The organism is Pseudomonas sp. PSPC3-2 (genome assembly GCF_049897085.1).
In the GTDB taxonomy this organism is placed as follows: domain Bacteria; phylum Pseudomonadota; class Gammaproteobacteria; order Pseudomonadales; family Pseudomonadaceae; genus Aquipseudomonas; species Aquipseudomonas paraveronii.
Genome location: NZ_JAFCVO010000011.1, coordinates 1 through 112,792, shown reverse-complemented (window position 1 = coordinate 112,792; position 112,792 = coordinate 1). Strand labels below are relative to the sequence as shown.

At 60.7% G+C, this 112,792-nt stretch carries 104 protein-coding genes, 1 tRNA gene and 4 pseudogenes (1 of these 109 cut by a window edge); 53 read left to right on the top strand and 56 right to left on the bottom strand.

Annotated features, from left to right (window positions below; translation table 11 throughout):
- Positions 1–34: the end of a helix-turn-helix domain-containing protein gene (locus ACP7CJ_RS19185; protein ID WP_247396543.1), read on the top strand. Its footprint begins 965 nt before the window's first position; 34 of the gene's 999 nt are visible here — the last part of the coding sequence; its start codon lies off the left edge, out of view; the stop codon is at positions 32–34.
- A gap of 95 nt (positions 35–129) precedes the next feature.
- Here the strand turns inward: ACP7CJ_RS19185 and ACP7CJ_RS19180 are convergent, their stop codons facing one another.
- The 4 genes from ACP7CJ_RS19180 to ACP7CJ_RS19165 all read right to left on the bottom strand — a co-directional run bounded on the left by ACP7CJ_RS19180 (position 130) and on the right by ACP7CJ_RS19165 (position 6,630).
- Entirely contained in the window at positions 130–831 is a 702-nt protein-coding gene (locus ACP7CJ_RS19180; RefSeq protein WP_276197419.1) for an MlaA family lipoprotein, read from the bottom strand.
- Between the two features lie 86 nt (positions 832–917).
- Positions 918–2,312, bottom strand: coding sequence for an efflux transporter outer membrane subunit (locus ACP7CJ_RS19175; RefSeq protein WP_426101067.1), 1,395 nt, complete (start codon positions 2,310–2,312; stop codon positions 918–920).
- Complete coding sequence (locus tag ACP7CJ_RS19170) at positions 2,309–5,443, bottom strand: efflux RND transporter permease subunit (protein WP_276197417.1); 3,135 nt, start codon at positions 5,441–5,443, stop codon at positions 2,309–2,311. The genes ACP7CJ_RS19175 and ACP7CJ_RS19170 overlap by 4 nt, the downstream gene beginning before the upstream one ends.
- A gap of 2 nt (positions 5,444–5,445) precedes the next feature.
- Positions 5,446–6,630 (bottom strand): efflux RND transporter periplasmic adaptor subunit, encoded by a 1,185-nt coding sequence (locus ACP7CJ_RS19165; protein WP_276197416.1) that lies wholly within the window; start codon positions 6,628–6,630, stop codon positions 5,446–5,448.
- Positions 6,631–6,774: 144 nt separating this feature from the next.
- On the opposite strand from ACP7CJ_RS19165, the gene baeS reads away from it, so the two are divergent.
- Both baeS and ACP7CJ_RS19155 read left to right on the top strand, forming a co-directional pair.
- Positions 6,775–8,160: a sensor histidine kinase efflux regulator BaeS gene (gene baeS, locus ACP7CJ_RS19160; RefSeq protein WP_426101065.1), complete on the top strand. Its 1,386-nt coding sequence runs from the start codon at positions 6,775–6,777 to the stop codon at positions 8,158–8,160.
- A 3-nt stretch (positions 8,161–8,163) separates the two neighbouring features.
- Positions 8,164–8,847: a response regulator gene (locus tag ACP7CJ_RS19155; protein WP_426101063.1), complete on the top strand. Its 684-nt coding sequence runs from the start codon at positions 8,164–8,166 to the stop codon at positions 8,845–8,847.
- A gap of 86 nt (positions 8,848–8,933) precedes the next feature.
- Here the strand turns inward: ACP7CJ_RS19155 and ACP7CJ_RS19150 are convergent, their stop codons facing one another.
- The 3 genes and pseudogenes from ACP7CJ_RS19150 to adhP form a co-directional block, all read right to left on the bottom strand.
- Positions 8,934–9,695 (bottom strand): SDR family NAD(P)-dependent oxidoreductase, encoded by a 762-nt coding sequence (locus ACP7CJ_RS19150; protein WP_426101061.1) that lies wholly within the window; start codon positions 9,693–9,695, stop codon positions 8,934–8,936.
- 80 nt (positions 9,696–9,775) lie between these two features.
- Positions 9,776–10,048, bottom strand: a pseudogene (locus tag ACP7CJ_RS19145) (transposase); the annotation flags it as partial.
- A gap of 96 nt (positions 10,049–10,144) precedes the next feature.
- Entirely contained in the window at positions 10,145–11,155 is a 1,011-nt protein-coding gene (gene adhP, locus ACP7CJ_RS19140; RefSeq protein WP_276197412.1) for an alcohol dehydrogenase AdhP, read from the bottom strand.
- A gap of 375 nt (positions 11,156–11,530) precedes the next feature.
- On the opposite strand from adhP, the gene ACP7CJ_RS19135 reads away from it, so the two are divergent.
- The 6 genes from ACP7CJ_RS19135 (at position 11,531) to ACP7CJ_RS19110 (ending at position 16,624) form a co-directional block, all read left to right on the top strand.
- A complete protein-coding gene (locus tag ACP7CJ_RS19135) occupies positions 11,531–12,922 on the top strand; it encodes an NAD-dependent succinate-semialdehyde dehydrogenase (RefSeq protein ID WP_426101059.1) in 1,392 nt (463 codons plus the stop codon).
- A gap of 62 nt (positions 12,923–12,984) precedes the next feature.
- Positions 12,985–13,440, top strand: a complete 456-nt coding sequence (locus tag ACP7CJ_RS19130) for a VOC family protein (RefSeq protein WP_276197410.1) — start codon at positions 12,985–12,987, stop codon at positions 13,438–13,440.
- A 23-nt stretch (positions 13,441–13,463) separates the two neighbouring features.
- Positions 13,464–13,754 (top strand): hypothetical protein, encoded by a 291-nt coding sequence (locus tag ACP7CJ_RS19125; RefSeq protein ID WP_426101057.1) that lies wholly within the window; start codon positions 13,464–13,466, stop codon positions 13,752–13,754.
- 91 nt (positions 13,755–13,845) lie between these two features.
- On the top strand, positions 13,846–14,019 hold the full coding sequence (locus ACP7CJ_RS19120; RefSeq protein WP_346429965.1) for a class I SAM-dependent methyltransferase: 174 nt from the start codon (positions 13,846–13,848) through the stop codon (positions 14,017–14,019).
- Positions 14,020–14,228: 209 nt separating this feature from the next.
- Positions 14,229–15,623: an MFS transporter gene (locus ACP7CJ_RS19115; RefSeq protein ID WP_426101055.1), complete on the top strand. Its 1,395-nt coding sequence runs from the start codon at positions 14,229–14,231 to the stop codon at positions 15,621–15,623.
- A 179-nt stretch (positions 15,624–15,802) separates the two neighbouring features.
- Entirely contained in the window at positions 15,803–16,624 is an 822-nt protein-coding gene (locus tag ACP7CJ_RS19110) for an IclR family transcriptional regulator (RefSeq protein WP_276197407.1), read from the top strand.
- A gap of 578 nt (positions 16,625–17,202) precedes the next feature.
- Here the strand turns inward: ACP7CJ_RS19110 and ACP7CJ_RS19105 are convergent.
- From ACP7CJ_RS19105 to ACP7CJ_RS19085, 5 genes are all read right to left on the bottom strand, one after another.
- Positions 17,203–17,278 (bottom strand) — tRNA-Gly (locus tag ACP7CJ_RS19105).
- A 63-nt stretch (positions 17,279–17,341) separates the two neighbouring features.
- Entirely contained in the window at positions 17,342–17,902 is a 561-nt protein-coding gene (gene pgsA, locus ACP7CJ_RS19100) for a CDP-diacylglycerol--glycerol-3-phosphate 3-phosphatidyltransferase (RefSeq protein WP_247406081.1), read from the bottom strand.
- A 32-nt stretch (positions 17,903–17,934) separates the two neighbouring features.
- Positions 17,935–19,758: an excinuclease ABC subunit UvrC gene (uvrC, locus tag ACP7CJ_RS19095; RefSeq protein ID WP_276197406.1), complete on the bottom strand. Its 1,824-nt coding sequence runs from the start codon at positions 19,756–19,758 to the stop codon at positions 17,935–17,937.
- Between the two features lies 1 nt (position 19,759).
- Entirely contained in the window at positions 19,760–20,401 is a 642-nt protein-coding gene (gene gacA, locus ACP7CJ_RS19090; protein ID WP_247407148.1) for a response regulator transcription factor GacA, read from the bottom strand.
- 165 nt (positions 20,402–20,566) lie between these two features.
- Positions 20,567–20,923: a helix-turn-helix domain-containing protein gene (locus tag ACP7CJ_RS19085; protein WP_247407151.1), complete on the bottom strand. Its 357-nt coding sequence runs from the start codon at positions 20,921–20,923 to the stop codon at positions 20,567–20,569.
- Between the two features lie 83 nt (positions 20,924–21,006).
- On the opposite strand from ACP7CJ_RS19085, the gene ACP7CJ_RS19080 reads away from it, so the two are divergent.
- On the top strand, positions 21,007–21,213 hold the full coding sequence (locus ACP7CJ_RS19080; RefSeq protein ID WP_247407154.1) for a DNA-binding protein: 207 nt from the start codon (positions 21,007–21,009) through the stop codon (positions 21,211–21,213).
- Positions 21,214–21,299: 86 nt separating this feature from the next.
- On the opposite strand, the gene ACP7CJ_RS19075 is transcribed toward ACP7CJ_RS19080, so the two are convergent.
- Together ACP7CJ_RS19075 and ACP7CJ_RS19070 are read right to left on the bottom strand one after the other, a co-directional pair.
- Positions 21,300–21,749 (bottom strand): GNAT family N-acetyltransferase, encoded by a 450-nt coding sequence (locus tag ACP7CJ_RS19075; RefSeq protein ID WP_247407157.1) that lies wholly within the window; start codon positions 21,747–21,749, stop codon positions 21,300–21,302.
- A gap of 1 nt (position 21,750) precedes the next feature.
- A complete protein-coding gene (locus ACP7CJ_RS19070) occupies positions 21,751–22,518 on the bottom strand; it encodes a carbon-nitrogen hydrolase family protein (RefSeq protein WP_426101053.1) in 768 nt (255 codons plus the stop codon).
- A gap of 619 nt (positions 22,519–23,137) precedes the next feature.
- Here ACP7CJ_RS19070 and ACP7CJ_RS19065 point away from each other — a divergent pair.
- Both ACP7CJ_RS19065 and dkgB read left to right on the top strand, forming a co-directional pair.
- The gene (locus ACP7CJ_RS19065) at positions 23,138–24,214 is read left to right on the top strand and encodes a 3-deoxy-7-phosphoheptulonate synthase (RefSeq protein WP_426101051.1); all 1,077 of its coding nucleotides are present in this window, start codon (positions 23,138–23,140) and stop codon (positions 24,212–24,214) included.
- 69 nt (positions 24,215–24,283) lie between these two features.
- Positions 24,284–24,400, top strand: a pseudogene (gene dkgB, locus ACP7CJ_RS19060) (2,5-didehydrogluconate reductase DkgB); the annotation flags it as partial.
- Here the strand turns inward: dkgB and ACP7CJ_RS19055 are convergent.
- The 7 genes from ACP7CJ_RS19055 to ACP7CJ_RS19025 form a co-directional block, all read right to left on the bottom strand.
- A complete protein-coding gene (locus tag ACP7CJ_RS19055; protein WP_276197403.1) occupies positions 24,397–24,819 on the bottom strand; it encodes a chemotaxis protein CheY in 423 nt (140 codons plus the stop codon). The pseudogene dkgB and the gene ACP7CJ_RS19055 sit on opposite strands and share 4 nt — an antisense overlap.
- Before the next feature lie 133 nt (positions 24,820–24,952).
- Entirely contained in the window at positions 24,953–28,570 is a 3,618-nt protein-coding gene (locus tag ACP7CJ_RS19050) for a transporter substrate-binding domain-containing protein (protein WP_426101049.1), read from the bottom strand.
- A gap of 1 nt (position 28,571) precedes the next feature.
- Entirely contained in the window at positions 28,572–29,198 is a 627-nt protein-coding gene (locus tag ACP7CJ_RS19045; RefSeq protein ID WP_276197401.1) for a response regulator transcription factor, read from the bottom strand.
- A 300-nt stretch (positions 29,199–29,498) separates the two neighbouring features.
- Positions 29,499–30,215 (bottom strand): MgtC/SapB family protein, encoded by a 717-nt coding sequence (locus ACP7CJ_RS19040; protein ID WP_276197400.1) that lies wholly within the window; start codon positions 30,213–30,215, stop codon positions 29,499–29,501.
- Positions 30,216–30,299: 84 nt separating this feature from the next.
- Positions 30,300–33,005, bottom strand: coding sequence for a magnesium-translocating P-type ATPase (mgtA, locus tag ACP7CJ_RS19035; protein ID WP_426101047.1), 2,706 nt, complete (start codon positions 33,003–33,005; stop codon positions 30,300–30,302).
- 521 nt (positions 33,006–33,526) lie between these two features.
- Positions 33,527–34,126, bottom strand: a complete 600-nt coding sequence (locus tag ACP7CJ_RS19030) for a GNAT family N-acetyltransferase (protein WP_426101045.1) — start codon at positions 34,124–34,126, stop codon at positions 33,527–33,529.
- 12 nt (positions 34,127–34,138) lie between these two features.
- Entirely contained in the window at positions 34,139–34,483 is a 345-nt protein-coding gene (locus tag ACP7CJ_RS19025; RefSeq protein WP_276197397.1) for an FKBP-type peptidyl-prolyl cis-trans isomerase, read from the bottom strand.
- A gap of 423 nt (positions 34,484–34,906) precedes the next feature.
- Between ACP7CJ_RS19025 and ACP7CJ_RS19020 the strand changes: the two genes are divergently transcribed.
- The 3 genes from ACP7CJ_RS19020 (at position 34,907) to ACP7CJ_RS19010 (ending at position 39,049) form a co-directional block, all read left to right on the top strand.
- On the top strand, positions 34,907–36,856 hold the full coding sequence (locus ACP7CJ_RS19020; RefSeq protein WP_426101043.1) for a flavin monoamine oxidase family protein: 1,950 nt from the start codon (positions 34,907–34,909) through the stop codon (positions 36,854–36,856).
- A gap of 118 nt (positions 36,857–36,974) precedes the next feature.
- Positions 36,975–37,862 carry a nitrilase family protein gene (locus ACP7CJ_RS19015; RefSeq protein WP_247398244.1) on the top strand — a complete coding sequence of 296 codons (888 nt, stop codon included), beginning with the start codon at positions 36,975–36,977 and terminating at the stop codon, positions 37,860–37,862.
- A 14-nt stretch (positions 37,863–37,876) separates the two neighbouring features.
- Positions 37,877–39,049: a hypothetical protein gene (locus tag ACP7CJ_RS19010; protein WP_247398243.1), complete on the top strand. Its 1,173-nt coding sequence runs from the start codon at positions 37,877–37,879 to the stop codon at positions 39,047–39,049.
- A gap of 237 nt (positions 39,050–39,286) precedes the next feature.
- On the opposite strand, the gene ACP7CJ_RS19005 is transcribed toward ACP7CJ_RS19010, so the two are convergent.
- Together ACP7CJ_RS19005 and ACP7CJ_RS19000 are read right to left on the bottom strand one after the other, a co-directional pair.
- Positions 39,287–39,538, bottom strand: coding sequence for a hypothetical protein (locus ACP7CJ_RS19005; RefSeq protein ID WP_247398241.1), 252 nt, complete (start codon positions 39,536–39,538; stop codon positions 39,287–39,289).
- A gap of 114 nt (positions 39,539–39,652) precedes the next feature.
- Entirely contained in the window at positions 39,653–40,273 is a 621-nt protein-coding gene (locus ACP7CJ_RS19000) for a transglycosylase SLT domain-containing protein (protein WP_247398239.1), read from the bottom strand.
- A 167-nt stretch (positions 40,274–40,440) separates the two neighbouring features.
- Here ACP7CJ_RS19000 and ACP7CJ_RS18995 point away from each other — a divergent pair, with 167 nt between their 5' ends.
- Together ACP7CJ_RS18995 and ACP7CJ_RS18990 are read left to right on the top strand one after the other, a co-directional pair.
- On the top strand, positions 40,441–41,937 hold the full coding sequence (locus tag ACP7CJ_RS18995) for a helix-turn-helix transcriptional regulator (RefSeq protein ID WP_276197395.1): 1,497 nt from the start codon (positions 40,441–40,443) through the stop codon (positions 41,935–41,937).
- A 130-nt stretch (positions 41,938–42,067) separates the two neighbouring features.
- Positions 42,068–42,340 carry a DUF1652 domain-containing protein gene (locus ACP7CJ_RS18990; protein ID WP_247398235.1) on the top strand — a complete coding sequence of 91 codons (273 nt, stop codon included), beginning with the start codon at positions 42,068–42,070 and terminating at the stop codon, positions 42,338–42,340.
- Here ACP7CJ_RS18990 and ACP7CJ_RS18985 read toward each other — a convergent pair.
- Together ACP7CJ_RS18985 and ACP7CJ_RS18980 are read right to left on the bottom strand one after the other, a co-directional pair.
- Positions 42,303–43,496 carry an MFS transporter gene (locus ACP7CJ_RS18985; protein WP_276197394.1) on the bottom strand — a complete coding sequence of 398 codons (1,194 nt, stop codon included), beginning with the start codon at positions 43,494–43,496 and terminating at the stop codon, positions 42,303–42,305. The genes ACP7CJ_RS18990 and ACP7CJ_RS18985 overlap by 38 nt on opposite strands.
- Before the next feature lie 88 nt (positions 43,497–43,584).
- On the bottom strand, positions 43,585–43,893 hold the full coding sequence (locus ACP7CJ_RS18980; RefSeq protein ID WP_247398232.1) for an RcnB family protein: 309 nt from the start codon (positions 43,891–43,893) through the stop codon (positions 43,585–43,587).
- A gap of 343 nt (positions 43,894–44,236) precedes the next feature.
- Between ACP7CJ_RS18980 and ACP7CJ_RS18975 the strand changes: the two genes are divergently transcribed.
- From ACP7CJ_RS18975 to ACP7CJ_RS18965, 3 genes are read left to right on the top strand one after another with little or no spacing between them, the layout of a single operon-like run.
- Positions 44,237–44,794: a helix-turn-helix domain-containing protein gene (locus ACP7CJ_RS18975; protein ID WP_247398230.1), complete on the top strand. Its 558-nt coding sequence runs from the start codon at positions 44,237–44,239 to the stop codon at positions 44,792–44,794.
- Positions 44,795–44,805: 11 nt separating this feature from the next.
- Positions 44,806–46,152 (top strand): glutamine synthetase family protein, encoded by a 1,347-nt coding sequence (locus ACP7CJ_RS18970; RefSeq protein WP_276197393.1) that lies wholly within the window; start codon positions 44,806–44,808, stop codon positions 46,150–46,152.
- 18 nt (positions 46,153–46,170) lie between these two features.
- Positions 46,171–47,268 (top strand): DNA alkylation repair protein, encoded by a 1,098-nt coding sequence (locus ACP7CJ_RS18965; protein WP_276197392.1) that lies wholly within the window; start codon positions 46,171–46,173, stop codon positions 47,266–47,268.
- Between the two features lie 133 nt (positions 47,269–47,401).
- Here the strand turns inward: ACP7CJ_RS18965 and ACP7CJ_RS18960 are convergent, their stop codons facing one another.
- Positions 47,402–48,295, bottom strand: coding sequence for a LysR family transcriptional regulator (locus ACP7CJ_RS18960; RefSeq protein ID WP_247398224.1), 894 nt, complete (start codon positions 48,293–48,295; stop codon positions 47,402–47,404).
- 129 nt (positions 48,296–48,424) lie between these two features.
- On the opposite strand from ACP7CJ_RS18960, the gene ACP7CJ_RS18955 reads away from it, so the two are divergent.
- The 6 genes from ACP7CJ_RS18955 to ACP7CJ_RS18930 all read left to right on the top strand — a co-directional run bounded on the left by ACP7CJ_RS18955 (position 48,425) and on the right by ACP7CJ_RS18930 (position 56,205).
- Entirely contained in the window at positions 48,425–50,071 is a 1,647-nt protein-coding gene (locus ACP7CJ_RS18955; RefSeq protein ID WP_247398222.1) for a GMC family oxidoreductase, read from the top strand.
- A gap of 65 nt (positions 50,072–50,136) precedes the next feature.
- Positions 50,137–51,759 carry an MFS transporter gene (locus ACP7CJ_RS18950; protein ID WP_426101041.1) on the top strand — a complete coding sequence of 541 codons (1,623 nt, stop codon included), beginning with the start codon at positions 50,137–50,139 and terminating at the stop codon, positions 51,757–51,759.
- Between the two features lie 222 nt (positions 51,760–51,981).
- The gene (locus ACP7CJ_RS18945) at positions 51,982–53,931 is read left to right on the top strand and encodes a DNA topoisomerase III (RefSeq protein WP_426101039.1); all 1,950 of its coding nucleotides are present in this window, start codon (positions 51,982–51,984) and stop codon (positions 53,929–53,931) included.
- Positions 53,932–54,062: 131 nt separating this feature from the next.
- Positions 54,063–54,503: a CBS domain-containing protein gene (locus ACP7CJ_RS18940; protein WP_253394661.1), complete on the top strand. Its 441-nt coding sequence runs from the start codon at positions 54,063–54,065 to the stop codon at positions 54,501–54,503.
- Between the two features lie 8 nt (positions 54,504–54,511).
- A complete protein-coding gene (locus ACP7CJ_RS18935; RefSeq protein WP_247406436.1) occupies positions 54,512–55,357 on the top strand; it encodes an NAD-dependent protein deacetylase in 846 nt (281 codons plus the stop codon).
- Positions 55,358–55,875: 518 nt separating this feature from the next.
- A complete protein-coding gene (locus ACP7CJ_RS18930) occupies positions 55,876–56,205 on the top strand; it encodes a hypothetical protein (RefSeq protein WP_247406437.1) in 330 nt (109 codons plus the stop codon).
- Positions 56,206–56,263: 58 nt separating this feature from the next.
- Here the strand turns inward: ACP7CJ_RS18930 and ACP7CJ_RS18925 are convergent, their stop codons facing one another.
- Entirely contained in the window at positions 56,264–57,166 is a 903-nt protein-coding gene (locus tag ACP7CJ_RS18925) for a LysR family transcriptional regulator (protein WP_247406439.1), read from the bottom strand.
- A 134-nt stretch (positions 57,167–57,300) separates the two neighbouring features.
- Here ACP7CJ_RS18925 and ACP7CJ_RS18920 point away from each other — a divergent pair, with 134 nt between their 5' ends.
- The 3 genes from ACP7CJ_RS18920 to ACP7CJ_RS18910 are packed head-to-tail and all read left to right on the top strand — an operon-like array spanning position 57,301 to position 59,888.
- Positions 57,301–57,999 carry a CoA transferase subunit A gene (locus tag ACP7CJ_RS18920; protein WP_010566044.1) on the top strand — a complete coding sequence of 233 codons (699 nt, stop codon included), beginning with the start codon at positions 57,301–57,303 and terminating at the stop codon, positions 57,997–57,999.
- 36 nt (positions 58,000–58,035) lie between these two features.
- Positions 58,036–58,695: a CoA transferase subunit B gene (locus tag ACP7CJ_RS18915; protein ID WP_253394655.1), complete on the top strand. Its 660-nt coding sequence runs from the start codon at positions 58,036–58,038 to the stop codon at positions 58,693–58,695.
- 11 nt (positions 58,696–58,706) lie between these two features.
- Complete coding sequence (locus ACP7CJ_RS18910) at positions 58,707–59,888, top strand: acetyl-CoA C-acetyltransferase (protein ID WP_276197389.1); 1,182 nt, start codon at positions 58,707–58,709, stop codon at positions 59,886–59,888.
- A 59-nt stretch (positions 59,889–59,947) separates the two neighbouring features.
- On the opposite strand, the gene ACP7CJ_RS18905 is transcribed toward ACP7CJ_RS18910, so the two are convergent.
- Positions 59,948–60,364, bottom strand: a complete 417-nt coding sequence (locus tag ACP7CJ_RS18905) for a PaaI family thioesterase (protein WP_276197922.1) — start codon at positions 60,362–60,364, stop codon at positions 59,948–59,950.
- Positions 60,365–60,490: 126 nt separating this feature from the next.
- Positions 60,491–61,576, bottom strand: coding sequence for a DUF1615 domain-containing protein (locus ACP7CJ_RS18900; protein WP_276197388.1), 1,086 nt, complete (start codon positions 61,574–61,576; stop codon positions 60,491–60,493).
- A gap of 146 nt (positions 61,577–61,722) precedes the next feature.
- Here ACP7CJ_RS18900 and ACP7CJ_RS18895 point away from each other — a divergent pair, with 146 nt between their 5' ends.
- Entirely contained in the window at positions 61,723–62,337 is a 615-nt protein-coding gene (locus tag ACP7CJ_RS18895) for a LysE family translocator (RefSeq protein WP_426101037.1), read from the top strand.
- A 57-nt stretch (positions 62,338–62,394) separates the two neighbouring features.
- Here the strand turns inward: ACP7CJ_RS18895 and hemB are convergent, their stop codons facing one another.
- The 3 genes from hemB to ACP7CJ_RS18880 all read right to left on the bottom strand — a co-directional run bounded on the left by hemB (position 62,395) and on the right by ACP7CJ_RS18880 (position 65,031).
- The gene (hemB, locus tag ACP7CJ_RS18890; protein ID WP_017847039.1) at positions 62,395–63,369 is read right to left on the bottom strand and encodes a porphobilinogen synthase; all 975 of its coding nucleotides are present in this window, start codon (positions 63,367–63,369) and stop codon (positions 62,395–62,397) included.
- Positions 63,370–63,485: 116 nt separating this feature from the next.
- Positions 63,486–64,328, bottom strand: coding sequence for a PhzF family phenazine biosynthesis protein (locus ACP7CJ_RS18885; RefSeq protein WP_276197386.1), 843 nt, complete (start codon positions 64,326–64,328; stop codon positions 63,486–63,488).
- A 4-nt stretch (positions 64,329–64,332) separates the two neighbouring features.
- Positions 64,333–65,031 carry a glutathione S-transferase N-terminal domain-containing protein gene (locus tag ACP7CJ_RS18880; protein ID WP_276197385.1) on the bottom strand — a complete coding sequence of 233 codons (699 nt, stop codon included), beginning with the start codon at positions 65,029–65,031 and terminating at the stop codon, positions 64,333–64,335.
- Between the two features lie 250 nt (positions 65,032–65,281).
- Between ACP7CJ_RS18880 and ACP7CJ_RS18875 the strand changes: the two genes are divergently transcribed.
- The gene (locus tag ACP7CJ_RS18875; RefSeq protein ID WP_276197384.1) at positions 65,282–65,983 is read left to right on the top strand and encodes a histidine phosphatase family protein; all 702 of its coding nucleotides are present in this window, start codon (positions 65,282–65,284) and stop codon (positions 65,981–65,983) included.
- 58 nt (positions 65,984–66,041) lie between these two features.
- Positions 66,042–67,097: a permease gene (locus tag ACP7CJ_RS18870; RefSeq protein WP_276197383.1), complete on the top strand. Its 1,056-nt coding sequence runs from the start codon at positions 66,042–66,044 to the stop codon at positions 67,095–67,097.
- A gap of 38 nt (positions 67,098–67,135) precedes the next feature.
- Here the strand turns inward: ACP7CJ_RS18870 and mnmH are convergent, their stop codons facing one another.
- The 4 genes from mnmH to ACP7CJ_RS18850 all read right to left on the bottom strand — a co-directional run bounded on the left by mnmH (position 67,136) and on the right by ACP7CJ_RS18850 (position 70,400).
- Positions 67,136–68,239, bottom strand: coding sequence for a tRNA 2-selenouridine(34) synthase MnmH (gene mnmH / locus ACP7CJ_RS18865; RefSeq protein ID WP_426101035.1), 1,104 nt, complete (start codon positions 68,237–68,239; stop codon positions 67,136–67,138).
- Positions 68,239–69,273: a selenide, water dikinase SelD gene (selD, locus tag ACP7CJ_RS18860; protein WP_276197381.1), complete on the bottom strand. Its 1,035-nt coding sequence runs from the start codon at positions 69,271–69,273 to the stop codon at positions 68,239–68,241. Before selD ends, mnmH begins: the two co-directional genes overlap by 1 nt.
- A 97-nt stretch (positions 69,274–69,370) precedes the next feature.
- Complete coding sequence (locus ACP7CJ_RS18855; RefSeq protein WP_276197380.1) at positions 69,371–70,120, bottom strand: TerC family protein; 750 nt, start codon at positions 70,118–70,120, stop codon at positions 69,371–69,373.
- Between the two features lie 28 nt (positions 70,121–70,148).
- Positions 70,149–70,400, bottom strand: coding sequence for a hypothetical protein (locus tag ACP7CJ_RS18850; RefSeq protein ID WP_247404422.1), 252 nt, complete (start codon positions 70,398–70,400; stop codon positions 70,149–70,151).
- A gap of 134 nt (positions 70,401–70,534) precedes the next feature.
- Here ACP7CJ_RS18850 and nhaR point away from each other — a divergent pair, with 134 nt between their 5' ends.
- Positions 70,535–71,437 (top strand): transcriptional activator NhaR, encoded by a 903-nt coding sequence (nhaR, locus tag ACP7CJ_RS18845; protein ID WP_247404425.1) that lies wholly within the window; start codon positions 70,535–70,537, stop codon positions 71,435–71,437.
- 4 nt (positions 71,438–71,441) lie between these two features.
- Here the strand turns inward: nhaR and ACP7CJ_RS18840 are convergent, their stop codons facing one another.
- Positions 71,442–72,596 carry an MFS transporter gene (locus ACP7CJ_RS18840; RefSeq protein ID WP_276197379.1) on the bottom strand — a complete coding sequence of 385 codons (1,155 nt, stop codon included), beginning with the start codon at positions 72,594–72,596 and terminating at the stop codon, positions 71,442–71,444.
- A gap of 230 nt (positions 72,597–72,826) precedes the next feature.
- Here ACP7CJ_RS18840 and sstT point away from each other — a divergent pair, with 230 nt between their 5' ends.
- A complete protein-coding gene (gene sstT / locus ACP7CJ_RS18835) occupies positions 72,827–74,047 on the top strand; it encodes a serine/threonine transporter SstT (RefSeq protein ID WP_276197378.1) in 1,221 nt (406 codons plus the stop codon).
- Positions 74,048–74,127: 80 nt separating this feature from the next.
- Here sstT and ACP7CJ_RS18830 read toward each other — a convergent pair whose 3' ends face one another.
- A complete protein-coding gene (locus ACP7CJ_RS18830) occupies positions 74,128–74,637 on the bottom strand; it encodes a DUF1993 domain-containing protein (protein WP_276197377.1) in 510 nt (169 codons plus the stop codon).
- A gap of 116 nt (positions 74,638–74,753) precedes the next feature.
- Between ACP7CJ_RS18830 and ACP7CJ_RS18825 the strand changes: the two genes are divergently transcribed.
- The gene (locus ACP7CJ_RS18825) at positions 74,754–75,401 is read left to right on the top strand and encodes a YceH family protein (RefSeq protein ID WP_276197376.1); all 648 of its coding nucleotides are present in this window, start codon (positions 74,754–74,756) and stop codon (positions 75,399–75,401) included.
- A gap of 60 nt (positions 75,402–75,461) precedes the next feature.
- On the opposite strand, the gene ACP7CJ_RS18820 is transcribed toward ACP7CJ_RS18825, so the two are convergent.
- Positions 75,462–76,280 (bottom strand): shikimate 5-dehydrogenase, encoded by an 819-nt coding sequence (locus ACP7CJ_RS18820; RefSeq protein ID WP_276197375.1) that lies wholly within the window; start codon positions 76,278–76,280, stop codon positions 75,462–75,464.
- A gap of 156 nt (positions 76,281–76,436) precedes the next feature.
- Here ACP7CJ_RS18820 and ACP7CJ_RS18815 point away from each other — a divergent pair, with 156 nt between their 5' ends.
- From ACP7CJ_RS18815 to ACP7CJ_RS18805, 3 genes are all read left to right on the top strand, one after another.
- Positions 76,437–76,793 carry a hypothetical protein gene (locus ACP7CJ_RS18815; RefSeq protein WP_122538658.1) on the top strand — a complete coding sequence of 119 codons (357 nt, stop codon included), beginning with the start codon at positions 76,437–76,439 and terminating at the stop codon, positions 76,791–76,793.
- A 245-nt stretch (positions 76,794–77,038) separates the two neighbouring features.
- Complete coding sequence (locus tag ACP7CJ_RS18810; protein WP_247406676.1) at positions 77,039–77,233, top strand: hypothetical protein; 195 nt, start codon at positions 77,039–77,041, stop codon at positions 77,231–77,233.
- Positions 77,234–77,323: 90 nt separating this feature from the next.
- Entirely contained in the window at positions 77,324–77,497 is a 174-nt protein-coding gene (locus tag ACP7CJ_RS18805; protein WP_247406673.1) for a hypothetical protein, read from the top strand.
- Positions 77,498–77,500: 3 nt separating this feature from the next.
- Here ACP7CJ_RS18805 and ACP7CJ_RS18800 read toward each other — a convergent pair whose 3' ends face one another.
- Positions 77,501–78,568: an AI-2E family transporter gene (locus ACP7CJ_RS18800; RefSeq protein WP_247406671.1), complete on the bottom strand. Its 1,068-nt coding sequence runs from the start codon at positions 78,566–78,568 to the stop codon at positions 77,501–77,503.
- 161 nt (positions 78,569–78,729) lie between these two features.
- Here ACP7CJ_RS18800 and yegQ point away from each other — a divergent pair, with 161 nt between their 5' ends.
- Positions 78,730–80,052 (top strand): tRNA 5-hydroxyuridine modification protein YegQ, encoded by a 1,323-nt coding sequence (yegQ, locus tag ACP7CJ_RS18795; RefSeq protein ID WP_247406669.1) that lies wholly within the window; start codon positions 78,730–78,732, stop codon positions 80,050–80,052.
- Positions 80,053–80,058: 6 nt separating this feature from the next.
- Here yegQ and ACP7CJ_RS18790 read toward each other — a convergent pair whose 3' ends face one another.
- The 3 genes and pseudogenes from ACP7CJ_RS18790 to ACP7CJ_RS18780 form a co-directional block, all read right to left on the bottom strand.
- Entirely contained in the window at positions 80,059–80,814 is a 756-nt protein-coding gene (locus ACP7CJ_RS18790) for a methyl-accepting chemotaxis protein (protein ID WP_426101209.1), read from the bottom strand.
- Between the two features lie 102 nt (positions 80,815–80,916).
- Positions 80,917–81,738: pseudogene (locus tag ACP7CJ_RS18785) on the bottom strand (cache domain-containing protein); the annotation flags it as partial.
- 72 nt (positions 81,739–81,810) lie between these two features.
- On the bottom strand, positions 81,811–83,130 hold the full coding sequence (locus tag ACP7CJ_RS18780) for a Na+/H+ antiporter family protein (protein ID WP_426101207.1): 1,320 nt from the start codon (positions 83,128–83,130) through the stop codon (positions 81,811–81,813).
- A 244-nt stretch (positions 83,131–83,374) separates the two neighbouring features.
- Between ACP7CJ_RS18780 and ACP7CJ_RS18775 the strand changes: the two are divergent.
- Together ACP7CJ_RS18775 and ACP7CJ_RS18770 are read left to right on the top strand one after the other, a co-directional pair.
- Positions 83,375–84,664: pseudogene (locus tag ACP7CJ_RS18775) on the top strand (HAMP domain-containing protein); the annotation flags it as partial.
- A gap of 102 nt (positions 84,665–84,766) precedes the next feature.
- On the top strand, positions 84,767–85,522 hold the full coding sequence (locus tag ACP7CJ_RS18770; protein WP_426101205.1) for a methyl-accepting chemotaxis protein: 756 nt from the start codon (positions 84,767–84,769) through the stop codon (positions 85,520–85,522).
- 71 nt (positions 85,523–85,593) lie between these two features.
- Here ACP7CJ_RS18770 and ACP7CJ_RS18765 read toward each other — a convergent pair whose 3' ends face one another.
- From ACP7CJ_RS18765 to ACP7CJ_RS18755, 3 genes are read right to left on the bottom strand one after another with little or no spacing between them, the layout of a single operon-like run.
- Positions 85,594–86,907, bottom strand: coding sequence for a sensor histidine kinase (locus ACP7CJ_RS18765; RefSeq protein WP_276197372.1), 1,314 nt, complete (start codon positions 86,905–86,907; stop codon positions 85,594–85,596).
- The gene (locus tag ACP7CJ_RS18760) at positions 86,904–87,572 is read right to left on the bottom strand and encodes a response regulator transcription factor (protein ID WP_276197371.1); all 669 of its coding nucleotides are present in this window, start codon (positions 87,570–87,572) and stop codon (positions 86,904–86,906) included. The genes ACP7CJ_RS18765 and ACP7CJ_RS18760 overlap by 4 nt, the downstream gene beginning before the upstream one ends.
- Positions 87,572–87,895: a PepSY domain-containing protein gene (locus ACP7CJ_RS18755; protein WP_247407674.1), complete on the bottom strand. Its 324-nt coding sequence runs from the start codon at positions 87,893–87,895 to the stop codon at positions 87,572–87,574. The genes ACP7CJ_RS18760 and ACP7CJ_RS18755 overlap by 1 nt, the downstream gene beginning before the upstream one ends.
- Before the next feature lie 260 nt (positions 87,896–88,155).
- Here ACP7CJ_RS18755 and ACP7CJ_RS18750 point away from each other — a divergent pair, with 260 nt between their 5' ends.
- The 6 genes from ACP7CJ_RS18750 to codA all read left to right on the top strand — a co-directional run bounded on the left by ACP7CJ_RS18750 (position 88,156) and on the right by codA (position 94,249).
- Entirely contained in the window at positions 88,156–89,235 is a 1,080-nt protein-coding gene (locus ACP7CJ_RS18750) for a patatin-like phospholipase family protein (protein ID WP_276197370.1), read from the top strand.
- Positions 89,236–89,312: 77 nt separating this feature from the next.
- The gene (queD, locus tag ACP7CJ_RS18745; protein ID WP_201190933.1) at positions 89,313–89,669 is read left to right on the top strand and encodes a 6-carboxytetrahydropterin synthase QueD; all 357 of its coding nucleotides are present in this window, start codon (positions 89,313–89,315) and stop codon (positions 89,667–89,669) included.
- Positions 89,670–89,700: 31 nt separating this feature from the next.
- The gene (locus ACP7CJ_RS18740) at positions 89,701–90,324 is read left to right on the top strand and encodes an NUDIX hydrolase (protein ID WP_426101033.1); all 624 of its coding nucleotides are present in this window, start codon (positions 89,701–89,703) and stop codon (positions 90,322–90,324) included.
- Positions 90,325–90,515: 191 nt separating this feature from the next.
- Positions 90,516–91,784 (top strand): cytosine permease, encoded by a 1,269-nt coding sequence (gene codB / locus ACP7CJ_RS18735; protein WP_276197368.1) that lies wholly within the window; start codon positions 90,516–90,518, stop codon positions 91,782–91,784.
- Positions 91,781–92,986 carry a PucR family transcriptional regulator gene (locus ACP7CJ_RS18730; protein WP_276197367.1) on the top strand — a complete coding sequence of 402 codons (1,206 nt, stop codon included), beginning with the start codon at positions 91,781–91,783 and terminating at the stop codon, positions 92,984–92,986. Before codB ends, ACP7CJ_RS18730 begins: the two co-directional genes overlap by 4 nt.
- Before the next feature lie 27 nt (positions 92,987–93,013).
- Positions 93,014–94,249, top strand: coding sequence for a cytosine deaminase (gene codA, locus ACP7CJ_RS18725; RefSeq protein ID WP_426101031.1), 1,236 nt, complete (start codon positions 93,014–93,016; stop codon positions 94,247–94,249).
- Between the two features lie 55 nt (positions 94,250–94,304).
- Here the strand turns inward: codA and ACP7CJ_RS18720 are convergent, their stop codons facing one another.
- Positions 94,305–95,309, bottom strand: a complete 1,005-nt coding sequence (locus tag ACP7CJ_RS18720; protein WP_426101203.1) for a diaminopimelate epimerase — start codon at positions 95,307–95,309, stop codon at positions 94,305–94,307.
- A gap of 352 nt (positions 95,310–95,661) precedes the next feature.
- Here ACP7CJ_RS18720 and ACP7CJ_RS18715 point away from each other — a divergent pair, with 352 nt between their 5' ends.
- The gene (locus ACP7CJ_RS18715; RefSeq protein ID WP_276197365.1) at positions 95,662–96,813 is read left to right on the top strand and encodes an MFS transporter; all 1,152 of its coding nucleotides are present in this window, start codon (positions 95,662–95,664) and stop codon (positions 96,811–96,813) included.
- A 98-nt stretch (positions 96,814–96,911) separates the two neighbouring features.
- Here the strand turns inward: ACP7CJ_RS18715 and ACP7CJ_RS18710 are convergent, their stop codons facing one another.
- Complete coding sequence (locus ACP7CJ_RS18710) at positions 96,912–97,196, bottom strand: hypothetical protein (RefSeq protein WP_276197364.1); 285 nt, start codon at positions 97,194–97,196, stop codon at positions 96,912–96,914.
- A gap of 171 nt (positions 97,197–97,367) precedes the next feature.
- Positions 97,368–98,135: a hypothetical protein gene (locus ACP7CJ_RS18705; protein ID WP_426101029.1), complete on the bottom strand. Its 768-nt coding sequence runs from the start codon at positions 98,133–98,135 to the stop codon at positions 97,368–97,370.
- Between the two features lie 722 nt (positions 98,136–98,857).
- On the opposite strand from ACP7CJ_RS18705, the gene ACP7CJ_RS18700 reads away from it, so the two are divergent.
- Both ACP7CJ_RS18700 and ACP7CJ_RS18695 read left to right on the top strand, forming a co-directional pair.
- The gene (locus ACP7CJ_RS18700; RefSeq protein ID WP_276197362.1) at positions 98,858–100,684 is read left to right on the top strand and encodes a glycoside hydrolase family 15 protein; all 1,827 of its coding nucleotides are present in this window, start codon (positions 98,858–98,860) and stop codon (positions 100,682–100,684) included.
- A 143-nt stretch (positions 100,685–100,827) separates the two neighbouring features.
- Positions 100,828–101,727: an alpha/beta fold hydrolase gene (locus tag ACP7CJ_RS18695; RefSeq protein ID WP_426101027.1), complete on the top strand. Its 900-nt coding sequence runs from the start codon at positions 100,828–100,830 to the stop codon at positions 101,725–101,727.
- Here the strand turns inward: ACP7CJ_RS18695 and ACP7CJ_RS18690 are convergent.
- On the bottom strand, positions 101,724–102,692 hold the full coding sequence (locus tag ACP7CJ_RS18690) for a GlxA family transcriptional regulator (protein ID WP_276197360.1): 969 nt from the start codon (positions 102,690–102,692) through the stop codon (positions 101,724–101,726). The genes ACP7CJ_RS18695 and ACP7CJ_RS18690 overlap by 4 nt on opposite strands.
- Before the next feature lie 89 nt (positions 102,693–102,781).
- Between ACP7CJ_RS18690 and inhA the strand changes: the two genes are divergently transcribed.
- Together inhA and ACP7CJ_RS18680 are read left to right on the top strand one after the other, a co-directional pair.
- Positions 102,782–103,462, top strand: coding sequence for an isonitrile hydratase (gene inhA, locus ACP7CJ_RS18685; RefSeq protein ID WP_426101025.1), 681 nt, complete (start codon positions 102,782–102,784; stop codon positions 103,460–103,462).
- Positions 103,463–103,681: 219 nt separating this feature from the next.
- Positions 103,682–105,136 carry a mannose-1-phosphate guanylyltransferase/mannose-6-phosphate isomerase gene (locus tag ACP7CJ_RS18680; protein WP_426101023.1) on the top strand — a complete coding sequence of 485 codons (1,455 nt, stop codon included), beginning with the start codon at positions 103,682–103,684 and terminating at the stop codon, positions 105,134–105,136.
- Positions 105,137–105,139: 3 nt separating this feature from the next.
- On the opposite strand, the gene ACP7CJ_RS18675 is transcribed toward ACP7CJ_RS18680, so the two are convergent.
- From ACP7CJ_RS18675 to ACP7CJ_RS18660, 4 genes are all read right to left on the bottom strand, one after another.
- Positions 105,140–105,724 (bottom strand): DUF4174 domain-containing protein, encoded by a 585-nt coding sequence (locus tag ACP7CJ_RS18675; protein WP_247407823.1) that lies wholly within the window; start codon positions 105,722–105,724, stop codon positions 105,140–105,142.
- Between the two features lie 180 nt (positions 105,725–105,904).
- A complete protein-coding gene (locus ACP7CJ_RS18670; protein WP_426101021.1) occupies positions 105,905–106,522 on the bottom strand; it encodes a glutathione S-transferase family protein in 618 nt (205 codons plus the stop codon).
- A gap of 78 nt (positions 106,523–106,600) precedes the next feature.
- A complete protein-coding gene (locus ACP7CJ_RS18665; RefSeq protein ID WP_426101019.1) occupies positions 106,601–108,958 on the bottom strand; it encodes a DNA polymerase II in 2,358 nt (785 codons plus the stop codon).
- A gap of 93 nt (positions 108,959–109,051) precedes the next feature.
- Positions 109,052–109,525: an SRPBCC family protein gene (locus ACP7CJ_RS18660; RefSeq protein WP_247405812.1), complete on the bottom strand. Its 474-nt coding sequence runs from the start codon at positions 109,523–109,525 to the stop codon at positions 109,052–109,054.
- 98 nt (positions 109,526–109,623) lie between these two features.
- Between ACP7CJ_RS18660 and ACP7CJ_RS18655 the strand changes: the two genes are divergently transcribed.
- Entirely contained in the window at positions 109,624–110,025 is a 402-nt protein-coding gene (locus ACP7CJ_RS18655; protein ID WP_276197354.1) for a GFA family protein, read from the top strand.
- 1 nt (position 110,026) lies between these two features.
- On the opposite strand, the gene mrdA is transcribed toward ACP7CJ_RS18655, so the two are convergent.
- Positions 110,027–111,919 carry a penicillin-binding protein 2 gene (gene mrdA, locus ACP7CJ_RS18650; protein WP_276197353.1) on the bottom strand — a complete coding sequence of 631 codons (1,893 nt, stop codon included), beginning with the start codon at positions 111,917–111,919 and terminating at the stop codon, positions 110,027–110,029.
- Positions 111,920–112,140: 221 nt separating this feature from the next.
- Positions 112,141–112,521, bottom strand: coding sequence for a cupin domain-containing protein (locus ACP7CJ_RS18645; protein ID WP_276197352.1), 381 nt, complete (start codon positions 112,519–112,521; stop codon positions 112,141–112,143).
- Positions 112,522–112,792 lie beyond the last annotated feature (271 nt).

Below are 112,792 nucleotides of genomic sequence, written 5' to 3'. Positions count from 1 at the left end.
CAGCGACGCCCGCGTGAAACCTACTGCGGCATGACGCCAGTCGCCGGCCATCGAAGCCTAGGCTTTGATGGCCGGTGCAGTTGGATCGTGTCAGCGCGTATCTTGATCTCAAGGTGCAAAACGCACCGATCAAAAGTCGTCCTTCACGTTTCCATCGTTAATCTTGAACTCTCGGTGTTGTAGATAAACACTTCGAATGAAGTTGTATTTATCACCGGTGATGAGCTTTTCAGATTTCATATATTGAGCGCGTCCGTCGATCATGCCCACGGCGTACAGGCTATTACGCGTAGGCACGTCGCCGATATAACGAACCGGGTTGGCGTAGATATCGGGAAAGATCGCCGGCGCATCGCGAAGTGTGCTTGGCCCCAAGAGCGGCAGTACAAGATAAGGACCACTACCTACCCCCCAGTAACCGAGGGTTTGACCGAAGTCTTCGTCATTGCGCTGCAGCCCCATGGGCGTCGCGACATCGATCAATCCCGCCAGGCCAAGGGTGCTGTTGAGTAAGAGGCGACTGGTATCAACCCCGGCGCTATGGAACTTGGCTTGAAGTACATTGTTCGCGAGGTTCTTGACCTCTCCCAGGTTGTTGAAAAAATTATGAATGCCGTCTTGCGCAATGCGCGGGGTGACAAATTGATAACCCTGGGCAAGTGGTTTCAGTGCGTAGGTATCCAGCGTGTCATTGAATGAAAAGATCGGGCGGTTAATCCGTTCCCAGGGGTCCTTGTCGGAGTCCGCCCGGGAAAGGGGTGAAAGCGTGATGAAACAGGCGCAGGTCAGTACCTGAACGCAACGGCTTAAATTGGAACGATAGGCACGCATGTTTATTTCCCATTGAATGAAGTTAGCCGATTTGACGCACGCAAGCCGTTCCATCGCTGCGCTTCTGTGTGCAACTGGCAGAGCCATTAATTCCAACCGCCCCCCAACACTTTGTACAACGTGATGCGGTTACTCTGCTCGGTCAGACGCAGGGTGATCAGGTCCTGTTGGGCGCTGTAGAGCGAGCGTTGCGCATCCAAGGCTTCCAGGTAGCTTTGCGAGCCGCCCCGATACAAGGCATCCGAGAGTTCGAAGCTTTTGCGACTGGCGTCGGTCAGCGCCTGTTGCGCGGCGATCCGGCGATCCAGGGTGCTGCGCACGGCCAGCGCGTCGGCCACTTCGCGGAACGCGGTCTGCAGGGTTTGCTGATAGGTCTGTATCTGGATGTCGCGCTCGACCTTGGCCGAATCCAGGGTCGCGCGGTTACTCCCGCCGTCGAAAATCGGCACGCTGATGCTCGGGGCAAAGGTCCAGGCACCGCTGCCGGATTTGAACAGGCCGGCCAATGCCGAGCTGGACGAGCCAGCGTCGGCGGTCAGGCTGATGCTGGGGTAAAACTTCGCACGGGCCGCGCCGATGTCGATATTCGCCGACTTGAGCGTGTGTTCCGCCGACAGCACATCCGGGCGTTGTTGCAAGAGGCTCGAAGGCAGGCCCGCCGGTATGTCCACCAGCACCGCCGCCGACGCCAAGTGCGTGCCCGGCAAGAGTGCCTCGGGAAGGTCACTGCCGACCAACAGGCGCAAGGCATTGCGGTCCTGCAGAATCTGGCTCTCGTAGGACGCCACATCGCCGCGCGCCGACTCGACCGTGGTCTGGGCTTGCGCCACCGACAGCGCGGAGGAGCCGCCCAGGGCATAGCTGTTTTGGGTCAGGTCGTAGGTGGCCAACTGGCTGGTCAGGGTTTCCTGGGCCAGCAGCAGCCGTTCGTTGTCGGCGGCCAGGGTCAGCCAGGCGGTGGCCACTTCGGCCACCAGGCTGATTTGCGTACTGCGTCGGGTTTCCGTCAGCGCCAGGTAGTCTTCCAGCGCCTCATCCCGAAGGTTACGTACCCGACCAAACACGTCCAGTTCATAACTGCTCAGCCCCAATTGCGCGCTGTAATCGTGGGTGGTGGCCGCCGTACCGGTGTTGGACAACGACCCGGGTGTACGGCTGTGGGTGCCGCTGACGCTCGCATCAAGGGTGGGAAACAGGTCTGCGCGCTTGATGCGGTAATGCGCCTGAGCCTTTTCGACATTCAGGCTTGCCAGGCGCAAGTCGCGGTTATTGGCCAGCGCCAACGTCTGCAACTGCGCCAGGCGGCTGTCGGTAAAGAACTGCTGCCATTTGACGTCGGCGCCCACCTGCCCTTTCGGCAGGCTGGCCGCCGGCAGCCATTGCCCGGAGACGGGCGCTTCAGGACGCTCATACTGGGGCGCCAGGTTGACGCAGCCACCCAGGACCATGGCAGCCAGCAAAGGCCAGTGTGACTTGATCATGCATCACCTGTCGGAGCAGATTGATTAGCGCTGCGCTCGCGGCCGAAACGGCGGCGGATCAGCACAAAAAACAGCGGTACAAAGAAGATCCCCAGCACCGTGGCGCTGAACATACCGCCCAGCACGCCCGTACCGATGGCCTGGCGCCCGGCGGAGCCTGCGCCGGTACTCAAGGCCAGCGGCAACACGCCGAACATGAAGGCCAGGGACGTCATCAGAATCGGCCGCAGGCGTTGGCGCACCGCGATCAGCGTCGCGTCGATCAGGCTGTTGCCCTGCTCTTGCAGGTGCTTGGCGAACTCCACGATCAGGATCGCGTTTTTCGCGGCCAGGCCCACGGTGGTCAACAGCCCCACCTGGAAATACACGTCGTTGCTCAACCCGGCGACGCGGGTCGCCAGCACCGCACCGATCACCCCCAGGGGCACCACCAGAATCACCGAAAACGGCACCGACCAACTCTCGTAGAGCGCAGCCAGGCACAGGAACACAAACAATACGGAAAGTGCATAGAGCAGCGGGGCCTGGGACCCGGACAGGCGTAATTGATAGGACTGCCCTGTCCACTCGTAGCCGATGCCCTGGGGCAATTGCCGGACGATGGCTTCCACCGCGTCCATGGCGTCGCCGGAGCTCACGCCTGGCGCGGGGTCACCGACGATTTCCAGGGAGGCGTTGCCGTTGTAGCGTTCCAGCAAGGGTGAGCCGTAACTCCAGGTGCTGCTGGCAAACGATGAGAACGGCACCATTTCATTGCTGCTGTTGCGCACGAACCAATGATCAAGGTCCGCGGCCTGCATGCGCGCGGATGCCTGACCCTGCACATAGACTTTTTTCACCCGACCCTGGTTGAGAAAATCATTCACATAAGTACCGCCCAACGCCGTCGACAAGGTGGTGTTGATATCGCTGGTACTCAGGCTCAGGGCGCCGGCCTTGCGGTCGTCAATGCTGACCTTGAGCTGCGGCGCATCGTCCAGGCCGTTGCTGCGAACCCCCAGCAAGCGCGGATCTTTTCTGGCCAGCTCAAGAAACTGTTCGCGGGCCGCCACCAGCGCATCATGGCCCAGGCCACCGAGGTCCTTGAGTTGCAGGTCGAACCCCGAGCTCTGGCCCAGACCGCGCACGGTCGGAGGCTGCATGACGAAAGCGTCGGCATCGCCGATGCTGGAGAGCGCCATGGTCGCCCGTTGGGCAATCGCCGCCGCACCCTGGCCAGGCCCACCGCGTTCGCCCCAGTCCTTGAGGCGGATAAACGCCCGCGCGGTGTTCTGGCTGTTACCGCCCATGCCCAGCCCGCTGATGCTGATCATCGCTTCGACTTCGGGCTGTTTGAGGATGTAGTCCTCGAACTGCTTGACCACGGCCTGGGTACGGCTGTCCGTCGCGCCGACCGGCAACTGGATCTGCGCCAGGAGGATTCCTTGGTCTTCGTCCGGCAGAAACGACGTGGGTAGGCTCATGTAGCCCACCGCCATGACCACCAGCACTCCGCCATAGAGCAACAGGCTGCGCCCCCAGCGCCGCAACACCGCACCCACCCAACACTCGTAACCGACGCTGGCACGTTCAAAGGTACGGTTGAACCAGCCGAAGAACCCGTGCTGAGCACCCTGCCCCTGGCCGTCGTGCGTTTTGAGCAACGAGGCGCAGAGCGCGGGTGTCAGGGTCATCGCCACCAACACCGACAAGACCATGGCCGAGACAATGGTCACCGAAAACTGCCGATAGATAATCCCGGTGGAACCGCCGAAAAACGCCATGGGGATAAACACCGCGCTCAGCACCATCGTGATGCCGACCAGTGCGCTGGTGATTTCACGCATCGATTGACGCGTGGCCGCCACGGGCGATAGTCCCTGGCCCATCAGCCGCTCAACGTTTTCGACCACCACGATGGCGTCGTCAACCAGCAAGCCGATCGCCAGGACCATGGCAAACATCGTCAAGGTATTGATCGAATAGCCAAACACCGCCAACACGCCGAACGTGCCCAGCAGCACCACCGGCACGGTAATCGCCGGGATCAGCGTCGCGCGCAGGTTTTGCAGGAACAGGAACATGATCAACACCACCAGCACGATGGCTTCGCCCAAGGCCTTGACCACTTCCTCAATGGAGAGGCTGACAAATGGCGTGGTGTCGTAGGCAATCACATTTTTAAGCTGCATTTCTGTCGGGTAGAACGGCTCCATTTCTTTGAGCTTGGCCTTGACCGCCTTGCCGACGTTCAGCGCATTCGCGCCTGCCGCCAACTGCACCCCCATGGCAGCGGCGGGCTTGCCGTTGAGGGCGGTGCTGATGTCGTAGCTTTCACTGCCCAACTCCAAGGTCGCGACATCGCCCAGCAACACCACGGCGCCATCGCTGTTGGACTTGACCACCACATTGCGAAACGCTTCGACGGTCTGCAGTTTGCTGCGGGCGCTGATCGTCGCGTTCAACTGCTGCCCCTTGATCGCCGGCAGGGCACCGAGCTGCCCGGCGGAGACTTCGGTGTTCTGCGCCTCCAGGGCACTGCTGACGTCCGAAGGCATCAGCGCGTATTTTTCCAACAGGGCCGGGTCCAGCCAGATACGCATGGCGTAGCCTGATCCCAACGTTTGCACATCGCCGACGCCGTCTATGCGGCTGATGGAGTCCAGCAAGGTGGTGGAAATGTAGTCACCGATCTGGGTGCCGGTGACGCTGGGGTCATCCGATGCCAGGGCGACGATCATCAGGAAATCCGAGCCGCCCTTGGTCACGGTCAGGCCTTCGCTTTGTACCGATTGCGGCAGCCTCGACTCGGCTTGTTGCAGCTTGTTCTGCACCTGCATCTGGGCCACATCCGGGTCGGTGCCGGCGGTAAAGGTCAAGCTGATGCTGGCGCTGCCCGCCGAGCTGCTGGTGGCCGACATGTAGGTCAGGTTATCCAGGCCTTTCATCTGCTGCTCGATGACCTGGGTCACCGAGTCTTCCACGGTCTTGGCCGAGGCCCCGGTGTAGGTCGCGGAAATCTTCACCGTGGGTGGCGCGATGTCCGGGTATTGCTCCAGCGGCAACTGGCTGATGGACAGGCTGCCACCGAGCATGATCACGATGGCGATGACCCAGGCGAAAATCGGTCGATCAATAAAAAAGTGCGCCACGCTTAACCCTCCTTCGCAGGGGTGGACGGCGTGGCCGCCGGAGCATTGGCGTCCTGCACCTGGACGGCGGCGCCGGCACGGACTTTTTGTCCGCCTTCGACGACCAACTGATCACCGGCCTTCAGGCCCGCCGTGATCCACCACTGATTACCCACCGCGCGATCGACGGTCAGCTCACGCTGTTCAACCTTGCCATCGACCACCAGCAACGCCGTGGTCACACCGCTGGCGCTGCGGTTCACCGCTTTTTGCGGGATCAGAATGGCTTGGTCATTGCGCGCCTGTTCCAGCACCGCGCGCACATACATGCCCGGTAACAGCAGGTGGTCCGGGTTGGCAAATTCGGCACGCAGGGTGACGGTGCCCGTGCCTTCGTTGACACTCACCCCGCTGACCTTGAGCCGCCCAGTCTGGTTGTAGGTGCTGCCGTCATCCAGCTTCAGGCTGATCCGCGCCTCGCCGTTGCCATTGGACTGCAACACGCCGCTGGCCAGGTCACGCTTGAGCCGCAGCAGTTCCGTGGTCGATTGGGTCACGTCCACATAGATCGGATCGAGTTGCTGCACGGTGGTCAATGCGCTGTCCTGATTGGCCACCACCAGCGCGCCCGGGGTCACCGTGGACGTTTCAATGCGCCCGCTGACCGGCGAGGTGATGCGCGTGTAAGCCAGGTTGATCCGTGCGGTTTGGACTTCCGCCTCGGCGACTTGCACGTCGGCGGCGGCCGTCAGCAAGGTCGCCTGAGCGTCTTCGTTAGTTTGCTGACTGATGGCATTGATCTTCACCAGTTCGGCGTCGCGCTTGGCGGTGGTCTGCGCCGATTTAAGCGTGGCGCGGTACTTGACCAGGCTCGCCTCGGACTGCGCCAGCGCGGCGGTATAGGACGCCGCATCCAATTGGTACAGCGCTTGCCCGACCTTGACATCCGCGCCCTCGACGAACAACCGCCGCTGGACGATACCGCCGACTTGCGGACGAATCTGCGCCACCATGAAGGCCTGGGTGCGTCCCGCCAACTCGGTGGTCAGTACTTGGCTCTGGGGTTTTACGCTGATCACCGAGACTTTGGGGGTGATCGCTTGAGGTTCCGGCTTGCCACCGGAGCAACCGCCCAGCAGGACCAGGATGAACAAAGACAGGCAAACCGCGGCGGTTACCAGGTATTTGGCGATGATTTTCGTCGACATAACGGCCTCTACAAGACGGGATTGCTTGAGTCAGCGCTATCGTGCAAGGCAAATGTGCAGGAAAATTGAAGATTGCCCGACCGGGTTGAATCTTTTCGTCGCCAGGGCCTAAATGGTTCGATCCATTCTTAACGGCCCTCCTGCATGAAGCTGAGTATCTCCACCAAGCTGTTTATTGCGGTACTGGCCGGTGTGCTGCTGGTCATCCTGAGCATGGGGGTGGCGACGAGCTGGAGTTTTGGAAGGGGCTTTCTCGGCTATCTCAATGAGCAGGCGCTGGACCGCATGGCGCCCGTGCTACCGCGCCTGGCCAGTGCCTACGCGCGTGAAGGCAGCTGGGAGTTCCTGCGCAACCGGTCGGATCGCTGGTTCGACATTATGCGGCCCGAACTCGGCGAAGATCCGGCGAAGAACGATTTGCGCACGCCCATGGCGTCGGACCTGACAGGCGCGCTGTTTCGCATGGCCTTGCTGGATGAACACAAAAAACGCGTGAACGGCTACCCGGATATCGGCGACGACGCCCTGTTACGTCCGATTGTGGTGGCCGACGAAACCGTTGGCTGGCTGGCCGTGACCCCGTTCCAGAGCGTGACCGAAGCCGGCGGCGAACGGTTCCAGCAATACCAGTTACGCACCAGCCTGGTGATGGGCGCCTTTTCGCTGGTGCTGGCGATGCTGATTGCCTGGTGGATCGCCCGCACGCTGTTGGAGCCGGTCAAACGGGTGGCCGCGGCGACCCACCGCCTGGCCAGCGGCGACTACAGCGGCCGGGTGGCGGTGGCCTCCAATGATGAAGTGGGCCAATTGGCCCGTGACTTCAACCAACTCGCCTATACCCTGGAGCGTAATGAACAGATGCGCCGCGAATTCATGGCTGATGTCTCCCACGAGTTGCGCACCCCGCTGTCGGTGTTGCGCGGCGAGCTGGAGGCCATCGAGGATGGCGTGCGCAGCCTGAACCCAGGCTCGATGAAGTCTTTGCAAGGTGAGGTCAGCATGCTCAGCAAGCTGGTGAATGACCTGTATGAACTGTCCCTGGCGGATGTGGGCGCGCTGACCTACCGCAAGAGCGCGTGCGCAGTGGATCAACTGCTGCAAGCCAGCGTGTCGATGTTCCAGGAGCGCCTGAACGACCGGCACCTGCGCGTCGAACTGGACCTGCCGTTCCAGCCTATGGAATTGTTGGCCGATGCCAATCGCCTGCAGCAACTGTTTTCCAACCTGCTGGAAAACACCGTGCGCTACACCGACCCAAACGGGCTCATACGCATCCGCGCCGTCGTGGATCGCACCCACGTGTGCATCGACTTTATCGACTCCGGCCCCGGGGTTTCGGCCGAGCAGTTGCCGCGCCTGTTCGAGCGCTTCTATCGCGGCGAATCATCGCGCAACCGTGCCAGTGGCGGAGCCGGTCTGGGCCTGGCGATTTGTCACAACATCGCCCTCGCCCACGGCGGCAGCCTTAGCGCCGCTCACTCGCCCCTCGGCGGCCTTTGGCTGACCCTGCGCTTGCCACGGAATATCTGAACCATGAGCGACAAAAACCCGATCCTGATCGTCGAAGATGAACCGAAGCTGGCCGCCTTGATGCAGGATTATCTGGTCGCGGCAGGCTACTCGACCCAGTGCCTGGACAACGGCTTGCAGGTAGTGCCGACAGTGCGTGCGCAAACACCGCGCCTGATCTTGCTCGACCTGATGCTGCCCGGCCGAGACGGCATGCAAGTCTGCCAGGACCTGCGCAGTTTCAGCGCCGTGCCCATCATCATGATCACCGCCCGCGTCGAAGAGGTGGACCGCCTGCTGGGCCTGGACCTGGGCGCCGACGACTACATCTGCAAGCCTTTCAGCCCACGGGAGGTGGTGGCCCGGGTCAAGGCCATCCTGCGCCGCGGCCCCCAACTGCTGGTCAACGCCGCGCCGCGACTGCTGATCGACGAAGCGCAATATCGCGCTTCAATAGACGGCATCGCACTGGACCTCACCCCCCTGGAGCTGCGACTGCTCAGCACCTTTGCACGTTCCGCCGGGCGAGTGTTTTCCCGTGACCAACTGCTCGACAAGATCTACTCCGACCACCGCGTGGTCACCGACCGCACCGTGGACAGCCATATCCGCAACTTGCGGCGCAAGCTGGAGCAGGCGTGCCCAGGGGAAACGCCCATCGAATCGTTGTATGGGGTCGGTTATCGGTTTCAGCTTTCCGAGGCCTGAGATCTCGGAATAATACACATCGGCACCGTCAACGAGGCGCAAGCGGAACGCCTGCAACCACCTCCAGATACCGGAGCACGCTAAACCTAGGTCAGATTCAACCCGCCGTCAGAGAGGAGTATCTCGCCGGTTAAGTAGTCCGACTCGACCAGCATTACAACAGCGTTTGCGATGTCGTCTGGGCTAGCGGCCCTGCGCATAGGTGCGCGAGTTCGCCACAACTCTTGGGCCTCTGTCCACTCGGCGGTCAGAGGCGTGTCGACCAAGCCAGGCGCCACAGCGTTTACGCGAATTTCTGGCCCCAGCGATACCGCGAGCAAGCGGGTCATGTGATTAAGCGCAGCTTTGCTTACCGCATAGGGAATCGATGCGCCCTTAGGACGGATACCGGCATGCGAACTGATGTTTACGACACAACCTGCTCGACGGTAACGGGCGGCATCGCGCAATGCCGACTCGGCCAATGCGACGAGGTGGAACGGCGCCACGACATTAATCTCGTTAAGTTCGTGCCACACCGTCGAATTGGCCGAGGCAAGGTCGCCGTGCGGAATGACTCTGCTAATACCGGCGTTATTGACCAATACGTCGAGCTGCCCCCACGCGGCGATCGCCTCGTTAATAAGCCTGGCCCTGTCAGCTTCGAACGCAAGATCCGCTTGCACGTAAATAGCCTGCTTCATTTCGGCAACCATAGCGCGTCCCGTATCCGCAGAATTTCGCGAATGGAGCACCACTGCATAGCCTGCCCGGCTTAGTGCACGTGCAATGGCTGCGCCGATACCGGAAGTGGACCCTGTAACCAACGCGACGCGTAATACGTTATCGATTGTCGGATTGGGTTTCATAGGGACATCTCGAATGGGTTGCTAGAAAGCCATCACCGTAGCACCCAGCGGGCAACGTCGGCATCAGGCGGTCACGATAGGCAGGTATCCATTTTCAAAATGGATTTTTCTCGCTCAAACCGGGCGATCCGAGCTTCCAGCTCCTGAATTTTCTGCTGTTGTGGGGTCAGCTTCTTGCTCTGCGGCGTGACGCCTTGGCGACCTTTCTGGACCTGGTCAACCCAGCGGCGCAGCGCTGACTCACCCCTGCCGAGTGAGCGGCTGGCTTGGATGTAGCGGCAGTTTTGCTTGAGCACGAGGTCGGCAGCCTCGCGTTTGAATTCAGCCGTAAAGGAGCGGCGTTGTTTGCTCATCTGACACCCCTTTAGGCGAGCATTCTCGCCTAAAGGGGTATCAGGTTTCATTAGACCACTACATGGGCAGCCGCCTAAGCGGCTGCCAATGGCCCGTTAATGACTCAAATCAATCACCATGCGGCCTTTGATTTTTCCCTGCTGCATTTCATCGAAAATCTGATTGATATCTTCGATCGGACGCAATGTTACCTTCGGCACCACCTTTCCTTGCGCGGCAAACTCGAAGGCTTCAACGAGGTCTTGTCGAGTGCCGACCAGCGAGCCAACCACCTCGATCCCGTCAAGCACCAACCGAGGAATATTGAGGCTCATGGCTTCAGGCGGAAGGCCGACTGCGACCAGGCGTCCACCGGCACGCAGGGCATCCACCGCAGAGTTGAACGCGACTTTGGCGACGGCCGTCACGACAGCCGCGTGAGCTCCGCCGACCTTCTCCTGGATAACTTTTGCGGCATCCTCGTCGCGGGAGTTGATGACCAGATCGGCGCCCATTTCCCTGGCGAACTGCAGTTGATCGTCGTTAATGTCCACGGCAATAACCCTGGCGTTGAAGACATTTTTTGCATACTGCAACGCCAGATTCCCCAGGCCGCCCAGCCCGTAGATCGCAATCCATTGCCCCGGGCGAATATTGGAAACCTTGACGGCTTTATACGTCGTGACGCCAGCACAGGTCACGCTGCTCGCCGCCGCAGAATCAAGCCCGTCAGGTACTTTCACTGAGTAGTCGGCGACGACAATGCACTCTTCGGCCATTGCGCCATCCACGGTATAACCGGAGTTTTTGACGTCGCGGCAGAGTGTCTCGTTGCCGCTGTTGCAGTATTCACAGTGCCCGCAGCCTTGGAAAAACCACGCTACGCTGGCACGATCACCGGGCTTCAGCGAGGTGACGCCCGGTCCTACCGCCTGCACGATACCGATGCCTTCATGGCCCAGGATTACCCCGGTTTTATCACCGAAATCACCGTTCTTGACGTGCAGGTCAGTATGGCAGACCCCGCAGCACTGCATTTTGAGGAGCGCCTCACCATGTTTCAGGGGCCGTAATGTTTTTTCGGTCACGTTCACGCGTTGCCCTTGGGCAACAACAGCAGCTTTCATACTTATCTCCTTGTATCCGTGAGTGAGCTTGCGTTGTAGTAGGTCCAACAAGTGACAAAGGCTGACAGCAGCCAACCGCCATAAGCGTCATCCGCAACCCCAACCGCTCAAGCAGTCCGAGGTCTGGCGCAATGCTCGCCACCGCTGACGGCGGACAACTGGCGATGCTGATCGGCAGAGCGACACGCATCTTTCAGTGATGGTCGTCGCAGCCCTTGAAGTCAAGTGAATTCCCCTGCATATCGTGTGTCTATGGACATGCGACCTTTCGCTCCATGCTTGAAACCCGTTCCTCGTGTACCTTCATCAGTCCCGGCACATGCGCTCAGCGGCGGGTAGGCCCACTAGTCGAAACGGTTCTGGAGTAGCTTTTACATGGCATATGCAACGATCAATCCCTATACCGGCGAGACACTGCAGACCTTTCCCGATGCGACCGATGCAGAAGTGACCGCGGCCATCGCCAAGGCCCATGAGGCCTTCCTGGCCTGGAAGGACACGCCTTTCGCCGAGCGTGCACGCATCCTGCAGAATGCCGCCGATATCCTGCGCAAGGACAGCGACGCCTTTGCCAAGGTACTGACGCTGGAGATGGGCAAGCTGTTTGCCGAGGCGAAAGCCGAGGTCGAGCTGTCGGCAAAAATCTTCGAATACTACGTGCGCAATACCGAAACCTTGCTCAAGCCGGAGAAACTCCCGGTTCTCGATCCTGCCGAGGGTGAGGCGGTGGTCGTGTGCGAACCGCTCGGCGTGCTGCTGGCGATTGAGCCGTGGAATTTTCCTTATTACCAAATCGCACGCATTCTGGCGCCGCAGCTTTCTGCCGGTAATACCGTGCTGCTGAAACACGCGGCGAATGTGCCGCAAAGCGCCGCGCGCTTTCAACAGTTGATGAAGGATGCCGGTTTGCCTGATGGCGCCTTCCGTAATTTGTATGCCACGCGTTCGCAGATCGAGCTGATCATCAACGATGCCCGCGTGCAGGGCGTCGCCTTGACCGGCTCGGAAGGCGCCGGCGCGGTGGTTGCGTCACAAGCAGGCAAAGCGCTGAAAAAGTCCACCCTGGAACTCGGCGGCGCCGACGCCTTCGTCGTGCTGGCTGACGCGGACCTGGCAAAAACCAGCCAATGGGCGGTGTTCGGCCGGCATTGGAATGCCGGGCAGGTCTGTGTGTCCTCCAAGCGCATGATCGTGGTCGATGCGGTCTATGACGACTTCCTCGCGCTCTATCGCAAGGGCGTCGCGGAATTGGTCGCAGGCGATCCCTTCGATGCGAAGACGACCCTGGCGCCGCTCTCCTCGCAAAGCGCCGCCAATGAGGTCAAGCAAAAAATCCTCGACGCCGTGAAGCTCGGCGCCAAGGCCGAAGAAGTCGGACCACCCGTGCCGGTCGATGGGGCATTCGTGCAGCCGACGATCCTGACCAATGTCGCCGAGGACAACCCCGCTCGCTACTGGGAGTTCTTTGGCCCGGTGTCCATGGTGTTCCGCGCCAAGGATGAAGACGATGCGGTGCGCATCGCCAACGACTCGCCGTTCGGCCTCGGCGGCTCGGTGTTCACCTCAGATACGGCGCATGGCGCAGAAGTCGCGAAGAAAATCTCCACGGGGATGGTGTTCGTCAACCATCCGACCAAGGTCGAAGCCGATCTGCCTTTCGGTGGCGTGCGCCGCTCGGGGTACGGCCGCGAGCTGATCGGGCTGGGGCTCAAGGAGTTCGTCAACCACAAGCTGATTGTCGTGGTCGATATCGACGCACCGTTCTGAGTTTCAACGCAGCCCTTTGTCCCTGGAAACCGAAATCGAAATCGAAATCGAGGAGACCTGACATGGTGAACGTCATCGGGATCGATCACTTGGCCATTCGTGTCAGTGATCTGGAACGCTCCAGGGCGTTCTATGATCAGGTACTCGGTTTCCTGGGATTCACCATCGAGTGGGAGTTCGACCGGGTTATTGGCTGGACCAACGGCGAAACCCTGTTCTGGATCACCGAAGCCGATGCCCAGGGGCGCAAACATAAGCACCGGACCGGCGATGTGGGCTACCACCACTATGCGTTCGAGCTGGGCGCGCGTGAGGACGTCGATGCGCTCTACGCATTCCTGCTGGATCAGGCGGTTACGATTGTCGACGCACCCGCTGATTATCCGGATTATGGCGAGGGCTACTATGCCGTTTATTTCCTCGACCCCGATGATCTGAAGCTCGAGGTGATGTTTTTCCTGGAAAAACAAAAGCGGCGCTTGCTTGGAAAATCGCGAAGAAGTGATCACCGCAAATAAAATCGCTTCAAAGGGCCCGGCTCATGCACTGGAGCGTCCCTGAACACGAACGCCTGACTATCTATTTCGGCCATTGCCTCGGTGCGTTCATTCTTGTCGTTGAAGTAGCGATGTTGCGTTCGGCCACCACTGGCAGCCGTTTCAGTTATGCCTTCGATATTCTTTTCGTGGTCTTCATGCTGATGTTCTTCGTGCATGTCTACGGTGCAATCAAAAACACCCAGCCTATTACCGAAACACTGGAAATCGGTTTCTGGATGATCCTCTTCGTACTCAATGTTTTGTTCTACCCCTCCACCCGTATCACGCGGTAAACCTTCGCCGAACGCTCCGCCATGCCGGGTCAAGGAGTGAACATGATCGAGTCCTGGTAAGACGCTGCGCTCAAGCCAGTCTTTAAGCGATGTGGTGCTCGACATCGGTTGTGGTCCAGCCAGCCTGCTGCCGCAAGTGGCGCGGCTCAATCCCAGGGCTGAATTCATCGGTACGGACCTATCGCACAACAGGCAGAACGTTGCCCGCGAGTCCAATCATCAGTACCTCCATCGCCTCGCCGTTGATCCGCCTGCTGACAAATGAGGAGCGCCGCGGGCGTGTAGGTCTCCCAGCAGTAAAACTGGACTGGAGAGGTAAACGCAGAGCGCCGACGAATGCAAAAATAACACTTTTCCTGCTATATGGGATTTTTACATATCTCCTCTTTACAGGATTTTTGCTTAGTAATAGATTTGGCCGTAGTCGAGGACACCTGCCTGCCCCAGACAATAAAAACAATAAGAGGTACGTTCATGCACACCCCTACCCCCAGCAATATCCTCTGCGACGTAGTGGACGCCCGGCCTGTCAGCCGCTTGCAATGGGAGCTGCTCGCCCTCTGCGTCCTGGTTGCAGTGCTTGACGGATTCGACACCCAGATCGTCGGATTCCTGGTGACGGCCATGGCTTCGAGCTTGAACGTGACGCCCCAAGCCCTGGCCCCAGTGTTCGCGGCAGGTTTATTTGGTTTGATGCTCGGCGCCCTGCTACTTGCCCCTATGGCGGATCGCCTGGGGCGCAAGAAGATTCTGGTGTTGTCGATCCTGTTGTTCGGCACGTTCGCGTTACTGACTGCTTTTGTTAACAGCGTTGCGCAATTGCTGGTCGTGCGCTTCCTGACCGGTATAGGTCTCGGCGGTGCGATCCCCAACCTGGTGGCGCTGATCTCTGAATACAGCCCACGGCGTTATGCGCGCAGTGCCGTCACGCTGCTGTTTTGTGGCATGCCACTGGGCGCGATGCTGGCAGGCTTGACGGTCGACCAACTCCTCGCCACCTGGGGATGGGAAAACCTTTTCCTGATCGGTGGCGCGCTGCCCTTGCTGGTCGCCGGCGTCGTGGCAAGGCGGCTTCCGGAGTCGGTTGAGTTCCTCAGTCGCAAGCCCGGCAGTCGCCCTGCCCTGAGCGCGATCATCAAGCGACTTGCACCCGATCTTGCCGAACTGCCCGCCAACCTTGGCCGTCCGCGCCAACAGGCAATCGCCTCTACTTCCCTGAGCCGTCTTTTCACCGCCGGCATGTGGCGCCGCACGCTGTTACTCTGGCTGCCGTATGCCATGAACCTGCTGATTTTGTACTTCATCATGAGCTGGATCCCGACGCTGCTGGTGGCAGCCCATGCACCGCTAAGCATGGGGATCCGCGCGATTATTCTGTTCAGCCTGGGAGGTGTGATCGGCTCAGTTATACAAGGCTGGCTGATGAACCGCTGGGGCTCGGTCAACGTGCTGACCCTCGAGTTTATGGGCTACCTGGCGGTCGTGCTGGTGCTCAGCCAATTGCCGGTTTCGCTTTATTCGCTTTTCCCCGCGATGCTGGCGCTGGGCATTCTGGTGCAGGGCGCGCAGGCAGGTCTTAACGCTTTAGCCGCCGAGTTGTACCCGCAGGAAATACGCTCCACAGGCATCGGCTGGGCATTAGGCGTCGGGCGAGTGGGTTCCATTACAGGGCCTGTTTGCGGAGGCTTGATGCTGGCGGCCGGTTGGGTTTTGACAGAGATCCTCATCGCAGCGTTGATCCCGGGCGCCATCGCGCTGACGGCGATTACCCTGTTGCGACTGGACCCCGCAAGCAAGCAACAACCAACACGCTCACAGAGCGAACGGGCGCTGATGCGCTCAAAGACCTGCCCGCCTGGGATTGAGTGAAATCTGCTTCTGCCGGTTATTGCCAGCCCAGGCAAAGTGCTCTGCATCGGGATTGGCAGAAGCACACCCTCCAGTTCATTCCGGCCGGCCACCGGCCTGGATGAAGCCGAGTGATATCGTCAAAATCGAAATCGCGCGAATTGGTATCCTGCGCAACAGTAATGTAGACGAGCGCTGACATGCAAAGACCGTTTGATTCCGAAGACAACGCCGAACATCTGGTTGACAGCAAAGGCTCCAGCCTGGAGCGGATGTTGCGAATCCTGGACCTGTTTACCGAGCGCCATCCAATCTGGACGGTCGACGAAATGGGAAATGCGCTGGGGTTCACACGCTCCACCGCCTACCGATATGTACGTGAACTGGCTGAGGCCAACTTGCTGTTTCAGGTAGAGGCCGGTCGCTATGCCCTGGGCGCGAGAATCATCACTTGGGATCGCCAACTGCGCGTCAGTGATCCGTTGGTTCGCGCCGCACACTCATTGGAGCCCAGCTTTCCACAGTGGGGTGCTGAGCAAGCGTGGCTGGTGTGCCGATTGTTCAAGGATCAAGTGGTCTGCGTCCATCAAACCGGCAATCTGTCCAATCAGGTGAGCTATTCACGAGGTTCGCCAAGACCGTTGTTCATGGGAGCCACTTCCAAAGTAATCCTGGCCAATATGGGCTCGCGGCACCAAAGCCAACTGTTTCTGGAAAACCCGAGTGATGTCGAATCCAGCAATCTGGGCAAGACGTGGGCGCAATTCCGACGCTCGCTCCAGCAACTGCGCCGCCAGGGATATGTGCTGAGCATCAGCGAAGTGGATGCTGACGTCTTCGGCCTCGCGGCGCCCATATTCGATGGCGACGGCAAAGTCGTGGGGAGCATCAGCTGCGTGCGCCCGACCTCGCAACGCGACAGCGGGCAGGATGAAATGCAAGGCCAGCAGATCCTCACCCTTGCCGATAATCTTTCACAACTCATGACCGCGTTGGCGCACAGAGCAGAACTTGTGGACTGACCCTGCGTGGAGTTCAATGAAGGAATAAAAATGGTTACACCCGTGAATACTGACCGGCCCGACAGGACTCACGTAAGCCGACCTAATCGGGCAGGCGTGCGCACCACCAGCATTTTAAGGCACTACGCAATCAGCCCCTGTCGGGGCTGATTGTCATGTAAGGCAACAAGGTGAGTTGAAGTTATTCTTTGGGGAAGAAGCGGAAGACAAATTGTTCATGAATCGCCGTGATAATCAAGTTGCCACGCTCACGCTTCGATTTCGGCGCATTTTCGAAGGCTTCGCAAAACTCAACGAGCGCGTCAAAACTATCCGCGTATCCTGTGATCGGCTAATCGTTTTCAGCGCAAAAAAGTTTGCACAGGTCACGCCAGAATAGGTGGGCGTCAATCTTCTCGTTGGCGGAGAGGCCCGGGGCGATTCAATTCAGTGCGCGTCCGAATTCAAGACTCTCATACAGAACTTAAAAACACTGGATAGTGCTGGATTTCAGTGGTTTCCGCCGGAATGAAAAAAGGACCCGAAGGTCCTTATTTCAATCGCTTACAGAATTCAGTGGAACTCTGCAGCGCTATGTTTGGAGCGGGAAACGAGACTCGAACTCGCGACCCCGACCTTGGCAAGGTCGTGCTCTACCAACTGAGCTATTCCCGCGTCTTGGTGATGCGCATTCTATAGAATCCTCAGCACCCGTCAACCCCTTGATTCAAAAAAGTTTTATTTCTTTTCAACGGTGGTCCGCAGATGAGGCCAGGCAGCGCGTAAATACTGGAGCATGGACCACAGCGTCAGGCCGGCGGCGACAAGTAGCAAGGCATAGCCCAGCAAGACCCAGAAGGAGAAGTCCGACGGGTTGGCCAGCAGGATCACCAGCGCGAGCATTTGCGCGGCGGTTTTCCATTTGCCCATGTTCGACACGGCGACGTGGGCACGGGCGCCGATTTCGGCCATCCATTCACGCAGGGCCGAAACGACGATCTCGCGGCCGATGATCACCGCAGCCGGCAGGGTCAGCCACAGGTTGCCGTGTTCCTGCACCAGCAGCACGAGTGCGACAGCCACCATCAGTTTGTCGGCCACCGGGTCGAGGAACGCACCGAACGGCGTGCTCTGTTCCAGGCGGCGGGCCAGGTAGCCGTCAAGCCAGTCGGTGGCGGCAGCAACAGCGAAAACCGAACTGGAGGCCATGTAGCTCCATTCGTAAGGCAAATAGAACAACAAAATGAAAATCGGGATAAGCAGGACGCGTAGAACGGTGATCAGATTAGGGATATTCATCGGCACAACTGGCTGCGAGGTGAGTAGGCATTCTACTCGCTGTGCAGATTTGCATAAATCAACTCAGCGAGCTTTTTACTGATACCGGGTGCTTTGGCTATTTCGTCAATGCTGGCACGGGAGAGCTCTTGCAAGCCACCAAAATGTTTAAGCAGGTCGCGTCGGCGTGTCGGGCCTACCCCGGCCACGCCTTCCAGGGTTGAGGTTCGCCGGGTTTTGCCGCGACGGGCGCGATGGCCGGTAATGGCAAAACGGTGGGCTTCGTCACGGATCTGTTGGATCAGGTGCAGCGCAGGCGAGTCGCCCTTCAAAGTGAACTCATGGGCGGCATCATTCAAGTACAACGTCTCGAAGCCGGCCTTGCGCGTGGCGCCCTTGGCCACACCGAGCAGGATCAGGTCGGGCACCGCCAGTTCGTTGAGCACGTCGCGGGCCATGGACAGCTGGCCCTTGCCGCCGTCCACCAGCAGGATATCGGGCAGCTTGCCCTCCCCGTCCTTCAATTTACTGAAGCGGCGGGTCAAGGCCTGGTGCATGGCGGCGTAGTCGTCGCCGGCGGTGACGCCTTCGATGTTGTAGCGCCGGTAATCGGATTTGATCGGCCCCTCCGGCCCGAACACCACGCAGGACGCCACGGTGGCCTCGCCGCTGGAGTGACTGATGTCGTAGCACTCCAGGCGCTGGGGCGGCTCGTCCAGGTTGAGGACTTCGGCCAGTGCCTCGAAGCGCGCGGCCACGTGCTGTCGATTCGCCAGGCGCGCGCTCAGGGCCTGCTCGGCGTTGGTCACGGCCAGTTGCTGCCAGCGCGCACGCGTGCCGCGCACGCGGTGGCTGATGTCCAGTTCACGGCCACGCAACGCGTGGATGGCCTCGATCAACGTCGGGAAGTCTTCATGCACGACGTTGACGATCAGCTCCGACGGCAAATCGCGCTCAGGGCTGCTGACGTAATACTGGCCCAGGAACGCAGCCATGACTTCAGCGACCTCCTCGTCGATACCGGTCTGCGGGAAGAAGTTCTTGCTGCCGAGCACCCGCCCGCCACGCACGCTGATCAGGTGAACACAAGCGCCACCCGGGTTGACGAACGCGGCGATCACATCGACGTCGCCGGTTCCGCCTTCCATGCTTTGCTGGTCCTGCACACGGCGCAGCAGGGAGATCTGGTCGCGCACCTCGGCGGCTCGCTCGAAATCCAGGGTGCTCGCGGCTTGCTCCATGGCGCCGGAGAGTTCGTCGGTGAGGGCATTGCTACGCCCTTCGAGGAACATCACCGAATGGCGCACATCCTCGGCGTACTCCGCCGGCTCAACCAGGCCGACACAGGGCGCCTTGCAACGCTTGATCTGATATTGCAGGCACGGCCGGGTGCGGTTCTTGTAGAAACTATCTTCGCACTGACGCACGAAAAAGGTCTTTTGCAGCAGGCTCAGGCTTTCGCGAATCGCACCGGCGCTTGGGTAAGGTCCGAAGTATTTGCCCTTCTGCTTCTTCGCGCCCCGATGAATACTCAGGCGCGGGAAGTTGCCGTCAGATAAAAACACGTAGGGGTAGGATTTATCGTCACGCAGCAGGATGTTGTAGGGCGGCCGCCATTCCTTGATCAGCGTCTGCTCAAGCAGCAGCGCCTCGGTTTCATTCGCGGTGATGGTGGTTTCGACCTGGGCGATACGCGCCACCAGGGCGGCGGTTTTCGGCGTGAGACCGGTCTTGCGAAAGTAACTTGCCAGGCGGCTTTTCAGATTCTTGGCTTTGCCCACATATAGTAGGCGCGCCTCGCTGTCGAACATGCGGTACACGCCGGGGCGGCCGCTGCAGGTCGAGAGAAAGGCACTCGGATCAAACGGTGTGGTCATGTCAGGCGCTGGCGTCCACCATGCCGTGGCGCACTGCGAGCAGGGTCAATTCAACATCACTGCTGATGGCGAGCTTCTCGAAAATGCGATAGCGGTAGGTGTTGACGGTCTTGGGTGACAGACACAGCTTGTCGGAGATGACCTGCACCTTCTGGCAGCCGACAATCATCAAGGCGATCTGGATTTCCCGCTCGGACAGCACATCAAACGGCGAGTCGCTGGTGGGCTGGAAGGATTTGATCGCCAACTGCTGAGCGATCTGCGGGCTGATGTAGCGCTGGCCGGCAAATACCAGGCGAATGGCTTGTACCATCTCCGCCAGGCCTGCGCCCTTGGTCAGGTAACCCGCTGCACCCGCCTGCAGCAGGCGTGTAGGAAACGGGTCTTCTTCGCACACGGTAACCACCACGACTTTGATATCCGGATGGCTGCGCAACAATTTGGTAGTGGCACCAAGACCGCCGATCCCAGGCATCTTGACGTCCATCAACACCACATCGGGTTTCAACTCCCGGGCCTTGATCAGGGACTCCTCCCCCGATTCAGCCTGGCCGACTACTTGCAGGCCATCGATGTCAGCCAGCATTCGTGTAATGCCTGTACGAACGAGATCATGGTCATCGACTACTAGCACCCTAATCAAGCAGACACCTCGCGATATGGTCTTATAGGTTGCTGAACACCTTAGCAAAAAACCATGGCGCAGACCTAGTTGCAAGTGTCATATATATAGCGTTTGAGCGCGAAGAGCGTGCCCGTCGAACGACGAGCAGCGCTGTTTTCTGGGCGAAAGGTCAGGAATTGCGGGCTATAGCTTGAATTTGCCGTTCACTTTCAGGGTTGCCGAATGTTCGGCCAAGGTGGAGGTCAACCGGCTGATTGCATCCTGGTCCTCTTTGAACATCGACCGGTAGTTGCCCAGCACTTTTTCTTCTATCTGACTCAGATTATCCATTTGAGCCGGCGTGGGAGCTCCCGTTAATACGTAAAGGAGATCCACGCCTCTTTCGGCCACACGCGATAAATAATCGGCTTTCGGGGCACGCCCACCGTTTTCATATTTTCCTTGTGCGTTCGCTTCTACGCCTCCAATTTCGCCAAACACTTTTTGCGACAAGCCAAGCCGCTCTCTTTCTTGCCTTAAACGCGAACCGATTCCACTCATTTGGATGCATGATCCTAAATTGGCACCCTTCAAGAGGTGATACGTTCATCCCTTGATTAAACAAACTTGAACGGTTTTGAACTATGCCCGGAATTCGTACTGCTGCACAAGCCAAGGCTTGGCTTGAACATCAAGGTAAGTCAGTTCAAGCGTTCGCCCGGGAACACGGTGTCGACCCCGCAACCACTTATCAGGTGCTCGCCGGGCGCAAGAAAGGACGGCGTGGAGAGGCCCATAAGGTAGCGGTCCTTCTGGGCATGAAAGAAGGCATCATCCTTGCCGATGAATGAGCCCCTGAGGCAGGAACAGGAAATTTTATCCTAAACGCAGTATGCGCTTATTAAACAGCTGTGCCTGTTTTGCGCAAATGAGTCACTTATTGGTCCACAGGTTTGGGCCGACAATCGCGCTCCATGCGCCAGAAGCATGCTTCCTCACCCGCAACTTGCAAACCCTTGCGCTGATAAAGCCTTTTTGCCGGATTGGTTTTAAACACGGTCAACCGTAAAAGACCGCGACCTTGGCCGCATGCCTTGAGCGCCATTTGCTCCAGTACCCAGTTGCCTGCTCCGCGCCCACGCAAAGATTCGAGAATATGCAACTCGCGAATATACAGCGCCTGGCTATCGCGACTCAGGCTGATGAAGCCCATCACGGTGTCGTTGCTACAGATCAACCAATTCTCGCGCCCCGCCCAGGCGACGTCGAAACCATCGTTGGACCACAGCAAATCGTATTGCGCGTAGTAGCCGCGCATGGCCTCGTAGGTCAGCGTCCGGGCAAATGAGCGATCCTGGTCAGTCGCCGCGCGCAAGTGAAACGTCATGTCATCGAACCTCTTCAGCACACAGCGCTACCGATCGGCCGGTCCAGCGCCCGCTGTCGCGATGAGCAATGACCAGTGCATCGCCCACACCCGGCGCGGCAGCAAGCAAATGCCCATCGGCAGCCCAGATAGCACTGCGCCCCGCGCACGCCCAGCCGCCCGATGGGCCACCGTGATTGGCCATCAACACCACCAGGCCATGCTCGGCGGCATAGCCCTGAAGCAGCGCACTGTCCGTTGCGTAGCCGCCTTCGCTGATCAGCACGCCGGCGGCGTATACCGTGGCTCCCGCTTGTGCGGCCTGACGTGGATGGCTGGCGTGGGAGAAGTCTGCGCAGACCGCCAGCGCAATTCGGTCATCCCCCCACTCGAGTGCAACACCGCCCTGCCCCGCGACAAACGCCACCTCTTCGCCGGGATGCAGATGCTGCTTGGTGTAAACCGCAAGCGAACCGTCTGCTCCCAGCACCAATGCGGCGATCAACACGCCCGCCCCTGGCGTCAAGCGGATCGGCATGCCCACCACGGCGGTCAAGCACAGCGCCCGCGCCATCTCGCGCAGAGGCGTTAAAAGCGCGTCCTCGGGTGCTATCGCCAATTCACCCGCCAAGGACGGCTCATAGCCGGTCAACGACAACTCCGCAAACACCAGCAGTTGCACGCCCTGCTCAGCCGCTGCGCGCATGAACGCCAGGTGCCGCTGGATATTGGCCGGCACGTCGCCCGCGATGGAAATGGATTGAGCAACCGCAAGGGTCAAGGCAGTCATGGTCGCGTCCCAGCAATCATTATCGAGTGGCGACCAGCATATCGGCACTCACCCCATAGCCGTAAGTACCTCCACGCAATAGAAATTACTGATTGAATCCAACCGGGCGCCTCTAGTAAGCTCACACCATCATTTGGAGAAACACCATGTTGCAACTCACCCACACTCAGGTTTGCCCTGCTGCCAGCGCCTCGCGCTCGGTGTTGGCTACCCGTGTGAACGGTTTGAGCGCACGAATTAGCTTTTATTTTGGGTATTGGTTTAGCCACTGGCGCGCCTGATACCTGAAATCGGCGCCCACTGCTCAAGGGGTCGCCTACCAGAGAAATCTAACCCCCGGTCGGCTCCCCGATCGGGGGTTTTGCTTTTTCAGCCCTGAACACTTTGTTTGATCAAGAACATTTAAAGGAATCACGACATGAACTACGCCACCTATTACCGCTACGACACCTGCACCGCATGGCGATTTAGCAAGCTCCGCTCGGGACAGCCTGCCGCCTCCGATCGGTCACCTATCGGTGGCAAGCCAGCACACGTAGCCACTACGGCCCATTGTCGAACACCCCAGTAGGGCAGAGTGCGCGGGAATCGCCCGCCGCTTGCCCAGGAAGCCTTGAAGATGAACTCCTCCGTCGCCGCTTTGCCCGTTTCTGCCCTGACCAGCGCCAATGAAGCAATGACCTTGCGCTTGCCCAGCGCCCTTGAGCTCAAGCACCAGTTGCCGCTCAGCCCATTCCTCAATGAACAAATCCACGCCCATCGCCAAGCCGTGCGCGCCATCCTCAATGGCGAAGATTCACGTTTGCTGGTGATCGTTGGCCCGTGTTCGATCCACGACCCGGAATCGGCCATGGAGTACGCACGCAACCTGAAGAAACTGGCGTTGGAAGTCAGTGACCAGATGCTGCTGGTGATCCGCGCCTACGTCGAAAAACCGCGTACCACCATCGGCTGGAAAGGTCTGGCCTACGACCCGCACCTGGATGGCAGCGATGACATGGCGGCTGGCCTGCGCCTGTCCCGCGAACTGATGCGCGAAATGCTACGCCTGGGCCTGCCAGTCGCCACCGAGCTGCTACAACCCATGGCCGCCGGCTACTTTGAAGACCTGCTCAGTTGGGTCGCCATCGGTGCGCGCACCACCGAGTCGCAGATCCACCGCGAAATGGCCAGCGGCCTGGGCATGCCCGTCGGATTCAAGAACGGCACCGACGGCGGTGTCGCCATTGCCTGCGATGCGATGCGCTCGGCGTCCCACCCGCACCGGCACTTCGGCGTCGACAGCCAGGGCCACCCGGCGATCATCCAGACCCCGGGCAACCTCGACACGCACCTGGTGCTGCGCGGCGGTCACCGTGGGCCGAACTACGATGCGCAGAGCGTGGCCCAGGTGAAACAAGACCTGGCCAAGTCCAAGGTAGCCGCGCGGATCATGGTCGATTGCAGCCACGCCAACAGCGGCAAAGACCCGCTGCGTCAGCCGGCGGTATTCAATGAAGTGCTGGAACAACGCCTGCAGGGCGACACTTCGCTGATCGGCATGATGCTCGAAAGCCACGTGTTCGAAGGCTGCCAGCCATTAGGCCCGGCGATGAAATACGGTGTGTCGGTGACCGACGGTTGCCTGGGCTGGGACAGCACCGAGCAGTTGTTGCGCAGTGCGACTAAACGCTTGCGCGAACATGCCATCGGCTGAGCAATGGGCACCGGCTTGCCTGCAAAGTGCGGGCAAAACGGACGGCCACAGTGGCGCGCCAACCTGTAAAGCAACCTCAAAGCCGTGTATCTGACCTTGAGCGCTGCCGACATGGCGCAGATTGCCGGGCTGGAACGGGGCCAGCGCCTGACCAGCCCCAAAGGTATAGCGCCGAAGTGGGACTAAACCCCAGCCACCGGCATGCGCGATAACTCCCGCAGCCATGGCAATACCCGCAGGCCAGTGGTGGCCTCGGGTGGGTCGATGATGTCCATGAAGTGTTCAAGATTGACGTTATCCGGTACGCCGGGCAAGCGGACCAGCACCTGCGGTATCGAGCCGACGGGTACGTCCAAGTCCAGGTGATCATAGACCAGCACGTGGCGCACCTGGGCCTGCGGCCCTCCGGTATGGGCCACCAACCCAGCATTGACGATCAGCACGTCAAAGGGTTCAGCCGGGATCGCCGTGAGGATCTGGACCTCCTCAAACGTTTGCACCGGCATAATCCGGTGATACCCCAACCGGTTGAGCATTTTTTCGATATACAGCCGTTGCAGGTGCTGTTCATCGGCAATCAGGATGGTCAGTGCTTTGTTCGGCATGGCAAACCCCTGGCAGGCAGTGCTCGTTGAGTGAGAGCGGCCCATTTTCCAGACATATCCCGCAGACAAAATCAGGCATGTTCCCCCTTCGTGTAGGAGTTGTCCCAAATCCACCGAATGACATCTCCCCGCGTCAAGGCTGATTGCAATAAACGCTCAGGCTGTGATGCAAATCATTGATCGCCTGGTCGACGCCCTCAACTGCCCCACCCAGCGCCTGGAGGTCGTGCCGTTCACACACGCCCTCCAAGGTTTCGCAACAGGTGATCAGCGCGTGCGCCTTGACCATCCGCGCACCGCCTTTGGCGCGGTGTGCCAGGTCATGCAACTTGGCGAAGTCGGCCTGGCGTCGCAACGACGGCAATAGCCTGTGATCGGCTTCCAGACTGTCGAGCAGCGGCATCAACAATTCGTTGAGCGCGGCGCGATCGTCCCCCGTCAGGATGATCAGCGTCCCCAGATCAAACGTCGGTTCGGCTTGCGGCTCGCAGGGGCTTGCCATGCGCGGGGCCAGGGCCGATCGCAAGTCTTCGAGCCCGGTAGGCTTGAACAGGCACCCGTCCATGCCTGCCTGGCGGCAGCGCTCGGCTTCTTCGGGTTGGGCATTGGCGGTAAACCCTAACAGCAGGCACGGCACCAGGCCTCGCTCGCGCTCTTGTGTACGAATATCCCGGGCCAATGTGTAACCGTCCTTCAGGGGCATATTGCAGTCGGTGATCACCCCATCGAAGTGCCCGGCCTGCCACAGCGCCAGCCCCTGAACACCGTCCTCCGCCGTGGTGATGCTATGCCCCAGGAAGCTCAATTGCCGAGCCAGCAGCAAACGGTTGGCCGGGTAGTCATCCACCACCAGGATACTCAACGCGCGCGTCGGCGGGGTGTGCGGGACAGGTGCCGAAGCCGGCGCCGGCATCGCGGCCGCCAGCGTCAGCGCCACGCTCACGTCCACTCGGGTGCCCTGCCCCAGCACACTGCTCAGGTGCAACTGACCACCCATCATTTCGCACAAACTGCGGCTGATCACCAGCCCCAGCCCTGAACCGCTGCGGGCCGACTGTTCAGCGTTGCTGCCCTGGATAAACGGGTTGAACAGCCGCTGCTGATCCTGAGCACTGATTCCCATGCCCGTGTCTTGCACCCACAACCTGAGCAGCAGTCGATCCTCTGTAACGTCCCCCTGGGCGCCCAGTTGCACCTGGCCTTTGCTGGTGAACTTGATGGCATTGCTGAGCAAGTTCGAGACCACCTGCTTGAAGCGCAGCGGATCGATCAGCACCGGGCGATCAAGCGCCGGATCGAGCGTCACGCGCAGCGCCAACCCCTTGGCTCGCGCGAGTCCTTCAAATACCCGCACCACCGAAGCCAGCAACTCATGCAGGTTGGCCGGTTCCTGGGCCAGGGACAGGTGCCCGGATTCGATCCGTGCGATATCCAGAATATCGCCGATCAATTCCAGCATGCCGCGCGATGCCACCGACGCCACCTCCAGCGCATCGCGATCGGCCCGACCTTGCTCGGCGCTTTTGAGCGCCAACTCGATCATGCCGATCACCGCGTTCATCGGCGTCCGGATCTCGTGGCTCATAGTGGCCAGGAACGTCGTCTTGGCGCGGTTGGCGGCGTCGGCATCGTCCTTGGCTTCCTGCAACTGGCCCAGCAAGCGGTGGCGTTCACTCACATCCACCCAGCCAGCAATCATGCCCACGACCTTCTCGTCGCCGTCGCGGTACGGCAGCATCCAATGGTAAATCGTGAGAACTTCGCCCCCCGGCACCCTGAGGATTCGGTCATGAATCTGCGGCTCGCCCCGCGCCATCAACTTCAGGTAGTCGTCATGGTAAGACTGGGCTTGCGGCGGGTTGCCGGTGTCGGTTTCCACCACGGTCTTGCCGATCACGTCTTCCAGCTTGAAACCGAATACATCGAGGTAGGCATTGTTGCAGGCCATCAACCGCCCCTGGCGATCGCGCACGTAAATCGGGTGAGGCGTGCCGTCGATCAACACGCTCATAAAGCGCATCTGATCGCTCAACGCGCGTTCGGCCTGGGCGCGCTTGCGAATCAGGCTGCGCAGGTAAAAGGCCCAGCACAGGGTAATCAACAACAGCACCGCGGCGAGACTGAAGCCCTGGATGATTGCGTTGCGATGGCGCAGCCAGTAGCTGTCTTCAATGATGATCTCGCTGCGCCAATGATTGGTCAGCTCATCCAGCTCTTCAGGCGTGATACTCAACAACGCCTTGTCGAGGATCGAATACAACTCCAACTGGCTACGGTTGACGCCAAACGTGATCCGCGCCGGCTCCGTGCCGACGGTGCTGGTCATACGCAAGCGGTCACGGTAATGACGCGCGATCATATAGCGCGCACTGATGAGCGAAATCACGGTCGCATCGGCCCCACCATTGGCCACCAGCTCCATGGCCGCCTCAGGGTTCGCGCTGTCGACAAACTCGATGCCGGGATAATCCCGCGCGATTTGCTCACCCAGGCTGTTGCTGCGAATGAACGCCAGGCGTTTTCCGGGCAAGTCTTCCAGGGTCACCAGCCGCTCGTCTTCGGCGCGAACCACCAACACATAGGGGCTGGACAGGTAAGGCCGGGTGAAGCGCAGCTTCTCGGTCCGCTCGACGCTGGGGGTAATCACCGCCAACATGTCCGCCTGGCCAGCATTGACCTCGTCAATTTGTCGAGGCAGCGAACTGCCCTTCACCACATCGAACTTCAGGCCCGTGCGCAGGCTGATCCGCGACAGCACCTCGGAGCTCAACCCTTCGAATTGCCCTTGCTCATTGAAAAACGACAACGGCACGAACTTGTCGAGCACCGCCACTTTCACACGTGGGTGTTTCTCCAGCCAACGCTGCTCACTGTCACTCAGGCGCAGCCGTTCCGCTTCCATGTAACCGCTGCCGCCAGCACTCCAGCGCCGCAGAATATCCATCTGCTGGTTGAACGGCACGGTGGCCAACGCTGTGTTGACGATGTTACGCAGGCGAACATTATCCTTGGTGAACGCGAACCCGAAAGGGTTGACCTCCAGGCCGGAAAAATCTGCCACACGCACGTTATTGAGGTGGTTCTTGTTGATCAGGTACCGGGTGCTGATGGCATCCCCCAGGTAGACATCGGCCCGGCCGAACGCCACCGCACCGATGGCTTCGAAGGTCGAGGCAAATAGCTGCAACTGCGCGTGGGGGTAGAACTGCTGCACGGCATCGGGCTGCATGTAGTGATACAGCATGGCCACGCGCTTGCCGGCCAAGTCTGCGCTCAGGGCCTGGGTGTCGCCGATACGGGTGACCAGGGTGGGTTGATCGTTGGCGTATGAACGCGACAACACCAACTGCGAGTCCGCGGCTTCATAGCCGTTGGCCGAGCCAACGAAATCCACCGCGCCCTGCTTGAGCGCTTCAATCACTTCATCGCGGGTTTGGTAGCGCCGCACTTCGACGGTGACATTCAACGCCTGCGCCACCAGCGCCGCATAATCGGCGGTAATGCCTTCAAGCTCGTCGTTGTTGTTGCTCAGGTCGAATGGCGCATAATCCGGCGCCGACACCCCCATCACCAACGTGCGCCGCTCACGTAGCCAGCGCCAGTCGGTTTCATCCAGCATCAGGCTCGCGTTTTCGAGCTGAGAGTGCCCCAACAAGCGCAGTGCGTGTGACTCATCGACGGCCGCTGCGATCATGGGCAACAGGCCCATCAACAAGATCGCGGCGAACCGCTTAAACGCAGTGGCGGTCATTTCAGATCAGATGATTGCGCTGGGCGAACTTGGATAAATGCACCACCGACGACATGCGCAACTTCTCCTTGAGGCGAGTCTTGTAGGTGCTGATGGTTTTGTGGCTCAGCAACATGTCTTCGGCGATTTCCTTGTTGCCCAGGCCCAGGGCCAGTTTCTGCAGCACCGTCAACTCGCGATCCGAGAGGGCTGCCACCAATTCGCACTCGGTCGTTTGCAAATCATCGCGGCGCACCGAACTGGTGGGCAGGCTGGGAAAGCAGCTGTAGTTGGACATCACGGCCTTGATTGCTTTTTGCAGCTCGTCCAGCTCACCGGTCTTGGCGACAAACCCCATGGCGCCAGCCCGCATGCAACGGGTCGAAAAAAACACCGCCAAGTAGGATGTAAGCACCAGGATCTTGCATGGCAGGCCCAAGGCCTTGATCCGACTGATGACCTCCAGACCACCCAACTTGGGCATCGCCAGGTCGAGAATCACCAGGTCCGGGCGCCCTTCCCGGGCCTTCTGCACGGCATCCGCGCCATTACCGGCCTCATCGATTTCAGTAAAACCTTCCTGTTTCAACAAAAATTTGACAGTGGCACGGATAAACGGGTGGTCATCCACTATTAACGCTTTGCTCATAAAAACCCCTGACAGGACAAAGTACGCTGACACATCACACGGAACCCAGCCACCTGTGAGAATTGACAGTTCCGACGAACGGTACTGCCCCTCAGATCGCCAGAAGGCGGGTGCCTGGTCCCTTCCTTTGAAAATCACCACGAACACTTGAAGCCATATCATCGCTGCCGCAAAGCCGCAGCGATCAACCTTAGCAATGGGGTGATGTTTCTTGTGAAGGGATAATCCTGACTGCATGTAGGACTTTTCCTCTCTAGAGCATAGCCAACCCTTGGCAGGGCTAGCCTTGGCAAGGGTCGATCAGTCGGTGGTACTTGGGCTCCAGAAGGCCTGCACCACCAGACTCGAGGTGGAAATACGCGCCACCAGGGCGTCCAGTTCGTCACCGTCCACCGACGTGGCGACCAGGGTTGCTTCGATCTCCACTTCTTCACTGCCAAACGGTCGCACATCGACATCACTGGCCGGGTAGTTGCTACGCGCCAGCTCGGCTTCCAGCAACACCATGACCGCCTGTTGCTGGCTGCGCTGTGCAATCACATAGAGGATGTTGGTCACCTCCGCTGACACCACATCCAGCGGCTGACGATTGATGTTATTGACGATCGGCCGCAGCAACGTGTTGGCCGCCAGCACAAACAGCGTGCCCAGCAGCGCTTCGAGGATCAGGTCGGCACCGGCACAGGCGCCCACCGCCGCCGAGGCCCAGAGGGTGGCGGCGGTGTTGAGCCCGCGCACATTGCCTTCTTCGCGCATGATCACGCCCGCCCCCAGAAAGCCGATGCCCGACACCACATACGCGACCACCCGCACCGCGCCTTCCGCGCCGCCCAGGCGGTTGGCCATGTCGACGAAAATCGCCGCGCCGACTGCGACCAGCACGTTGGTGCGCAAGCCCGCCGTGCGCTGGCGGTACTGGCGCTCGAAGCCGATCAAGCCACCGAGGATAAACGCCGCAGTAAGGCTGACCACGGTATCGATCAGGGAGTCGAGGTTGATGTTGTTGATTGCCTGCATAAAAAACTCCATGAATGCTGCGGCAAATTGAAACCACCCCTGGCCCCGCCGGGAGCCGGGTCCAGGTGCGTTTGATACAGCGTGTTATTGCCAGCCAAACTTACGGATGTAGTAGCCCTTCACCGCCTGGGTCAACGCCATGTACCCCAACAGAATCACCGGCAGGAACACAAAGTACAGCGACGGCAGCGCCTGCAGTTTGAAGTAGTGCGCCAGCGGCCCCATCGGCAGGAAAATCCCCACGGCCATGATCACCCCCGTCATCACCATCAACGGCATTGCCGCACGGCTTTGCAGGAATGGGATTTTCGGGGTGCGGATCATGTGCACGATCAGCGTCTGGGTCAGCAGCCCCACCACGAACCAGCCCGACTGGAACAGGGTCTGGTGGTCCGGCGTGTTGGCATCGAACACATACCACATGAGTGCGAACGTGGTGATGTCGAAGATCGAACTGATCGGCCCGAAGAACAGCATGAAACGGCCCACATCCCCCGGTTGCCAGCGTTGCGGCTTGGCGAGCATTTCCTCATCGACGTGATCGAATGGAATCGCGATCTGCGAAATGTCGTACAACAGGTTTTGCACCAGCAGGTGCATGGGCAGCATCGGCAGGAACGGAATAAACGCACTGGCGACCAACACCGAAAACACGTTGCCGAAGTTGGAGCTGGCGGTCATTTTGATGTACTTGAGCATATTGGCGAAGGTGCGCCGGCCTTCGAGCACGCCCTCCTCTAGGATCATCAGGCTCTTTTCCAACAGGATGATGTCAGCCGCTTCCTTGGCGATGTCCACCGCGCTGTCCACTGAAATACCGATATCGGCAGTGCGCAGCGCCGGTGCGTCGTTGATTCCGTCACCCATGAAGCCCACCACATGGCCGTTGGCCTTGAGCAGGCGCACGATGCGCTCCTTGTGCGACGGCGTCAGCCTGGCGAACACATTGGTGGTTTCCACGGCCTTGGCCAACTCGGCGTCGGTCATGTCCTCGATGTCGTTGCCCATCAGCAGGCCTTGCTGCTCCAGGCCCACTTCGCGGCAGATCTTGGCGGTGACCAGTTCGTTATCGCCCGTCAGCACTTTGACGGTCACACCGTGGGCTTTCAGGGCCTTGAGGGCAGGCGCGGTGCTTTCCTTCGGTGGATCGAGGAAGGCGACGTAACCGATCAGGGTCAGGTTGTTCTCATCTGCCAGGCTGTAGGTATCGCGCCCGTCGGACATCGGCTGCGCGGCGACCGCGACCACCCGCAAGCCTTCTTCGTTGAAGGCCGCGGTCACTTGGCGGATGCGCGCCAGCAACTCATCGGTCAGCGCTTCATTGGTGTCGCCGTGGCGCACCCGGTCGCACACCGACAGAATCTCCTCCACCGCGCCTTTACAGATCAACAGGTGCGGCTGGCCTTGCTCGGCCACCACCACCGACATCCGGCGACGGTTGAAGTCGAACGGAATCTCATCGACCTTCTGGAACGCGGTGGCGACTTTCAGCTCGCGATGCACCTCCACGTGCTCCAGCACCGCCACGTCCAGCAGGTTTTTCAGGCCAGTCTGGTAGTAACTGTTGAGGTAGGCCATTTCCAGCACGTCGTCGGATTCTTCGCCCCACACGTCCACATGGCGCGCCAGGAAAATCTTGTCCTGGGTCAGCGTGCCGGTCTTGTCGGTACACAGCACGTCCATGGCGCCGAAGTTCTGGATCGCGTCCAGGCGCTTGACGATGACCTTCTTGCGCGACAGAAACACCGCGCCCTTGGCCAACGTCGAGGTAACGATCATCGGCAGCATTTCCGGGGTCAGGCCCACGGCAATCGACAGCGCGAACAGCAGCGCCTCGGTCCAGTCGCCCTTGGTGAAACCGTTGATGAACAGCACCAGCGGTGCCATCACGAACATGAAGCGGATCAGCAGCCAGCTGACTTTGTTGACGCCATGCTGGAACGAGGTGGTCGCACGGTCAGTGGCGGTGACGCGCTGGGCCAGCGCGCCGAAATAGGTGCTGTTGCCGGTGGTCAGAATCACCGCCGTCGCCGCGCCGGACACCACGTTGGTGCCCATGAACAGGATGTTTTCCAGGTCCAGCGGGTTGCGCGTCTTGGCGTCCTGCTGCTGGGCGAACTTCTCCACCGGCATCGATTCGCCGGTCATTGCCGCCTGGCTGACGAACAGGTCCTTGGCGTTGAGCACGCGGCAGTCGGCGGGGATCATGTCGCCGGCCGACAGCACGACCAGGTCGCCCGGCACCAGTTGCTTGATCGGCAGTTCAATGGGTTTGGCCGCCTCGCGACGCAACACCGTCGCGGTGTTGCTTACCATGGCCTTGAGCGCGTCGGCAGCCTTGTTCGACTTGGCCTCCTGCCAGAACCGCAGCAGGGTCGACAGCACCACCATGGAAAAAATCACCGTGGCGGCCTTCATGTCTTCGGTCAGCCAGGAGATTACCGCCAGCAAGGTCAGCAGCAGGTTGAAGGGGTTTTTGTAGCAGTGCCACAGGTGGACCCACCAAGGCAGCGGCTGCTCATGCTCGACTTCGTTGAGGCCGTATTGCTCCCGTAGCGCGTCGGCTTCCTGGGCGTTCAAGCCTTCGGCATGACTGCCCAGGGTGCCCAGCAATTGCTCCGCGCTGCTGTTGGCGGCGACCACCAGGGTCTGCGCCAGGGTCGGCGGGACTTCGCGGCTGACGCTGGCGTCGGTGACGCTGTCGAGCAGTGCCAGGCGCCGGAAATGCCGGGCGATATGCCGGGTCCGCAGGAAGCCGGCGAAGAACTCTTTCAACAGAGTGAAGTTCATGGTGTTACTCCTGCGCGAGGAAACCGTCGTGCAGGTACGGCCGACGGCACTGCGCCCAATTAAGAAGGCACAGCCAGCCTGGCCCGCCTGCCGCAAAAAGGCAGGCGCGTCCATAGCAGCCTGAGGTGAATCAGGTGCTGGTCAGCGTCGATGAGAGGGGATCAGGACAGGCGCCAGAACTGGTCGCTGCCGGGATGCCGCTTCTCGCTGTTTGGCGAGACAACGGCATCGAAAGAATGCGCGTTACCTTGCCAAGTCTGTGCCGGTTACCGAAACCGGCCGACAACTGTCACTTGAACAAGTACCCACTGAGGGTCTCCGCTATTGATGAAAACGCGCGAAGCTTACGCCCCGATTACAGGAGAGTAAACCACAGGAAAGTACCTACATGATGAATAGGAGGATTCTTCAGGATGGGTTCAGAAACCCCTATCTTGAAGCCCTTCGAAGCTTAAATGTGGGAGGGAGCAAGTCGAGTCGTCGCACCGCCCCTCCCACAGGTTGAATGGGTATATCGGCAACTAAGGTGCAACGGGCCGATCTCCCGGCACCCGGACCAAGTAATCATGCACCTGCCCACCCGCCAGCGCCTTGACCTGAATCGACACCGTATTGAGTTGCCGCCCCATCCTGATCCCCTCGCGAGTACGCACTGGCACATAGCCCAGTTTGGGCCAGAAGCGCTCGGCCTTGTGATTGCCAACCACCACCGTCAGGCGCAGCCACTCGGCCCCCCGCGTGACGGCCCACGCTTCGAGGTCTGCATGCAGCCGCTGCGCCAGCCCGCTGCCATGCAGGCGCGTATCCACCAGCAACAAGCCGATATGCCACACCCCGGTCGCGAGCAAATCCGCCGCGATATTCACCACGCCAACCAGTTGGTGTTCGCTATCGCGATAGCCCAGCCAATACATCCGGCTGCAACACCAGCCTGCCGGCAACTGGCTCTGTAATTCCTCGCGAGCTTCGGTCGGCGTGGCCGGTTCACCGTTCACCGCCAGGAAGTAACCCGGCGACCGTTCAAAAAAAACCTGCAGCTCGGCTTCATCAGCGTCCAGCAGCTCAACCACCGCGACGCCCTCGATGGAACAGCCAGGTAACGCGTGCAAATCAACGTCCATGTTCAGTCGCCCTCAATCATCGCGCGTCAGCACTTCCAACAATTCAATTTCAAAGCGCAAAGGGCTGTTGGGCTTGATATGCACGCCCATCGAGCGCTCGCCATACGCCAGGTGCGCCGGCACGAACAATGTGCGCACGCCGCCGACTTGCATGCCCATTAACCCCTGATCCCAGCCCTTGATCACGCGGCCCGTTCCAATCACACACTGAAACGGCTTGCCCCGTTCCCAAGACGAATCGAACACCGTGCCGTCTTCCAGGGTGCCGGTGTATTGGGTGGTGATCAACGCACCCTTGACCACGGCCTTGCCGGTGCCTGGGCGGATGTCGGTGATCTGGAGTTGTTCGTCGCTCATGGGGGGGACTCTCGTTGACTGCGCAAAGGCTGGGTTTTCCCAGAATTAGCGGGGGTTGGCAAGTGTAGGAAGCGTCGGATCAATGACATTTCTCTTTAACCTGCGGGGCGTTTCCGCCGGCTGGGCAGCACCTCGCGCACAGGCGCTATTTCGAGATCGCACTCGGTGAACATAATCGGGGGGGGGGGCGATAAATCGAACGCTGGAGTACATGCAGTCCCGTTCGTCCAGCAAGAGCCTCCATTGGAGGGGGGGAGCAGGTCCCATTATCGTCGTTCGTCATACATCGCCCTAGTTGATTGACTCGCACCTACGAAAGACCGCGAACCACCCTAATCGAAAATCACATTCTGCTTATTTCCTGTCTCGAGTATTCAAGCTCAACCTATAGAACACCAATCAGCACTGAATAGGGAAAACAGTATGACCATAGGATCTGACTTTAACTATCCCGCGGATATAGCGCAACAGCATCAACGAGGCAAGCGATCCAGCACTAACCACTGGAAAGCTAGATTCCCTAACCCGCCAGACTTATGCTTTGACTATCGCACCCTGGTAGAGCAAAAAAATGGAGTCGCCATAGCGACTGAAACCAATCATAAAATCGGCATCATAGGTGCTGGCATTACAGGTTTAACGAGCGCACGGGAGCTACATAGATGTGGTTTCACAAACATAACTTTACTCGAAAAATCAACGCGCATTGGTGGCAGACATTTCACAGCGCTCGGGAGCAATAACACCAGCACTGTTGGCAGGCCGCCTTTTGAAATGGGTGCAATGAGGATGCCTTTTTTCAACAAATCAAATGAGTCACCCAAAGACGGGCGCTCACTCATGGCCTATTACGCTAGCGAATTTAATCTGACTCACTCAAATTTCCCAAACCCTGGTAGCCCTACGGTTCGATCAACTGGAATATATCTGCGGGAAGGCAGTATAGATGGAAACAGCCAGCCAACAATGCTGATCTGGAAAAATATCGACGGAAAAACTCCGCCGCCTGGCGATACCCTAGGAGCAGTTTTTGCAAAATGGAAAACATTCGCCGAACGTATGACCATGAAAGTCAGCGAGCACTATGGCACTGAGCTCTGGGAAAGTATGTGGTCAGCCATAGTTAAAAAATACGAAGGCATTTCATTTCGTGATTTAGTTAAAATGCCAACCATAGATACGTGGTATCAAGGTGACCCTGGTCATTTCGGCGGGATGGGCATGACTGCAGATGAGTCTGCTGTTTTTTACTCCATCGGAATTGGAGATGGCAGTTGGGGGGCATTCTATGACGTCTGCTCGCTTTACCCACTACGCACAGCTATATTTGGATTCAGCAGTCACCTACAGTTGATCCATGGACGGGTAAATGCGGATGGTGCCCCCATAGCTTCACCGTACTTGAACGCAATAGAAACCGTGGATTCGAAAGGGCTTAAATTCAACAAGCCAAATTACATTGGACTTGGCGCTTTGGCGGAATCTCTGCTTTTCATAAAGCCAAATGAGACCCGCGAATCATTATACGAGCATTTGGTTAATCGTGAATCTGGATTGATCACCAATAGTTCAGTAACAAAACTAAAAAAGCTTACCAATGGAAAAATACGAGTACATTATGACTGGAACACTTCACTGCCAGAAATGACGGAGAAGCATTTCATCGACTTTGACTCCGTGATAGTGACGCTCCCATCCTGGCTGATAGAGACACAAATTTTACTAGAGGGATTCAATCATGAAATACTTCCTTTCGAAATAATAGCAGCCTATAAAACCGCTCACTGGGAAACCAGTTGCAAGGTATACGCCCCACTTAAAAAAACCTTTCTCTCAAATAACAACACCATTCCTCAAGCCATAGTAACTGACAGCTTCATACATGACGTTTACACCTATCGCTACAATGACAATAGCGCTTACGATTGCATCCTACTCAGCTACACTTGGGAAGATGACGCAACAAAGCTATCGCTATTCAGCGACAACGAACTTGTCGACAAATGCATAGAAGAGCTCGACAGAATCCTCTTAAAGTCAACAAACATAAGGCAAAAAATATCCCCCTATATAGGACGGAAACAGGCAGTCGTTCAACGATGGATGAATGACAAAAACTCGCTTGGCTGTGCGAAACTTTACCGGCCCGGCACCTATTATGACGCTGTGAGCCTGATGAAATACAACAGAGACTTTTCTCACAAGTCGGGGCTTTATTTTTCCGGCGAGTCTTTCTCTGTGGATGCAGGCTGGACTGAACCCTGCTTCAGGTGCGCCATTGATGCAGTGATCAATATCTGCAGTAAAACCCACTCAAAATTTAATGGCGGCTTTAGCATGCAAGACTACCCTGAATTTCAAATCGAAAACTAACAAAGCCAGAGAGATGGACTACAACACAACAAGAATCATCTGACTTCCAATTAAACATTTTATCGCCTCTTATAAACATTCAACCACCCCGGTTGCATAACAATAAGAGGTCACATCCATGAGCGAACCAACAAGCCCCGCCCGCATCGCAGTCATTCAACTTGACCCCCAGGTTGGCATGGCAAATCGAGCCGATAATCTGCGTCAAAGTCTTGCACTCGCCACCGAAGCCGCAAAAGGCGGTGCCACTCTGATCGTGCTGCCTGAGCTTTCCAATTGCGGATATTTTTTCAGCAGTCGTCAGGATGCCTTTGATCACTCCGAGGCGGTTCCAGACGGTGTCAGTGTGCGGGCTTGGATAGACTTTGCCTGCAGCCATCAGGTGTACCTGGTAGCCGGTCTGAGCGAGATAGACAATCGCCAGTTGTTCAATACCGCCGTGCTGCTCGGCCCCAGTGGGTTTATCGGCAAGTACCGCAAAGCTCATTTGTGGAATTTAGAAAAGCTTTGGTTCACTCCTGGCGATACAGGCTTCCCTGTGTTTGAAACGCCGATCGGTCGAATCGGTCTACTGATCTGCTGGGACATTTGGTTCCCAGAGGTGCCGCGCATTCTCAGCCAGCAAGGCGCCGATATCATTTGTAGCCTGAACAACTGGGTGTGGACACCGCCGCCGCTGTTCGATGAGGCTGGCAAATGCATGGCGTCATACCTGACGATGACCGCCGCCCATGTAAACAACGTGTTCATCGCTGCCGCCAGCCGCGTTGGCGAAGAACGGGGTGCCCGTTACCTCGGATGTTCGTTAATTGCCGGGACCAATGGCTGGCCAATCGGCGCAGTGGCTTCGGCCGACCACCAGGAAATTCTGTTTGCCGACGTCGATATCACCAGCGCCCGTAGCGCACCAATCTGGAACAACCTTAACGATCTGCATCGCGACCGACGCAACGATCTCTACGATCAGATGCTCGGATATTCGCAACATCCTGCTCTACCGCGCTAACCGGAGGGCACATCATGGAAACTCTATTTGCCAAGACATCACCTCTGCGTTCCCGCGCGGATATCACGGTTCTAACACTTGGGTTTATCAGCATATTGCTGGTGCTTTGGGTTGCAATTAGTCATCGGGGTTCCTGGCCGGGATATAGCGAGATGGTTGCGAGCCTGCCTAGTTCTACCGCCTGGTTACGCTGGGTGCTGGGGGATATCAGCGAAGTTGCCTTTTATAAACATGAGCTTGCTTCTCTCGGCCTGCTAAGCGGTGCATACATGGCCTGGTGGGCGAGCAAGCGCGGAAAATCGTGGCAAGGCTTTTCCATTTCCTACGGAACAGGATTGTGGCCTTGGCTCGTGACCAGTTCGTTGTTGGGGCTGCTACTGAGCAACTTGCTGTGGGGTTGGACCGTAACTGCCGGGACATGGCAACCGACATTCGCAGCATTCGTTTCACTGCCGGCGGCGATGGTGCTGATGTTCGGCGGCGGTTGGAAGGTAACGCTCAATGGTGCAGTGCTGGGGGCGTTGCTGGTGACGCCAATGTGCTTGTTGATCGTGAACTTCGTTTGCGCACCGTTCGGGTTGCCTGTGGTGATCGGCAATGTGCTCGGCATGGCCGCTGGTAGCGTCATCGCGTTTGAAATTTGTCGTCGGCTGCCCTCGCTGGTACGTTCGGACTACATAGCACCAGTCAAACCAATGCCTGCCAAACCGCCCACCTATGGTGTGGTCTGGAGCCTGCGTCGGGTGCTGGCGGACTTTTCAGAAGCACCTTTTTTCGGGAATGAACTCGCTAGTCTTGGGCTACTGGCAGGTGTGTTACTGGCGTATGCTCTGAATCCCATCAGTCCGGCTTATGGATCAGGCTTGCTTATAAACCTTATAGGTGCGCAGGCATTGACGTCAGCAATCGGTGTGGTGATCTGGCGATATCAGTGGATCAAAAAGGGCTGGTATCCGACCTATGTTCCATTGGTGTCAGTGGTTCCTGCCGCCGTGTTGACTTATGGAGGTAGCTGGATGGTTATGGGCTCTAGTGCACTCCTGGGGGCATTGATCGCACCGCCGTTAGCCTGCGCAATTGCAGGGCGGTTGCCCGCACATTTTCATCCTTACATAGGCAATGTGATCGCAATGGCGATGAGCACACTATTGGTGGTACCGCTGGTGGGCTGGTTAGCCTCAGAGTAAAGATTTTCCCCATGCTACATTCCTCATGTAGCGTGGGAACGATCAAAAAACTCCACCTCATAATCATTGCCAAAACCTGCTTCCCCTCCCGTACTCAAATCATTCCGGTACCGCACTTGGTGAACATGGCCTGTGTGATGGTCGACCGTTCGCCGGAGTGCATGCAACCGCGCTGAACCAAGGGGACGCGTTGTGATGAGGGACGATTGCCTCACCACAACAAAAGCAATCACCGCCTCAAAGCTCAAGGCCGGATAGTAAGGTTTTGTCGCGAGAGAGCAGACCTAGTGTCTGCAATACGTCATTGACGGCGCCGACAACGCCCACATTTTTAGGCTGGGGCTTCCCATCGACAACATCCTTCAACGCTGTCAAAAACTCCACCCGGCCCGAATCGACCTTATCGGATTTGCTGTCCTTGGATGAGATACGGCACTGGGCAGTATTAATCTCTTTATCAAGGTAAGCGCTAAATTCAGACTTTTTCATTGTCAGTTTCCTTCTTCAACAATGCGTGAGGGCACACGCAGCAGCTTAAGAAGCTCACTGCATCTTGCCTACTGTCAGAGTTCACAGGTCTGTACCAGTTGCCGGGTGTCGCTCTCACAACCAATGCCAAAACCGGCTCCAAAACCCGCGCCCCAAGTCATTCTTGCAGCCCGCATATTGCTGCGCATACAACTGCGAACGGGCCTGCACCTTGCTGGCCACGGGAGGTAGCCAGGCTTTGCCGGCGTAGGTGCGCTGGCGATAGCCGCCCCAGCCTTCGTGGTAATTCAGGTATTGGCCGTAGGCGTCGTACTTGTACACACCGTTGAGGGTGTAGGTCTTGTCCATGTACCAACCGACGAAGTCGATGGCGTCGTCGAAGTCCTGGCGACTGGCACCGCTGCGGCCGGTGCTTTTGCGGTAGTCGTTCCACACTTCATCCTTGGCCTGGGCGTAGCCGGCGGCGGTGGAGACGCGGCCCCAGGGGATGATCCACAACAGGTAGTTACGCGGGGCCTTGGCGTCCTGCCGGAAGGCCGACTCCTGGTACATGATGGCGAACGGTAACTGGATCGGCACACCCCAGCGCTTTTGGGTAACTTGGGCGGCGTCGTACCAGTCCGCCTTTTCGCGAAAGATGCCGCAAAGGTCGTTGGGCGTGCGTGGCGGCGAGGTGCCGCAGGCCGCCAGTAGAGAAGTGAGTATTAACAATCCGACGGCTTTGCCTGCGCTCAAGATGCACCTTTGCGGGATACGCTAAAAAGGCCGGCATCTTACGCCTTCAATGCGGCAGGTGGAAAAACAGCCTCGCCAACGGGCGCCAGGTCGCACGGCACAATTGCTCTGCACTATCCCAAAGCCCGGGTGTCGTAACTCCCATGTGCCCATTCCCCGGAGAAACCATGAGCCAGGACGTCCTCGCCAAAGAAACCAATCGCCGCCAATTGCAGCAGATCATCTCCGGGTTGTCCGACGGGGTGATCTTGGCCGAGGTCGACCAGACCATCCTCTGGGCCAACGAGGCGGCGCTGAGCATGCACGGGGTCAGTGCGGTCGAGCACCTGGGCGCGAACAATCAGGCGTATGCCGAGCGGTTCGCCTTGCGCTATCGCAATAACCACCCGCTGTTGCTGGACAGCTACCCCCTCAGCCGTTTGGCCGCCGGCGAAGAGTTCAGCGACGTGGTCGTGGAAGTCACGTCCACCGGCGACGGTGAGCGCAGTTGGGTCCATCGCCTACGCAGCCTGGTGCTGACCGATTCACGCGGTGAACCGGAGTTGCTGGTGTTGATCCTCAGCGACGCCACCGAATGGGCGAGCGCCGAGCAGCGCTTCGAGAAGACGTTCAACGCCAACCCCGCTCCCGCCGTGATCTGCCGCCTCAGCGATCTGCGCTATATCAAGGTCAACCAGGGCTTTCTGGAGATGACCGGCTTCAACCGCGACCAGGTGATCGGCCGTTCGGTGTACGAACTCGACGTACTCGAACACGCCGAGCGCAAAGACCTGGCCATCCAGCGCCTGGCCGAAGGTGCAACCATCCCGCAGATGCAGGCCGAATTGAGATTGCCCGAGGGCGGCAGCAAGTTGGTGATCGTGGCCGGCCAGCCGTTGGACATGAACGAGGAAGACTGCATGTTGTTTTCCTTCACCGACCTGGAGCCTCGGCGCAAGGCGGAAATCGCCCTGCGCCAGAGTGAGGAGCGCTTCGCCAAGTCGTTCCGCCTTTCGCCCGTGCCGACCCTGGTGTGCAGCGCCGCCAACCAGCAAGTGGTGGATATCAACGAAGCCTTCATGAACATGACAGGCTACACCAGCGAAGAGCTGATCGGCAAAGCCATCGAAGACATCAACTTCATCGACAGCGCCCAGGCCTGCGCGCAGTTGTTCGCCACCCTGAAAAAAGCCGGCAACCTCGACGGGCTGGATCTGAAGGTGCGCAAGAAAGGCAATGAGGTGATCGACTGCGTGGTGTCTGCCGATACCGTAAGCATCCAGGATGTGCCCTGCTACCTGCTGGTACTGATGAACATCACCGAACGCAAACGCTCGGAACTGGAGCTGGTGGCGGCCATCGAGGAAGTGATGCAGGACGCCTCCTGGTTCAGCCAGACCCTGATCGAAAAACTGGCCAACGCCAAAAGCGTCAACCGCCCCAACGTGCCGGGCATTGCCTTCACCGACCTCACCGCGCGCGAGCGCGATGTGCTGGGTTTGATTTGCGAAGGCCTGGCCGACAAAGAGATCGCCTCGCGCCTGAAGCTGGCGCCCAACACAGTGCGCAACCATGTGGCCACGGTGTATTCCAAACTGGGGGTGCATAGCCGCAGTGCGGCGATCGTCTGGGCCCGTGAACGCGGGCTGTTCGCCGGTGAATTGCGCCTTAAAAACAAACGTTGAACGTGCAAATGCACTAGTGCGGCTAGTGCGAATTCGCCTTATTGCATGTCGGTGTAATGCTTAACCTTCCGGAGGTGGACACAGGGTTTCGAGGCTGTGTCGTCCTACTCGACACCCGGAAGGAATTAGCATGTTTACCCTGTCTCAACTGCGAAATTGCATCGAAGAAGGCCTATCGCCGCTGACCTGCGAATTCACCTTGTGCCGCGACGCCTCGCTGACCCTCAAAGTCTTCGACGCCGAAACCGGCCGCGTCGACCTGGTAGTCACAGGGATCAGCAACAAACAGCTGCAGACCCCACAAGAAGTGGACAAGATGGTCGAAGAATTACGCTACGAGTTGCAAAGCAACCACCTGGGCAAACTCACCCTGGATGACTTGCCTTCAGCCTCGCACCCATGAAATAGAACACCCCGCCACCGATGATAAACGCCCCCAGCATGTAGAACATGAACGGAGCCGGCTGACTGGACAACACCAGCCCGCACAGCACCGGCCCCAGCGCGGCGCCGAGGTTGGACAGGTTCTGCGCCCCGTAATACATGCCACGCAGGTGGTCCGGGGCAATGCGGTCGATAAACATATACTCGGCCGGAAACACGACGATTTCCCCCACGGTAAACACCGCCATCGCCAGCACCCACCACAGCACGCTGGTGGACAGCGCAAAGCCGATCAACCCCAGCATGAACATGCTCAAGCCGAAGATCAGCCACTGGCTCAGATAACGGTGCGAGATGCGGCGACCGATCACGTATTGCAGGGCAATCACCAACACCGCGTTGGTCGTAAGCACGGCGCTGATGACCTTGTAGGTGTATTCAGCAGTGGTGGTGGTCACCAGATATTGCGACAGATAAGCCGTGAACTGGCCGAACACCACCGCACTAAGCAAGCCGCCAACGGTGAAGCACACCAGCCGCCGATCCTTTAACAGCACGCGGCCGACGGCTAGGAACGACACCGGCTTTTGCGTGGTATCGACAGTGGCCAGCGCACGATCGCCCCAGCGCCAGTACACCAGGAAAAACCCCGCCCCCAACAGCGCCGAGAGCATAAACGGCAAGCTGATATCCAGCTTGGCCACCATCGCGCCAAAGAACGGTCCCAGCGCATAGCCGATATTGGTCAGGGTGTACTTGATGGAAAACACTTCACTGCGCCCGTCTTCCGGCAGGAGGCTGGCAAAGCCGGCTTTGATCGCAATATCGATGACCGCGTAAGCCAGGTTGATCAAGATCAGGCAGCCATAGAACGCCCAGATATTCTGCGCGAGCAGCGTGCCGATAAAGCCCACCACAAACAGCGCGCTCAAGCCCAGCAGCAACCGATAGCTGCTGATGCGATCGACGAGAAACCCGCCGTACACGCTGAGCAACGATCCGACGATCAGCGAACTGCCGATCACCAGGCCGACCTGGATGATGTCCAGGGCAAAGTGTCGGGTGAGGTAGATAACCAGGTACGGAAAGGTGATTGCCTTGGCCAGCGTCAGCATCAACGTGGCGGACAGCAACAGGTTCACGGTGCGGGGGTAGTGTCTTAGTGTGGCAAGCATCCTGCTCTCATTCCATTAAGGTAACGCGACCATTGCAGCCGGTTACCTTACCCCAGGAACCTGAAAAAAAGCAGGCGTTTCCAGCGGATTATTGCGTGACCGGGGTGATCTCGAGGATGGTGCCGTTGGTGGTTTTGAGCAGCACAAACCTATTGCCGACACGGGCCCATTGGCTGTCCTCTTCGGGCTGCTTCAAGCCGCGTTTTTTCCAGTCACTGACCGCCAACTCCTTGCGCATCAGCATATCCGGCGCACGGTCGCCCTCTTTCAAGTCACGGGCATTGATGTTGGAAGGCTGCACGGTTTCCTGCGGGGTATCACCGGCCTGCACGACAACGCTGGCGGTGGACAGGCTGGCAGCGACCAGCAGGCAGGCGACGAGGGATTTGGACTTCATGGGTGCTCCTTCAAGTAATGAGGCGTACCCAGGTTCCGACCGCAGTCGTGTGGAATCATTCAGCCCAAAGCCGACCTCTTGGCTTCCCCCGCCCCCTGTGGCGAGGGCGCTTGCTCCCGCTGGGCTGCGCAGCAGCTCCAAAAGGCCCGACCCCGAACCACCCGGACAAACGCGATGAATGGATGAGGCCAGCTTCGCTGCCCAACGGGAGCAAGCTCCCTCGCCACAAGGTGTTCGCCGCAGCGCCTGCGCCAGTGCGAATAAATGCTGCCCAACGCCATCACCCATTGCCATCGTGAAAATATTCATGTAATTTTTCATGAAATTTAACGAAATAAATTTCATGAACCAGCAAGAAGAACTCGAAGCCCTCGCGATCCTGATCCACGACCTGCGCAAGTACAAGAAACTCACCCTCGCGCAATTGGCACAAAAGATCGAGCGTTCGGTGGGCTTCCTGTCTCAGGTCGAACGCGGCCTGTCACGCCCGACCGTGGCGGACCTGACCGCCATCAGCCACGCCCTTGACGTGCCCACCACCTATTTCTACAGCCTGAGCAAGCCCAAGGCCATCAACTGGGTGACGCGCCCCAACGAGCGGCGCACGGTGTATTACGCCAATGGCATCACCGACATCCTGGTCTCCCCCAGTATGAACGGCGCATTTTCGATGCTCGACAGCCTGTTGGCCCCCGGCGCCAACAGCGGTGAGCAGACCATGAGCGACCGCGCCGAGCAGGCCGGTTTTGTACTGGAGGGTGAGTTGACGCTGTGGCGGGAAGGTGAAGCCGATTCGGTCACCCTGCGCCAAGGCGACAGTTTCCACCTGGCCAGTTTCGCCCGCTGCCGCTACGCCAACCTGACCGAACTGCCCGCCCGCGTGCTGTGGGTTTACAACTAGGAGCTACACCCGTGAAAAGCCATTCCTCCACGCTGCTGGCCGAAGTACGGAGCTTTCGCCAGAACCACCCCGACGTGCGTTACGTTGACCTGATCGCCCTGGACATCCCCGGGCATTTCTACGGCAAGCGCTACCCGGTGGAGATGCTGGAAAAAGTCGCCGCTGGCGGCCCGTTGAAGCTGCCGCAGAACGCCGTACTGCTGGGGGTTCAGGGCGGCTTGTTCAAGATCGGTGACTACTGCTTCAACGACGGCGACCCCGACGCCAACCGCCGCCTGGTGCCGGGCACGCTCACACCAGTGAGCTGGGAATCGCAGCCACTGGGCCAGATGCTGATCACCTCGGACGGCACGCAAGCGCCTATCGAATTCGAACCGCGAGAAGTGTTGGCCAAGGTCCTGGAACGCCTGCACCACAAGGGCATTCATCCGGTGGTGGCCTTCGAACTGGAGTTTTACCTGTTCGACAAGAAGCTCGACAACGGCCTGCCGCAATTCGCCCGCGACCCGTTGAGTGAGGACGCCGACGACCAGCCCAACCTGCATATCGAGCGACTGTCGCGCTTCAGCGAGGTACTCGACGATATGGCACAAACCGCCAAGGACCAAGGCATCGACATCACGGTGATCACCGCCGAACTCGGCCCCGGCCAGTTCGAGATCAACTTCGGCCACTTGGACGATGGCCTGCGCGCCGCCGACTGGGCCGCCCTGTTCTGCCGCAGCACCCGTGGCGTGGCGCTAAAACACGGCTACCGCGCCAGCTTCATGGCCAAGCCCTACCTGCAATTCCCCGGCAGCGGCATGCACGTGCATGTCAGCCTGTACGACGGCGCCGGCAACAACTTGCTCGCCGCCCATCAACAGCAGCCCCTGCGCCACGCCGTCGCCGGTTGCCTGGAGCTGCTGCCGCACTGCATGCCGATCTTCTCGCCGAACCACAACGCCTTCCGCCGCCTGGGTGGTACGGTCAACGCGGCCACCCGTGCGAGCTGGGGCTTTGAAGACCGCGATGCGTGCGTGCGCATCCCGGAATCCGACCCGCGCAACCTGCGCATCGAACACCGCCTGGCCAGCGCCGATGCCAACCCCTATCTGGTGTTGGCGGCGATTCTAGCGGGGTTGGAGCACGGGCTTGAAGCCCAGCGCGAACCCATCGCCCCACTCAATGATGACCGCAACAGCGGCAGCGACTTCCCCCTGGAAATGCTCGAGGCCGTGCGCGCCATGCAACATCAAGCGGTATTGCGCGATAAGCTGGGCGCAGAATTTGTCGACGTGTACTGCGAGAACAAACGCCAGGACCACTTGGCGTTTCAACAGGAGATCAACACGCGGGAATACCGCTGGTTTCTCTAACCCCCCATGGAATCACCGATGACCGACCAAAGCGCCCCGGCCCTCAAGGAAATCTTCAACCTCGAACGCCTGCAACACATCGCCACCGAGATGACGGCGGTGTACCCGGCGTTCGACGCCAATGGGTTTCTCAAGCACGCCAAGGCCGGGCTGGCCGAGTTGTCGGTGATGCAGCGCATGGCGCGGGTCAGCGACAGCCTGCATGCGGTGATCCCGCTGGACTACCCGCAGACCCTCAAGCTGCTCTATGCGCTCGCACCGCGCTTGAACAGCGGGTTTGTCAGCCTGTTCCTGCCGCACTACGTGGCGAGTCATGGCCGGGATGACTTCGAGCGTTCCATGGCTGCACTCAAATACTTCACGACCTTTGGTTCCTCCGAATTCGCGATCCGGCACTTCTTGCTGCACGACTTCCAACGCACCCTGGCAGTGATGCAAGAGTGGTCGCTGGATGACAACGACCACGTGCGCCGCCTCGCCAGCGAAGGCTCGCGACCGCGACTGCCGTGGTCATTTCGCCTGGCCGACGTGCAGGCCAACCCCGCGCTGTGCGCGTCGATCCTCGACAGCCTCAAGGCCGACAGCAGCCTGTATGTGCGCAAGTCCGTGGCCAACCACCTCAACGACATCACCAAGGACCACCCCGATTGGGTGCTCAGCCTGATCGAAGGCTGGTCGCTGGATAACCCGCACACTGCGTGGATCGCGCGCCATGCGCTGCGCAGCTTGATCAAGCAAGGCAACACCCGCGCGCTGACGATCATCGGCGCAGGAGCCAAGGCCGAGGTCAAGATTCATCACCTGCGCGTCACCCCGGCGGTGATCAAACTGGGGGAGCGGATCAACCTGACCTTCAGCCTCGAATCCACCGCCGCTGCGCCACAGAAACTGGTGGTGGACTACGCCATCGACTATGTAAAAAGCGCCGGCCACAGCGCGGCCAAAGTGTTCAAGCTCAAGGCCTTTACCCTTGGCGCAGGCGAGCATCAGCGCATCAGCCGCGAACAACATATCCGTGAACTGACCACGCGCAAGCACTACCCCGGCAAGCACGCGGTGCATGTGCTGGTGAATGGGGAACGGTTGGGCAGTGCGGAATTCGAACTGCGCGACTGACTCGGTTCAAGCAACACCACAGATCCAATGTGGGAGGGGGCTTGCCCCGATAGCGGTGATGAAGTCATGCATGTTTTGGCTGACACACTGCTATCGGGAGCAAGCCCCCTCGCACATTTTTGATCCGGTTTCTTCAGGTGGACTCGCCGAGCAACAGCGGCTGCTCACGCGCGCACAACTCCACCACGTAATCCCACAGCACCCGCAGCCGCACCGACTTGTGCAGTTCCCTGCGCGAGCTGATCCAATAACTGCGCTCAATCCCCTCCCCCGGCAGCAACGACACCAACTCCGTGTCACTGGCCGCCATAAAGCACGGCAACACAGCAATCCCCAGGCCGGAACGTGCTGCCTGGTGCTGGGCGATCACACTGGTGCTGTGGAACACCACCTTGGGGTTGCGACAGAAACTGCTGAGGAATTTCAGTTCCTGGCTGAACAGCAGGTCATCGACGTAATCGATCCAGGCATGGCCGGCGAGGTCTTCACGTTTTTCAATCGGCGGATTGCGCGCCAGATAAGCGCGGCTGGCGTAGAGCGCCAGGCGATAGTCGGTGAGTTTGCGCGTGACCAGTTGATCGACGCTGGGACGTTCGAGGTGGATGCTGATTTCGGCTTCGCGGTTGAGGATGCTGACGAAACGCGGCACGGCCACCAGCTCCACTTCCAACCCCGGATAGCGCTCAAACAACCCGCCCATGCGGCTGGCGAGAAACATCACGCCCAGCCCTTCGGCCACGCCCAGGCGGATCTTGCCCAGGGGTGCGGCGGTGTGGGTCAGTTCGTCTTCGGCCAGCAGCGCGACGTTTTCCATGGCTTCGGCATGTTTGAGCAGGGCCTCGCCGGACGGCGTCAACTCATAGCCGTGGGCGTGCTGCACGAACAACGCGGTGCCGAGGCTTTTCTCAATGGCCTCGATATGCCGCGCCACGGTGGCGTGGGTGGTTTTCAGGCGTTGCGCGGCGGTGAGCAGGCGGCCGCTGCGCTGCAACTCGAGAAAATACCGCAGGTCATTCCAGTCGAACATAGCGCCTCCAATCCGTGAGCCTGAGCCGCACTGTTTAAAAACGCACAGCGGCTGGGTAAAAACTAACATTTTTAAGACGAAAACTAACAACTAGGATGGAGCCAATAAGAAAAACAAGCGAGACCTCAGATGCCCACTGCAACTGCTGAATACGATTACATCGTCGTAGGCGCCGGCCCCGCAGGCTGCCTGCTGGCCAATCGACTGTCCGCCAACCCCGCCCACCGTGTGCTGTTGCTTGAAGCCGGTGGACGCGACAACTACCCCTGGATTCATATCCCCGTCGGCTACCTGTTCTGCATCGGCAACCCACGCACCGATTGGTGCTTCAAGACTGAAGCCCAAGCCGGCCTGCAAGGCCGTGCCCTGAGTTACCCACGGGGCAAGGTGCTCGGCGGTTGTTCGTCGATCAACGGCATGATCTACATGCGCGGCCAGGCCCAGGATTACGACGGCTGGGCAGCCGAAGGTAACGCCGGCTGGGCGTGGAAAGACGTGCTGCCGCTGTTCAAGCAAAGCGAAAACCATTTTGCCGGCGGTTCGGAATTTCACAGCGACGGCGGCGAATGGCGGGTTGAACAACAACGGCTGTCGTGGCCGATTCTGGATGCCTTCCGTGAGGCTGCGGCCCAAAGCGGCATCGCCAACATCAGCGACTTCAACCAGGGCGATAACGAAGGCTGCGGTTACTTCCAGGTCAACCAGAAGGCCGGCGTGCGCTGGAATGCGGCCAAGGCGTTCCTCAAGCCGATCCGCCGGCGGCCGAACCTGACCGTGTTGACCGACGTGGAAGTCGACCGCGTATTGCTGGAGAACGGCCGCGCCTCGGCAGTGCTCGGGCGTCAGCACGGCCAACAGCTCAGTTGGAAGGCGCGCAAGGAAATCGTGTTGTGCGCAGGCGCGGTGGGTTCGCCTGGCATTCTGCAGCGCTCGGGGATTGGCCCGGCCAACGTGCTCAAACCGCTCGGCATTGATGTGTTGCATGAACTGCCGGGCGTCGGCGGCAACCTGCAGGACCACCTGCAACTGCGGCTGATCTACAAGCTGGAAAACGCGCGCACCCTGAACCAGATCGCGGGCTCCGTGTGGGGCAAGATGGGCATGGGCCTGCGCTACCTGTATGACCGCAGCGGCCCGCTGTCGATGGCGCCCAGCCAGCTCGGCGCGTTTGCCCGCTCGGGCCCGGAACACACCTCGGCCAACCTTGAATACCATGTGCAACCGCTGTCCCTGGAGCGCTTTGGCGAGCCGTTGCACGCGTTCCCGGCGTTTACCGCGTCGGTTTGCGACCTGCGCCCGCAAAGCCGTGGGCGTGTCGATATTCGCTCGGCCAACCCGGCGGATGCGCCGCTGATCCAGCCCAATTATCTCAGCCATCCGCAAGACCTGCGGGTGGCCGCCGATGCGATTCGCCTGACTCGACGCATCGTCGCCGCGCCGGCCCTGAGCCCGTTCAAACCGGTGGAATACTTGCCCGGCGATGCGCTGCAAACCGAAGAGCAACTGCACGAAGCCGCAGCGCGCATCGGCACGACGATCTTCCATCCGGTGGGCACCTGCCGCATGGGCAGTGACCAGGACGCGGTGGTCGACGCGCAACTGCGGGTCCACGGCGTGCCGGGGCTGCGCATCGCCGATGCTTCGATCATGCCCCGCATCACGTCCGGCAATACCTGCTCACCGACGCTGATGATTGCGGAGAAAGCCGCGCAACTGATCCTTTCGCCGAACACAAGGAGCCTTGCCCCGGAGAGAGAACTGGTCCATGCAATCTGAATAGCGGCGCCACACCTGGCGCCGACAGTGGAACAACAATAAATAATCACTGTGAGGGATACCCGATGTCAGAACATGCTCAAACCCTGGGCTCGGCGGTCAGCGCGAGCACCGGTAGCGAATCGAGAAAAGTCATCTTCGCCTCGTCCTTGGGGACGGTGTTCGAGTGGTATGACTTTTTCCTCTATGGCGCCCTCGCGGCGGTGATCAGCAAACAGTTCTTTGCCGGGGTCAACGACACCACGGCGTTTATCTTTGCCTTGATGGCCTTCGCGGCCGGCTTTGTGGTGCGCCCGTTCGGTGCGCTGGTGTTTGGTCGCCTGGGCGACATGATCGGGCGCAAGTACACGTTCCTCGTGACCATCATCCTGATGGGCGTGGCGACGTTCTGTGTCGGCCTGTTGCCGACGTATGCCAGCATCGGTATTGCCGCGCCGGTCATTCTGATCGCCCTGCGCATGCTGCAAGGCCTGGCGCTGGGCGGTGAATACGGCGGCGCAGCCACCTACGTGGCCGAACACGCCCCCGCCGGCAAGCGCGGCCTGCACACCAGTTGGATTCAATCCACCGCTACCCTGGGGTTGCTGCTGTCATTGCTGGTGGTGCTGGCCTGCCGCTACTTCACCGGTGACCAGTTCGAAGTGTGGGGCTGGCGCATTCCGTTCCTGTTTTCCATCGTGTTGCTGGGCATTTCCACCTGGATTCGCATGAGCCTGCATGAATCGCCGGCGTTCCTGAAAATGAAAGAGGAAGGCAAGGCCAGCAAGGCACCGATCCGCGAATCCTTCGGCAAGTGGGAAAACCTCAAGGTGGTGCTGATTGCGCTGTTCAGCATCAACGGCGGACAAGCCGTGACCTTTTACGCGGCACAGTTCTATGTGCTGTTCTTCCTCACGCAGTTCCTGAAGATGGACCCGGCCCTGGCCAATATGCTGCTCATCATCAGCGTGGTGATTGGGGCACCGTTCTTTATCTTCTTCGGCTGGCTGTCGGACAAGGTCGGGCGCAAGCCGGTGCTGATGCTCGGCCTGCTGCTGGCGACCGCGCTGTACTTCCCGATCTTCAAGGGCCTGGCGCACTACACCAACCCGGCGATGGACCAGGCCAGCCGCCAAGCGCCGATCACCGTGCTGGCCGACCCGGCCACCTGCACCTTCCAGTTCGACCCGGTGGGCAAGGCGCGTTTTGATAGCCCGTGCGACAAGGTCAAAACCTTCCTGGTCAAGCAAGGCCTGCCCTACAGCAGCGCCGCCGCCCCTGCGAGCAGCCCGGTGCAGGTGAGCGTGGGCGACGTGCGCATCGATGGCTTTGACGAAGCGGCCCTGCGCGCTGCCGTGACCCTGGCCGGCTACCCGACATCGGCGGATGTGGCCCAGGTCAACAAGGTGATGGTGGTGGTGCTGATCGTTGTGCTGATCCTGATCGCGGCCATGTGCTACGGCCCGCTGGCGGCGCTGATGGTTGAACTGTTCCCGACACGCATCCGCTACACCTCGATGTCCCTGCCCTACCACATCGGCAACGGCTGGTTTGGCGGGTTCCTGCCGACCGTGTCGTTTGCCCTGGTGGTGTACACCGGCGATATCTTCTACGGCTTGTGGTATCCGGTGGTCGTGACCGGGGTGAGCCTGATTGTCGGGATGTTCTGCCTCAAGGAAACGCGGCACGTGGATATCGATAACAACTGACCCGACCTCCTGAACACCGTAGGTCCCCTGTGGGAGGGGGCTTGCTCCCGATGGCTTCAGTTATCTTTGCATTGACTGATAGGTCGCCATCGGGAGCAAGCCCCCTCCCACATCTGTTCTGCGGCGCCACACAAATTGCTGTACATCCATACAGATAATGGTTGCTCAAATCCCTCGGACTCCGCATCCTGCAAGGCATCAACCCGATCTGATGTGATGACCATGCGGCTGTTCCTCTGTGAAAAACCCTCCCAGGCCAAGGATATTGCGGCCGTGCTCGGCGCCACTCGCCGTGGCGACGGTTGCTGGCTGGGCAACGGGGTGACCGTCACCTGGTGCATCGGCCACCTGCTGGAAACCGCCCCGCCCGATGCCTACGACGCCAAGTACAAGCGCTGGGTGCTCGCCGACCTGCCGATCATCCCGGACAAATGGAAGATGCGGGTCAAGCCCAAGACCGCCAGCCAGTTCAAGGCCGTCAAGCGCCTGCTGGGCGAAGCCCAGGAGCTGGTGATCGCCACCGACGCCGACCGTGAGGGTGAAATGATCGCCCGCGAGCTGGTGGAGCATTGCCGCTATCGCGGGCCGATCCAGCGGCTATGGCTGTCGGCGCTGGACGACGCTTCCATTCGCAAGGCCCTGGCTGCGCTCAAACCCGGCGCCGAAACCTTCAGCCTGTACCACTCGGCCCTGGGCCGTTCCCGCGCCGACTGGCTAATCGGCATGAACATGAGCCGCCTGTTTACCTTGCTAGGCCGTCAATCCGGTTACCAGGGCGTGCTGCCGGTGGGCCGCGTGCAAACCCCGACCCTGCGCCTGGTGGTGGACCGTGACCGCAGCATCGCCGATTTCGTACCGGTGGCCTACTGGGCCATCGATGTCGACCTGCGCCACGCGCACATGACCTTCACCGCCCAATGGCGCGCCACCGACGACGCCTGTGACGATCAAGGCCGCTGCCTCAACCCGCAACTCGCCGGAGACGCCGCCGACGCCATGACCCACGCTGCCAGCGCGCGACTGGTGAAGTTGCGCACCGAACGCATGCGCGAGGTCGCCCCGCTGCCCTTCGACCTGGGTACGCTGCAGGAAATCTGCTCGAAGAAGCTCGGCCTCGGCGCCCAGGAAACCCTGGACATCGCCCAATCGCTCTACGAAACCCACAAGGCCATCACCTACCCACGCAGCGATTGCGGCTACCTGCCCTTGAGTCAGCATGGCGACGCGGCGAAGATCCTTGCCGCGTTGGGCCGTGCCGACGCGGCGGTCAACGAACTGATGCCGCATATCGATCCCCAACGCCGCTCGCGGGCGTGGAACGACGCCAAGGTCAGCGCCCACCATGGCATCATTCCCACCGGCGCCGGCAAGGATGTCGGGCAGCTCACCGGCAAGCATCGGGCGGTCTACACACTGATTCGCGCGCGCTACCTGGCGCAGTTTCTGCCCAACCATGAATATGATCGCACCCAGGCGGATTTCGACTGTGCAGGCCAGGCGCTGCGCGCGGTGGGCAAAGTCGTCATCGAAGCGGGCTGGAAGCGCGCGCTGCCCGAAGCCCTTGCACCGGCCAAGGGCCGTGAGGCGCCGGCACCGCAAGCCCTGCCGGCACTGGTGCAGGGCCAGGATTACGCCGTCGCCAAGGTCAACCTCAAGGACCTGTGGACCCAGCCGCCCAAACCCTTCACCGAAGGCGACCTAATCAAGGCGATGAAAAACGTCGCCAAGCTGGTGGAAGATCCGCTGCTCAAGCAAAAGCTCAAGGACACCACCGGCATCGGCACCGAAGCCACCCGCGCCGGGATCATCCAGGGCCTGCTGGACCGGGGCTACCTGATGAAGAACGGCAAGGCACTCTCGGCCACCCCGGCGGCGTTCAGCCTGATCGATGCAGTGCCCCGCGCCATCGCCGACCCGGGCACCACCGCGATCTGGGAACAGGCGCTGGACATGGTGCAAAGCGGCGAAATGAGCCTGGAAGAGTTCGTCGCCAAACAAGCGGCCTGGATGAGCAAGCAAGTGGCCCGCTGCAACGGCATGCGCATGACCATTACCGGCCCTGCCAGCCCGGCAGGCCGCGGCGCCACACCGTGGAAAAAGAAGCGCACGGCCGCACCCCGCAAGACGGCGGCCAGCCCGAAGCGAGCGAAAAAGCCGACAAGTACCGGGTAAACCATGAATAAACCCGGGGTATGACGTTTTTTGACGGGTTTAACGCCGCTTTGGTCCTTGCTACCGCGCGGGCCGTCTAGGATTCTGTAGGGGATTGCAGACGTCCCAACAACAATACCGGAGTGGCCGCCATGAAAACCGTCTCAGAAGTACTCAAAGCCAAAGACAAGCAAAACCAGGAAGTCCACACCATTGAATGGGACCACACCGTATTCGAAGCGTTAGTGGTGATGTCATCGAAAAATGTCGGGGCCTTGCCGGTCGTCAAGCAGGGCGAGGTGGTTGGCATCATCAGCGAACGTGACTACGCACGAAAACTGATACTCAAAGGCCTCTCTTCAGTCACCACCAAAGTCCATGAGGTCATGAGTTCTCCAGTCATAACGGTTGATGCCCATAAAACGGTCGAAGAATGCATGAACATCATGACCGACAGTCACCTGCGCCACTTGCCGGTGGTCGTCGACGGAAAACTGCTGGGTTTGCTCTCCATCGGCGATCTGGTCAAGGAGGCCATTGCCGAACAAGCCAACCTGATCAAGCAACTGGAGCAATACATTCGCGGCGAATAGGAGACCCCATGCTCGACTTGCTCGAACATCAGGAAGACCACCTCGATATCCTGCACCGGACCATGGCCGAACGGCGTTTTCTGGTGCTGACCGGGGCGGGAATCAGCACGTCGTCGGGTATCCCGGACTACCGGGACAGCGAAGGCATACGCCGGGGCAAGGCGCCGATGATGTACCAGGAGTTCCTGGCCACCCCACAAGCGCGCCGCCGTTATTGGGCACGGGCGATGCTGGGCTGGCCACGGGTGCGCATTGCGCAGCCGAACCAGGCGCACTTGGCTCTGGCCGCCTTGCAACACCGCCAGCGTATCAGCGGGCTGATCACGCAAAACGTCGACACGTTGCATGACCAGGCCGGTAGCCAGGATGTGATCGAGCTGCACGGCAGCTTGCATCGCGTGCTATGCCTGGATTGCCAGCGGCCCAGCGCACGCAATGTGATCCAACGGTTGATGGAAACCGAGAACCCCTACCTGGCCGGCGTCGATGCCGTGCAGGCACCCGACGGCGATACCCTGCTCGATCCTGCTTTTGAACAACGCTTTCGTGTGCCCCGCTGCCCCCACTGCAACGGCGAACGGCTGAAACCGGACGTCGTGTTCTTCGGCGAGAACGTTGCCCAGGCCACCGCCGCCAGGGCGATGGCGGCGGTGGAGCAAGCCGAGGGTTTATTGGTGGTGGGGTCATCGCTGATGGCCTACTCGGCGTTTCGCCTGTGCAAGGCGATGGTCGAGCAAGGCAAGCCGGTGATTGCCATCAATCTGGGCAAGACCCGTGGGGATGAGTTGTTGCAGATGAAGATCGCGGCGTCCTGCGAGCGGTTGTTGCCGCTATTGGCAGAGCGCCTGGGATAACCAGAACACTGCGCATCAAAAATGAGTGGGGAACCCGGCCAGGCTAACGAGCTCCGGCGACCCACCGCACAAAAAATGACGCCCAAGTCACACTTCCCCGCACGGCCCCGTCGCCACGACGATTTATGTAGTGATCAAAAATAATCACTACATAACCGTTGACGTAACCTTTTTGTCCTTGCATGATCTAGACGTCTCCCGGATCGGGAGCGTTGGTAACAAGCGTTTTGAACAAGCTCGTCTGACCGCCGAGCTGTTTTTTCCGGATGTGCACTGCCCACAAGGCAGATTGATGAAGCTGACCGACCCAAAGGGTTCGGTACAAGGAGCTCAAACGCTACTTGTCTTCGTTATGAAACCATTGCGTAGCAGTTCATCAGCAAGACTACATGCATCAGGTTCAAGACCCTGCCCGTATTCGGCAGACCGTCACTGACGCCCGGTTTTCGGAACCGGAGACAACTAAGCAGTTTTAACGAATCAATTGATAGATCGCCAACTGGTCAAGGGGCTTACACATGAATCTGAACAACCAACCAACTATCGAACAATTGGCTGAGATGTTCGCAGCGCAGAAAGACACACTCGACGACCATATCCTGTGGATTGGTAAATCGGGCAAAGTCCAAATTGACTGCCTGGCGCCCCATACCGAAGAAGCCGAGTTCGACAGAAATAACCGTGAACTGGCGGCGCGCCTGAAGGTGTACCGCCGTGGCCAGGGTTATGTTGGCAAGAAAGCTGCGGCCGATCGCAACTTTATCGAGCAGGTGTTCGACACACTTAACCACGCGTGGGTATCTTTCAAAGACAGCGCGCAAGTTAAAGTAATCGATCGCTACTCCTAAGTACAACTCAACTAATGTGGGAACTGGCTTGCCAGTTCCCACATTTTTTTATGCAACTTCAAAAGTTGGGGTAACGGCCTTTCCCCGCCTCATCGCGAAAAATATCAAACAACACCTGTGCCGCCGCCGACAGTTCATGCCCCGGTTTGGTCAACACACCAATCGGCCGCTCGATCACCGGATCGGTCAAGGTGATGCAATGGGCGCCCGCCTCCTGCATCTGCTGCGCACATAAGGCCGGCACGGCGCTGACGCCCAGGCCACTGGCAACCATCTTGCCCACCGTCGCCAATTGGTGACTCTCCAACGCCACCGGCAATTTCATCTGCAAGGCACCCAGGTGTTCCTCCAGCATTACCCGCACTGTAGAGGGTCGTTGCAAGGTAATGAACGGTTGCTCCAATAGGCTTTTCCATTCGATTTCAGCGCGCTGTGCCAAGGGTGAATCCGCAGGCACTACGGCAATAAAACGATCCAGGTATAACGGCGTAAACGCCAGCGACGAACCTTCGGACGGTTCGAACGCCACGCCCAACTCGACCTGGCGATCACGGACCATCTCCAGCACCTGTTCGTTGATCAGGTCATGCACCGTCACGTTCACATGGGGGTAACGCGCGCGGAATATCTTCAGGATCGGCGGCAACAGGTTGCCTGCAAACGACGGCATCGCTGCCACCGTCACCCGCCCGCGCTGCAGGGTGAAGCGCTGGCGCAGTTCATCCTCGGCGTTGTCCCAATCGGCAATCAACCGACGCGCCAGCGGCAACAAGGATTCCCCTTCAGGGGTCAGCGCGACATTGCGGGTATTGCGGCTGAACAAGCGCCCGCCCAGCCCTTCTTCCAGGCCTTTGATGGTCAGGCTCAGTGCCGATTGAGAGAGGTGCAGCCGCTCGCAGGCAGCAGCAAAACTCAGGCTCTGTGCCACGGCCAGAAAGGCACGCATCTGTTTGACGGTCATGACGTTACTCCGGACGACGGCTCGACTATGCAGTTTTTTAAATCAATCAACCTTAAAAAACAACTTAACAAATCAATCCGTCAGCGCAACACTCGGAACATTGACTGGCCCACAAACAATAAAAGAGGTGCTATATGGCAGGTTTCGATAAACGCGTGGCGTCCTATGAAGAGGCACTGGCAGGCCTGGAAGACGGCATGACCGTGCTCGCCGGCGGCTTTGGCCTGTGCGGCATCCCGGAAAACCTCATCGCCGAGATCAAGCGCAAAGGCACCCGCGACCTGACGGTGGTTTCCAATAACTGCGGCGTCGACGGTTTTGGCCTGGGCGTGCTGTTGGAAGAAAAGCAGATCCGCAAAGTGATCGCGTCCTACGTGGGCGAAAACGCCCTGTTCGAGAAGCAACTGCTCAGCGGCGAGATCGAAGTGGTGCTCACCCCCCAAGGCACCCTGGCGGAAAAAATGCGCGCCGGCGGCGCCGGCATTCCGGCCTTCTTCACCGCCACCGGCGTCGGCACCCCGGTTGCCGAAGGCAAGGAAACCCGCGAATTCAACGGTCGCCCGTACCTGATGGAAGAATCCATCACCGGCGACTTCGCCATCGTCAAAGGCTGGAAAGCCGACCACTTCGGCAACGTCATCTACCGCCACACCGCCCAGAATTTCAACCCGCTGGCCGCCACCGCCGGCAAGATCACCGTGGTTGAAGTCGAGGAAATCGTCGAACCGGGCGAGCTGGAACCGTCGCAGATCCACACCCCTGGCATCTACGTCGACCGGATCATCTGCGGCACCTTCGAGAAGCGCATCGAACAGCGCACTGTCCGCAAATAATCCCTCCAGCCCGAAGAGAATAAGAGGAACAGCACCATGGCTCTCACCCGCGAACAAATGGCTCAACGCGTCGCCCGCGAAATGCAGGACGGTTTCTACGTCAACCTGGGCATCGGCATTCCGACCCTGGTGGCCAACTACATCCCCGAAGGCATGGAAGTGATGCTGCAATCGGAAAACGGCCTGCTCGGCATGGGCCCGTTTCCCACTGAAGAGACCATCGATGCCGACATGATAAACGCCGGTAAACAAACCGTGACCGCGCGCATCGGCGCCTCGATCTTCTCCTCCGCCGAATCCTTCGCGATGATTCGCGGTGGCCATGTCGACCTCACCGTGCTCGGCGCGTTTGAAGTGGACGTACAGGGCAACATCGCCTCATGGATGATCCCCGGCAAGCTGGTCAAGGGTATGGGCGGCGCCATGGACCTGGTGGCCGGCGCGGAAAACATCATCGTGATCATGACCCACGCGTCCAAGGACGGTGAGTCCAAGTTGCTCAGCCAATGCACCCTGCCGCTGACCGGTGCCCACTGCATCAAACGCGTACTGACGGACCTCGCATACCTGGAAATCGACAACGGCGCCTTTATCCTAAAGGAGCGTGCCCCTGGGGTCAGTATTGAAGAGATTGTCAGCAAGACAGCCGGTAAACTGATCGTCCCCGACCACGTTCCGGAAATGCAATTCCAGTGAGGACACATTCCATGCAAGACGTTGTGATTGTTGCTGCCACACGTACCGCCGTAGGCAGCTTTCAAGGATCGCTCGCGGCCATCCCGGCACCGGAGTTGGGCGCTGCCGTGATCCGTCGCCTACTGGAGCAAACCGGCCTCGACCCGGCCCAGGTGGATGAAGTGATCCTCGGTCACGTGCTCACTGCGGGCTCAGGCCAGAACCCGGCGCGCCAGGCGTCGATCCTCGCTGGCTTGCCCCATGCCGTACCCGCGATGACCTTGAACAAGGTCTGCGGTTCGGGCCTCAAGGCCCTGCACCTGGGCGCCCAGGCCATCCGCTGTGGCGATGCCGACGTGATCATTGCCGGCGGCATGGAGAACATGAGCCTGGCCCCCTACGTATTGCCCGCCGCGCGCACCGGTTTGCGCATGGGCCACGCCAAGATGATCGACAGCATGATCACCGACGGCCTGTGGGATGCATTCAACGACTACCACATGGGCATCACCGCCGAGAACCTGGTGGACAAGTACGGCATCAGCCGTGAAGCCCAGGACGCCTTCGCCGCCGAGTCCCAGCAAAAAGCCGTCGCCGCCATCGAAGCCGGCCGCTTTGCCGATGAGATCACCCCGATTCTGATCCCGCAGCGCAAGGGCGACCCGGTGGCCTTCGCCGTGGATGAACAACCGCGCGCCGGCACCACCGCCGAGTCGTTGGCCAAGCTCAAACCCGCGTTCAAGAAAGACGGCAGCGTCACCGCCGGCAACGCGTCCAGCCTCAACGACGGTGCCGCCGCCGTGCTGCTGATGAGCGCCGACAAGGCCAAGGCCCTCGGCCTGCCCGTGCTGGCGCGTATTGCCAGCTACGCCAATGCCGGCGTCGACCCGGCCATCATGGGCATAGGCCCGGTCGCGGCCACCCGCCGTTGCCTGGAGAAAGCCGGCTGGAACGTGGCCGACCTGGATCTGGTCGAAGCCAACGAAGCCTTTGCCGCGCAATCCCTGGCGGTGGCCAAAGAGCTGGAATGGGACGCCGACAAGGTCAACGTCAACGGCGGCGCGATCGCCATTGGCCACCCGATCGGCGCGTCAGGCTGCCGCATTCTGGTGACCCTGCTGCACGAAATGATCAAACGCGACGCCAAGAAAGGCCTGGCGACGCTGTGCATCGGCGGCGGCCAAGGGGTAGCCCTGGCCCTTGAGCGCAGCTGATTCAAGAGCAACACACGAAAAGGCCCGGCTCCACGAAAAACCGGGCCTTTTTTTCGCCTTCAGTCCGCACGCGCCACCGCAAACACCGCGTTCGCCCGCGCCACGATTTTGTCCCCCACCTGCAGACTCACCGTGGCAAATGCCATTTGCCGGCCACGCTTGTGATGCTCCAGTCGTACCACCATCCACTCCCCCACTTGCACCGCGCCCAGGTAATCCACAGTCATGCTCGCGGTAAGCAACGGCAACGGCGGCTCACTGGAAAACGCCATCGCATAGCCCATGCCGATATCCGCCAAGGTTGCCAACACCCCGCCATGCACCGTGCCACGGCCATTGGCGTGACGGTTGTCGGCGCGCAGGCCGATTTCCAGTTGCAAGCCTTCACCCCGGCAATAGGCCGGGCCTAACAAGTCGAGGAGCGGGCTGCTGCGCGGCAATGAGACAAAACCTTCGGGCACGGCGTGAGCGATCATCGCGGGTTCTTCCTTGGAGTCAGCCATGAGGTGTACCCCAGGCCCCACACAGCGACCATTATCATCAACCGCGCATATCCTCTGCGATGCCTGGGGCTAATTCACCAACCCCGTTCAGGAATGACCTCAGCGCTTCATACAGCGCTGATAGCGCTCATCTACGCGCTGGGCGAACCAGGCGGTGGTCAGGTTGCGGGTGATCTTCGGGCTTTTGAGCACAATGCCCGGCAGGATCGCCCGTGGCAGCGGTTTGCCCGCCGCTGTCTCGGCCAGGGCAAACACGCGTTTGTAGAGCGTGGTCTGCTCAAAATCCAATTGCTCGCCCTGCTCCAACTGACTGCGGATGCTGGGGTTGCGCATGTCCAGCCTGGCGCCGAGGGAACGCACCGCCAATTCGGTGCTGCCGGGCAGCAGCGAGCCGTAGCGGATCAAATCCCCGTCCAGCGCCAACTCGGTGCCTGAGACGCGGCTGACGGCGGCCTGGAACGCAGCGTTGCGGCTGGCGTACCAGCCAGCGTTGAAGTCGGCAAAACGGTATAGCGTCCGGTCATAACTCACCGGGTAGCCGAGCAAATGGACGATGCCGAAGTACATACCGCCACGTCGGGTGAACACTTCCCGACGGATCGTGCCGTCCACCGTGTAGGGATAACCCCGCGACTGCTTCTGCGCAAACTCGATGCTCACTTGCATCGGGCCGGCGGTGTGTACCGGGTTGAAACCACCAAACAGCGTGTTGCCCAACGGCACCATGCTGATGAAGTCATCGAAGATCCCGCTCAAGTCCTTCTCCGTGCGTGCAGCGCTCAACCGATCGGCGTAGGACTTACCGGTGGGCGAACGCAGTTGCAGTGCAGTGCGGACCAACACCGCCGGCACATGCACCTTACCGGCACGGCGCAGGATTTCATCCTGGGCGATCTTGCCCATATTCGGCACGGGGGGATCGACCTGGTAAGTGGACTCTTGCTCGGTCACCGCCAGCACGGCGCAGATGTTTTCGGTACTGGGGTAGATGTGCTGGGTGTCGAAAGCGGTGTAGATATCCTGGGCCCAACCATTGCGATCGGCGACCTTGGCGGGCAGCAGGCGCACGATCTGCGCCTTGACCTCGGCTTCGCTGCGCTCCGGCTGTTGCGGGCCGCGTGAGGTCGCGCAACCGGCCAGTACCAGCAAGGGCGTGAGACACAGGATCAGGCGGCGTAGATGCATGGGGCTTCCTTGGAGGGCGATGGGCCGGGCATTGCAGATATCGACCGGTAAGTCTAACGCGGGTTCGCCCTATGCCTCCCCTCGCCAACACAATGCGAATATGACAGGATTTGTCATCGACCATTCGTACAAGGAGTTTGAATGCCATGCTCAGCATGAACTTTTTCATCACCTGTCTGATCGTCGTGCTGGTCCCCGGCACCGGCGTGATCTTTACCGTGTCCACAGGCCTCACGGCCGGCAAGCGCGCCAGCGTGTTCGCCGCGCTGGGCTGCACCGCCGGGATCATCCCGCACTTGTTGGCATCCATCCTCGGCCTTTCCGCGCTGTTGCACACCAGCGCCTTGGCGTTCGAAGCACTGAAATTCGCCGGGGCCGCCTACTTGCTGTACCTGGCCTATGCCACCTGGCGCGATCGTTCGGCCTTTGCGATGAATGATGCGCCAACGACAACCACGGCGCGCAGCCTGATGCTGCGCGGTTTTTTGCTGAATATTCTGAACCCCAAGCTGACGATTTTCTTCCTGGCCTTCCTACCCCAGTTCGTCACACCGGCCAGCACGGCGCCGGCCTTGCAAATGCTGGTGCTAAGCGGCGTGTTCATGGCCATGACGTTTGCGGTGTTTGTGGTGTATGGCCTGCTGGCCAATGTGTTTCGCCGCGCGGTGATCGAGTCACCACGGGTACAGAATTGGCTGCGGCGCAGTTTTGCGGCGGCCTTCGCGGGGTTGGGGTTGAACCTGGCGCTTGCACAGCGCTGAAAAACGCTACAACCCACTGTGGAAGCGGGGGTTGCCCGCTCCCACAAGTGGGGTGTTTTAGATGCCTGCCAGCGCCAGGTCCATGGCGAAGTAAGTGAAGATCAGGTCCGCGCCGGCGCGCTTGATCGAACCCAGGGTTTCCCGCACCACCCGGTCCTCATCGATCGCGCCCGCCTGGGCCCCGAACTTGATCATCGCGTACTCGCCGCTGACCTGATACGCCGCCACCGGCAGGCGCGAGGCTTCGCGGATGTCGCGGATGATGTCGAGGTAGGCACCGGCCGGTTTGACCATCAGCGCATCCGCGCCTTCCTGCTCGTCCAGCAGCGATTCACGCACGGCTTCGCGGCGGTTCATCGGGTTCATCTGGTAGCTTTTGCGGTCGCCCTTGAGCGCGCTACCACCCGCTTCACGGAACGGACCGTAAAGGGCCGAAGCGAATTTGGTGGAGTAGGCCATGATCGGAATATGCGTGAAACCGGCGTCATCCAACGCCCGGCGAATGGCCTGGACCTGGCCGTCCATCGCCGCCGAAGGCGCAATCACATCGGCACCGGCACGGGCAGCCGCCACGGCTTGCTTGCCGAGGTTAACCAACGTTGCGTCGTTGTCGACATGGGCGCCATGCATCACGCCGCAATGGCCGTGGTCGGTGTATTCGCAGAAACAGGTGTCGGACATCACGATCATTTCCGGCACGGCATCCTTGATGATCGAGGACATGCGCGAGACCAGGCCGCGCTCTTTCCAAGTGTCGCTACCACTGGCGTCCAGGTGGTGGGACACGCCAAAGGTCATCACCGATTTGATCCCGGCGCGGGCATAACGCTCGATTTCCCCGGCCAGCTTTTTCTCAGGGATGCGCAGCACACCCGGCATGCTGGTGATCGGCACGAAATCATCGATTTCTTCTTCGACGAAAATCGGCAGCACCAGATCGTTGAGGGTGAACTCCGTTTCCTGAAACAAGCTACGCAACTCCGGGGAGCGGCGCAGGCGGCGTGGGCGGGCTTGGGGGAACTGGCTGGTCATGGCTGTCCTGAATATGGCTAAAAACTTTGGGGCGAAAGCGTATGCCCCCCGCGCCCGGCAGCACAAACGCCAGGCAACCAATAGTTTATTGCAATGCACGCAACAATTGCATTGATCTAGAGCTGTAGACGTCCTTCGATACACACCGCGACGGCACCGCCGACCCAGATTTCATCGTCCTGGCGCTCGATGCGGATACGCCCCGCGCGCCCCATCGCCGTGCCCTGGCTGACCACGTAGCGGCTCGGCGCCAGGCCTTCGCCCAATAACCATTGGGCCACCCCGGCATTCAAGCTGCCGGTGGCCGGGTCTTCGGGGGCTCCGTCGCCGGCGATGAACGCGCGCACTTCAAAGTGCGCGTCTACAGCGTCGCGCGCTGGATCGCAGGGTGCAATCACGCCCACCGCCAGACCGAGCAATTGCGCATAATCGGGCTGCAGATCGAGCACCGCCTGGCGGTCGGACAGCATCACCGCCAGCCAACCCGCGCCGTTGTCGACCCACTGGCTGCGCACAATGGCCTCGGGCGCCAGGCCCAACCCCAGGCGCACGCGCTCCAGCAACGCGGCATCCAGCGGGCCCGAACGCAACAACGGCGGCGCGATAAACGCCAGCTCATCGCCTTGGCGACGGATACGCACCAGGCCGATTTCACACTCCTGGATAATCTCCTCCCCTTGCGCCCCCCCCCCCGCCTGCAGCCACGCGTGGCAACTGCCCAACGTCGGGTGCCCGGCGAACGGCAGCTCCTGCAAGGTGGTGAAGATTCTCACCCGGTAGTCAGCCCGTGGATCGCGGGGCGTGAGTAAAAACGTGGTTTCGCTGAGGTTGGTCCACTTGGCGAAGTCGGCCATCTGTTGCTCGCTGAGGCTGTCGGCGCCCAGCACTACCGCCAGCGGGTTGCCTTTGAGCGACACGCTGCTGAAGACATCCAGTTGTTTGAAATCGAAAGTCGGCATGGGCTCAGCTCGGAATGTTCAAGCCACGGATCACCGCCGGACGTGCGACAAAGCCGTCCAGCGCGCGCAGCACATTGGGGAAATCGGCGATGCCGACCAAGTCGCCGGATTCGTAGAAACCGATCAGGTTACGGATCCACGGAAACGTCGCGATGTCCGCGATGCTGTAGTCGTCGCCCATGATCCAAGTGCGGCCCAGCAGGCGTTTTTCCAACACGTCCAGCAAGCGCCGGGACTCGGCGACGTAGCGGTCACGCGGGCGCTTGTCTTCGTAGGCCTTGCCAGCGAACTTGTTGAAGAACCCCACCTGGCCAAACATCGGGCCGATGCCGGACATCTGGAACATCAGCCACTGAATGGTTTCATAACGTGTGGCTGGATCTTCGGAAAGCAACTGGCTGGTTTTTTCCGCCAGGTACAGCAGGATCGCACCGGACTCGAACAGCGCCAACGGCTGACCGCCGGGGCCGTTGGGGTCGATGATCGCGGGAATCTTGTTGTTCGGGTTCAGCGACAGGAACTCGGGCGACAGCTGGTCCTGGGTCTCGAAGCTGACCTTGTGCGCCTCGTAGGGCAGGCCAAGCTCTTCGAGCATGATCGAAACTTTTACCCCGTTGGGCGTGGGCAACGAATACAGTTGCAGACGCTCCGGATGCTGGGCGGGCCATTTGCGGTTGATCGGGAAAGCGGCGAGTGAGTTCATCGGGATATCCCTCGGCGGAAAGCCCCCATGATAATCATCTGCCCGGTATCCTGCATGGGTCATCATTACGCAACATCCCCTCGCTAATCTCCCCCACGGGCGAACCAAAGCGGCCTCGCGGACTCTTAAGTGCGCCTGAACGGTGAATGGAGGCACCTTGCTATAACACTAGGAGCACCGCAGGACGCAGCATGCGTCACTGGCGCCGGGCTTGTCCGCCTTAATCCAACGCACTGAAGACTCGAATCTAATGACAATAAAGCCTCTGTGCCTTACGCGACGCCTCAAACGATATTCATACATCATATTGCCTTTGTTGCTGGTGGGCGGCGTCCTCGGCCTGACCCTGCAATCGCGCATCAGCAGCGCCGAGCCGGTGGACGGCGTGCAAACCCTGGTGTTCCTGCGCCACGGTGAAAAACCCGCCGGCGGCCTGGGCCAGCTCAACTGCCAGGGCCTGAACCGTGCGATGAACCTGGCCACCGTGTTGCCGGAAAAGTTCGGCAAGGCCAACTTCGTCTTCGCCGCCAACCCGACGCGCAATGTCGAGGAAGGCGAAAAAGACAATTCCTACAGCTACATTCGCCCACTCATGACCATCAGCCCCAGCGCAATCAAGCTCGGGTTGCCGGTGAACATCAAGTTTTCGGCGAATGACACCAGCGCCCTCGCCGACGAACTGGTGGAAAATAAGTACCACAACGCCATCATCTACACTGCCTGGTCCCATGGCTATCTGCCGGAATTGATCAACAAGGTAGCCAGTGAAGCGGTGGGCGAAAAGCACACCATCACCGAAGACTGGTCCGGTAATGACTACGACACGCTGTATGTGCTGACACTCACCTGGCATAACGGCAAGGCATCGCTGCTGAGCCGCAACTACAAGCAGGGCCTGAACAACGGCGAACAAACCTGCCCACCGGCGACGCAGGTCAGCGCAGATATCTGAAGGCTGGGCGATAGGGGCGTATGATGCGCGGCTATTGACTCATCTACGGATCAACACCATGTCCAACCTCGCCTCCACCCAGCCCAACCGGGGCTGGTCGTTCTGGTGGAAACCAGCACTGTTCGTGCTGGTCGCCTGCATCGGCCTTTACTACGTGAAGTGGTCTCCCTACTACTTCAAGGCATTTGTCGCCGCCGACAACCACAGCATCGGCGCCTCGATTCTCAATGACCAGCAAACCTCGCCCCTGGCAGCAGCGCTGGCCTATGCCCAGGTGTATTTCCTGGCAATCTGGAAAGCCGCCGTTCTGGCGGTGATCCTCGGCTCGTTGCTGCAAGTGTTGATCCCCCGCGACTGGCTGCTGCGCCTGTTCGGTCGTGCCGGGCTGGGTTCGACCCTGCGCGGCGGGCTGTTCGCCTTGCCCGGAATGATGTGCAGTTGCTGCGCGGCACCGGTGGCGGCGGGCATGCGTCGGCAGCAGGTGTCGGTGGGCGCGGCGCTGGCGTTCTGGATCGCCAACCCGGTACTGAATCCGGCCACCTTGGTATTCATGGGGTTTGTGCTGGGTTGGGGCTTCACGGCGTTAAGGCTGGTGGCAGGGATTGTGCTGGTGGTCGGCGTGTCCCTGGTGGCCCAGCGTATCGCGCGCCCGGAGCAAGTACCGGAAGCGGCGCTGGGGGCGGTGGCCGAGGCCAGCGTGATCGAGTCGCAACCGTTTTTCAGCCGCTGGTTGCGCACCCTGTGGCAACTGTTCTGGAGCACGATCCCGGTCTATATCCTGGCGGTGCTGGTATTGGGCGCGGCGCGGGTCTGGTTGTTTCCCCATGTGGATGGGGCGATGAGTAACAGCCTGCTGTGGCTGGTGCCACTGGCGATTGTCGGCACGCTGTTCGTGATTCCGACCGCCGCGGAGATTCCTATCGTACAAACCATGATGACGCTGGGCATGGGCAGCGGCCCGGCCGTGGCCTTGTTGATGACCCTGCCGAGCGTGAGCCTGCCGTCACTGCTGATGTTGCGCAAGGATTTCGACGCGCGGGTGCTGGTCACGGTGGCCGGTTTGACCATGCTGCTGGGCGTGGTCTGCGGCTTGATTGGAGCGGCGATTCTGTAGGTGGCGGGCGGGGTTGAGGGCCTTATTGCAGGCAAGCATCAACCTCGCAACACACCACGCTCGCGCAAATACTCCAGCACCGCTGCCTGCTCCCCGACAAACTCGATGCGCGCGCCTTTGCTTTCACGCTGGAAGGCGTACATCGGGTCGTAGTACTCGCGCAGCAACCCTTCGATCCATACGCGGTGCAGGTCCACAGCGCCGCTGCGGGCCTGTTCCGCCAGGGCGTCCTGCAGAATCGCCTGCAATCGCTGGAAGCGCTCGCCGCCCAGGCGCTTGTGGATATTGGCCAGGCTCTGGGTCAGGCGCTCACCAAACAGTACGTAGCCGGTTTCGCCAAATACCGCGATGAATTCAGCGCAAAGGTCGACCACGTAATCGCGCAGGATACGTTCGACCCGGCCTTCGACAGTGTCTTCCAACCACACCATCGCGAAGGTCTGCATGCCCTTGTGCAACGGCAACGGCAGCGCACAACTGCCGATCATGCGGCTTTCATCCTCGACCACAAACTGCTCGATGCCGCCCGCGCGTTTTTTCAGCAGGTCCACCGCCAGGCGGTTCTCGAAGTCGATGTTGGACGGTTGCACCGTGGCCCGCTTACCGAAGCTGGAACCGCGATGGTTGGCGTGGCCTTCCAGGTCCAGCGCATTGCGCAGTTGGCCGAGCACTTCGGTCTTGCCGGTGCCGGTCATGCCGCCCAGCAACACGAAGTCACACTCGGCGACCGCCTGTTCGACGGTGTCCAGCAAAAAGCCGCGCATGGCTTTGTAGCCGCCGCCGACGCGGGGGTACTCGATACCGGCTTCGGTTTTCAGCCATTGCTGCACGATCTGCGAACGCAGACCGCCACGAAAGCAGTACAGATAGCCGTCCGGATTGGCCTGGGCGAACCGCGCCCATTGCTCGATGCGCCCGGCCTTGATTGCTCCGGACACCAGCTCGTGTCCGAGCACGATAGCCGCTTGCTGGCCCTGCTGTTTGTAGCAAGTGCCGACCCGCTGACGCTCGTCATCGGTCATCAGTGGCAGGTTGACCACGCCTGGGAAGGCGCCCTTGGTGAACTCGACCGGCGCGCGGGTATCCATCATCGGGCGGTCGTTGAGGAAGATGTCGCGGTAGTCGGTGATGTCAGTCGCCATCAAAACACCTCTACCGCGTGGGTCTGTCGCTCAACTAATTCACCGATGGGCTCAAGGGTCAGGCCCAGTTCGCGGGCGATCGCATGAAACTCGGCGTCGCCCTCGGGCGTAACGGCGATCAACAGGCCGCCGCTGGTCTGCGGGTCACACAGCACGCGCTTGTGCAGCTCCTGCAGGCGCCCGAGTTTGCTCGCATAACTGTCGAAGTTGCGCAAGGTGCCGCCCGGCATGCAGCCCTGGTCCAGGTAGTCCTCGATCCCGGGCAGGCGTGGGACTTTGTTATATTCGATGCGTGCCGTCACGCCGCTGCCGTCAGCCATTTCCACCAAATGGCCCAAAAGACCGAAGCCGGTGACGTCAGTCATTGCCGTTACACCGGCCAATTTGCCGAAGCGGCTGCCAGGCTTATTGAGGGTACACATCCAATCACGAGCCAGACCAATATCCGTATCACGTAATTTGCCTTTCTTTTCGGCGGTGGTCAGGATGCCGATGCCCAGGGGTTTGGTCAGGTACAAACGGCAGCCGACGGTGGCGGTGTCGTTGCGCTTCATATGGCGCTTTTGCACGATACCGGTCACGGCAAGGCCGAAAATGGGCTCCGGCGCATCGATGGAGTGACCGCCGGCCAGGGGAATACCGGCCTCGTCGCACACGGAGCGGCCGCCACGGATCACTTCGCGGGCGACCTCCGGAGCCAATACATTTACCGGCCAGCCCAGAATGGCGATAGCCATCAACGGGTCGCCGCCCATCGCGTAGATGTCGCTGATCGCGTTGGTGGCGGCAATCCGGCCGAAATCGAACGGGTCATCGACAATCGGCATGAAAAAATCAGTGGTGGAGACCACGCCGCGCTCGTCGTCGATGGCGTACACCGCCGCATCGTCGCGCGAGGCGTTGCCCACCCACAGGTTCGGGTCAAGGTTCTGTGCGCCGCTGCCAGCGAGGATCACTTCCAATACCTGGGGCGAAATCTTGCAGCCACATCCCGCGCCATGACTGTACTGGGTAAGGCGAATCGGCTCGTTCATGGTGGACCTCAAGCTATCAAGTGCGCGGATTCTAACAGACGGCAAAAAGCCGGCGGGACTCTTACGAGCACAGCCGGCCTTTTTGGGGTTGCTGCGATTACTGACGAGCGGCCAGCAAACGCTTGTGGCGGTTGCGCCGGGCGATGTTCAAGCACTCGATCGCCGCCGAGAACGCCATGGCCGCATACACGTAGCCTTTGGGCACATGGGCACCGAAGCCTTCGGCGATCAGGGTCATACCGATCATGATCAGGAAGCCCAGGGCCAGCATCACCACGGTCGGGTTGTCGTTGATGAACTTGGCCAGCGGCTCAGCCGCCACCAGCATCACGATGACCGAGGTCACCACGGCAACGATCATGATCGGCAAATGCTCGGTCATGCCCACGGCGGTGATGATGCTGTCGATGGAGAACACCAGGTCGAGCATCAAGATCTGGCCGATGGCCGCAGCAAAGCCGATGGACACGGCATTGCTGGTGCTGGCCTTCTCTTCAGGCTCCGGGTCCATGCTGTGATGGATCTCGGTGGTTGCCTTCCAGACCAGGAACAGGCCACCGGCGATCAGGATCATGTCCTTCCACGAAAACGCCTGGCCGAAAATTTCAAACACCGGCGTGGTCAACTGCACGATGAACGCAATGGTGCTCAACAGACCCAGGCGCAATACCAACGCCATGCTGATACCGATGCGTCGGGCCTTGGCCCGGTGCTGCTCGGGCAATTTGTTGGTGAGGATCGAGATAAAAATCAGGTTATCGATGCCCAGCACGATTTCCATCACGATCAAGGTGGCCAGTGCGACCCAGGCGGTGGGGCTGGCGGCCAGTTGTACAAGGTAGTCCATAGATCAATCCTGACGTTGTGCTGGGAAATTAGGCTTCTTTACGCGTCGATTCAGACTCGTTTTGCGGCTGATCGTCTTTTTTCTGCGGACTGATCAGGCCTTGGGTCGCTTCACTCAACGCCTGCTCGGCGGCCTTATGGGTTTCGTCGATCACTTGCTTGGCCGACTCGGTGGCCTTGCCCATCACCTGTTGTGCGCTTTTTTCGACCTGATCACAGCCGCTGACCACCACCAATGAAAGCGCAAGCAACGATGCCGCGCCCAGGGAATTGAGTTTCATGATGTTTTCCTCGTTAGAACCATTGGGTCCAAATAGTGGCCCCTCGATAGCGACGCATTCTAGGCAGAGGGACACTTCAGGAAAATTCGTATTTTTCTCGCGTATACTTCGGTTTTAACGAAGTGTAGGCCGGCATGCTCAATTACCGACAGTTGCATTACTTCTGGGTGGTGGCCAAGACCGGCAGCATCGTGCGCGCCTGTGAGCAATTGAACCTCACGCCCCAGACCATCAGCGGACAGATCAGCCTGTTGGAACAAACCTTCGGCATCGCCCTGTTTCAGCGGGTAGGCCGCCAGTTGGAGCTGACCGAGGCCGGGCGCCAGGCCCTGCCCTACGCCGAGCAGATGTTCCAGACCGGCAATGAACTGGAGGCGATGTTGCGCGCGCAGCCGGATGAACAGCAGATCTTGTTTCGGGTCGGGGTGGCGGATGTGGTGCCAAAATCCATCGTCTACCGGCTGATCGCGCCGACGATGGAGCTCAGCGAGCCAATCCGCATCACCTGCCGCGAAGACAAACTCGAACGCCTGCTCGCCGATCTGGCGATCCAGCGCCTCGATCTGGTGATTTCCGACAGCCCCATGCCCACGCATTTGGACATCAAGGGCTACAGCCAGAAGTTGGGCGAATGCGGCATCAGTTTTTTCGCCACTCAAGCGTTGGCTGACCGGCACGGCGGCGTTTTCCCACAGTGTTTGCAGGGGGCGCCATTGTTGATTCCGGGGGCGGAGACGGTGGTGCGCAGCCGCTTGCTGCGCTGGTTTGCCGAGCAGCAGATCCAACCGAAGATCATCGGCGAGTTCGACGACAGTGCATTGATGCAGGCATTCGGCCAATCCGGCAGCGGGATCTTTATCGCCCCCAGCGTGATTGCCGATGAGGTGGTGCGCCAGTATGGCGTCGCGCTGATTGGCCAGACGGATGCGGTGACCGAGTCGTTCTATGCGATTTCGGTAGAACGCAAGGTCAAGCACCCCGGCATCGTGGCGATAACCGAAGGTGCCAGGCGGGAACTGTTCACCGCTCTGCCCTGAGGGTTCAGGCGCTGGTCGGCAGCGGTTTGGCGCTCATCAGCCACAGCGCCAGCAGGATCGACACCAGGATAAACCCCGACGCGGCCAAGCCCAGGCTGGCCAGGCCCAGGGTGTCGATCACATGCCCACCGACCAAGGCACCAAGACCGATACCCAGGTTGGCCCCGGCAATATTCAGCGACGCGGCAAACGCCGGCGCATGCGGTGCGGCCTTCATAAGCCGCACGTGGCTGACCAGGAACATCGCCGCCTGGGTCACGCCCCACACGGCCATCGCCGCGGCCAGGCCGATGGTGGAGTGAATCGCGGGCACCACGGCGACCATGCCGGCTATCATGAACCCGCAGAACACCATCGACGCGATCAAGGGGTGGCGATCCACCGCGCGCCCGCCCAGCGAGTTGCCGATCAGCCCGACCGCGCCAAAACCCATCAGGCACCAGCCGACCAGCGTACCGTCGAACCCGGCCAGGCGTTCAAGGATGTCCGCCAGGTAGGTGTAGGCGGTAAACATGCCGCTGAAGACCAGGATCGACAGCAGGATATGCCCCTGCATCAACGGGCTGCGCAGCAGCTTGAATTGCGAGCGTAACGTCACCTGCGCGTTCTTCGCCTGTGTCACCGGCAGGTAGATAAACAGCAGCAGCGCCTTGGCCAACGCAATCACCGCGAGGATTGCAAACGCGCTGCGCCAGCCGAACATATCGGAAATCAGCGTGCCCACCGGAATGCCGAAGACGGTGGCGCAGACGATCCCGAAGCCGATCTTCTCGATGGCGCGACCGGCGTATTCCGGGCCGACGATGTCCACCGCCGTTTCACTGGCCAAGGCCCAGAACACCGGCAAGCCCAACGCTGGAATCAAGCGCGCCAGGGACATCACCCAGATGTTCGGCGCCAGTGCCGCCACGGTATTTGCCACGGCGAACATGATCAAAATCGTGATGAACAGGCGCTTGCGCTGGAACCGCGCGCAGTAGGCAGTGAGGAACGGGCCGAACGCCGCCACGGTGAACGCAAACAGCGTCACCAGCAGGCCGGCCTGGGACACGCTGACATTCAGGTCCCGGGCGATCGACGGCAACAGGCCGACGATTATGAATTCTGTGGTCAGCACGGTAAAACCAGCGGCCGACAGCAGCAGGATGGGAAACAACATGAAAACTCCAGAAACGACGACATCAACGAAAGCCCGTGGGCCCGCTGACAGATAGGAAAGATTAGAGGCGGCCATGCTAACAGAATCTGTGCGAATTGGCCGCAAATGGGTGACGGAATGCCGCATCAATCGGGACATTTCCTACAGCATGATAGACTCCGCGCCCGCTTCCTACAGCGCCCTCCACCTGTAATGCTGCGTCCTACTAAAAAAACCAGAGACAACCGTTTATGACTGCTGCCCCCTCCCTTTTCCAACGACTCGCGCGCGTCAGCCTGGTCACGCAAATCGTCATCGGCCTGATCGCCGGCATTCTGCTGGCCTTCGTGCTGCCCGAGGCCGCAAAGGCCAGTGGTTTCATTGGCAAAGTGTTTGTCACCGCGCTGAAGGCCGTGGCGCCGATCCTGGTGTTCGTGCTGGTGATGGCGTCGATCGCCAACCATAAGCACGGCCAGGAAACCCACATCAAGCCGATCCTGTTCCTGTACCTGCTGGGCACCTTCGCGGCCGCCGTGGTTGCGGTGATCGCCAGCACGCTGTTTCCCTCGCCGCTGGTGCTCGCCACCCACGACGCCACCGTGAGCGCGCCCGGCGGCATCGGCGAGGTGTTGCAGAGCCTGTTGCTGAGCGTGGTGGATAACCCGGTGAGTGCGCTGATGAACGCCAACTTTATCGGCATTCTGGCGTGGGCCATCGGCATGGGTATAGCGATTCGTCATGCTGGAGAAACCACCCGCACGGTGCTCGATGACCTGTCCAACGGCGTGACCTTGATCGTGCGCGTGGTGATCCGCTTCGCCCCCCTAGGGATTTTCGGCCTGGTAGCCTCGACCCTCGCCACCTCCGGCTTCGGTGCCCTGCTCGGCTACGCCCACCTGTTGGTGGTGCTGATCGGCTGCATGCTGTTCGTGGCGCTGGTGATCAACCCGGCCATCGTGTTCTGGAAACTGCGCCGCAACCCCTACCCGCTGGTATTGCTGTGCCTGCGTGAAAGCGGCATCACGGCGTTCTTCACCCGTAGTTCGGCGGCGAACATTCCGGTGAACCTGGCGTTGAGCAAGCGCCTGGGCCTGCATGAAGACACCTACTCGGTGTCGATCCCCCTGGGCGCCACCATCAATATGGCGGGTGCGGCGATCACCATCACCGTATTGACCCTGGCGGCCGTGCACACCCTGGGCATCACCGTAGACCTGCCCACCGCCGTGCTGCTCAGCGTAGTCGCCGCCATTTGCGCGTGCGGTGCGTCGGGCGTGGCCGGTGGTTCGCTGCTGCTGATTCCACTGGCATGCAGCCTGTTCGGCATTCCCAGCGATATCGCCATGCAGGTAGTGGCGGTAGGTTTCATCATCGGCGTGTTGCAGGACTCTGCGGAAACCGCACTCAACTCGTCCACCGATGTGCTGTTTACCGCAGCGGCATGCCTGGGCAAGGAAGAGCAGCCGGTTTAAACAGCGCTCGCAAAAAAGCCCGGGGCCGTTCTCAAAGGAACGACCCCGGGCTTTTTTCTATGCGCTCAGAACACAGCTATTCAGAAAGCGCCCATGTAATCACGCTTGCCCACTTCCACACCGTTGTGACGCAGCAGGGCGTAGGCGGTGGTGACGTGGAAGAAGAACTGCGGCAGGCCGTAGGTCAGCAGGTAGGACTGGCCGCTGAAGCGCTTTTCTTTCGGGGTGCCGGGGCGAGTGATGATCTCGATCCCTTCTTTGCCGTCGATTTGCTCGGGCTTGATGGTGTCCATAAACGCCAGGACCTTGGCGATCAGCGCCTGCAGGTCGGCGAAGGTCGCTTCGTTGTCTTCGTATTTCGGCAGCTCGATCTCGGCCAGACGCGCGGAAACGCCCTTGGCGAAGTCGACGGCGATCTGCACCTGGCGCACCAGTTGGAACATGTCAGGGAACAGGCGCGCTTGCAGCAAGGCGTTGGGTTCGATGTTCTTCGCAGTGGCGTGGGCTTCAGCTTTTTCCAGCACACCACTCAAGGCGCTGAGCATTTGCTTGAAGACTGGGACGGAAGCGGCGTACAGGGAAATAGTCATGACGGTCTCATCGGTAAGGGCGGGGTTGGAACCAGCGGCGATTATAGCCATGCCGGCCGCTTGTCTTTTATTTTTTCAGGATTAGGCTAGTGCGTTCACTGCATAGGGAAAGCGCGATGACCGCTGAGCACGATACCGACACCCCTGAACCGCGCCTGAACAGCACGGAAATCCGCATCCTGGGCTGCCTGATCGAAAAACAGGCGACCAACCCGGAAACCTACCCCCTGACCCTCAACGCCGTGGTCCTGGCCTGCAACCAGAAGACCAGCCGCGAGCCGGTGATGAACCTCAGCCAAGGCCAGGTCGGCCAAAGCCTGCGCGTGCTGGAAGGCCAGGGGTTCACCCGCCTGGTCATGGGCAGCCGCGCCGACCGTTGGGAACACCGGGTCGACAAGGCCCTGGAATTGGTGCCGGCCCAGGTGATCCTGACCGGGCTGCTGTTTCTGCGTGGGCCGCAGACGGTCAACGAGTTGCTGACCCGCAGCGGGCGCATGCATGATTTCGAAGACGCCGAGCAGGTCGTCCACCAACTGGAACGCCTGATTGCGCGCGGATTGGCCGTACTGGTGCCGCGCCAGGCGGGGCAGCGCGAGGATCGCTATACCCACGCGCTGGGCGACCCGGCGGATATCGAGGCGATTATCGCGGCGCGCGGCAGCCCGGTGGAACGCGGGGCCGGCGGGGTCTCAGTCGAGCGCATCGAAGAGCTGGAAGCGCGGATTGCGGCGCTGGAAGAACGGCTGGCACAGCTGGAGGCCTGACACGGTCAAAACCCTGTAGGCGCCGGCTTGCCTGCGCCTACAGTTGATGTGCAATGTGCTTCAGCCTCGCGCAAAAGCGACGGCTTTTTCGAACTGTGCCTGGGTCGGCCGCACGCCTGTGTACAACACAAACTGCTCCAGAGCCTGGATCGCGATCACTTCCAGCCCGGTGATCACACGCTTGCCTTGGGCACGTCCACGCACGATCAACGGCGTTTCCGCAGGGATCGCTACCACATCGAACAGCGTCTGCGCCTGGTCCACAGCGTCAGCCTCGAAAGCCAGCTGATCGGCCTCGGCCCCGCCGGTCATGCCGATCGGCGTGACGTTGATCAACATCTGCGGGCGCAGATCGCCCAATTGCGCCTGCCATTGATAGCCCAGGCTCTGCGCCAGCGCCCTGCCCGCCGCTTCGTTACGCGCCACGATCACGCCATTGGCGTACCCGCCGTCACGCAGGGCACTGGCCACGGCCTTGGCCATGCCGCCGCTGCCGCGCAGGGCAAAGGTCGACTCTGTCGGTACTGCGTGTGTTTTCAGCAGTTGCTCGATGGCGATGTAGTCGGTGTTGTAGGCCTTGAGGTGGCCGGCCGTGTTGACGATGGTGTTGAGGGATGCGATGGCTTTGACCGAGCTGTCCAGTTCGTCCACCAGGGCAATGCTGGCCTCTTTGAACGGCATCGACACCCCGCAACCGCGAATCCCCAACGCTCGGATACCGCCGATCGCGCCAGCTAAATCCTGGCTGCTGAAGGCTTTATAGTAGAAGTTCAGACCCAGCTGTTCATACAAATGGTTATGAAATCGCAGGCCGAAATTCCCGGGACGCGCCGACAGTGACATGCACAGTTGGGTATCCTTATTGGGGTGCATCTGCATGGGTAACTCCTTGAAGTAAGCAAATCGGTACAGACCTTACACAACCTTTACCTATCGGCCGTGCTGTTTTTCAGAAATACGTTGTCTTAAAAGTATCCCCGCGACATTACTTGAGCCCATTGATTGCAGGCCACAAGCGCAGGGGCTAACCGAGGAATGACCATGATTCGTAAAATCCCCAAGATCGCCTTGCTTATCGGTGCACTCGCTATGGCAGGCCAAGCCTCCGCCCACGGTGGTGGATGGGGTGGTCCGGCCGTCTTGGGTGCGTTAGTCGGCGCCGCTGTCGTGGGCTCCGTGGTTGCCAGCCAACCCCGTGAGGTCTACGTGCAGCAGCAGCCAGTGTATGTACAACCGCAACCGGTTTACGCCGCACCACCGCCGGTGTACTACGCACCGCCACCGCCGGTATATGTGCAACAACAGGTCTATTACCGCCCGGCGCCGGTGTATTACGGCCCACCGCGTGGCTATTACGGCCCTCCCCACGGCTACTACGGCCGCGGCTGGTAAGTTTGAATCGATCTGCCTGAACAGGCCTCGCCCACTCGCGGGGCCTTTTTTTGCATGGTGGTTTATCGCAAATCGTCCGGTTTGATCGCACCAAGGTCGCTATGAGGACAATGGCCGCGCCGCAATCCCACATCATTGAAGCCGAAAGTCTACTTGCCCGACCGGGTCTCGCGCTGTCATGTTTGTGTCACGACTCACTTTCACTATCCCACCTCTGAACCCGATAACAACAAGGACGGCTGACCATGCCCACCCAAAACCCACACCACGTTGCCGGACTCTGTACATCCAGCAAGGTCTACAGCGCACTGACCGAACTCAAGCACCTGGAAGGCCACCGCAACGCAAAATTCCTCGCACTGCTGGCCGAAAGCCTGGTGCGCAAAGGCCTGCTCAATGAGCAGGAAGTGGTGAACATGCTCGACCAAGTGGTGGAGTGACGCCTGGCGTTGATGTCGACTATCAAGCCGGGTGATTTTTCCTCGACGCTGGCACCCCGTAAGGTGACCCCATAGCGATTGGAGGTCCTTATGCCCACTGTTCAGATCATGTCCGTCATCGGCAGCGCCGTTCCTGCCCCCCTGCGCAAGCTGGGTGTACTCGCCTGCTGGTACCTGATGCACGATGGCGAGCCCGTCAGCGGCCCGCTCACTTCGTTATCGGCTGCCGAACAACAAGCGGCAACCTTCAGGCTCCGTGCCTGAAGCCTAGGGCAACGGCAACTTGACCCGTGGCTTGCTTTCGACAAATAGCGCCCAGCTGGACATGAACAACGCCGCCACCAGCGGCCCGATCACAAAGCCGTTCAGGCCGAACACCGACAGGCCGCCCAGGGTCGAGATCAGAATCAGGTAGTCCGGCATCTTGGTGTCCTTGCCCACCAGAATCGGGCGCAGCACGTTATCCACCAGGCCGATGACGAATACGCCGAACAGGCCCAGCACCACGCCTTGCCAGATCGCCCCGCTCAACAGGAAGTATGCCGCCACCGGCCCCCACACGATCCCTGCGCCCACCGCCGGCAGCAGTGAGAGAAACGCCATCAACACCGCCCAGAGCAACGCGCTGGGAATGTCCAGAAACCAGAAGATCAAACCGCCCAACGCCCCTTGGGTCACGGCAACCAGCACGTTGCCCTTGACCGTGGCGCGCACCACGCGGTTGAACTTGAGTTGCAGACGGCGCTTTTGCGGCTCGGCCAGCGGCACCGCTGTGCGGACTTTACGCACCAGCTCCGGGCCGTCACGCAGCAGGAAAAACAGCAGATACAGCATGATGAAAAAGCTCACCAGGAAATCGAACGTACCCTGGCCAAAGCTGAACGCCTGGCTGGCAAAGAACTGGCTGCCCTGCATCGCGCTCTTGACGATTTTCTCGCGCAGGCCTTCCAGGTTGCCCATGCCGAAGCGGTCCAGAAGGTGCTGAAAGTAAGGTGGCAGGAAGTTCTTGAACTGTTCGATATACCCGGCCACGTCCAGCTTGCCGCTTTCGACATTTTTGTACAGCGTGGCCCCCTCCTGCACCAGCAAGGCGCTGGTGATGATCACCGGCAGAATCGCAATCACCAGGCACACCATCAGGGTGGCCAGGGAAGTCAGGTTGCGGTTCCAGCCGACTTTCACCTGCAGACGCCGCTGCATCGGGGCAAAGATGATACCCAGGATGACTGCCCAGAACACCGCGCCGTAAAACGGCAGCAATATCCAGATAAAGGCGACGGTCACCAGGGCCAGCAGTAACAGCAGCGTTTTGAATTGCAGGTTGGTTTGATTCATGTCCGATCCATGTCAAAAAAGCCGGACGCGCGTTTGCGTCCAAATGCTTAGTCCATCGCAATCGCTGGGAGTGCCCTCTTTGTTGCAGCAAGCGTAGACCTGGATCAATAAATCCCTGTACGCCTTCGGCTACGCTCGCGACCTTTTGGGTCCCACTCCCTATGTCTCTCGTCCTTGCCCCCGAACTGCTCGCCCCCGCTGGCACCCTGAAAAACATGCGCTACGCCTTCGCCTATGGCGCCGATGCGGTATACGCCGGCCAGCCGCGCTACAGCCTGCGCGTGCGCAACAACGAATTCGACCACGCCAACCTGGCCCTGGGTATCGAGGAAGCCCATGCGCTGGGCAAGCGGTTCTACGTGGTGGTGAACATCGCGCCGCACAACGCCAAGCTGAAGACCTTCCTCAAGGACTTGGCCCCGGTGATCGCCATGGGCCCGGATGCGCTGATCATGTCCGACCCGGGGCTGATCATGCTGGTGCGTCGCCACTTCCCGATGATGCCCATCCACTTGTCGGTGCAGGCCAATACCGTGAACTGGGCCAGTGTGGAATTCTGGCAACAGCAAGGGATCTGCCGGGTGATTCTGTCGCGGGAATTGTCCCTGGAAGAGATCGGCGAAATCCGTGAGCAGGTGCCGGCCATGGAGCTGGAAGTGTTTGTCCACGGCGCCTTGTGCATGGCCTATTCCGGGCGCTGCCTGCTCTCGGGCTATATGAACAAGCGCGACGCCAACCAAGGCACCTGCACCAACGCCTGTCGCTGGAAATACCAGGCCACGCCGGCAGTGGAAAACGCCACCGGCGATATCGTCCAGCAATACCGGCCGCAACCCACACTGGGCATTGGTGCACCGACCGATCAGGTGTTCCTGTTGCAGGAAGCCAACCGCCCGGATGAACAGATGCCCGCCTTCGAAGACGAGCACGGCACCTACATCATGAACGCCAAGGACCTGCGCGCAGTGCAGCATGTGGAGCGCCTGACGCGTATGGGTGTGCATTCGTTGAAGATCGAAGGCCGTACCAAGTCCCACTTCTACTGCGCGCGTACCACCCAGGTGTATCGCCAGGCCATCGATGATGCGGTGGCGGGTCGCGAGTTTGACCGCAGCCTGATGACCAACCTGGAGTCACTCGCGCAACGCGGCTACACCGAAGGTTTCCTGCGCCGCCATGTACACGACGAATACCAGAACTACCAGAACGGCAGTTCGGTGTCGGAGCGTCAGCAGTTCGTCGGGGAATTGACCGGCGAGCGCCGGGGCGAGCTGGCCGAGGTCAAGGTGAAAAACCGTTTTGCGTTGGGCAATCACCTGGAATTGATGACCCCCGCCGGCAATTTTCACTTCGACCTGGCCACACTGCACAACGCCAAGGGCGAAGCCATCGAGGTGGCGCCGGGGGATGGGCACACGGTGTATGTGCCCTTGCCGGCGGAGATGGATCTGCGCTTCGGCCTCTTGATGCGCGACGTCTTGTAGCCCTGTTCAGATCCTGAACTGGCCCACCAGTTGGCCCAAGCGCTGGCCGAGATCCGCCAGGCTGCGCGACGTCTGGGCCCCCAACTGGGTTTCATCGGCCACGCTGTCTACCGCCACGGCAATCTGATGCACGCTGCGGTTGATCTCTTCGGCCACGGCGGTCTGCTCTTCGGCGGCGCTGGCAATTTGCGCGTTCATCGAGTTGATGGTGCCGATCAACTGCGCGATGGTGTCCAACGACGCCCCGGCTTCGTTGGCCTGGACCGAGGTGCCGTCGCCGGCGTCGCTGGAACGGCGCATGGCCTCCACAGCGGCTACGGTGCCTTTTTGCAGGCGGTCGATCATGCCCTGGATTTCCTGGGTGCTGGTCTGGGTGCGGCTGGCCAGGGCGCGCACTTCGTCGGCGACCACGGCGAACCCGCGACCGGCCTCCCCCGCCCGCGCGGCTTCGATCGCGGCGTTAAGGGCCAACAGGTTGGTCTGTTCGGCAATCGAGCGGATGACGCTGAGCACGCTGACAATCGACGACACGTCCTGTTGCAGACTGTCGAGGGACACCCCGCTGCTGCGGATATCGTTCACCAACGCATGGATCTGCGCGATGCTGCGGTCCACCACGCGCTTGGCGGCTTGGCCCTCGACGTCGGTCTGTTGCGCCGCGACGGAGGCGCCTTGGGCACTGTGCGCAACTTCCTGGGCGGCGGCGGACATCTGATTGATCGCGGTGGCCACCTGGTCGGTCTCGTGACGCTGACGCTCCATGGCCTGTTCCGAGCGCTGCGCCTGGTCGGACACCTGGCCCACCAGCCCGGTGAGTTGCGCGGTCATTTCGGTGATCTGGCGTACAAGGCCGTGGATCTTGTCGACAAAACGGTTGAAAGCCCCGGCCAGATCGCCAAGCTCATCCTGGCTGGTGATAGCCAGGCGCCGCGTCAGGTCGCCTTCGCCGGCGGCGATGTCGTCGAGGTTGGCTTTCATCAGGTGCAGCGGACGCAGGATGGTATTGGCCAGGACCATGCCCGCCGCAGCAATCACCAGCAGCACCAGCACGGCCACGCCGAGGATACTCAGCAATACGCCCTCCATGCGTTTCTCGACCTTGGCCTCGACCACCGCCACCTGGGCGTCGATGCCATCCAGGTTGACCGAGGTGCCGATGACCATGTCCCACTTGGGCAGGTACTCGGTGTAGCCCAGTTTGGGCACCAGTTCGGTCTGCCCGGGCTGGGTCGAGCTGTATTGCAGGTAGTGGGTGCCGTCCTTGCCGACCTTGACCAGGTCGCGGTTGACGTAGACCCCATTGGGGTCGCGGTTGTCCTTGAAACTCTTGCCCACGCCGTCCGGGCTGTTGCCCTTGAACAGGCGGATGGTCTCGGAGTCGTAGCCGAAGAAGTAGCCGTCCTTGCCGTAGCTGGTATTGGACAGCAGCTTAACCACCTCGGCACGCACCGCCGTATCACCCGGGGCGGCGGCGTCGTAGAGCGGCTTGATCGTGGTCATTGCCACTTCCACATAGCTCTGCAGAGTGGCCTTGGCGGCGTCGAGCAAGTGCTGGCGGGTCTCATCCACCTCGTTGCGCGCTTGCCCCTGCAGGATCCACACCGTGGTCAGGCTAATCACCAGGGCGAACAACAGCACGGGCACTATGGCAAGGGACAGGACTTTGACCTTCAGGCTCAGACGCATGGCTTTTCTCTCTTATTCATGGCGACTTAAGAGGTTATCGGCCCACTGCGCGGATTCTGTAGGGCTACCTCGTCAGAGCGTCATCGCCGCCACCCAGCCAAACACCAGCAGCGGAATGTTGTAATGCAGGAACGTCGGCACCACAGTGTCCCAGATGTGGTGGTGCTGGCCGTCGATATTGAGGCCGGAGGTGGGGCCCAGGGTCGAATCCGACGCCGGCGAACCGGCATCGCCCAAGGCACCGGCCGTGCCGACGATGCAGACGATGGCCAGCGGGCTGAAACCCAATTGCACACACAGCGGCACGAAAATCGCGGCCAGGATCGGCACCGTGGAAAACGACGAGCCGATCCCCATGGTCACCAGCAACCCCACCAGCAGCATCAGCAACGCGCCTACCCCACGGCTATGGCCGATGAACGCCGCCGACGTTTCCACCAGCGAGCGCACGTCACCGGTGGCCTTGAGCACTTCGGCAAACCCTGAGGAGGCGATCATGATGAAGCCGATCATCGCCATCATCTTCATGCCTTCGGTGAACAAATCGTCCGTCTCGCGCCAGCGCACGATGCCCGACACCGAAAAAATCAGGAACCCGGCCAGGGCGCCGATGATCATCGAGTCCAGCCACAACTGAATGATGAACGCCGAGGCAATCGCCAGGCCGGCCACCAACAGGGTCAGCGGGTTGTACTGCACCGCGACCTGTTCGACCCGCTCGATTTTCTCCAGGTCGTACACACGTTTTTTGCGGTAGCTGACAAACACCGCCACCAGCAGGCCGACCACCATGCCCAGCGCTGGCAGGCCCATGGCGTGGGTCACGTTGACCTGGCTGATGTCCACGCCGCTCTTGGCCACATTGGCCAGCAGGATCTGGTTGAGGAAGATGTTGCCGAAGCCCACCGGCAGGAACATGTAAGGCGTGATCAAACCGAAGGTCATCACGCAGGCGATCATGCGGCGGTCCAGTTGCAGTTTGGTCAGGACGTATAACAACGGCGGCACCAGCAGCGGGATAAACGCGATATGAATCGGCAGGATGTTTTGCGACGCAATCGCCACCACCCACAGCAAGCCGATCAGTAACCATTTGACATGGCTGCCGCCGCTGGCTTCCTGGCGATCGACCAGCAGGAGCGCCTTGTCCGCCAGGGCATGCGCCAGGCCGGACTTGGCAATCGCTACCGCGAAAGCGCCGAGCAATGCGTAGGACAAAGCCACCGTCGCGCCACCACCCAGCCCACCGTTGAAGGCCTTGAGCGTAGCGTCGATGCCCAGGCCACCCGTCAGCCCGCCCACCAGGGCGCCGACGATAATGGCGATGACCACATGCACGCGGGACAGGCTGAGCACCAGCATGGTGCCGACTGCGGCGATGACTGCGTTAATCATGGTTACCTCAAGCAAAAAATCAAACAACAGGCATACCCGCGCCCTAGCGGCCATTGTGGATGACTGCCGGCGTACAGGCTTAAAGGAGGTCTTATTAGAGGGCGCGCACTTTGCAGCAGGCGCGCCCGCATGTCAAAAAACGGCGTCGCTTACAGATTTAAATTGAACGTTTGAATAAAGAAAAAATTACAGCCGCCGATACTAAGGGCTCTCTATGTTTTCAGGTTAAGGATGCCCCGCGATGTCCCTCAGACAGCTGTCCATTCAATGGAAAATCACCCTGCTCGCAGGCCTCTGCCTGCTGGGGATCGTGACCCTGCTGGTGGGTCTGTCGCTGTATCGCATGGAACAGAGTTCGCAACGGGTCAAAGCCTCCAGCATGCACATGCTCGATGAAGCGGCCCAGGCGCGTATCGAAGCCCAGGGCGAAGCGCAGGCGCTGGGCATCCGCCGGCAGTTCATGGATGCCTATCAATACGGTCATGGGTTTTCCCGCCAGGTGCTGTTCCTGCGCGAACAGGCGGAAAAACGCTTCCTCGACGCCTTCGACACCCGTGAAGACTTGACCCGCCAGGTCAAGGCCGCTTTGCAGGCCAACCCCGACCTGCTCGGGTTGTCCCTGGTGTTCGAAGCCAATGCCCTGGACGGCAAGGATGAGCTGTTCGTCAACCAGGCAGAGCTGGGCAGCAACGACAAAGGCCGGTTCGCCCTCTATTGGTCACAGCCGACGCCCGGCACACTCACCGCCATGTCGCTGCCCGAAAGCGACATGTCCGACACCCGCATCGGTCCGAGCGGCGAAAAGGCCAACGCCTGGTTCACCTGCCCGCGCACCACCCTCAAACCGTGCGTGATCGAACCGTACTTCTATGTCATCGACGGCCAAAACGTGCTGATGACCAGCCTCGTGTTCCCGCTGACGGTGAATGGCAAAGTCATCGCCTCGCTGTCGGTGGACATCAACCTCAACAGCCTACAGGCGGTGAGCCAGCAGACGAGCCACAAGCTGTATGACGGCCAGACCCAAGTCAGCATTCTCAGCCCCACCGGCTTACTGGCCGGCTACAGCGCGGATGCGAGCAAGCTCAGCCAGCGCCTGGACCAGGTCGACCCCGCCAGCGGCGCGCAATTGATCAGCGCCCTGGCCGGCAGCGCGCGGATCAGCAGCCTGCGGGCCGACCATCGACTCAAGGTCTTGGCGCCGTTCGCGCCGATCCCCGACGGCAAACCGTGGGGCGTGTTGCTGGATGTGCCGGAAAAAATCCTGGTGGGCCCGGCCGAAGCGCTCAAGGCGCAACTGGACGCCGATAACACCCGAGGCACCTTGCTCGAATTGAGCCTGGGCCTGCTCGCCGCCGTAATCGGCCTGGGGCTGGTGTGGCTGATGGCGCGAAGCGTGACCCGGCCGATCCTGGGCGTGGCGCACATGCTCGAAGACATCGCCAGCGGCGAAGGCGACCTGACCCGCCGCCTGGCCTACGACAAACAGGACGAGCTGGGGCAGTTGGCCGGCTGGTTCAACCGTTTCCTCGACAAGCTGCAACCGATCATCGCCGAGGTCAAACGCTCGGTGCAGGACGCCCGTGGCACCGCCGACCAATCCGCCGCGATCGCCAGCGAGACCAGCGCCGGCATGGAACAGCAATACCGCCAGGTAGATCAGGTGGCCACCGCCTCCCATGAAATGAGCGCCACCGCCCAGGACGTCGCCCGCAGCGCGGCCCAGGCCGCCCAAGCCGCACGCGATGCGGACCAGGCCACCCGTGATGGCCTGAAAGTCATCGACCGCACCACCACTAACATCGGCCATCTGGCAGCGGACATGAGCACCGCCATGACCCAGGTTGAAGGCCTGGCGACCAACAGCGCGCAGATCGGCTCTGTGCTCGAAGTGATTCGCGGCATCGCCGAGCAGACCAACCTGCTGGCCCTCAACGCCGCCATCGAAGCCGCCCGCGCCGGTGAGGCCGGCCGTGGGTTTGCGGTGGTGGCCGACGAAGTGCGCAACCTCGCCCGACGAACCCAGGAATCGGTGGAAGAAACCCGCCTGGTGATCGAGCAACTGCAAAGCGGCACCACCGATGTGGTCGGCGCCATGGGCAACAGCTATCGCCAGGCCCAGGGCAGCGTCGAACAAGTCGGCGAGGCGGTCACCGCCCTACGCCAGATCGGCGAAGCGGTCACGGTGATCAGCGACATGAACCTGCAGATCGCCAGTGCCGCCGAAGAGCAAAGCGCGGTGGCCGAAGAGATCAACAGCAACGTGGCGACGATCCGCGATGTGACCGAGTCGCTGTCGGAGCAGGCCAACGAATCGGCGCGGGTCAGCCAGGCGTTGAACAGCCTGGCCAATCAGCAACAGCGGTTGATGGATCATTTCAAAGTGTGAGCGACCGACACCGCGCCTGAAGGAGATCCCATGTGGGAGGGGGCTTGCCCCTCCCCCATTTTTAACCGGCCCTAGCGTTTGGGCAGTTCGATCAGCACCTTGAGCCCGCCCAGTTCGCTTTCCTGCAACTGCAACACCCCGCCCCACACCTCGACGATATCGCGCACGATCCCCAGGCCCAGGCCGTGGCCGTCGATCTGTTCATCCAGGCGCGTGCCACGGCTGAACACCTGGTCACGCTGGGCCTCGGGAATGCCGGGGCCGTCGTCTTCCACCGCCAGCAGGTAACTGTGCGGCGTCTCGCTGACGCTCAGGCGCACCTCGGCATCCGCCCATTTGCAGGCGTTGTCCAGCAGGTTGCCGAGCAGCTCCAGCAAGTCTTCGCGATCCCAGGGCAATTGCAGATCTGGGGCGGCGTGGTGGCTCAAGTCCAGGTGGTCGCCGTGGACCATGTTCAGGGTCGCCAGCAAGCCCGGCAGCTCTTTCGCGCAATCAAACAAGGCGCCCGGCAGGGTTTCGCCGGCCAGGCGCGCGCGATTGAGTTCGCGGTTGAGGCGCTGTTGCACCTGTTCAAGCTGCTCGTGCAACAGCGTGCGCAAGTGCGGCTGATCCTTGAGCGCTTCGCTCGATGCCGCGCTCAACAGCACCGCCAGCGGGGTTTTCAGCGCGTGGCCAAGGTTGCCCAGGGCATTGCGTGAACGCTTGAGGCTGTCTTCGGTGTGGGCCAGCAGGTGATTGATCTGCGCCACCAGCGGCTCCAGCTCCTGCGGCACCTGGGTGTCGAGTTGCGAGCGCTGGCCCTGTTGCAACTGGGCGATCTGGTTGCGCGCAATTTCCAGCGGGCGCAACGCGCGACGGACCGTGACCCGTTGTAGGATCAACACCAGCAACAGGGCCGCCCCCCCCAGCACCAGGCCGATCTGACGCATCAGCCGAAAGCTTTCCCGCACGGGCGTGTAGTCCTGGGCCACGCTGATGGAAATCGATTGGCCGAAGCGCTTGTAGTCCGAGCGCAGTACCAACAGTTGCTGACGTTCCGGCCCCAGTTGCAGGTTGCCCTTGAGCCCGGCCTCGGGCAGGCGTGGCAGCTCTTGGTCCCACAATGAGCGGGAGCGCCAGTGGGTGTCGGCGAAATCGATACGAAAATAATGCCCCGAGAACGGCCGCTGATAGGCCGGCGACAAGCGTTGCTCGTCGAGTTGCACACCATTCGGCCCGCGCACCAGCGCGACCAGCAGGTTCTCGCTGTCGTTGCGCAAACCGGCTTCCAAATAGCGCTGCAAACCGGCTTCGAACAACCATAGGCTGGTTTGCGCCAGCACCACACCGACCACCACCATCACGCTGATCAGCCCCAGGCTCAGCTGCCGCTGGATCGACCTCATGCAGGACTGGCGCCAAACAGATACCCCTGGCCGCGCCGGGTTTCGATCACACTGCGGCCCAATTTCCGGCGCAGGTGGTTGACGTGGACTTCGAGCACATTGGAGTCGCGCTCGGTCTCGCCGTCATATAAGTGCTCGGCCAGATGGCTTTTCGAGAGGATCTGCTCCGGGTGCAGCATGAAATAGCGCAGCAGGCGGAACTCGGCGGCGGTCAGCTGGATTTCGTCGCCGTCGCGCAGCACGCATTGACGCCCTTCATCCAGGTGCAGGCCGGCCGCTTGCAAGGTCGGCTGGTTAGCCTGGCCGTGGGAGCGACGCAACAGCGCCTGGACGCGCAGGTGCAGCTCTTCGGGATGAAACGGTTTGCTCAGGTAATCGTCGGCCCCGGCCTTGAGCCCTTCGATGCGCTCGGCCCAGGAGTCGCGGGCGGTGAGGATCAGCACCGGGGTGGCCAGCGCGGCGGCGCGCCATTGCGCCAGCACCTCAAGCCCGGGCAAGCCGGGCAGGCCGAGGTCAAGGATGATCAAGTCATAGGGTTCGCTGCGGCCCTGGTACGCAGCATCGCGCCCATCGGCCAGCCAATCGACGGCATAGCCCTGGCGCTGCAGGCCGGCCAGCAGTTCATCGGCCAGCGGTACATTGTCTTCCACCAACAGCAGGCGCATCAGTCGTCTTCCTTATCTTTGAGCAACTCACCGGTGCTGGCGTCGAGCTCGATTTCGCGCACCACCCCTTCGACGGTCAGCAATTCGATTTCATAGATATAGCGCACCGGACGATCCTTGTGCTCTTCAAGCTCGGCATCCAGCAGTTTGGCGCCTGGGTAGCGCTCGAACGCAGGCCCCAGCAAGTGTTCCAGCGCGGCGATAACGCCCTTCTGGCGCAGGTGCAAGGCTTCGTCCTGACCAAGATCATGGGCCGACAGGCTTGAGCTGGTTAGCAGCAATACCAGCGCCACCTGACTGCACGCGCGTAGATTTACCTTCATTACGTGTCCTGATGTTCCTTGAGGGTGGCCCGGTTACGGGCGTGGCCCAAATAGGCAATGGGGCAATGATACGGGTGGAGAACAAAATCGTGAGGGTTTTCACGTAAGCCTCCATTTCCGGTTGAATGTCCTACACCGCACCAACGTAACCGTGGCAACTTAACTGAAACTGAATTGCCACCATGGCAATTCAAGCCAGCCGTTTTCCCTCATCGTGCAAGATTTTCTATACTGCCCTGCTCGCTTCAACAGAGACCGGTATGACAGCCATCCACATCAAGTTTCCCGCCCTGACACTCAAGGCCGGCAAGCGCGCCTTTGCGCGCATTCGAGAGCAAGGCCTCACGCCTGCCGATGTCGGTATCCTTCCCGGTGCGGCAGGCGGGCCCAAGGCCTTGGGCATTCAGGGCCTGGACCTGGCGCTGTTCGGCGACTGGCTGCCCCGCGCGCCGCGCGAACGTGCGCTGATCGGTGCCTCCATCGGTTCCTGGCGGTTTGCCAGCGCCTGCCTGCCCGACCCGGTGCAAGGCTTGCTCGACCTCGGCCGCCTGTACAACGAGCAACGCTTTGCCAAAGGCGTGACCATGGCCGAGGTCAGCCAGAGCTGCCGGCGCATGCTCGATGACCTGCTGGCTGGACGCGATGCGCGGGTGCTGGACAACCCCGACTATCGGCTGAACATCATGGTGGTCAAGAGCCACGGCCTGCTCGCCGACGATCACCGCGGGCGCCTGGGCCTGGGCTTGTCGTCGGTGATTGCCGACAACCTGCGCGGCCGCGCACGGCTGGCGCGGCATTTCGAACGGCTGATCATCCATGACCCACGCCAGGCGCCGCCAGTGCATGCGCTGCAGGATTTCCCGTCGCGCTTCCTCGACCTGAACCTGGGCAACCTGCGCCAGGCGCTGCTGGCGTCCGGCTCGATCCCCATGGTGATGCAAGGCGTGCGCGACCTGCCTGGCGCTGGCGCGGGCACCTACCGCGACGGCGGCCTGCTGGATTACCACCTCGACCTGCCCTACCACGGCGATGACATCGTGCTGTACCCGCACTTCACCGACCGCGTCATCCCCGGCTGGTTCGACAAGGGCCTGCCGTGGCGACGCAGCAATCAACAAGGCTTGCAGGACGTGTTGCTGCTGGCACCGTCGAAGGACTACCTGGCCCGCCTGCCCCACGGCAAACTGCCGGACCGCAGCGACTTCAAGCGCTTTCTGGGCGATGACGCGAGTCGCAACAAGTACTGGCAAACCGCAATGAGCGAGAGCCGGCGCCTGGGCGATGAGTTTCTGCAACTGGCCGACCAGGGTGGCCTGGGCGAGCGCTTGCAGGCGCTTTGACCCAGCGGTATGCGCGAGGCGCGATGTAGCTGTTAAACTCGCCGCCTGCCAGAAACCTGACCGAGCTGAAAAATACTGTGGAAATCTTCAAGGAATTTACATTCGAATCCGCCCACCGCCTGCCCCACGTGCCAGACGGCCACAAGTGCGGGCGCCTGCATGGGCATTCGTTCAAGGTGGCGATCCACCTGAGCGGCGACCTGGACCCCCATACCGGCTGGATTCGCGACTTCTCGGAGATCAAGGCGATTTTCAAGCCGCTCTATGAACGCCTCGACCACAACTACCTGAACGACATCCCCGGCCTGGAAAACCCCACCAGCGAAGTACTGGCCAAGTGGATCTGGACCGAATTGAAACCCCTGCTGCCCGAACTCAGCGCGATTCGCATCCATGAAACCTGCACCAGCGGCTGCATCTATCACGGCGAGTAAACCTCACGTCAACGCCCTGTCGGAGCGCCCTATGGAAAACACCTGGCTGGCCCAGGCCAAACGCTTACAGGCATTGGCTTCCACGGGGCTGCATTTTTGCACCGACGACTTCGAACGCGAGCGCCTGGAGGAAATTGCCGAGATCGCCCACAGCATGCTCGCGCAATTGGGCAATGTGCCGCTGGAGCGCATCACCGGGCTGGTCTCGGATTTCGCCCAGCGCTACTCGACGCCGATGATCGATGTACGCGGCGCGGTGATCGACGGCGAGCGCATTCTGCTGGTGCGCGAGGCGACCGATGGTTGCTGGGCGCTGCCGGGGGGTTATGCCGATATCGGTTTGTCGGCGGCGGAAAACATCATCAAGGAAATCCGCGAGGAAGCTGGGCTGACGGTGACGGCGCGGGCGCTCTATAGCGTCACGCACAAGGCCAAGGGCTTGTACCGCGCAGATGTGCGGGACTTCTACAAACTGTATTTCCTGTGTGAACGGGTCGACCAACTGGCGCCGACGGCCGGGTTCGAAACCACCGAGGTGGGGTTTTTCGCCCTCGACAACCTGCCGCCGCTGTCCCGTGGGCGCACCATCGAAAGTGATCTTGAGGCGGCCTTTGCGTTTCATCGCGGCGAGACCACGCAGACGCTGTTCGACTGATCCAATGTGTATCACCGCTGCACCGCTTTCGTGCCCGATTGGGCACCGCGACCACTCCCGCCCGTGCTCCGCCCCTGTTTGGCGATAAAACCTGTGCACACTGCACAACGCCCACCGTGCGCCCGTCACTGCTGCTCAATTGGCACGCGCGGTGCAACAGGCCTGCGTCACTCATTCAGGGAGCAAGGCACATGACGCAGCAAGAACCAGGTAACGATTACCCCCTCAGCGAAGTCCCGATGCATGCGCGCAAGGGCCTGGCGTCCACCGCCATGGTGCTGCTGGGCTTTACCTTTTTTACCGCAACCATGTTTGCCGGCGGCAAGCTGGGCGTGGCGTTCAGTTTCGTCGACATGCTCGGCGTCGTGGCCTTGGGTAACCTGCTGTTGGGCATTTATGCCGCAGGCTTGGGTTACATCGCATTCAAGAGCGGCCTGAACTCGGTGTTGATGGGGCGCTTCTGTTTTGGCGAAGTCGGCAGCAAGCTCAGTGATTTGATCCTCGGTTTCACCCAGATCGGCTGGTACGCCTGGGGCACCGCTACGGCCGCCGTGGTGTTGGGCAAATATTTCGAGCTGAGCCAGGGCAACGTGCTGGCGCTGATGGTGGTGTTTGGCCTGCTGTTCTGCGCCACGGCCTACGTGGGGTATCGCGGGCTGGAGATTTTGTCCTACATCGCCGTGCCGGCCATGGGCATTCTGTTGTGCCTGTCGATGTGGGTCGCCACGGTGAAAGTCGGCGGGCTGCAGGGGTTGCTGGCGGTGGTGCCAACGTCAGAGCTGGACTTGTCGACGGCGATCACGTTGGTGTTCGGCACCTTTGTCAGCGGCGCGACCCAGGCGACCAACTGGACGCGTTTTTCCCGCTCGGCCAAGGTCGCGGTGCTCGCCAGCCTGATCGGTTTCTTTGTCGGCAACGGCTTAATGGTGCTGATCGGGGCCTATGGCGCCATCGTCTATCAACAACCCGACGTGGTGGAGGTGTTGCTGCTGCAAGGCTTTGCCATGGCCGCGATGGCCATGTTGCTGCTCAATATCTGGAGCACTCAGGACAACACCATCTACAACTTCGCCGTGGCCGGTTGCAACCTGCTGCGCACCCGCCGCCGCAAGACAGTCACCCTGGCCGGTGCGGTGATCGGCACGCTGCTGGCGTTGCTCGGCATGTACGACATGCTGGTGCCGTACCTGATCCTGCTGGGCACGGTGATTCCACCGATTGGCGGGGTGATCATGGCGGACTTCTTCTATCGCTATCGCGGCCACTACCCGCGCCTGGCCGATGCGCGCCTGCCCGCGTTCAACTGGCCGGGGCTGACGGCCTACGCCGTGGGCACCGTACTGGCGTTCAATTCGCCCTGGGTGGCACCGTTGGTGGGGATCGTGGCCGCGTCGCTGACCTACATGGCGCTCACCGCCGTACTGCGCGGGCGGACAGCGTTGGCTGACGCACAGGCATGAGCCTGACCATCGCCGATGTGCTCGCCCTGCCGGGGCTCGAGTCTCTGTGCCTGCGCGCCGGGGCGGCGGGTCTGGAGAATGCCGTGCGCTGGCCGTATGTCGCGGAAAACAGTGGCATCGCCGAGTGGGTGCTGGGCGGCGAACTGGTGTTCGTCACCGGTATCAATCACCCACGGGACGAGGCCAACTTGCTGCAACTGCTGGAGGAAGCCTGCCTGCGTCAGGTGGCCGGGTTGGTGATTCTCACCGGGCCGGCCTATATCCAGGCGATTCCCCAGCGCTTGCTGGAGGCGGCCGAAGCCGCCGACATGCCGCTGATCGAACAGCCTTACTCGCTGAAAATGGTGCTGGTGACCCAGGCGATCGGTTCAGCGTTGATCCATTCGGAGCAATTGGGCCGCTCGCGGCACGATGTGCTGGAGCGGTTGCTGGCCGGTGACTATCAATCATTGGATCTGCTGCTGCACCGCGCCGCACAGTTGGGTATGCCCCTGGCCGGCCAGTGGCAAATCGTGCAGTTGCAGTTGGAGGGCAGCGACGCGTTATTTACCCAGGGTGAGGCCGCGTACATGGAAGCGCAGTTGGCTCGGCAACACGACAGCATTACCCGGCGCTTGCGGCAGTTGTCGGCCTCGGTGCCGGTACTCGGGCGAGCCGGGCAATGGACGTTGCTGCTGCCGGCCGCCGATGCCGTCGCGGCGCTGGCTAACCGTGAGCAACTGGCCGGTTGGTTGAAGCCGCTGAACCTGCGCCTGGCGCCGCTGAAACTGTTTATCGGCCTGAGCGCCGCCGCCCACCCGCCCGCGCGCCTGGCCCAGGCTCAGGATGAAGCGCGCCAGGCGTTGGCCGCTGCGCGGCGCTTCAGCGAGCGCGCCGGGCTGTGCGTGTATGACGAACTCGGCGTATTGAAGCTGCTCAGCGGCGTGCGCGATCGCGCGCTGCTCGACCAGTTTCTCAATGAACGCCTGGGCCCGCTGCTACGTCACGACCTGCACCATGGGCCGAGCCTGATGCCGACCCTCGAAGCCTGGTTCCACGAGAATGGTAACCTTGTGGCTGCCGCCCAGCGCCTGGCCGTACACCGCAATACCCTGACGCACCGCGTCCAGCGCATCGAGGCCCTGTGCGGGCTGAAGCTGGATGATTCATATGACCGCCTGGACATCGGCATCGCGCTGATGATCTGGCGGCTGTCAGCCTGATTGTTTTTAGCCAAGAGGAACTTGCCCATGCACATCATCAACGCCCGCCTACGCAACCGTGAAGGCCTGCATGATCTGCACCTGGAACACGGCCGGATCGCCAGCATCACGCCGCAAACGACAGCGCCCACCGCAGCGCCCGACGACCTGGACGCCGCCGGCAACCTGGTGATACCGCCCTTCGTCGAACCGCACATCCACCTCGACGCCACCCTCACCGCCGGCGAACCGCGCTGGAACATGAGCGGCACCCTGTTCGAAGGGATCGAGTGCTGGGGCGAACGTAAAGCCACCATCACCCACGAAGACACCAAAGCGCGCGCCAAAAAAACCATCCAGGCCCTCGCCGCCCACGGCATCCAGCACGTGCGCACCCACGTCGACGTCACCGACCCGAACCTCACCGCGCTCAAAGCCATGCTCGAAGTGCGCGAGGACAGTACACACCTGATCGACCTGCAAATCGTCGCCTTTCCCCAGGAGGGCATCGAGTCGTACCGCAATGGCCGCGAGTTGATGGCGGAAGCCATTCGCCTGGGCGCCGACGTGATCGGCGGCATCCCCCACTTTGAATACACCCGCGACCAGGGCGTGAGTTCGGTGAAGTTCCTGATGGACCTGGCCGAACGCAGCGGTTGCCTGGTGGACGTTCACTGCGACGAAACCGACGACCCGCACTCGCGCTTCCTCGAAGTGCTGGCCGAAGAAGCCCGCAGCCGCGGCATGGGCGCCCGCGTCACCGCCAGCCACACCACGGCCATGGGCTCCTACGACAACGCCTACTGCGCCAAACTGTTCCGCCTGCTCGGGCATTCGGGTATCAGCTTTGTCTCCTGCCCCACCGAAAGCATTCACCTGCAAGGGCGCTTCGACAGCTTCCCGAAACGGCGCGGCGTGACCCGCGTCAACGAGCTGCTGGAAGCCGGCATGAACGTGTGCTTCGGCCAGGACTCCATCGTCGATCCGTGGTACCCCCTGGGCAACGGCAACATCCTGCGGGTGCTCGAAGCCGGGTTGCACATCTGCCACATGCTCGGTTACCGCAACCTGCAAAGCGCGCTGGACCTGGTCACGGACAACAGCGCCAAGGCCATGGCCCTCGGTGATCGCTACGGCCTGGAGCCCGGCCGGCCGGCCAACCTGTTGATCCTTTCGGCAGACAGCGACTACGAGGTGATTCGCAGCCAGGGCCAGGCGCTGTACTCGATCCGCAACGGCAAGGTATTGATGAAGCGCCAGCCGGCGCAGGTAGAGTTTTTGTAGATCGCCGGGGGGCCGACGATCGAATCGAGTACGCGGTGTTTGCGACTCGAATCGATCAGCCGCGCGGCCCTGCCTCGATCTGCGGCCGTGCAGCCCCGAACAGGCTGACGCTCAGCACTGTCTCAGCCTGGGTCTGCAGCCGAACCGGCACCGTACCGCCCGGCATCACCACCGCGACCTCCGCGCCCTCGACCCAACCCGCGCGCCACGCCGCGCACGCCACCGCACAGGCGCTGGTCCCGGAGGATGCCGTCGGCCCCTCTCCCCGCTCGAATACCCGCGCGAGTACTCGGTTGCCGGACGCCCGGGCGGCCCATTGCAAATTGACCCCGGCCACGCAGGGCTGGCCACGCCCGGCAGGTGGCGCAAACGCAATCGCCTGCAATGACTCGAACAGCGCGGGCTGGTGCATCGGCTGATTGTCCGGCAGTGCAGCGGCCTGCGTCACCAACGTCACACAATGGGGGTTGCCCACCCGGACAAACTGGCTGCGCGTCCATTGCGGGTTGATTGCCGCCAGCGCGGGCACATGGCTGAACGCACAACCCTGGGCGACAAGCGGGTCTACGCCCACCGCGCCGACCGCCAGCGGGCCGAACGCCGGCTGCCCCAAGGCCAGCCAGAACCCGCGAACCTGCTCGTACAGCGCCGGCTCTACAAAAGTCGCCAGCGGCGACCTCGCATCCTGTTTGTCGTGATGCACCCGTAGCTCGCAGCCCTGCGTCATCAAACCCTGATCGCTCAGCGCCTGGGCAAAGATGGTCAGACCATTGCCACTGCGTTCCGCGAGAGAGCCGTCCGTGTTGACGATCAACAGATCAAACGGCGGCGCCGCCTGAAACGGTCCCACCAACAACCCATCACACCGGTGCGCCTTGGCACCGGCCGGACGCGGCGAAGGCCCCCAGCCACATTCGGCGGCAATCGCCGGCAGTGCCCACGCGTCCCGCCTGCTCGCCGCGAGGGCCGCATTGTCGGGCACCTCGACACCGTGGCGGCGCAAACAGGCCGGGCTGACTACTCCATAGATGTTGCCGCGGGCATCGTAGAACCGGGTCATGTTGTCGCCTGCCTGAAAGTCCTTCATCGCTTCGTCCGTCAAGTCACCAGCACACAGAAGCAGCAGCGTATTACAGAACGGTCGACGTGTGGGAAGTGGTCTGGAAGGTGCGTCATCCACCGCAAGAGGCCTGGGGTTCAGCAATTCTCACGGGGATTACGCACCTTCCAGAACACCTCCTACAGCGCGATGACCTCTAAGTGGCTGCGAGCGTCCAGAGCGTTCCGTGATGGAAAAAATAAAATCTGCAGTCGGCGTGAACCCCGCGCGAACCTGGCTCGCTCGCTGGGGCTTGATGTGCAAGGATGTCGCGCCGGACATCGTTCGCTGAACGCAAAACCAAGGATTTTCCATGACTGCCATCCCCACCCCAGCGCCCGTGGTTCCCGGGCGGCTGGAGCAAATGTCGACCCGTATCGCCTTCTTCATCGCCGGCTTCAGCATCGCTGCCTGGGCACCGCTGGTGCCGTATGCCAAGGCCCGCGCCCAACTCAACGAGGGCACCCTGGGCCTGTTGCTGTTGTGCCTGGGCGTCGGGTCAATCATCGCCATGCCGATGGCCGGCGCACTGGCCTCTCGTTATGGTTGCCGGCGCGTACTGAGCGCCGGGACGATCCTGCTCTGTCTGGCCCTGCCCATGCTGGCCACCGTCAGTTCGATCCCGTTGCTGATCGCCGCTCTGTTCCTGTTCGGCGCGGGCCTGGGCACGGTTGATTCCACGGTCAACCTGCAAGCGGTGATCGTTGAGCGCGCCAGCGGCAAAACCATGATGTCGGGCTTCCATGGGTTGTTCAGCCTGGGCGGCATCGTCGGCGCAGCGGGGGTCTCCGGGCTGCTGGGGTTGGGGTTTTCGCCGCTGCAGGCGACGCTGGTGGTGATCATCATCATGGCGCTGGCGCTGCTCAAGGCCGGCCCGCATTTGTTGCCCTACGGCAGTGAAAGCTCAGGGCCGCCGTTCGCCATTCCCCATGGCGTGGTGCTGTTTATCGGTTGCTTGTGTTTTATCGTATTTTTGGCCGAAGGCGCCGTGCTCGACTGGAGTGCAGTGTTCCTCAGCGCTGAACGCGGCCTGGATGAAGCCTATGCCGGCCTGGGTTATGCGGCCTTTGCCCTGACCATGACCGCCGGGCGCCTGAGCGGTGACCGGATTGTCCGTCGACTGGGGGCTGCGCGGGTGATCGTCGCAGGCGGGGCGCTGGCGGCGGCCGGGATCTTCCTCGCCACCCTGTCGCCAGCCTGGGAAATGTCTCTGCTGGGCTACGCATTGGTCGGCGCCGGCTGCTCAAATATCGTCCCGGTGCTCTACTCCGCGGTCGGCAAACAGACCGTCATGCCGGAACACATTGCCGTGCCGGCCATCACCACCCTCGGGTATGCCGGCATTCTGGCCGGGCCTGCGGTGATCGGCTTCATTGCCCACGGGAGCAGCCTGGCGACCGCCTTCCTGCTGATCGGGGGATTGCTGGCCGCGGTGGCGGTCAGCGGCAAAATACTGCGGGTATGAACAAAAGACATGAGCGGCCTGAATCCTTCAAGTAGCTCATGCACGCCTGATCGCTTTTTCTCTGCCTTATCGTTTTCCCAGGCAGCACGTTACAACGGCTAGCCTAAATGCCGGTCGGCGTCATTGGCGGGACGACAGGACAACTTGCTCCATAAACCGGCGAGCGTTGAAAGCACAGGGCTGGACACCGGTTCTTCCATGAACGCTCGAGAACCTTTATCGAAATCTTCGGCAGTGGGCGCCCTGAAGCTGAACTTCGGCGACGACGTGAGGTTGAGCGCCTGCGAACGGGATTTGCTTTGGGCTCCTGCTTCCCGTGCAGGAATCGCCAAGGTCGCAACAGTGTACTGGGAGGGTTGAGATTCAAATGATGTCGGATTCATCGTCCACACCTGATTCGGTAGATGAAGACACCGATAGCCATTCAACGGCTGACGGCAATGTCCTCGTGGTAAAACCTCGCAAGCGGTTCCTGCCTGGTTGAAGTGGTGCTTCCTGCTCAACACGCTTGCCAACCTATGCCGCGGGTGACGCGGCATTCGGCTGTGCCAGAGTTAACGCAGTTGTTGCAGCAGTTGCAGCAATTCGCGTCGCGAAACCTTGCCGTCACGCTGCCACTCGTCAACATTATCCATCCGCCCCTGCAGAATCGAACGGGACATGACTTCCTTGACCAATTCGATGAGATGGTCAGTGGCCGGATTGCCCGTCAACGGTTGCTTCGCAAGTTCTTCGAGTTTGTCGAGCGTGATGCTGTTGCCCCGGCCTTTCCTCTTCAACTCTTCGAAATGGCCGAGCATTTCTTTGACCAGTTCTTTGTCATCTTTGAGTTTAAAGGGGTTATCGGAACGAATGACGCTCAGAATATCCTCCCTGGACAAGCGGCCATCCGAAGCACCGGTACTCATGTTTCGATCGAGCGCCCGAATCAGATCGGGACGCCGCAGCAGTTCCTTCGCCAGACGAACATTGGCGTCCACCGGCAATTGATCTGCCATCTTTTGCAGGCTTTCGCGCGTGACTTGCCGCGAATACTGTCCACCCTTGAACGCGCCATAATTGGTCAGCAGCGCCTGGGCCAGTTGTTGATTGCTTTGCTTCGAATAATACGGGTCCGGCCGCTCGGGAGTCGGGCGCGGAGGTGGGCCTGGGTTCGGGCACACACCATCAGGCAGCGGACGTGGCGGCGGCCCCGGGTTAAAATGACCGTGGCCAAGGTGCGGGCGTGACGGCGCGCTGCCGAATGCCGAGCCGAAGTGATACGAATCCCAGAACAAGCTCTGGCTGGCAGACGAGGTCGTAGACCGCTCGGCATTGGACATGGAGCCTCTGAGAGACTTCTCATCAGAGGAATGAGCGACAGACTGATGGAATACTGATACCGACATTTAGTTCTCCAGTTCGGTTTGATCAGACGCCTTACCTCACCGTCCCAGCCGCCCGACGATCGACAAATCGTGAAGGAAACCAGCGGAAGCAGGCTTATCCTGTGTGGCAGAACTGTGGGAGTCGGTTCCTGAGAGAGCTGAAAGTTTCCAACTGCCGGGTAGGAAGAGCATCTGCCGGGATAAGGAACTCATCCCCCTCCCAAGCGATTTCGGCGCAACCCGCACCGTCGCCGCCCGACCCGGTCAGGCAGCGCAAAAGTGCCTAGGCTCAGAAATCTGAACAATCAGCGTGGCTGGGTAAATGACGTTGCCGAACGGGATACGTGAGCTCGAAGAGCTTCTACCTCAAAGCACACCGAGCCGGGCTCTGACCGGCGACAGAGTGTAGGAGATACCCTCCGGCTCGCCGGGGGTAGGCGTAAAAGCTCAGTCATCAAGCGCGCGCTCAATCGGCGAATGCCAGCCGGCTGGGCTGACGGGCTTTTTTACGTGAACTTGTGCGGTGCCTTGCCAGTCAGCTAACTGAACGCAACTCAAAGGTGGGTAGCTGATGCATCTCTCGCTGGAGCAACAAGTCGCTCAGGTCACCGCTGCCCGTTCCGGCAGCACCTTGTTTGTCGAGGGCGGCTTGCGCCTTTTCCCGGAGTATCGCGGCAATGGTTGATTTCAAGAACGAGCCTCAGAGCGCCATCGATGCCCACGGCATCATCGGCGACATGCGCAGTGCCGCATTGGTGAACGACAAGGGCAGCATCGACTTTTTCTGCTGGCCGGAATTCGACAGCCCCTCGATTTTCTGCGCGCTGCTCGACACCCCCGACGCCGGCATTTTCCAGCTGACGCCGGACCTGCCCAACGCCCGCCGCGAGCAGATCTACCTGCCTGACACCAACGTGCTGCAAACCCGCTGGCTCAGCGATGACGCCGTGGTGGAAATCACTGACTTTTTGACCATCAGTGAGGAGGTCGACGACCTGCCCCTGTTGATTCGCCGCGTGCGTGCGGTCAGCGGCCGGGTGACGATTCACCTGCGCTGCGCCGTGCGTCACGACTATGCGCGCACGCCCACCCACGCCAGCCTCGACAACGGCACCGTGTGTTTCGCCGCCGACGGCCAGCCCGGCCTGCGCCTGTCGAGCAGCCACCCCATGCAGATCGACGACAACGCCGCAGTGGCCAGCTTCGTCCTGGCCCAGGAAGAAGGCGCCGAATTCGTCCTCGGCGGGCAAGACGACCCGCGCGTCGACAGCCGTTGCACCGACCTGGCGCTGGCGCATAGCTTGAAATTCTGGCGTGGCTGGATCGCGCAATCGAACTACCGTGGGCGCTGGCGCGAAATGGTCAACCGCTCGGCCCTGGCCCTGAAACTTTTGACCTCGCGCAAACATGGCGCGATCATCGCCGCCGCCACCTTCGGCCTGCCGGAATCGCCCGGCGGCGAGCGCAACTGGGACTACCGCTACACCTGGATCCGCGACGCCTCGTTCACCGTCTACGCCTTCATGCGCCTGGGTTTTGTCGAAGAAGCCAATCACTACATGCGCTGGCTCAGAGGCCGGGTCAGCGACTGCTGCGACCAGCCCGCCAAGATCAACATCCTGTATGGCATCGACGGCCGCCAGGAACTGCCGGAAGCCCAACTGACGCACTTGCGCGGGCATGGCGGCGCGACGCCGGTGCGTATCGGCAACGAGGCGTTCGACCAGGTTCAACTGGACATCTACGGCGAGTTGATGGACGCGGTTTACCTGGTCAACAAATACGGCGAAGCCATTTCCCACGAAGGCTGGAAACACACGGTAGAACTCGCGGATCAGGTCTGCGATATCTGGAACCGCAAAGACGTGGGTATCTGGGAAATGCGCGGCGAGCAGCATCACTTCCTGCACTCGCGGCTGATGTGCTGGGTCGCGCTGGACCGTGCGATTCGCCTGGCGTCCAAGCGCTCGTTGCCGGCGCCGTTCGCGCGCTGGGACCAGACGCGCCAGGCGATCTACGCGGATATCTGGGGTAACTTCTGGAACGAAGAACGCGGGCACTTTGTGCAGCATACCGGCAGCACCGCGCTGGACGGTTCGATGCTGCTCATGCCGCTGGTGCGCTTCGTCGCCGCCACCGATCCGCGCTGGCTCTCGACCCTCGCAGCGATCCAGAAAAGCCTGGTGCGCGACGGCATGGTCTATCGCTATCGCAACGACGACAGCCAGATCGACGGCCTGCAAGGCACCGAAGGCGCGTTTGCCGCCTGCTCGTTCTGGTACGTCGAATGCCTGGCCCGCGCCGGGCAGGTGGAAAAGGCGCATCTGGAGTTTGAACAGTTGCTGCGGTATGCCAACCCGCTGGGGTTGTACGCCGAAGAGTTCGACAACCAGGCGCGGCACTTGGGCAATATGCCTCAGGCATTGAGCCATTTGGCGCTGATCAGCGCGGCGACGTTTCTGGACCGCAAATTGAGCGGCGAGAAGACGGTGTGGCAGCCTTGAACACCACCCATCGAGCTCCCGCGAGGCCGCGATGGCGGTGGGTCAGGCAACCTGAATGCAGGACACACTTGATCCTACTTGTGGCTTTAGCGGATCGGCACTAGTTTCATCAGCAGTCATTGCCCAGCCGACAGGAGCCCACCATGCGCATCGCCCCTCCGCTGCTTCACATACGCACCTCTATGCTCGATGTGGCATATGAAGCCCACGGCCCCGTCAGCGGTGAGCCGGTGATCCTGCTGCATGGCTTCCCCTACGACCCTCGCGGCTACGACGACATCGCCCCGGCCCTGGCCGAGCGTGGTTACCGGGTGTTGGTGCCGTACCTGCGCGGCTATGGCCCGACGCGGTTTATCAACGCGCAGGTGATGCGCTCCGGGCAACAGGCGGCGTTGGCCAAGGACCTGTTGGACTTCATGGATGCGCTGAGTATCCCGCGGGCTACCCTCGCGGGTTATGACTGGGGCGGGCGTGCTGCGTGTATTGTCGCGGCGCTGTGGCCGGAACGGGTGCGCGGGTTGGTGAGCGGCGATGGCTATAACATCCAGGACATTGCCAAGTCTCTCGAACCCAGGCCGCCGGAAACGGAGCATCGGTTGTGGTACCAGTTCTACTTCCACACCCAGCGTGGCGTGGATGGGTTGATCGCCAATCGCCGGGCGTTTTGCCAATTGCTGTGGTCACTGTGGTCGCCCTCCTGGGCCGCAGGGCCAAGCCTGTACGGCCAAAGCGCGCCATCGTTCGATAACCCGGACTTTGTCGACGTGGTGATTCACTCCTACCGTCACCGCTTCATGTACGCGCCGGGCGATCCCGCACTGGCGTCCATCGAACAGGCGCTGGCGCTGCAACCGACGATCACGGTGCCGACGATTTCGCTGTGCGGCGCCGACGATGGCGTGGGCCCGCCGCCGCTGGAGAATGACGATGCGCAGCACTTCAGCGGCGTCTATCGGCGGCAGGTGCTGCCCGGCGTGGGCCACAATATTCCTCAGGAAGCGCCGCAAGCGACCCTTGCGGCGCTCCTGGAACTGCTCGCCTAGGCCACTGGCGAAAAGCGCTCGCGATAGGCCTGCGGCGTCACTGACAAGACCCGCAGGAAGCTGCGCCGCAAGGTCTCTTCGCAGCCGAACCCGCACTGCACGGCGATGCGTTTGATCGATGCGCTGCTGTCCGCCAGTTGCCGGCGGGCGGTTTCGACGCGGATCAACTCGACGGCACGCGCGGGGGTCTGGCCGGTTTCGGCGCGGTAATGGCGCACGAAGCTGCGCTCGCTCATGCCGGCCTGGGCGGCCAGGGTGGCGAGGGTCAGGTCGAGGGTCAGGTGTTCCGCGATCCACGCGTGCAACTCGGCGAAGCGGCTGTCGCCTTTTTGCAATGACAAGGTCACGCTGAATTGCGATTGCCCCCCGGGACGCTTGAGGAACACCACCAGGTGCCGCGCCACTTCCAGCGCCACGGCACGGCCCAGGTCTTCTTCCACCAGGGCCAGGCACAGGTCGATACCGGCGGTCACACCGGCCGACGTCCACACCGCACCCTGCTGGATGAAAATCGGGTTGGACTCCACCGTCAGCGCCGGGAATTTGCGCGCCAGTTCTTCACAGCGCGTCCAGTGGGTCGCCACGCGGCAACCGTCAAGCAAGCCACTGGCCGCCAGCAAAAAAGCCCCGGTACACACCGACGCCATACGCCGGGTGTGCCGGGCTTTTTCGCGCACCCAGTCCACCAGCGCCGGGTCTTCGGCGGCGCCGTACACGCCCCAGCCACCGGCGATGATCAGGGTGTCGCAAGGCGTGTCGACGGCCGGCAACGGCTCGGCCACCAGCGCCAGGCCGGCGGAGGTCATCACCGGCGCCGTCTGGGCGGCGATCACCGCGACCGCGTAGGGCAACGGCGCACCGCGCTGGCGCGCCAGGTCGTTGGCGGACGCGAACACCTGCAAGGGCCCGGTCACATCGAGCACTTGGGCATTATCAAAAGCGAGTACGTGAATGAGTCGAGGCATGATTGGCGTGATGTGTGGGTTCAATGGCGTATTCGCCAAAGCCTAGGCCTCTAGAGTGAAGCCGTCCACCCTTTATCGGAGCTTCGTTCATGTCCTTGCAGATCGGTTTTCTGATGTTCCCCGGCATCCAACAACTGGACCTCACCGGCCCCTATGACGTGTTGGGTTCGCTGCCGGATGTGAAATTGCATCTGGTGTGGAAAGACCTCGCGCCGGTCACGTCCAGCACCGGATTGGTGTTCACGCCGACCATGACTTACGCCGACTGCCCGACCCTGGATGTGCTCTGCGTCCCCGGCGGCAGTGGCGTCGGCCCGTTGATGGAAGACCCGCAAACCCTCGACTTCCTCAGGGCCCAGGCGCTCACCGCGCGTTATGTCACCTCAGTGTGTACCGGTTCGCTGGTGCTCGGTGCGGCCGGCTTGCTGCGCGGTCGCAAGGCCACCACCCATTGGGCGTACCACGACCTGCTCGCCCCGCTCGGCGCCATCCCGGTACAAGCACGCGTGGTGCGTGACGGCAACCTGTTCACTGGCGGCGGGATTACTGCAGGGATCGACTTCGCCCTAACCCTGGCGGCTGAGCTGTACGACGAAGCGACCGCGCAACTGGTGCAGTTGCAGATCGAATACGCACCGGCGCCGCCGTTCGATTCAGGCCGGCCGGATACCGCGCCCATATCTGTGCTGGAAGAAGCCAACAAGCGCACGGCCGAGTCGCGCAAGGTCCGGAGCGAGATCACTGCGCGGGCGGCCGCTCGACTGGGTTGACACTGGCCGATGTTCGTCGTGGGCGGTCGCGCTGAACGGCAACCCGCTCTTCGACGCCGCGCTCTCGCACAGCGTTTCAGCGACGTGGACGGCATCCTGATGCTCAACACGTCGCAGTTGCCGCTGCGCGGCTAGTCGCCGATGATGCGGGTCACCGCGATTGCGATCAGGCTTGATCCCAAAGGCGTGGGCCGTCCTTTCCACCCAAGAAGTCCATTGATGAATACCCACGACGGATTAATTCCCTGCATCATTTCCGGCGGTTCGGGCACCCGACTGTGGCCAGTGTCCCGGCAGAACATGCCCAAGCCGTTCATGCACATGCGCGATGGCCAGAGCCTGCTGCAGAAAACCTTCCTGCGCGCCAGCCGCCTGCCCGGTGTGGAAAACGTGCTCACCGTCACCAACCGTGACCTGCTGTTTCGCACCCTGGATGACTACCGTCTGGTGAACAAGGCCCAGCTGCCCCTGGACTTGTTGCTGGAGCCCTTCGGCCGCAACACGGCAGCGGCGATTGCCGTGGCGGCGCTGCATGTGCAGGAGCACTTTGGCGACGATGCCCAGTTGCTGGTGATGCCCGCCGACCATTTGATCCTCAATGAAACCGCGTTTGCCGTGGCCGTGAGCCAGGCCCGCGAACTGGCCGAAGCCGGCCATCTGGTGACCTTCGGTATTGAGCCTGATCGCCCCGAAACCGGCTTCGGCTATATCGAACAAGGTGCCGCGCTGGGGGCGGGAAACCGGGTCAACCGCTTTGTCGAAAAACCCGACCTGGCCACCGCGCAAGGCTACCTCGACGGCGGCAAGCACCTGTGGAACGCCGGCATATTCTGCTTCAAGGCCAGCACCCTGGTGAACGAGCTGACCACCCATGCCCCGCAGGTGATGGCGGCCGCCAAGGCTGCGCTGGCGCACAGCCAGAGTTTGCAGAATACAACCTCGCGCCAGCGTGAACTGGATGCCGAAGGCTTCGGCAGCGCACCGGACCTGTCCATCGACGTGGCGCTGATGGAGAAGTCCGCGCAGGTGGCCGTGGTGCCCTGCGACATCGGCTGGAGCGATATCGGCTCCTGGGAAGCCCTGCGCCAGCTCACCCCCAGCGATGCCCAGGGCAACCAGGTCAATGGCGAAGCGATTCTGCATGACGTACACAACTGCTACATCGACTCGCCCAAGCGCGTACTCGGCGCGGTGGGCGTGCGCGATCTGATCATCGTCGACACCGCCGACGCCCTGCTGATCGCCGATGCCAATCGCAGCCAGGATGTGCGCCACATCGTGGCCGAGCTCAAGCGCCAGAACCATCCGGCGTACAACCTGCACCGCACAGTGACGCGACCATGGGGCACCTACACCGTGCTGGAGGAAAGTGCGCGCTTCAAGATCAAGCGCATTGTGGTCAAGCCGCTGGCGTCACTGTCGTTGCAGATGCATCACCACCGCAGCGAACACTGGGTGGTGGTCAGCGGTACCGCACAGATCACCAATGGCGAGCGGGAATTTCTGATCAACGCCAACGAGTCCACCTACATTCCGGCCGGGCACAAACACCGCCTCACCAACCCCGGCATCATCGAGTTGGTGATGATCGAGGTGCAGAGCGGCGAGTACCTGGGCGAAGACGACATTGTGCGCTTTGACGATATCTACGGGCGCGCGCCCGCAGAAGGATAGGCCTCAGTCATCCAATGGCTGAGGGGCCGGTTTGCTGCCAGGTTTCGCCGGCTTGGCGGGCTTGGCGCCCTTGGCCGGAGCGGGTGCGACAGGTTCGGGCTCTGCAGCGGCGGCGGCTTCTTTCTCGGCCATCGGCATCTGATCGATTGCGCTGAAGAAGTCCTTCAAGTCGAGGGCATCCGGTGGCACGGTCTTCTCAACTTTCTTCTCACCATCCTTGCCTACCAGGATCACTTTGGTGCCGCTGCCGGCGCCTAATTTGAGGGCGCGGATCAGCGCGTTGGTTTCAGGCGGTGTGAGCTTCTTGTTGTCCTTGGGGTCCTTGGCGAACTTCTCCCCTTCGGCACCGATGCTGCCAAACTTCACGGTGTACAACACCATGCCGCGCTCTTCAAAGGACTGCTTGGTGGCAGGCTCGTCCAGCTGTTTCTTGAGCTTGACCAATGTTTCATTGCCGGAATCAAGCTCCACCACCACCAGCGGTCGGGCCTTGCCCAAATCCTGCTTGAGCGGGTTGATATCAGCAGCAGCCAACAGCGGCCCCGTAAAAGCCATCAAGGTAGCCAGGGTCAGCGACCGGATGAGCATGCGCACCTCCTTTGAATTCCATGCAGGGTTCTTGAGTTTCATGTCTGCGACAGCCAAATTCAAGGATGATTCCTACACCACCTTGAGAAAGCGTAGGCCAGGACACCTGCTACGCAAGGGATTGGGTCGGTTTGGCGGCCATTGTTTCTTTTGGTTGCCGAAATATTAAGAGACCTCCCACTACGGCCAATGCCGAGCAAACACAGGCGCCACGAGCGGATCGGCATCCACCCTGTCCAGGGTCTGCGCAAACGCCGACCGCGAGGCGTGCAACGCCTCTCGCGCCGCATCCCAGCGCGACACCGCCGCCGCCATGATGCCCAGGGCATTCGGCTGCTGATCGGCGGCGAACAATTGGTCGGCAAACTGATCGGCGAACACCAACCAGGCCCGGTGCAGGTAGTGGCGCGTGCCGCTGATCAATTGTGCTTGCGCGGCCTCATCGGCGTCGCCCAGCCAGCGCGTCGGGTAGTCGATGATGCCGATTGCCGAGTAGCAATTGGCGGCGATGTACACCAGGCCGCGGAGGATCTGCGCACGGTTGTCGGCGAGTAGATCGGCGGCGGGGAATTCCAGGCCCAGGTGGATCAGAATCGCCGCGCTTTCCGTCAGCACCTGGCCATCGGGGGTCACCAGCGTGGGGATCTGTTTGAGCGGGTTGATACGCGCGAGCGCTTCGCTGCCCTCGCCGTCCTGCCAGGAACTGGCGTCTACCCGATGCCATGGCACCGCGCAACGCTGCAGGGCAATTTCGATCATGCATGAGCCGGAGTCGTCGGTGCCGTAGAGCGTGTACATGGGGGACCTCCTTGGTATCACGTAGCAATTGCCGAGCACGCCAACAGCGTAGACGCTCACCCGCGCGAGGCAAATAGTTTAGAACAGGCCCATTTGCCCGCCGACCAGGGTGCCGAAGTCGTCATTCACAAACGGCAGGATCGCATCGGCCACTGGCTGCAATTGCCGGGTGACGTAGTGGTCATAGTCGATCGGTGCCTGGCGCACTTCCAGCGGTTCCGGGCCGTTGACGCTGATCACGTAGCTGATCCAGCCACCGCGCTGGTACTGGCGCGGGCGGTTCATGCGGTCGTTGTAGTCGTCGGCCAGGCGCGCAGCGCGCACGTGCGGCGGGACGTTGCGCTCGTAGTCGTCCAACCGCCGGCGCAGGCGCTTGCGGTAGATCAGCAGCTCGTCGAATTCGCCGCTCAAGGTGCGCCGCACGTAGTCGCGCACGTAATCCTGATAGGGCTGGCGGTGGAAGATACGATGGTAGAGCTCCTGCTGGAATTGCCGGGCCAGGGGCGACCAGTCGCTGCGCACGGTTTCCAGGCCCTTGTAGACCATCTCTTCGCTGCCGTCGCCGCGCACCACCAAGCCGGCGTAACGCTTCTTGCTGCCCTCCTCGGCGCCGCGAATGGTCGGCATGAGGAAGCGCGTGAAGTGGGTTTCGTATTGCAACTCCAGGGCGCTGTGCAGGCCGAATGCAGTGTGCAAATGCGCGCGCCACCAATCGTTGACGTGTTGCACCAGCGCCTGGCCGATGCGGCTGGCGTCCTCCTGGGAGTGCGCGCCACCGAGCCAGACGAAGGTGGAATCGGTGTCGCCGTAGATCACTTCATAGCCCTGGGCTTCGACCAGTTCGCGGGTCTGGCGCATGATCTGATGGCCGCGCAGGGTGATCGACGACGCCAGGCGCGTATCGAAGAACCGGCAACCGCTGGAACCGAGGACGCCGTAGAAGGCGTTCATGATGATTTTCAGCGCTTGGGACAACGGCGCATTGCGTTCGCGCTTAGCCTCTTCGCGACCTTCGGAGATGCGCGCAACAATGGCCGGCAGGCAGTGCCGGGTGCGGGAAAACCGGGCGCCGCGAAAGCCTTCCACCGACTCGCTGTCATCGGGGTGCTCGAGGCCTTCGATCAGGCCCACGGGGTCGATCAGGAAGCTGCGGATAATCGACGGGTAGAGGCTTTTGTAGTCCAGCACCAACACCGATTCGTAGAGGCCGGGGCGTGAATCCATGACAAATCCGCCGGGGCTGGCCTGGGGCGGTTTGTCGCCCAGGTTCGGCGCGACGAAGCCTTGGCGGTGCATCAGCGGCAGGTACAGGTGAGTGAATGCGGCCACGGAGCCACCGTTGCGGTCGGCCGGCAAGCCGGTGACGCTGGCCCGTTCCAGCAGGAACTTGAGCAGCTCGGTCTTCTCGAAAATCCGCGTGACCAGCTCGCAGTCCTTGAGGTTGTAACGCGCCAGGGCCGGCTTGTCCTCGGCGAACATGCGGTTGATTTCATCCATGCGCTGGTAGGGCGTGGAGATGTCCTTGCCTTCGCCGAGTAGGGTTTGCGCGACGTTTTCCAGGCTGAAGGATTCAAAACTCCAGGTGGCCGAGCGCAGCGCTTCGATACCGTCGATGATCAGCCGCCCCGCCGCGGCCGCGAAGTAATGATTGCGGCTGCCGTGCTCGCGCCAGGCCATGGGCTCATCGCCCCGGCCGAGCAAGAGTGGCACGTTGAGACGCTGGGCGTGTTCGTGGAGCACGCGCAGGTCGAACTGCACCACATTCCAGCCGATGATCGCGTCGGGGTCATGCGTGGCGAGCCATTGGTTGAGGCGCTCGAGCAATTGGCCGCGGGTGTCGCAATAGTCGAGTTTGAAGTCCACCGCATCGGTTTTGTTCGGCGGGCCGAGCATGTACACCTGGCGCTCGCCGCAGCCTTCGAGGGCGATGGAATACAGATCACCCTGGGCGGTGGTCTCGATGTCCAGGGACACCAGCTTGAGCGGCGGGCGATAGTCGGGCGCGGGTTTCATCTGCGCGTCGAGCAGCGCGCCCGTGGCGTCGGGCGTGCCGTCGAACCACACGGGGGCGGTGATGAAACGCTCCATCATGTAACGCTCGGGCGGGCGCACGTCACCTTCGTAGACATCGACACCGGCGGCGCGCAGGCGCTTTTCCAGGTCCATCAGTTGCCGATGCTGGCGGGTGTAGAGGCCCAAGACCTTGCGGTGATGGAAATCGCACAGCTCCAGCGGGCGCAATTCGACATCGCGCTCGCCCTTGAGCAGCCAATCCAGCGGTTTGCGATGGGCTTCGGGGATGAACATCACCGAGCTTTGCACGGGGAGGCGGATAAACCTCGGCCCCTGGTCGGTGGCCAGCCAGAAACTGACCTGCGTCCCCGCCGGGGTATCGCGCCAATGCCGGGTCAGGACAAAACCCTGCTGTAAATCCACCGTGCCGCACCTCAGGAATCACTTTCAGGGCGTGATTCTACCCGGCATCCGGCCAAACGCGGCACGTTAACGCGCGCACAGCGCGCAATCGCCTCAGGCGATGCCTTGGTGGAAGTGGCTCAGGTAGCCTTCGATATTGCGCATTTGCTCGTCCCATCCGCGGGAATTCATTTTGAAGGCTTTCAGGCGGCGGGCTTCGGGCACTGTGTCGAAGCCGGATTCAACGACCCGCAGCAAAATGCCCGGGGCGCGGTCTTCAACGGTGAACTCCACCAGCGTCGGTGTTTCCTTGTCGTAGTCGATGCCTTTTTCTACGGCGAAGGGGTGCCACGAGAACGAAAACCGCGTCTGCGGCAAGATGTGTTCGATCCTGGCCTTCCAGATCACGTGTTCGTAACCTGGGTAAGTGATCGGCGCTTCGATCGTTTCCCCGGCGACAAAGGTCTTGCCCTTGAGGGCGATGCCAAACCAGCGGCCGAATTGCTCGGCATCGGTGAGCGCCTCCCACACCTTTTTGCGTGGAGCGTTCAGTAGGACTTTCCGTTCGATTCGATCTGATACGTGCATACGTCACCTCCTCCATTGACAGTAGGCGACATCGACCAATGCGCAACCTTGGGTTCTGCGCGATGATGATGCCCCCATCGTTGACCCGGCCATAGGTTATGACTGACCCGTTGAATGGAAGTTGCTTCTGTAAAGCCGTGCGCTACCAGGTGGACAGCCTGGACATGCCCATCAGCCACTGCCACTGCGATAGCTGTCGCAAGGTGCATGCGGCGGCGTTTGTGAGCACCGCCGGCGTGATGCGTGAACATTTTCGCTGGACGCAGGGCGAGGAACTGTTGGCGGCCTTCGAATCTTCGCCAGGCAAATTCAGGCGTTTCTGCTCACGCTGTGGCTCACATCTGATGGCCGAGCGTGGGCATCAGCCCCATGTGATTGTGCGGGTGGCGACGCTGGACGATGATCCGGGTGTCAGGCCCACCGCGCATATCTGGACGGCCCATGATGTGCCGTGGCTGGCACATGAGGGCGTGGAGCAGTGGGACGAATGGCAGGTGTGAGTCAGACGTGGGGATCGCCGGGGGCCTTGCTCGGCGTCGCATATTGCGGCTTCAGGTGGCCTTCGTGGTCGAGCAGCCAGGCGTCCATGATCTGGCGCACCACCGGGCCTGCGACGCGGCCACCGGCCTCGCCGTTTTCGATCATCACCGAAATCACGATTTGAGGGTGCTCCGCCGGCGCAAACCCGACAAACAGCGCGTTGTCACGGTGGCGCTCCAAGGTTTTGTCGCGGTTGTAGCGCTCACCCTGCTTGATCGCCACCACCTGCGCGGTACCACTCTTGCCGGCAATCCGGTATTGAGCACCCTGCGCGGCCGCCCGAGCGATCCCGCGGGGGTCGTGCATCACCAGTTGCATCCCGTGGTTGACCTGTTCCCAGTCACGCGGGTCCTTGAGGACCACGTTGGGCATCGGGTGCTCGTCCACTGGCGCCACACCGTTGATAGTCTTGGCCAAGCGCGGTCGATTCCACACGCCTTTATTGGCAATCAACGCGGTGGCCTGGGCCAATTGCAGCGGCGTGACCTGCATATAACCCTGGCCGATGCCGAGGATCACCGTTTCGCCCGGGAACCAGGGTTGACGCCGCGTCGCGCGCTTCCAGGCCTGGGACGGCATCAGGCCAGCTGACTCTTCGAACATGTCCAGGGAGACTTTCTGGCCGAGGCCAAATTCGGCCAGGTAGTCATGCAGGCGGTCGATGCCCAGCTTGTGGGCCAGGTCGTAAAAATAGGTGTCGTTGGAGCGCATGATGGCCGCGTCCATATCCACCCAACCATCACCGCTGTGGTTCCAGTTGCGGTATTTGTGGTCAAAGTCGGGCAATTGGTAGTAACCGGGGTCGAACACACGGGTCTGGGCGGTCACTACCCCGCTGTCGAGACCCGCGATGGCCACTTCCGGCTTGATGGTCGAGCCCGGCGCATAGAGACCGCGCAGGACGCGGTTGAACAGCGGACGGTCGATAGAATCATGCAGGGCCGCATATTCCTTGAAGCTGATGCCGGTGACGAACAGGTTGGGGTCGAAGCTGGGCTTGCTGACCATAGCCAGTACTTCGCCGGTTTGCGGGTCGAGTGCTACCACCGAGCCACGGCGATCGCCCAAGGCTTCTTCAGCCGCTTCCTGGAGTTTGACGTCGAGGCTCAGCACGATGTTTTTGCCGGGGATCGGGTCGGTATGCTTGAGCACGCGCAGTACGCGTCCCTGGGCGTTGGTCTCGACTTCTTCATAGCCGACATGGCCATGCAGCTCTGACTCGTAGAACCGCTCGATGCCAGTCTTACCGATGGACTGCGTGCCGCGGTACTCCACCGAGTCGAGGGTCTTGGATTCTTTTTCGTTGATGCGGCCAACGTAACCGATGGAGTGAGCGAAGTGCGCGCCCAGGGGATAGTGGCGAACGAATTGCGGTTCGACGTCTACGCCGGGCAGACGGAACTCATTGACGGCGAGTTCGGCGATCTGTTCTTCGGTCAGCTCATAAAACAACGTAACCGGCACAAAAGGATGCCGCGCCTGCTTCAGCGCCTTGTCGAACACGGCGCGGTCTTCTGCCGGTAGGTGCAGCAGACTGACGATCTCGTCCAGCTCGCCCTTGAGGTCGGTGGTGCGCTCGCGGGTGATGATCAGGTTGTAGCTTGGGCGGTTGTCAGCCAGCACAACGCCGTTGCGGTCATAGATCAAGCCACGAGTCGGCGTGATGGGCAGTACGTGGACACGGTTGTTTTCAGAAATCGTCGAGTGATAGTCGAATTGCACCACCTGTAGGAAATACAGGCGGCCCACCAGGGCACAGGTGATGCCGATCACCAACAAGGCGCAGGCGAACAGGCGTTTGTTGACCAGGCGGTTTTCGTTTTCGTGGTCTTTGATCGGTATCGGTTCAGGCATTTCTACAGCATCTCGTTGAAAAAGGTCGACGCCGCGTCCTGCGGATGAAAGATCAATCCTTGTGAAAATGTGCTGCACCATAGCAAAAATGCAGAAACACTTTGCATCGATTTCCCAAACGGTAGCCTGGAAGGGTCGTGTGGTGCAGGCGGTACCGAGCGTCGGGGGACGAGGCCACTGTTGCCAGATGGCGACGGTGGCCTGGAACAGCAGGATGGATTTCAGATCCACTGGTCGTTCATGGCGGTGCGGTCTCCCCCTTCATGGCCGGTGTTCAAGATGCCGCGAGGTTCGATCATCATCAGTTTGGCTTCGCCTTCGGCGGCCGTCCGGTGTTCTATTCCGCGAGGAACGACATACAACTCCCCCGGCGCCACATACACGGGACCTTCCGGAAGGTCGATACGCAGTGTCCCTTCAAGCACGAGAAACGCCTCGTCGGTTTCTGGATGTGAGTGCCAGATGAACTCGCCTTCGATGCGTACAACCTTGAACTGGTAGTCGTTCATCTCGGCTACGACTCTTGGGCTCCACTGTTCACTGATGAGTGAAGCTTTTTGCGCGAGATTTACAGGTTGTGCTGAGTGCTGTTGCTGAGCCATGACCAATCCTCTGGTAGATGAGAGTTGTCAGACTATCGAAGGAAGGGGCAACCGTTCTTGTATGATCTTGCAGTTTGAGGATCGCGGCACAAACACTCAAAGAGCCGTTACTAAACCACGACAAGGACGCACCGAAGACCACCGCAGTGGCGCTCTTCGCACTTTTCGAGCGGACAAACAAAACCCCTGTCTGCGTAAGCAAACAGGGGTTCTGGAATTTAATCTTGACGATGACCTACTCTCACATGGGGAAACCCCACACTACCATCGG

Bases quoted from the DNA above. Each gene is read 5' to 3' on its own strand.
- ACP7CJ_RS19180 (WP_276197419.1), bottom strand. From the start codon at position 831: ATGCGTGCCTATCGTTCCAATTTAAGCCGTTGCGTTCAGGTACTGACC.
- ACP7CJ_RS19175 (WP_426101067.1), bottom strand. From the start codon at position 2,312: ATGATCAAGTCACACTGGCCTTTGCTGGCTGCCATGGTCCTGGGTGGC.
- ACP7CJ_RS19165 (WP_276197416.1), bottom strand. From the start codon at position 6,630: ATGTCGACGAAAATCATCGCCAAATACCTGGTAACCGCCGCGGTTTGC.
- baeS (WP_426101065.1), top strand. From the start codon at position 6,775: ATGAAGCTGAGTATCTCCACCAAGCTGTTTATTGCGGTACTGGCCGGT.
- ACP7CJ_RS19155 (WP_426101063.1), top strand. From the start codon at position 8,164: ATGAGCGACAAAAACCCGATCCTGATCGTCGAAGATGAACCGAAGCTG.
- ACP7CJ_RS19150 (WP_426101061.1), bottom strand. From the start codon at position 9,695: ATGAAACCCAATCCGACAATCGATAACGTATTACGCGTCGCGTTGGTT.
- adhP (WP_276197412.1), bottom strand. From the start codon at position 11,155: ATGAAAGCTGCTGTTGTTGCCCAAGGGCAACGCGTGAACGTGACCGAA.
- ACP7CJ_RS19135 (WP_426101059.1), top strand. From the start codon at position 11,531: ATGGCATATGCAACGATCAATCCCTATACCGGCGAGACACTGCAGACC.
- ACP7CJ_RS19130 (WP_276197410.1), top strand. From the start codon at position 12,985: ATGGTGAACGTCATCGGGATCGATCACTTGGCCATTCGTGTCAGTGAT.
- ACP7CJ_RS19125 (WP_426101057.1), top strand. From the start codon at position 13,464: ATGCACTGGAGCGTCCCTGAACACGAACGCCTGACTATCTATTTCGGC.
- ACP7CJ_RS19115 (WP_426101055.1), top strand. From the start codon at position 14,229: ATGCACACCCCTACCCCCAGCAATATCCTCTGCGACGTAGTGGACGCC.
- ACP7CJ_RS19110 (WP_276197407.1), top strand. From the start codon at position 15,803: ATGCAAAGACCGTTTGATTCCGAAGACAACGCCGAACATCTGGTTGAC.
- pgsA (WP_247406081.1), bottom strand. From the start codon at position 17,902: ATGAATATCCCTAATCTGATCACCGTTCTACGCGTCCTGCTTATCCCG.
- uvrC (WP_276197406.1), bottom strand. From the start codon at position 19,758: ATGACCACACCGTTTGATCCGAGTGCCTTTCTCTCGACCTGCAGCGGC.
- ACP7CJ_RS19085 (WP_247407151.1), bottom strand. From the start codon at position 20,923: ATGAGTGGAATCGGTTCGCGTTTAAGGCAAGAAAGAGAGCGGCTTGGC.
- ACP7CJ_RS19080 (WP_247407154.1), top strand. From the start codon at position 21,007: ATGCCCGGAATTCGTACTGCTGCACAAGCCAAGGCTTGGCTTGAACAT.
- ACP7CJ_RS19075 (WP_247407157.1), bottom strand. From the start codon at position 21,749: ATGACGTTTCACTTGCGCGCGGCGACTGACCAGGATCGCTCATTTGCC.
- ACP7CJ_RS19070 (WP_426101053.1), bottom strand. From the start codon at position 22,518: ATGACTGCCTTGACCCTTGCGGTTGCTCAATCCATTTCCATCGCGGGC.
- ACP7CJ_RS19065 (WP_426101051.1), top strand. From the start codon at position 23,138: ATGAACTCCTCCGTCGCCGCTTTGCCCGTTTCTGCCCTGACCAGCGCC.
- ACP7CJ_RS19055 (WP_276197403.1), bottom strand. From the start codon at position 24,819: ATGCCGAACAAAGCACTGACCATCCTGATTGCCGATGAACAGCACCTG.
- ACP7CJ_RS19050 (WP_426101049.1), bottom strand. From the start codon at position 28,570: ATGACCGCCACTGCGTTTAAGCGGTTCGCCGCGATCTTGTTGATGGGC.
- ACP7CJ_RS19045 (WP_276197401.1), bottom strand. From the start codon at position 29,198: ATGAGCAAAGCGTTAATAGTGGATGACCACCCGTTTATCCGTGCCACT.
- ACP7CJ_RS19040 (WP_276197400.1), bottom strand. From the start codon at position 30,215: ATGCAGGCAATCAACAACATCAACCTCGACTCCCTGATCGATACCGTG.
- mgtA (WP_426101047.1), bottom strand. From the start codon at position 33,005: ATGAACTTCACTCTGTTGAAAGAGTTCTTCGCCGGCTTCCTGCGGACC.
- ACP7CJ_RS19030 (WP_426101045.1), bottom strand. From the start codon at position 34,126: ATGGACGTTGATTTGCACGCGTTACCTGGCTGTTCCATCGAGGGCGTC.
- ACP7CJ_RS19025 (WP_276197397.1), bottom strand. From the start codon at position 34,483: ATGAGCGACGAACAACTCCAGATCACCGACATCCGCCCAGGCACCGGC.
- ACP7CJ_RS19020 (WP_426101043.1), top strand. From the start codon at position 34,907: ATGACCATAGGATCTGACTTTAACTATCCCGCGGATATAGCGCAACAG.
- ACP7CJ_RS19015 (WP_247398244.1), top strand. From the start codon at position 36,975: ATGAGCGAACCAACAAGCCCCGCCCGCATCGCAGTCATTCAACTTGAC.
- ACP7CJ_RS19010 (WP_247398243.1), top strand. From the start codon at position 37,877: ATGGAAACTCTATTTGCCAAGACATCACCTCTGCGTTCCCGCGCGGAT.
- ACP7CJ_RS19005 (WP_247398241.1), bottom strand. From the start codon at position 39,538: ATGAAAAAGTCTGAATTTAGCGCTTACCTTGATAAAGAGATTAATACT.
- ACP7CJ_RS18995 (WP_276197395.1), top strand. From the start codon at position 40,441: ATGAGCCAGGACGTCCTCGCCAAAGAAACCAATCGCCGCCAATTGCAG.
- ACP7CJ_RS18990 (WP_247398235.1), top strand. From the start codon at position 42,068: ATGTTTACCCTGTCTCAACTGCGAAATTGCATCGAAGAAGGCCTATCG.
- ACP7CJ_RS18985 (WP_276197394.1), bottom strand. From the start codon at position 43,496: ATGCTTGCCACACTAAGACACTACCCCCGCACCGTGAACCTGTTGCTG.
- ACP7CJ_RS18980 (WP_247398232.1), bottom strand. From the start codon at position 43,893: ATGAAGTCCAAATCCCTCGTCGCCTGCCTGCTGGTCGCTGCCAGCCTG.
- ACP7CJ_RS18975 (WP_247398230.1), top strand. From the start codon at position 44,237: ATGAACCAGCAAGAAGAACTCGAAGCCCTCGCGATCCTGATCCACGAC.
- ACP7CJ_RS18965 (WP_276197392.1), top strand. From the start codon at position 46,171: ATGACCGACCAAAGCGCCCCGGCCCTCAAGGAAATCTTCAACCTCGAA.
- ACP7CJ_RS18960 (WP_247398224.1), bottom strand. From the start codon at position 48,295: ATGTTCGACTGGAATGACCTGCGGTATTTTCTCGAGTTGCAGCGCAGC.
- ACP7CJ_RS18955 (WP_247398222.1), top strand. From the start codon at position 48,425: ATGCCCACTGCAACTGCTGAATACGATTACATCGTCGTAGGCGCCGGC.
- ACP7CJ_RS18950 (WP_426101041.1), top strand. From the start codon at position 50,137: ATGTCAGAACATGCTCAAACCCTGGGCTCGGCGGTCAGCGCGAGCACC.
- ACP7CJ_RS18945 (WP_426101039.1), top strand. From the start codon at position 51,982: ATGCGGCTGTTCCTCTGTGAAAAACCCTCCCAGGCCAAGGATATTGCG.
- ACP7CJ_RS18940 (WP_253394661.1), top strand. From the start codon at position 54,063: ATGAAAACCGTCTCAGAAGTACTCAAAGCCAAAGACAAGCAAAACCAG.
- ACP7CJ_RS18935 (WP_247406436.1), top strand. From the start codon at position 54,512: ATGCTCGACTTGCTCGAACATCAGGAAGACCACCTCGATATCCTGCAC.
- ACP7CJ_RS18930 (WP_247406437.1), top strand. From the start codon at position 55,876: ATGAATCTGAACAACCAACCAACTATCGAACAATTGGCTGAGATGTTC.
- ACP7CJ_RS18925 (WP_247406439.1), bottom strand. From the start codon at position 57,166: ATGACCGTCAAACAGATGCGTGCCTTTCTGGCCGTGGCACAGAGCCTG.
- ACP7CJ_RS18920 (WP_010566044.1), top strand. From the start codon at position 57,301: ATGGCAGGTTTCGATAAACGCGTGGCGTCCTATGAAGAGGCACTGGCA.
- ACP7CJ_RS18915 (WP_253394655.1), top strand. From the start codon at position 58,036: ATGGCTCTCACCCGCGAACAAATGGCTCAACGCGTCGCCCGCGAAATG.
- ACP7CJ_RS18910 (WP_276197389.1), top strand. From the start codon at position 58,707: ATGCAAGACGTTGTGATTGTTGCTGCCACACGTACCGCCGTAGGCAGC.
- ACP7CJ_RS18905 (WP_276197922.1), bottom strand. From the start codon at position 60,364: ATGATCGCTCACGCCGTGCCCGAAGGTTTTGTCTCATTGCCGCGCAGC.
- ACP7CJ_RS18900 (WP_276197388.1), bottom strand. From the start codon at position 61,576: ATGCATCTACGCCGCCTGATCCTGTGTCTCACGCCCTTGCTGGTACTG.
- ACP7CJ_RS18895 (WP_426101037.1), top strand. From the start codon at position 61,723: ATGCTCAGCATGAACTTTTTCATCACCTGTCTGATCGTCGTGCTGGTC.
- hemB (WP_017847039.1), bottom strand. From the start codon at position 63,369: ATGACCAGCCAGTTCCCCCAAGCCCGCCCACGCCGCCTGCGCCGCTCC.
- ACP7CJ_RS18885 (WP_276197386.1), bottom strand. From the start codon at position 64,328: ATGCCGACTTTCGATTTCAAACAACTGGATGTCTTCAGCAGCGTGTCG.
- ACP7CJ_RS18880 (WP_276197385.1), bottom strand. From the start codon at position 65,031: ATGAACTCACTCGCCGCTTTCCCGATCAACCGCAAATGGCCCGCCCAG.
- ACP7CJ_RS18875 (WP_276197384.1), top strand. From the start codon at position 65,282: ATGACAATAAAGCCTCTGTGCCTTACGCGACGCCTCAAACGATATTCA.
- ACP7CJ_RS18870 (WP_276197383.1), top strand. From the start codon at position 66,042: ATGTCCAACCTCGCCTCCACCCAGCCCAACCGGGGCTGGTCGTTCTGG.
- mnmH (WP_426101035.1), bottom strand. From the start codon at position 68,239: ATGGCGACTGACATCACCGACTACCGCGACATCTTCCTCAACGACCGC.
- selD (WP_276197381.1), bottom strand. From the start codon at position 69,273: ATGAACGAGCCGATTCGCCTTACCCAGTACAGTCATGGCGCGGGATGT.
- ACP7CJ_RS18855 (WP_276197380.1), bottom strand. From the start codon at position 70,120: ATGGACTACCTTGTACAACTGGCCGCCAGCCCCACCGCCTGGGTCGCA.
- ACP7CJ_RS18850 (WP_247404422.1), bottom strand. From the start codon at position 70,400: ATGAAACTCAATTCCCTGGGCGCGGCATCGTTGCTTGCGCTTTCATTG.
- nhaR (WP_247404425.1), top strand. From the start codon at position 70,535: ATGCTCAATTACCGACAGTTGCATTACTTCTGGGTGGTGGCCAAGACC.
- ACP7CJ_RS18840 (WP_276197379.1), bottom strand. From the start codon at position 72,596: ATGTTGTTTCCCATCCTGCTGCTGTCGGCCGCTGGTTTTACCGTGCTG.
- sstT (WP_276197378.1), top strand. From the start codon at position 72,827: ATGACTGCTGCCCCCTCCCTTTTCCAACGACTCGCGCGCGTCAGCCTG.
- ACP7CJ_RS18830 (WP_276197377.1), bottom strand. From the start codon at position 74,637: ATGACTATTTCCCTGTACGCCGCTTCCGTCCCAGTCTTCAAGCAAATG.
- ACP7CJ_RS18825 (WP_276197376.1), top strand. From the start codon at position 74,754: ATGACCGCTGAGCACGATACCGACACCCCTGAACCGCGCCTGAACAGC.
- ACP7CJ_RS18820 (WP_276197375.1), bottom strand. From the start codon at position 76,280: ATGCAGATGCACCCCAATAAGGATACCCAACTGTGCATGTCACTGTCG.
- ACP7CJ_RS18815 (WP_122538658.1), top strand. From the start codon at position 76,437: ATGACCATGATTCGTAAAATCCCCAAGATCGCCTTGCTTATCGGTGCA.
- ACP7CJ_RS18810 (WP_247406676.1), top strand. From the start codon at position 77,039: ATGCCCACCCAAAACCCACACCACGTTGCCGGACTCTGTACATCCAGC.
- ACP7CJ_RS18805 (WP_247406673.1), top strand. From the start codon at position 77,324: ATGCCCACTGTTCAGATCATGTCCGTCATCGGCAGCGCCGTTCCTGCC.
- ACP7CJ_RS18800 (WP_247406671.1), bottom strand. From the start codon at position 78,568: ATGAATCAAACCAACCTGCAATTCAAAACGCTGCTGTTACTGCTGGCC.
- yegQ (WP_247406669.1), top strand. From the start codon at position 78,730: ATGTCTCTCGTCCTTGCCCCCGAACTGCTCGCCCCCGCTGGCACCCTG.
- ACP7CJ_RS18790 (WP_426101209.1), bottom strand. From the start codon at position 80,814: ATGGAGCGTCAGCGTCACGAGACCGACCAGGTGGCCACCGCGATCAAT.
- ACP7CJ_RS18770 (WP_426101205.1), top strand. From the start codon at position 84,767: ATGGAACAGCAATACCGCCAGGTAGATCAGGTGGCCACCGCCTCCCAT.
- ACP7CJ_RS18765 (WP_276197372.1), bottom strand. From the start codon at position 86,907: ATGAGGTCGATCCAGCGGCAGCTGAGCCTGGGGCTGATCAGCGTGATG.
- ACP7CJ_RS18760 (WP_276197371.1), bottom strand. From the start codon at position 87,572: ATGCGCCTGCTGTTGGTGGAAGACAATGTACCGCTGGCCGATGAACTG.
- ACP7CJ_RS18755 (WP_247407674.1), bottom strand. From the start codon at position 87,895: ATGAAGGTAAATCTACGCGCGTGCAGTCAGGTGGCGCTGGTATTGCTG.
- ACP7CJ_RS18750 (WP_276197370.1), top strand. From the start codon at position 88,156: ATGACAGCCATCCACATCAAGTTTCCCGCCCTGACACTCAAGGCCGGC.
- ACP7CJ_RS18740 (WP_426101033.1), top strand. From the start codon at position 89,701: ATGGAAAACACCTGGCTGGCCCAGGCCAAACGCTTACAGGCATTGGCT.
- codB (WP_276197368.1), top strand. From the start codon at position 90,516: ATGACGCAGCAAGAACCAGGTAACGATTACCCCCTCAGCGAAGTCCCG.
- ACP7CJ_RS18730 (WP_276197367.1), top strand. From the start codon at position 91,781: ATGAGCCTGACCATCGCCGATGTGCTCGCCCTGCCGGGGCTCGAGTCT.
- codA (WP_426101031.1), top strand. From the start codon at position 93,014: ATGCACATCATCAACGCCCGCCTACGCAACCGTGAAGGCCTGCATGAT.
- ACP7CJ_RS18720 (WP_426101203.1), bottom strand. From the start codon at position 95,309: ATGACCCGGTTCTACGATGCCCGCGGCAACATCTATGGAGTAGTCAGC.
- ACP7CJ_RS18715 (WP_276197365.1), top strand. From the start codon at position 95,662: ATGACTGCCATCCCCACCCCAGCGCCCGTGGTTCCCGGGCGGCTGGAG.
- ACP7CJ_RS18710 (WP_276197364.1), bottom strand. From the start codon at position 97,196: ATGAATCCGACATCATTTGAATCTCAACCCTCCCAGTACACTGTTGCG.
- ACP7CJ_RS18705 (WP_426101029.1), bottom strand. From the start codon at position 98,135: ATGTCCAATGCCGAGCGGTCTACGACCTCGTCTGCCAGCCAGAGCTTG.
- ACP7CJ_RS18700 (WP_276197362.1), top strand. From the start codon at position 98,858: ATGGTTGATTTCAAGAACGAGCCTCAGAGCGCCATCGATGCCCACGGC.
- ACP7CJ_RS18695 (WP_426101027.1), top strand. From the start codon at position 100,828: ATGCGCATCGCCCCTCCGCTGCTTCACATACGCACCTCTATGCTCGAT.
- ACP7CJ_RS18690 (WP_276197360.1), bottom strand. From the start codon at position 102,692: ATGCCTCGACTCATTCACGTACTCGCTTTTGATAATGCCCAAGTGCTC.
- inhA (WP_426101025.1), top strand. From the start codon at position 102,782: ATGTCCTTGCAGATCGGTTTTCTGATGTTCCCCGGCATCCAACAACTG.
- ACP7CJ_RS18680 (WP_426101023.1), top strand. From the start codon at position 103,682: ATGAATACCCACGACGGATTAATTCCCTGCATCATTTCCGGCGGTTCG.
- ACP7CJ_RS18675 (WP_247407823.1), bottom strand. From the start codon at position 105,724: ATGCTCATCCGGTCGCTGACCCTGGCTACCTTGATGGCTTTTACGGGG.
- ACP7CJ_RS18670 (WP_426101021.1), bottom strand. From the start codon at position 106,522: ATGTACACGCTCTACGGCACCGACGACTCCGGCTCATGCATGATCGAA.
- ACP7CJ_RS18660 (WP_247405812.1), bottom strand. From the start codon at position 109,525: ATGCACGTATCAGATCGAATCGAACGGAAAGTCCTACTGAACGCTCCA.
- ACP7CJ_RS18655 (WP_276197354.1), top strand. From the start codon at position 109,624: ATGACTGACCCGTTGAATGGAAGTTGCTTCTGTAAAGCCGTGCGCTAC.
- mrdA (WP_276197353.1), bottom strand. From the start codon at position 111,919: ATGCCTGAACCGATACCGATCAAAGACCACGAAAACGAAAACCGCCTG.
- ACP7CJ_RS18645 (WP_276197352.1), bottom strand. From the start codon at position 112,521: ATGGCTCAGCAACAGCACTCAGCACAACCTGTAAATCTCGCGCAAAAA.